The organism is Bacillus sp. AMCV2 (genome assembly GCF_056033925.1).
In genome coordinates this window covers 1580698-1696040 of sequence record NZ_JBVYIB010000002.1, presented here as the reverse complement: position 1 = coordinate 1696040, position 115343 = coordinate 1580698, and the positions used below count along the sequence as shown (strand labels likewise).

The following is a 115343-nucleotide window of genomic DNA, read 5'->3' as shown; positions in this document are numbered from 1 at the left end:
ATCGTATAAGCTATCGTGGGGTTGACCTCCATCATAATTCTGCCTTCCATCGGATGAACATCAAATAGATTTAGAATCGTCATGTTTGGAATCGATCTGATAAATTCCTCATACGGAACCTGATCAACAGAACTGACAGATATGTGAATATAGGTTCTGAGCTGAGCAGAAAAATGAGTGGTAAGAAGTCTTGCAAAATTGTCATGAATTCTCGTTAAACTGCGGATCTGATCCTTAGAAAACCGCAGCGCACGTTTGAAATCATAAACCTTGACTTTCTTCTCTTTTTCTTCTTTTTTCAGCTCTTCAGCGTCCATTTCACCAGTTGATATTGCAGAAAGCAGTGCATCTATTTCATTTTGGGAGAGAACTTCTCCTGACATTTTCCTCACCTCCGTATTCTGTCAAATTATGCTTTATTGCAGATTAAAGGAGGTAATATACACTTTTTCTACTTTTCCTTTTTGGAGGTAGCTATTTATTTTATCTTTTAGTTCCTTCTTAAAGGTTTCTTTTCCCTTGTCTCCCTCAATCTGATCAGCATTCGTATCAGCCAGCAGTGATATAACAGCGTCTTTCACTTGGAAATCACGTTTCTCAAGTTCTTCTTTTGATTTATCAGAATCAGTTTCAAGTTTAATAGCAAGACGGATAATGTTATCAGACTTTAAATTTGTTGTGATCTCTTCTACATCAACAGAAGACGCAACGATTTCATCAATACTTTTTTTCGCTTCACTTTTTTCGGACTTTCCGCCTAAAACAAAATAAGCCGCCGCCCCGAGAGCACCAATTACGATAAGAATAATTAGTAAGATGATCATTAACTTTTTCTTCATTCCGGTTCCTCTATTCCTTGATCCATTGCAAATATTTGTATTTTTCGGTAGAAAGATGCGATCTTTTCCAGAACAGCTTCTTCATCTTCTTTTACTACAAACTTCTTACCATTTGACAGAGTGATTGTAGTATCCGGAAAGCATTCAATCTGTTCAATAAACAGCGCATTCAGTGTAAAGGGCTGCCCATTCAAACGGGTTACTTTAATCATAAAACAGCGGAGAAGCGATTACTCGCCTCCCCTCCCTCCTTAACGTTTAAGGTTAACCAGTTCTTGAAGGATTTCATCAGATGTTGTAATAATTTTCGAGTTTGATTGGAATCCACGCTGGGCAACAATCATTTCAGTAAATTCGTCAGTTAAATCAACGTTAGACATTTCGAGAAAACCTGATTTAAGGGAACCTGTACCGCCATCACCAGGCTGGTTGGCTACACTGGCAGTCCCAGAGTTTAAAGACTCACGGTATAAGTTGCTTCCGATTTTATCCAAACCGTCACTGTTGGCAAAAGTAACAATCCCGATTTGTCCCCCGTCTTGTGTTTTCCCGTCAGCATCAACAATTGAGACCTTTCCATCAGAACCAATGCTGAAGCTTTGTGCATCAAGAGGGATTTTAATTGTTCCACCAGTCATATTTAACACATGATAGCCATCACCGGTAACCAGTGTTCCGGTATTATCTAAATAGAAGTTCCCTGCTCTTGTATAAGCTGTCCCGTCACCTGTATCAATTCGGAAGTAACCGTCGCCGTCAATTGCTAAATCAAGTGTTCTTCCTGTACTTTGTGTCGCGCTTGTTGAATGAATTGTATCAATTGTGCCAGATGATGAACCTAAACCGATCTGCTTAGAGTTCGTACCGCCGATAGTTGCACCAGCCGCAGAACCGCCGGCAATCGTTTGGCTTACCATATCTTTAAAGGTCACACGGCTTTTTTTGAATCCTACTGTATTCACGTTGGCAATGTTGTTACCGATTACGTCAAGCTTTGTTTGAAAGTTTTTCATACCGCTGATTCCAGAATAAAGTGAACGTAACATAATATATTCCCCCAGATGTTTTTATTTAGATGATTGTCCCACAGACATGACATTCGCAGGACTGATCTCGGTCCCATCATCAAGAACGAGATAATAATTTCCTTTAAAATGTTTAACAGAGCTTACTGTGCCTGTTTTATCTGTTGCACTTTTACCATCAGTCCAAGATACTTCTTTTCCCATCCAATCAACATACGTTGTAAACGGATCTTGTTTTTCGACAAATTGAGTCATTGTCGTATTCAGATTCATCATTTGCTCCAAACTTGAAAAAGTTGCCATCTGGCTGATAAATTCTTTATCATCAACCGGATTGAGCGGATCTTGGTTTTGGACTTGAGTCATTAATATTTTTAAAAACTCATCTTTCCCCAAGCTGCTGTTGTTCGTCGACACAGTATTCGTTTTTTCAGGCAGTTTATATTCTGAACTTATAGAAGTCATTCTTCTTCCTCCATTTCAACCATCGACACTTCATCGAGCAGATCGCCAAAATCATTTGATTGCTTTTTCTGCCTTTGCTGTCTCTGCCCCTCTTGCTGCTGTTTCTGTTCATCAGCAAGCTGGCCGTATACCGGCTGATCCCCGCTTTGGACTGGAAGAGTAAAACGGTCAATTTGGACGGCCATATTCGGCAATGATTGCTTCAGCTGAGGAAGGTGCTGTTCAAGCAATTCTTTTGCTGATTGACTAGATGCAATGATTTTACTCTGAAACATTCCATTTTCATTTGTCAGCTTGATTGTGACAAATCCTAAATGTTCAGGGTTCAGCCGAATAGTGAAGCTTCCCGTCGATCTGCCGAAAGGCGTATATTTCATCTGCTTCCACGCATTAATCACTTGATCAGCCACCGTTTTTGTTTCGGCATTTGGTATATCAGATGACATCTGCTGTAGATCAAGTGTTTGAACTCCTCCTATGCCCCGATACCCCGAAAACAGCATTTGGAGTCCTGATTTACTATCTACAGGCTGAATACTTCCAGAAACATCCGATGCATTTTTGCTGGATGAACTCTGCGAGAGCGGTGTGAGAACACGCTTCCCAAAGTCTTGTGATGATTCGGATGATTTCGATAACAAGAAGGCTTTCAGCTGGCTTTCAGCTAAACTCCATTCTTTAGTCCCTTTTTGAGGAAGCATAGACATTTGATCCATTAAGCTTTGAAAACTTTTCAGCTCTGACGCTGTCATGGAGTAAAGTTTTGAACTTGACTCAGCTTTAGTGAATATTTGCTGTTTAAGATCCTGAATTAGTTGTTGAGATACACCCTTCTTTTCTAATGCAGAAAGGAATTGATCTCCATTTTGGTAAATGGCATGAGCTTCATTGCCATTCCCGCGATCAGTCAGCTTATTCCCTTCTACGAGCTGGCTAATGAACATCTGGATATAGATAAGCTCTTTAGCAGGCTCGGATACTTCATTTTCCTGATTTGATTGCTCTGTATCAGACTTCAGTGCTCCATTAATGTCAGTAGCAGAATCATTGGCACTCAGAGCCGTTTTAGCTTCTGAAAAGATTTTCTCCGTTTCTGTGAGCAATTGATCCGTCCCGCCTGACATTTTTGATTCAACTGCTTGCAAAAGATTTTGCAACATTTGCAGAGCATTCGCATCCAATTGCTTCCCTGTCAGTTTGCTTAATGTTTGCAAAAGATCCGCATTTTGTTTGTCTTGGTCTTCAGGATTTGCATTTAGCCATTCACCGATCTTTTTAAGCGCATCTGCTAAAAGCTGATCTTCGGAATTAGGAGTACCCTTTCCTTGTTCTGAAAGTTCCTTCAATCCAGCCTCAGACATAAGCCAGTTTTGAAAAACTCCCTGGCTACTTTTCATGTTTTTAGCGGCAGAACCCGTTGTGGTTTGCAGCAAAGGTCCGGCTAATTCAAGCAGCTTCACCTTTCATTCCCCCTATTCTTGGCTGGCAGCAATTTTTTCTGTATAGGTTGCTGCTTGCTCAGGAGTCATTTTCGCCAATATGTCAGCAAGCTGCTTTTTGCTTAGGCCATTCAATATTTTCAGTGCTTCTTGCTCCTTTAATTGGGCAATAATTTTAGCAGCCTTTCCGCTGTCCATGCTTTTGTACACACTGATCACTTTGTCATTTTTTGAAGAAGCTTTCGAGTCTGCTGATCCTTCAGTATGATCTTCTGATGACTTTTTTTGATCCTCAGCCGTCTTTTCAAGTGAACGGATCTTTTGATTGAGCCTATCGATTTCTGATTTACTTGTTTCTAAATCTTTATTCAATATACTGATTTCACTTTTTTGATCCTTAATGGTCTTTTCCAGAGCTGCCGTATTACTGCTATCCTTACTTGATGCTGCACCTTTTTTATTTTCGGTTTCAGGGACCAATTCTTTAAGAACCGGCGTTTTTGCCGCAGCATCCTGTATCGGCTTTAAGACATCGATACCAGCAGCCCAAAGAACAATCCCCCCTGCGATTAATAGAAACATCAGCGGGAGGATAATGATAAGCAAAACCGAACGGAACTTACCTGATTCTTTCTTTTTGCCGGACATTACATTCGCTCCTAATGGCCTTGAATCATAAACTGCTTAATCGAAATATCGTCCATTTCTTTCATTTCTGCAGCTTTATCTTCAAGAGCAAACATTTTAAACTGTTTTTCACGCATTTTTTCAAACTTTTTCACTTCAATGTTTTTCTCTGTCAAAATTTCTTGTTTTTGATTCATTTGATTTCTTTTCATAATGACAAGCTTTTGATAGTGATAGATCGTATTATCAAGATTTGAGACAAATTGTTGGTAGTGCCTCATTTCTTGTACACTCATGCCGCTTTTTAATTTCTTTTCCTTATTTTGTTCCAGCAATTCTTTTTTGCTCATATTCTCATATAATTTTTCAGCAACGTTTTCAAATTCAGAAACTGATTGCTGATACTCGGATAAGGATTGGTCTTTTTCATTTTCTTTTAGTTCCAGCAGCTTTTGGAATCTAAATTGATAAGCCACGTTTATTCCTCATTTCCTGTCAAACTAGTTAATGCAGCAATGCTTTCTTCCAATAAAGCCGATTCGTCTGTTTCCTGCTTTAAAAATTGAATAAGCTGCGGATAAAATTGTATCGCTTCATCAATTTCTCTTGAGGATCCTCTTTTATAAGCTCCGATATTAATGAGATCTTCCGAATTTTGATATGTTGATAAAAGTTCACGGAATTTATTTGCCGCATCCATGTGCTGTTTTGTTGATATGTTTGACATCACCCTGCTGATGCTTTTTAGTACGTTAACTGCAGGAAACTGGCCTTTATTGGCAAGCGCCCTGTCCAACACAATATGTCCGTCTAAAATTCCGCGTACAGTATCGGCAATCGGCTCATTCATATCATCCCCGTCTACCAACACTGTATAAAATGCCGTAATGGTTCCATGCTCGTTTGCACCTGTTCGTTCTAGTAAACGAGGTAAAATAGCGAACACTGAAGGTGTATAGCCTTTTGTCGTCGGAGGCTCTCCGGCAGCCAGTCCAATCTCTCGCTGCGCCATTGCCACCCTTGTAACAGAATCCATCATAAACATGACATTTTGGCCTTTATCTCGGAAATACTCGGCAATTGCAGTCGCTGTATATGCCGCTTTCAATCTCATTAATGCTGGCTGGTCTGAGGTGGCAACGACTACAATCGATCGTTTCAGCCCCTCTTTCCCAAGATCTTTTTCAATAAACTCCCGAACCTCTCGTCCGCGTTCTCCGACAAGTGCAATGACGTTTAAGTCAGCCTCTGTCTGCTTGGCGATCATCCCCATTAAGGTGCTTTTTCCGACACCGCTTCCTGCAAAAATTCCAATCCGCTGGCCTTTACCGACTGTCAGCAAGCTGTCAATTGATCTGACTCCAACACCCATCTTTTCACGGATAGGCGGCCGTTTCATCGGGTTGGGCGGTGATTGCTCAGTCGATACAGGCGAAAGCCCTTTCGGCAGAAGTTTTCCGTCAAGCGGTTCTCCAAAAGCATCGATGACTTGTCCGATCAGTCCGGCTCCAACTTTAACCCGAAGTGATTCCCCAGTAGCTTCTACAATGCTGCCAGGTGCAATGCTCGCAGCCTCTAAATAAGGCATAAGCAAAATATTTTCTTCCTGGAAGCCGACTACCTCAGCTTTAATGACTTTCCCAGATTGTCCTTTTGCATAAATCAGGCACACGTCGCCAATTGAGCTTGCAGGCCCTTTTGATTCAATCATCAGGCCGATTACCCGCTTGACTTTTCCGTACCGTTTATACGAGTCTGTCATTTCTATACAATCTATCAGACTCTGTGTCTTCATTCAGCTGCACCCGCTTCCAGCGCTGTCAGAAGTTTATCTTTCAATTGCATCAATTGTGTGTCAATACTCGCATCTACCCTGCCAAAAGGAGTTTCAATATAACAGGTTCCTTTTTGAGCTTTTTCATCAGCATATATGCCAAGCCGGCATTCTTTATAAAGAAGCTGCTGGATTTCATTTTTTTGCTGAAAGATTGTCTCATAGTAATATGGATCAACATAAATTGATATATCGTCATATTCCTTCACTTCGTTTATAACCTGTTGTACAAGCAGGAGGAAAGCCTCTTTATCATCAGACTTTTGCTGCCAAACTTTTTTTGCTAGGGCAACGGCAAGCTCAACGATTTCTTCATTAGCGTCTTCAAGCTTGTCCTCAACAGCTTTTCTGGACATTTCAGTAATTCTGTTCGCTTGGCCGATCAGTTCGGCATACTGTTGCATTGCCTCAGCTTTGCCCAATGCTACTCCTTGTTCAAACCCCTCGGCTTTAGCTTCCTCAATAAGCTTCTGTTTTTCAGCCGCCCAATCGTTTTTCTCCTGCTCAATTTGACGGCGAATATTTTCTATATGACTGTTTGCCTGCTCAGAAATCCGGTCAGCTTCCTCTTTCACTCGGGCCATAAGCGCCTCCGGGTTCTCTTCAGCCTGCAAAAGGTGAGAATGATCAATACGCACCTCTTGTATAGAAAGTTTTCTTTTTTCCTTTTGTGGAGAAATAGATGATTCTTGTTTAATGATATTAGACAATAATATCATCCCCTCCGCCTCTTGCTATCACAATTTCACCGGCTTCTTCAAGCTTTCTGACGATGCTTACAATTCTCGATTGAGCTTCTTCTACATCTTTCAAGCGTACAGGGCCCATAAATTCCATTTCTTCTTTGAAGGTTTCAACCATACGCTGTGACATATTGTTGAATACAATTTCTTTGACTTCCTCGCTTGCAACCTTTAATGAAAGGAGCAAATCGTCGTTCTCAACATCGCGAATGACTCTCTGAATGGCACGGTTATCAAGTGTGACAATATCTTCGAAGACAAACATCCGCTTTTTAATCTCTTCAGCAAGATCGGGATCCTGAATTTCCAATGAATCCAAGATCGTCTTCTCTGTCCCTCTGTCTACCCCGTTTAACACTTCCACAACAGCTTCAATTCCGCCTGTTTGTGTATAATCCTGAGTAAATGCAGAAGATAATTTTTGTTCCAGAATCCGTTCTACCTCATTAATTATTTCTGGAGACGTTCTATCCATGACCGCGATTCTTCTCGCAACCTCAGCCTGTACTTCAGGATTCAGCTCGGATAAAATTTGCCCGGCCTGCACAGGATCTAAATAAGACAAGATTAACGCCATCGTCTGCGGATGCTCTTGCTGGATAAAATTCAAAATTTGTTCAGGCTCCGCTTTTCTGGCAAAATCAAATGGTTTAACCTGCAAAGAAGAAGTCAGCCTGTTTAGAATGTTCTCCGCCTTATCCTCTCCAAGCGCCTTTTCCAGAACTTGTCTTGCATAGCTTAAACCGCCTTGAGAAATATAATCTTGCGCAATGGCTATATTATGAAATTCTTCTATGATTTCATCCTTTTTTTGATGATCGACGCTTCGAACACCTGATATTTCCAGAGTAAGCCTTTCAATTTCTTCATCGGTTAAGTGCTTATAGACAGAAGCTGACACATCTAACCCCAAGGAAATCATGAGAATGGCTGCTTTTTGTTTTCCTGTAAGCTTATCTTGATCACGTCTCGCCATTTCTAATTCCTCCTAATCCTCGGCCAGCCAGCTTCTCAGCAGTTTTGCAAAATCTTCCGGCTTGTCTTTCGCCATCTTTTCAAGCTGTTTTCGTCTGACTGATTCCGCTGTTTCATTTTCCTCTTCGTTGATATCAGGCAAATTGATTGGTTCTTGAGGAACCTCATACTCATATTCCTCAAATTCATCCTCTTGCGCCCGTTTCTTTCTGATAAGCATAATGATCAGAACAATGATCGCTGCGATTAAAACACCGCCTACAATATATGCCCACAGCGGGATACCTGAGGAATTTTCCGTATTTGTATCCAAATTGACTTTTCCGTCGAATGGCTGAACGGAGACAACAATCTTATTATTGATATCAGCATCAGATAAATTCTGGTTTTGCGTTTCATCTTTATCCAAAGATGTTCTGACTACAGTTGAAAGGATTTTTTGTATATCATCCTGTCTTTCAGTTGATAGCGACGCTGTGTTTTTGGCATCAGGCGGCTCTACCATTACTTGAATCCCTAAATCTCTGACCTTATAAGGACTTTCGGCGATTTCTTTATGAATTCGGTTAACCTCGTAATTGATTTTGTTGCTGTTTTTTTCGTAGTTCCCGCTATCGGTATTTTCACCGTCAGCCTTATAATTTGTTACATCTTCCTCACCGGTTCCGGCAGTTCCGCCGTTGGCTGCACCGTCGCCCTGATATGTTTCAGATACCTTTTCAGCGCTGACTGCAATGCCTTCCATGTTTTCTTTATCCACAGGTTCGACAATGTCTTCTGTCCGATTTTCTTTTGTGAAATCAATGTCTGCTGTAACGGAGACAACGACTTTATCTTGGCCCATCATCGTACCAAGAAGTGACTGTACATGTTTTTGAATGTCTTTTTCAACTTGAGACTTAATTCCTTGCTGAGAAGAATAACTATCCGCGTAGGACCCTGCATCGCTGTCTGATTTGTCGTAGTATGTAGAATTTTGATCCATGATGACGATGTTATCTTCTTTTAGGTTCGGCACGCTTTTAGATACCAGATGATATAATCCGTTGATCTGGCTTTGATCAAGTGTATAACCCGGTTGAATCTGCAAAACGATTGATGCAGATGCTGCAGATTGCTCTTCACCGACAAACACCGCGTCTTTCGGGAGATTAATCATTACTTTTGAGCTTTTAATACCGTCCATTTCATTGATCAAGTTTGACAGTTCTGTCTGTGTAGCTTTTACTTTCACCATATCAAACTCATTGTCTGTCAAACCAAAGCCGGCATTCTGTCCAAAAAATGAATAATCAATTGATCCCGTTTTAGGAAGTCCTTCTGCAGCCATCTGCACTTTCAAAGAATCAACCTGATCCTCCGGAACACTAATCACTGTACCGCCATTCGAAAGTTCGTTTGGCACTTTTTTTGCATCCAATTCTTCTTTGATTTGTCCTGCTTCTTCGGCAGACAAATCTTTGTACAGCGGCGCCATTTTTAGAATTTGAAGCAAAAACACTAATAATAATTCCAATAATAATAATTGCCGCTAAAGCACTAACCATTAAAATCTTTTGTAATTTAGATCTATTTTTCCAAAACTCACTCGTTTTGTTTTTCATTTGCATTAGAGTACGATTCATGTTAACCCCCGGTCATTCCACTCTTTCTCTAAATCGTCAGACCCCCTACATTTGCATTCTCATAATCTCCTGATAAGCTTCCACAGCTTTATTGCGGAACTCTGTTGCTGCAGTTAGAGAGATGCTAGCTTTTTGAGCAGCGATCATGACCTCATCAAGATTTACATCTTTTCCTGCAGCCAAGGCATTAGTCATGTTGTCAGAAGCTACTTGGGACTCATTTAACGAACTAATAGAGTTTTTTAAAAGCTCCGAAAAGCTTGTTTGATTTGAAGAATCTGTTTTTTGGCTATTGTTTACTTGATTTGTTGCATTTTGAGTGTTTTGAGTATTTTGAACCTGAAAAGGAGAAATTGCATTAATCACATTCATTCACCTACTTTCCGATTTCTAACGCCTTCATCAGCATTCCCTTTGTGGCATTCATCGCCGTGACATTCGCCTCATATGATCTGGTGCTGCTGACAAGATCAACCATTTCCTTTAATGGATCAACATTAGGCTTTTGTACATATCCATCAGCGTTTGCATCAGGGTCTGTCGGATCATAGACAAGATTAAAATCCGAATCATCCTCTGTAATTTTTGAAACCTTCACACCGTTTCCAGCATTCCCGCTTCCGCTCATTTGAGAATTGAGAATGGAAGAGAACGATTCACCTTTTGACTGAAGGGAGACCATTTTTCTTCTGTAAGGCACCCACTCTCCATTCACCTGCTTAGCTCTTGTCGTATCCATATTTGCTAAGTTAGATGATACAACGTCCATTCTGACTCGCTGAGCTGTTAAAGCCGATGCTGAAACATTTAAGCTATGAAAAGCTGTCATTATTTTCCTCCTGTTAATACGGTCTTCAGCGAATTAAATTTACCGTTCATTCTTTCAACCAAAGCTTGATAGTTGATTTGATTTTGCGCCAATTCTGTCATCTCTTTGTCAACATCAACATTGTTTCCGTTTTGCTGATACGATGTATCTCCGCTCGCAACAATTGAATAATTCGAATCAGTATCAGAAAAATCAACATGACGATAGTCTTTTTTTATCGCTTCAAGACGCGAGGATTCTTGATCTAATAAATTTTGGAAAGAGACTTTTTTCGCCTTATAGTTCGGTGTATCTATATTGGCGATATTATTAGTTATGACTTTTTGCTTAATATCCGCTCTACTCAAGGCATTTTCAAGATTTTGTATCGTTCCAGAAAATAAGCTCAAATCCACTTACCTCCATTTCAGTTTTTTTCACCCTCAATATCCTTGTCGAGAATTGTAAAACTATATGCTTATTGTAAGAAATAACAGGCATAAAGTCTATGAAGTTCGTGTAAAAAAATGTCCTCACAATTATCTATTTTGTAACTAGGTATAAAGTCCTAGATTGTTAGAACTACATTTCTCGTCTTGATATAAGCCTGAAAATAGCAGAATTTCTGTTTTTTCTCCTTTCTTTTCGGCATTTTTGAAACTTTTTGAAGAAAAATGCAAAATTTATTAAAATTATTACATAGAAAGACTTTCAACCCAGGAAATAAAGCTTATTGATTTCCTTTATTTGAAATAAAAAAAGAACCCTCAAAAAGGGTTCTTTTTGTGATTAATGAGATTTTAGATTTTCTAATTCAATTAGGAATTTGTTGTTTAGTACCTTGATATAAGTACCTTTCATTCCTAATGATCTAGACTCGATAACACCGGCGCTCTCCAGCTTTCTGAGTGCGTTCACAATAACAGAACGGGTAATGCCGACACGGTCAGCGATTTTACTTGCAACAAGAAGACCTTCGTTTCCGTCAAGCTCCTCAAAAATGTGCTCAATTGCTTCAAGCTCACTGTAAGAAAGCGAGCTGATAGCCATTTGTACGACAGCTTTGCTTCTTGCTTCCTCTTCAATTTCTTCTGCTTTTTCTCTTAGGATTTCCATTCCGACAACTGTTGCGCCGTATTCAGCTAGAATTAAGTCATCGTCATTGAATTGATCTTGTAAACGTGAAAGAATAAGTGTTCCTAATCTTTCCCCGCCTCCGATGATCGGCACAATTGTTGTTAAACCAGCTTGGAACAGGTCTCTGTTCTCAACAGGAAAAGCAGTATATTCACTATTAATATCCAAGTTAGAAGATGTTTCAGGGACATTAAACAGATTTTTCGTATATTCTTCAGGGAATTGACGATCCTCAAGCATTTTTTTCATACGATCATTTTCAATTTGCTGGTTAATAGAATACCCAAGGAGTTTCCCTCTGCGGCTTACAACGAAAATATTGGAATCAATTACATCCCGTAGCGTCTCCGCCATTTCCTTGAAGTTTACCGGTTTCCCTGCCGCAGCTTGCAGCATGGAGTTAATAATTCTTGTTTTTTGTAATAAAGCCATGATAAATAATCCTCCTAAACATTCCTCATATTAAATTTTTCACAATATAAATTGACTTAAATCTTTGTTTTTGGCTATCGTTCCGAGCTTTTCTTCGACATACTGTGGTGTAATCGTTATTTTCTCCATCGTTACATCTGGAGCTTCAAACGATAAATCTTCTAATAGGCGTTCAAGTATTGTATGAAGGCGTCTCGCACCGATATTATCTGTGTCCTGGTTCACATGATAAGCAACTTCAGCAATCTTATGAATAGCTTCGTCAGAAAATTCAAGAGATATACCTTCTGTCTGCAATAATGCCTGATATTGTTTCAGCAGCGCATTATCCGGCTCAACCAAAATTCTCACGAAGTCGTCTACCGTGAGTTTGTTCAGTTCTACACGAATCGGGAAACGCCCCTGCAGCTCAGGAATCAAATCAGACGGTTTGGCCATATGAAACGCTCCTGCTGCAATAAATAATACATGGTCTGTTTTTACAGAACCATATTTTGTGACAACGGTTGAACCCTCAACAATCGGCAGGATATCCCGCTGAACGCCTTCTCTTGAAACATCGGCAGAAGAAGATGCACCGCCGTTCTTTGCGATTTTATCAATCTCATCAATAAAGATAATCCCGCTCTCTTCTGCTCTCTGAACTGCTTCCTGGCTGACTTCATCCATATCGATGAGTTTGCTTGCTTCTTCATTCGTCAGGACTTTTCTGGCTTCTCTGACTGTCATTTTGCGCCGTTTCTTTTTCTTTGGCATTAATCCGCTCAGCGCATCCTGCATGTTCATACCCATCTGCTCCATACCCGAGCCCTGCAGCATGTCAAACATAGAAGGCTGCTGTTCTTCGACTTCTACTGTTACATAGTAGTCTTCGAGCTCTCCTAAAGCCAGCTGATGCGCCATTCGTTTTCTTTTTTCTTCGATGTTTGCTTCTTCCTGGCTCTCCGCCTCATCTTCACCATTCGGCTGGCTGCCTCCAAAAAACATTTCAAACGGATTTTTAACGCCAGATTGTTTTTTCTTCCCAGGAACTAACAGACGAACAATGCGTTTGTTTGCATTTTCTTCTGCCTGTTCCTTTACTTCATTCATTTTCTCTTCTTTGATAAGCCGAACAGAAGTCTCCACAAGATCTCTGACCATTGATTCAACATCTCTGCCTACATAGCCGACTTCGGTAAATTTAGTAGCTTCAATTTTGATAAATGGCGCACCTGAAAGCTTGGCAATTCGTCTGGCAATTTCAGTTTTCCCGACGCCGGTAGGACCCATCATTAAAATGTTTTTCGGAACGACCTCGTCCTTCAGCTTTTCATCCAGAAGACTTCTTCTATAGCGGTTTCTTAATGCCACGGCGACAGCTTTTTTCGCATTTTGCTGACCGACAATATATTGGTCTAACCGATCTACAATCTGTCTAGGAGTTAACGGTTTTTTTTCCATGCGCCTCAAGTCCTTTCTATTCAAGCTCTTCCAGTATGATTTGATCGTTCGTGTAAACACAAATTTCGCCTGCTGTTTCTAACGCGGCTCTGGCAATCTCACTTGCAGACATGCTTTCACCGGCATGCTTTTTCAATGCTCTTCCCGCTGCCAAAGCGTAATTGCCCCCTGATCCAATCGCGAGAATGCCGTCATCTGGTTCGATCACCTCGCCTGTTCCCGATACGAGAAGCAAAGTATCCTGATTCATAACAATCAGCATGGCTTCGAGCTTTCTTAGCACTTTATCGCTGCGCCATTCCTTCGCAAGCTCAACAGCCGCCCGTTTTAAGTTGCCGTTATATTCTTCAAGCTTAGCTTCAAACTTTTCGAATAAAGTGAAAGCGTCTGCAACAGATCCCGCAAAGCCAGCAAGAACTTTGCCGTTAAACAGTTTTCTCACTTTCCGTGCCGTGTGTTTCATGACAACAGCCTGACCAAATGTTACTTGGCCGTCTCCGGACATAGCGCTTCGTCCTTTATGCTGTACGGCAAATATTGTGGTCGCATGAAAAGATGACATAAAGGGCCTCCTTTAATTTTTCTTAAATGCTCTTGGATGGTGAGACATATATGTGTTTCTCAACATTTCCTTCGAAACATGCGTGTATATCTGTGTAGAAGACAGATTGGAATGCCCGAGCAGTTCTTGAACGCTTCTCAAATCCGCTCCTTCATTTAACAGATGCGTGGCGAACGTATGTCGAAGCATATGCGGATGGATATGTAAAGTGCTTGACGCTTTTTGAACAAGCCCGCTTAAAATATGTCTGATGCCACGGGCTGTAAGCGGTCCGCCTCTTTGATTTACGAATAATAGATCATGAGGTTCTTTTGCCTTCATCAGCAAGCACTGTCTTCCGCTATTCATGTATACCTTCAACGCTTCGCGGGCATAAGACCCAAAGGGGATATAGCGCTGCTTCTTGCCTTTACCGTGAACAAGCACAGTGTCCATAAATAAATCAACGTCGTTAATAGTTATGGAACAGCATTCACTGACCCTCATTCCGGTGGCATAGAGCAGCTCTAACAGCGCTTGATCCCTCATTCCGGCCGGCTGGCTTATATCTGAAACTTCAAACAGCTCCTCAAGCTCTTTTTGATATAGAAACTTCGGTATCCGTTTCTCCTGTTTTGGCAGATGAACAAGCTGAAACGGATTTTCTTCAATAAGCTTTTCCCGCATCAGAAACTTATAAAAGCTTCTTAATGCAGATATCTTTTTGCTTATTGTTCTTCTCGATAAACCTTTTTCATAGGCTTCTGTCAAAAAAATCCTAGTATCTTGATATGCAGCTTCTTCAAATCCATTTATACCTTGAACGCGCAGGAAAGTCTCGAATTCTTCAATTGAATCCACATAATTCACAATAGTATATTGTGAATAATTTTTTTCAATTTGTAAATATTCAACGAATAACTTTACGAAATTCTTAACATTCTCCATGCCTAAAACCTCCCTAGGAAGGGCTTTTAAATGGTATCACAAATCGCGCTCAGGTTGCAATCAATACCTATATTGTTTTCGAAATTGTTTGAATTGTTTCAATCGCACGGTTCGCGTATTGTTCATTTCGTTCTTTTTTATTTTTAATTTTAACTGGCAATTCTTTTAAAAGCCCAAAGTTTGCATTCATCGGCTGGAAGTTCTTCTGGTTTGTTGTTGTAATATAATGTGCCATACTGCCAATTGCTGTTTCCTGAGGGAAAATAACAAGCTCTTCTCCCAATACAAGCTTCGCCGCATTAATGCCTGCTACAAGTCCTGAGGCAGCTGATTCCACATATCCTTCTACTCCCGTCATTTGGCCTGCAAAGAACAGATCACTGCGGTTTTTAAATTGATAAGTCGGCTTTAACAGGCTTGGAGAGTTAATAAATGTGTTTCTGTGCATCACGCCATATCTGACGATTTCTACATTTTCAAGTCCTGGAATCAACTTGAGAACTTCCTTTTGGTCTCCCCATTTTAAATGAGTCTGGAATCCTACAATATTATAAAGTGTTCCCGCAGCATCATCCTGTCTGAGCTGAACGACGGCATAAGGGCGTTTTCCTGTAACAGGATGCTCTAGACCAACCGGTTTCATCGGACCGAAAAGCATTGTTTTCTTACCCCGTTTTGCCATGACTTCAATCGGCATGCAGCCTTCAAAGAAAATCTCTTTTTCAAATTCTTTTAACGGCACTGTTTCTGCTGATGTTAATGCTTCATGAAAACGGTCAAACTCTTCTTCTGTCATCGGGCAGTTCAAATATGCTGCTTCACCTTTATCATAACGGGATTTCAGGTACACTTTATCCATATCAAGGCTGTCTTTTTCTACAATTGGCGCCGCTGCGTCATAAAAATATAAATAGTCCTCTCCAGTCAGCTCCTTCAGCTGGGCGGACAGCGATTCAGATGTTAACGGACCCGTTGCGATGATAGTAGGGCCTTCAGGAATTTCAGTCACTTCTTCATTAATAACGGTTACGTTTGGATGATTTTTCACCCGATTTGTCACACTTGCGGCAAATTCATGACGGTCTACTGCAAGAGCGCCTCCGGCAGGCACCGAACATTCGTCAGCCGCCGCGATAATGGCTGAATCAAGCGCACGCATTTCTTCCTTTAATACACCGACAGCGTTAGCAAGTGTATTAGAGCGAAGAGAGTTGCTGCAGACAAGCTCTGCAAATTTATCTGTATGGTGCGCAGGCGTTTGTTTAACTGGCCGCATTTCATACAATTTGACTTGAATCCCCCGTTTGGCAAGCTGCCATGCCGCTTCACTTCCTGCGAGTCCGGCTCCGATTACATTCACTGTTTGTTGGTTCATCTTTCACATCTCCTAGTTTATTATTCAAGGCCTTCTTTTAACACACAAAGAAGGTGAGCAAGACCCTGCTCACCGCTACTTCTGTGGTTCTTCCTTATAATCGCATTCCACGCATTGGACTTGTATGCCTTTTTTGAGTTTTTTCTCGACGAGCATTTTTCCGCATTTCGGGCATTTTCGTTCAATTGGTTTGTCCCATGATACGAATTCACAGTCCGGATAACGGTCACAGCCGTAAAACACCCGTTTCTTTTTCGATTTTCGCTCAACAATGTTTCCTTCTCCGCAGCTCGGGCACTTCACACCGATTTGTTTCACAATCGGTTTCGTGTTCCGGCAGTCAGGGAAGTTGGAGCAAGCTAAGAATTTACCGTACCGTCCCATTTTATATACCATTGGAGAACTGCACAATTCACAATCCTCTCCAGCATACTCTGGTTCAATCTCAACTTCCTTCATTTCCGATTCGGCTTTTTTGACCCGTTTTTCAAAATCGGTGTAGAAATTATCGATAATCTTGACCCATTCGGTATTTCCTTCTTCAACATGATCAAGATCTCTCTCCATTTTAGCTGTAAACTCAACGTTAATGATCTCGGGGAAAAACTCCATGATCAAGTCAAGAACGATCTGACCTAATTCAGTCGGAACGAAACGTTTATTATCCAATGCCACGTAGCCGCGCCGCTGAATAGTATCAAGTGTCGGAGCATATGTGGATGGACGGCCGATACCGCGTTCTTCAAGGGTTTTAACAAGCCGGGCCTCAGTATATCGCGGAGGCGGCTGGGTAAAATGCTGCTCAGGTTCTATATCTTTTGATAATACCGTGTCGCCTTCTTGTAAGTCAGGCAGCATCCGGTCTTTTTCTTCCATTTGATCGTCTTTTCCTTCAACATACACCTTCATAAACCCGGAAAACTTGACTTTACTTCCATTTGCACGAAATGTCAAACCGTTGTTTGTCAGGTCGACACTCATTGTATCGAGAACAGCCGGTGCCATTTGGCTGGCAACAAAACGCTCCCAAATTAATTTATACAGTCTCATTTGGTCTCTGCCGAGGACTGCTTTTAATTCACTTGGTTTTCTAAGAACTGATGTCGGTCGAATTGCTTCGTGGGCATCCTGGGCATTTTCATTCTTTTTCGCAGGCTTCCGTTTTCCGCCTAGGAACTCTTTTCCATATGTCTGATCAATAAATGCAGCTGCTTCATCAACAGCCGTATTTGAAATACGGGTTGAATCCGTTCTCATATACGTGATCAGACCAACCGTTCCTTCTCTTCCTAAATCAATTCCTTCATATAATTGCTGTGCAATCATCATCGTTTTCTTCGCTCTGAAATTGAGCTTGCGAGCCGCTTCCTGCTGCAGGGTAGAAGTGGTAAAAGGCAAAGCAGGATTACGTTTGCGTTCCTTTTTGGTTACTTTTTCAACTGTATATTGATTCCCTTTGAGCTGAGAAAGAATCTCTTTTACATCAGCTTCACTATTTAAAGGAAGTTTTTTGCCGTTTTTCCCGAAAAAGCTCGCTTCAAAGGTTTCTTGACCTTTTAAGAACGTACCGTCAATTGTCCAATATTCCTCAGGCTTAAAGTCGTTAATCTCTTTTTCACGGTCAATAATCAAACGGAGGGCAACGGATTGCACGCGTCCTGCGCTAAGCCCTTTTTTGACTTTTTTCCATAAGATTGGACTGATTTTATATCCGACAAGCCTGTCTAAAATACGTCTCGCTTGCTGTGCATCCACTAAATCCATATTGATCATGCGGGGATGCTTAAACGATTCCTTAATAGCGTCTTTTGTAATTTCGTTAAACACCACACGGCAGTCAGAGTTGAGATCTAAATCAAGACTGTGTGCCAAATGCCATGCAATCGCTTCCCCTTCTCTGTCGGGGTCGGCTGCGAGATACACTTTTTTGGCTTTTTTCGCAGCCGTTTTCAGCTCTTTTAATACCGGGCCTTTACCTCGAATGGTAATATATTTCGGTTCAAAATTCTGTTCTATGTCAACTCCCATTTGACTTTTTGGAAGATCCCGGACATGTCCCATTGATGCTTTTACTTTATATTTTTTACCTAAGTAACGTTCAATCGTTTTCGCCTTAGCGGGCGATTCCACGATGACTAGATAATCAGACATTTTCATCCCCCTCAAGAGGTGTTCTCTCTCTTTTCAAGATATTTCAATTTTATTTTTGCAGCTGTCTTTATTTGGCTTTCAACATTTCATTCTTTATCATGAACGTCATTAATTAAATAGAAAACAATATGCAACTTTAAATCCTCACTATTATTAAATATTACAATACCGTTTGTCAAACGATAATTCAAAAGGGTTCCGTATATTGAACGTTTCTCTCAGGAAGTTCCTCGAAAATATCCTCTGCTGACCATATGGCTTTAGCCCCCTGCTGGATCAGTTTTATAGGCCCTCCGGCGTAAGGGTCAAATAATGAACCGGGTACGGCAAATACCTCTCTCCCTTGTTCCAATGCTTGATAGGCAGTAATCAGCGAACCGCTTTTTTCTTTGCCCTGAACGACAATAACGCCTTCACTTATTCCGCTGATAATACGGTTTCTCATAGGGAAATGCCATTTTTGGGGTTTAGTTTCAGGTGGGTGCTCTGACAGCAGGATATGGTGTTTAGCCATGTGATCTGCTAACTGAAGGTTTTCTCGGGGATAAATGTGTTGAAATCCGCCTGCAATGACGCCAATTGTCCGCCCCTTCGCCTTAATACTTGCAGCATGGGACATTCCGTCTATCCCAGACGCCAGTCCGCTGACAATCACCCAACCTTTACGACAGATCTCTTTTGTAAGATGATTGACAACTTGTTTCCCATAAGCTGTTGGATTTCTTGTCCCTACAATTCCAATTTTTCTCCCTTTCGAAAGAAGAGTCATATCACCTTTTGCAAACAGTACGGCGGGGGGATCATAAATGCTTTTAAGCCAGAAAGGATATTGCTTTGAAGAAATAGGGATGGTGTTAATGCCTTGCTCACGATAAGCAGTAAGTACACGCTGGAGCTTTGGATAAAGTTGTTCTATTTCGTTTTTTAATGCAGCTGCTTTTATTTGATCACGAGTAACCGTTTGTAACACGGGTGATGTCAGCGACATAGACGGATCGGCTTTCCACCATTTTAATAGAAGGGATGGGGATAATAATTGATTGATTCTGCAAATCGTTAAGCAGGCAGCGGCCTGATCCAATAGATTGACCTCCTTTTGTTAGAAAAAGCAGGAACAGCCTTGACGGCTGTCCCTTTTTTATTAATGCGTTTTACAAGTTTCGAACAAGTTCTTCTCTTTCAGCACCTTAATTAAGGTTTCACCCATGACAGAAGGTGTCTCTGCAACTTCGATTCCGCATGCATTAAGGGTTTTGATTTTTTCATCAGCTGTCCCTTTTCCACCGGAAATAATGGCGCCTGCATGCCCCATGCGCTTCCCAGGAGGTGCTGTTTTACCGCCGATAAAACCGACTACCGGTTTTGTCATGTTGGCTTTTACCCACTCTGCCGCTTCCTCTTCGGCAGTACCGCCGATTTCGCCAATCATGATGACTGCGTGTGTGTCAGGATCTTCGTTAAACGCTTTTAAAACGTCAATAAAGTTTGTTCCATTTACAGGGTCGCCGCCGATTCCAACAGCTGTAGATTGCCCTACACCCGCTTCTGAGAGCTGGTGCACCGCTTCGTATGTTAATGTTCCTGAACGTGATACAACGCCTACATGACCCTTTTTATGGATGTATCCGGGCATAATGCCGATTTTACATTCTTCAGGCGTAATGACACCAGGACAGTTCGGCCCTATCAGTCTCGTTTTCTTGCCTTCCATGAAGCGTTTGACCTTCACCATATCCAAAACCGGGATATGTTCTGTGATACAAATCACGAGATCAAGCTCCGCATCTACCGCTTCCATAATCGCATCAGCTGCAAACGGTGCGGGCACATATATAACAGACGCGTTAGCGCCGGTCGTTTGAACTGATTCAGCCACTGTATTAAATACAGGAACACCTTCCACTTCTGTTCCGCCTTTTCCAGGTGTTACACCGCCAACGATATTTGTGCCGTATTCGAGCATCTGCTTCGTATGAAATAAAGCGGTAGAACCTGTAATCCCTTGCACAATAACTCTTGTATCTTTATTAATGAAAACACTCATTATTTGGTCCCCTGCCTTTCATTCTTTCTTAAACTAAGGATACGATTTTCTGCGCGCCGTCAGCCATTGATTCCGCAGATGTAATGTTTAATCCTGATTCACTAAGGATTTTCTTCCCTAGATCCACGTTTGTGCCTTCAAGACGGACGACAAGCGGCAATGTCAAACCAACTTGTCTAGTCGCTTCAACAACCCCTTCTGCGATGACATCACATTTCATAATGCCGCCGAAAATGTTGACAAAAATCCCTTTAACGTTTTGATCAGAAAGAATGATTTTAAATGCTTCCGTGACTTTTTCCGCGGTTGCACCGCCGCCCACATCAAGGAAGTTGGCCGGTTCTCCTCCATAATGCTTGATAATATCCATCGTGGACATTGCAAGTCCCGCGCCGTTTACCATACAGCCGATATTTCCATCAAGGGAAATGTAGCTTAGATCATATTTGGACGCTTCAATTTCTTTCGGATCTTCTTCATCCAAATCTCTGTATTCCATAATGTCCTTTTGTCGGTACAACGCATTGCTGTCAAAATTCAATTTTGCATCAAGCGCCATCACATTTCCGTCGCCGGTCACAACAAGCGGATTGATTTCGGCGATTGAGCAGTCTTTCTCAACAAACGCTTTATATAGTCCAAGCATAAATTTAGCAGCTTTTCCCACGAGCTCTTTTGGAATATTAATAGCGAATGCAATTTCTCTGGCTTGATAGCCTTGAAGGCCAACAGCCGGATCAATGACAGCTTTTTTGATTTTTTCCGGTGTTTTCTCCGCAACCTCTTCAATTTCCGTTCCGCCTTCTTCAGAAGCCATCAAAACGATTCTTGAAGTGGCGCGGTCAAGCACAAGACCCACGTAATATTCTTTTTTAATATCGCAGCCTTCTTCAATAAGTAAGCGTTTTATTACTTGTCCGTCCGGACCCGTCTGATGTGTAACTAGGGTCTTCCCTAATAGTTCTTCGGCATACGCTTTTACTTCATCTAATGATTTTGCTATTTTTACCCCACCAGCTTTGCCTCGACCGCCAGCATGAATTTGAGCCTTTACGACATAAACCGAGCTGGATAAGCTCTTTGCACTCTCAACTGCTTCTTCTGCTGTAAAAGCCACTTTACCTTCAGGAACAGATACCCCATATTTTCTGAGGACTTCTTTTCCCTGGTACTCATGGATATTCATTTCCCATCCTCCTAACTTATGTAACAAAACTAAAATAGACTGCGCTTTCATTCTATAATAATACTGGAAGAATTGTCTACAGTTCGATGCAAAATCTTTTAATCCTTCTAAACATTCAAACTTTTACTTTATTAAAAACATAAATTTCAAAGGAGGGTGGGGAATATTTTAGCTATTTTTTGTTTTTTACGCTTTCGTCCAATTTGTAAATGAATGAAAAAATCTCGGCTACCGTTTCATAAAGAGCTTCAGGAATTTGATCATCTACCGTCAAATGGCGCATTAATTCGACAAGGGTCCGATCTTCTTGAATCGGGACCCCGACTTTTTTCGCTTCTTTGATAATGTTGTCAGCTACATGGCCCTTCCCTGTGGCAATCACTCTCGGCGCCTTGTCTTTTTGTTCGTCATAATGGAGAGCAACAGCTTTTCTGATCGGTGTCTGCTCTTTCATATTTTCACATCCACTTCCTGATCACTGATACTTGTTATATATTGATCGATTGAAGCCTTTTCTTCGGTGTGAACCCTTTTTTTAGCGTTTACCCCTGAAAGGCTGTACCCCATTTCCTTTAGCCCCTGTTTAAGCGCGGGCACCATCGGATCGATCGCAGCCTGCAGCTCGAAATCAGTCTCTATTGTAATCGTCATGACTTTTTGCTGTACCAAGCAATCAACGACGGTTTCTTTTAGTGTATCAAGCTGCAGCAAAAACAAAAGGCGGCAATGGGAAGGATCAAGCTTTCCATCTGCTTCCTTCTTTCCTTTAAACAGAACAGTCATGTCCTGAACCCCTGACTTCGAAAACATCGGAAATGACATTACAATTTGGCTGTATGACGGATGGTCCTGCTGCATGAAAAGCTGGCCATTTAATTTATGAAAAAGCTGATCGGCTTCTTGTTTGACTGGTTCGGCTACCTCATGCGATGCTCTTAAAGCAGAAAGAGCCAGCTTGATGGATTGCATTTCGCCAGATGTGACTGCGCTTCCTTGTTCAAACGCTTTAATGAACGCAACCTCGTCCCTTGCGCCGATTGCCGTTTTCACTTTGGATAAGAAAGAAAGAACATCTGCCTTATCCGCCAAATGGGGTGCTGTCTGCTGAACAGCCTTTAAAAAGACTTCGGCTTCCTGGTCTGTGACTTGTGCCGCCTGTAAAACAGCTGAAGCTGCAAGTGACTTACTATCACCCGATGAAGCAGCCGCTTTAATCCAATTTGCTGCCTCTTTCACAATTTGGAGACTGTTTTTTTCAGCAGATTCCGTCAGCTTCACCAGCAGCTGGCGGGCTTCTTTAATTGGAATGTCTGCTGCTGTTTTAACAGGCTCTTCTTGTATGCTTCTCTGTTCTGCTGTGTGATTTGCAATCGGCAGGCTGGCTTTTCCGGGGGAGCCAGCTGGTGTGCTAAGCTCCCTGCTTCCAGCTGTATTCGCCGGAGAAGGTGCTTTCGTATTGTCGGTTAAAGAAATAAGCTTATCAATCAGCCGTTCTGCATGGACATCGATTTCACTATTTAAAAGCACCGTAACTGCTTCCTTTAGCTTTGATATCATTTGGCTCTGCTGAGGGTTTTGGTCGATTGCCCGAAGCAGCTGGGATACGTGCTGATGCAACGGAACAGGCGATTTCACAGCATGAACACCATTCAAAATCTCGGAGTGAATGGGAAGATCACGCTTTAAAGCGAAGAGAACCGTTTCAACTGCTTTTTTTGTGTCTTGCGAAGGCAGCGTGTCCATCCAGCGGACAGCTGTTTTGATATCATTTTCTGTTACGGGTGTTTTGCTTTTCAGCATCGCTCCTGTCATCATGAGAGCTGCGTTTGACGTCTTCACTGACATGGCATTTAAAAGTTTGCCAGCTGCATCCTGAATGGTTTTAGGATTTTGATCAAAGCTTTGAACGACCTGAAGACGGCCTGTTTGTTCTGCCGTTTTTTTTTCGTAGGAAAACCAATAGTATGCCTGAGGACGAAGCTGGGTTTCAAGTTTTCCCTGAACAGTTTGATTGCCGACTTGGATCAGGGCATGCTGATCTCCTAGTAAACGAAGCACTTTTCCTAAGAGGAGACGCTTCTCCCCGTTTAGCGCTTCGTTTACTTTTGATGTTTCCTGCGGGACGGCTGTACGCCCGAAAAGGTGCTGCAGCGCCTTTTGCACATCATTTCGTATGTTCATTTTAAAAAGGTGCCTCCTTGTCCATGGTGATTTATCTGAAAGATTGAACAGGAGCGAAAGTTTTGCGGTGCAATTCAGTTGGGCCGTATGCAGCAAGAGCTTCCAAATGTTCTTTTGTCCCATAGCCTTTATTTTTTTCAAAGCCGTACATGGGATACGTTTCGGCATAAGCGCTCATCATTCGGTCCCTCGTCACTTTTGCGATACACGCACCTGCCGCAATAGACACGCTTTTGGCATCTCCTTTTATAATTGACGCCTGAGCCGTGTCGAGCGGAAGTGTCATTGCGTCAACAAGCAAATAATCAGGTGTATCCGACAAATCCTGTATCGCTTTCACCATTGCCATTTTTGAAGCTTCATATATATTGATCTCATCAATCACAGTAGCTTCTACAATTCCTATCCCGACCGCCAGTGCTTCCTTCATAATAAGCTCGTAATATTCCTCGCGTTTTTTCTCTGAAAGCTTTTTGGAGTCTGTCAGCCCAAGTATTTCACATTCCTCTGGAAGGATGACTGCGCTGGCGACAACTGGTCCTGCCAATGGCCCCCGGCCGACCTCGTCAACACCTGCAATCAAGCGAAATCCTTTGTTTCTTGCCAGCCTTTCATAGGAAGTCATATTCACCCATTGTTCTTTCAGCGCTTTTTCTTTCGCTTGCTTTTTAAGCCATTGCTCTACAAGCGTTTGAACGCTTTTTCTCGGGTCGTTTTCGCATTGGGCAATAAATGGGTCTTGTGCATCCTTCACTTCCTGCAAACGGTCTTTAATGTCCTTTACGGTTAATGTATTCACTTTCTCTTCTCCCTTACTGTATGTATCGGTTCAGCCAAGAAAAAATAAAGACCCGCATTTCTGCGCGCCTTTACATCGTCGGCTGTTCAAATGACAGCCTGCCGAACTTTTCAGTGCGAATATCGCGAATGATGACTTCAGTCGTCTTATCATAGTTAATGAGCCCACCGCTCATGAGACAGCCCCGCTTTTCACCTATTGCATCAAACAGCTCGGCAATGTCCTCTGGTATCTCATCAAGGCCATAACGCTCTTTAAGCCGTTCTGGGTAATGTTCTTCGAGAAAACGAAGACCAAACACGGCCACGTCCTGCAAATTGATAATCGAGTCTTTAATAGCCCCGGTGACTGCCAGTCTCAAACCGACAAGCTCATCCTCAAATTTAGGCCACAAAATTCCCGGTGTATCTAATAGCTCTAATTCTTTCCCAACTTTGACCCACTGTTGAGAAGTCGTAATACCAGGTCTGTCTCCCGTTTTTGCTATGTTTTTCTTTGCAAGCCGGTTGATGAGCGTTGATTTTCCGACGTTTGGAATGCCGATAATCAAAGCGCGAATCGCTCTCGGCTTCACACCTTTCGCACGCATCCGGTCAAATTTTTCTTGGAGGATCTCTCTTGATGCAGGCACAATTTGATTTAACCCTTGTCCATTTACAGAATTAATAGACAGAGAGCGGATCCCCTGCTTCTCAAAGTGCTCTTTCCACTGCTGTGTAACTGCCGCATCTGCTTTGTCAGCCTTGTTTAACAGCATAATTCGCGGCTTGTTTTTTAGAATATCTTCAATCATTGGGTTTCTTGATGACATTGGAATTCTGGCATCTACCAATTCATATACGATATCGATTAATTTTAATTTTTCGGTTACTTCCCTTCTTGCTTTTGCCATATGGCCCGGGAACCATTGAATTGTCATGTGACACGAACACCGCCTTTATCTTCAGTATGCATGATTCATTGTTGTCCTTTATGTATTTTACGATGCCTGTCCGGCATTTTCAAATTCTGTATAAAAAAAGAGCTTGTTACAGGTAACAAGCTCTTTTCGTTCGTTATCATTATCGTCTGATCTCTTTAATACGAGCCGCTTTTCCGCGAAGTTCACGCAGATAGTAAAGTTTAGCACGGCGTACTTTGCCGTAACGTACAACTTCGATTTTCGCGATTTTTGGTGTGTGTACAGGGAAAGTACGTTCAACGCCAACACCGTAAGAAATCTTACGAACTGTGAACGTTTCGCTGATTCCACCACCACGACGCTTAATCACAACACCTTCAAAGATCTGGATACGCTCACGGTTACCCTCAACAACTTTAACGTGTACACGTAAAGTGTCACCAGGACGGAACGCAGGAAGATCAGTACGAAGCTGTTCTTTTGTGATATCTTCAATTAGTTTTTGCATCGTTTTCAACTCCTTCCAACAGATGCTCTTGGCCACAAAAACCGGCACAGCGGAACATCGTTTTCAAGCTTGCAGCGGATAAGCCCGCTTAAGCCACAAGTAGTATCTTATCACAATTTCATAGCCTATGCAATAAAATCTATTCTTTTTCCCATTCAGAAATCCACTTTCTTTGCTGCTCTGTAAGCGGGTAGTCTTTCAACAGATCCGGACGTCTTAGGTAGGTCCTTCTGATCGATTCTTTATTCCGCCATTCTTCAATTTTTGCATGGTTTCCTGACAAGAGTGTTTCAGGCACTTTTAAACCTTTGTAATCTGCCGGTCTTGTATAATGCGGGTGCTCTAAAAGTCCGGTGCTGAAGGAATCCTCAATATGGGAAGCCTCTTTACCCAGTACACCCGGAAGCAGTCTGACTACACTGTCTGCGATCATCATTGCAGGGAGCTCACCGCCCGTCAGAACAAAGTCGCCAATTGATATTTCATCCGTTACCAAGTGCTCGCGAATGCGTTCATCATAGCCTTCATAGTGGCCGCAAATGAACAGCAAATGCTCTTCCTTAGCTAATTGCTCGGCTTTTTTTTGGGTAAAACGCTCACCTTGCGGGCATACGAGGATAATACGCGGAGCAGCGGCTGCCTTTGATGTCAGGTCCTCGACCGCGTCAAAAACAGGCTGGGGCTTGAGAACCATGCCTGCCCCGCCGCCATAAGGATAATCATCAACAGTATTGTGCTTGTTATCAGAGTACTCCCTGAAATTTACGACTTGAAACTGCACCGCATCTTTTTCCTGGGCTTTTTGAAGAATCGATGAGCCGAGCACGCCTTCAAACATTTCGGGAAACAGCGTCAAAAAGTCGATTTTCATTCGTCTATTAACCCTTCCATGAGTTCAATCTCAATTTTCTTTTCCTTGACATCGATATGTTTGACCACTGATTCAATGTAAGGAATGAGTGCGTCTTTTTTTCCTTTTCGTCCGATGACCCAAACATCATTGGCTCCAGGCGTCAAAATTTCTTTGACCTTTCCGATGAGTTCGCCTTCTTCAGTAAATACTTCACACCCAATAATTTCGTGGAAATAAAATTCACCCTCATTCAGCTCTCCTAATTCTTCTTCAGGAACTTTAATGATTGCGTTTTTCAGCTCTTCTACTTCATTTAGGTTTTGTCTTTCTTTAAACTGCAGGAGATGAAATTGCTTATGCAGTCTATGTGTGTTTACCGTTACCTCCACTGGTTCGTTACGGCCGTCCATAAACAAATACAGCGTGTTTCCCGGCTTGTATCGTTCTTCGGCAAAGTCTGTTTTTGAAATCACCCGCACTTCGCCTTTGATTCCGTGGGTATTTACGATTTTGCCTACATTAAACCATCGCTTTGTCATATGATCACCTCTGGCGAATTTCAATTACTTTTCCGTCTTTTATGACGATGGTGTTCGCTGCTGTTTTCTCATGCCAGTCATCCCCGGCTTCAATCGTCAGCAGCGCATCGACTTCCTTTTCTTTCAACTCACTGCCAAGCGGCAATGTATGTACTTGAGCAATTTGAAAATCGATGATCTTTATATCATCTTTTCGCTTTTCTATTGCCTTTTTAAATTGTTCAATCATATCAGGGTTTTGCTGTTCTTTCTCATGTTTTCTAAGCTGAAAATAGAGCTGGCTGCATTCTCGTTCAAGCATTTGTTTCTTTTCGGCAAAAGAAGCTAAAAGCTTTTCTTTACTGCGCTCGGTTAAGACTTGCATAACGGCTACACGGTGAATAATTTGCATCGCACCAAGCTCCCCGCTTTTAAAACTTTTTCTCGCCCAGGCTTTTCTATTTTGCCTAAGCTTCTATCAGTTTACCCTTTTTTTGCGTGTAAAAAAAGGGGAGGTGCCGGCCCTCTCCCTTTTAGTCAAATATTTCAAATTGAACTTTCTTAGAAGACTGTGCGCCAGCTGCAAATACAGCTGTTCGAATCGCTTTTGCAGTCCGGCCTTGCTTTCCGATAACTTTACCGGTATCTGACTTATGGACAGATAAGCGCAGCGCAATCTTTTGATCGGTTTCTTCTCTTATGACGCGAATGTCATCTGGATGATCAACAAGCGGCGTCACAATGTGGACAATCAAATCTTCCAAGTGTTGATCAGTCATTACTTGCCTTGTTTAGCGTTGTGGAATTTTTCCATGATTCCTTGACTAGAGAACAAGTTGCGAACTGTATCAGATGGTTTCGCTCCAGTTTGAAGCCATTTAAGAGCAAGCTCTTCGTCAATTTTTACTTCCGCTGGTTTTGCAACCGGGTTGTAAGTTCCGACTGTTTCGATGAAACGGCCGTCACGTGGTGAACGAGAATCTGCTACAACAATACGATAGAAAGGAGATTTTTTTGCTCCCATACGTTTTAAACGAATTTTTACTGCCATTTTACTAGCACCTCCGAAAATATTTCAACAAGATAGTATATTAACAATGATAAAAGTGTTTGTAAAGTGTTTTTTCTTAACAACGGTTTTATCATGTATAACCGATTACATAAAAGGTAGCTTAAACCCTTTTTTCTTGCCTTTTGACATGTTTGTCATCTGCTTCATCATTTTTTTCATTTCATCAAACTGCTTAAGCAGACGGTTGACTTCCTGTACGGATGTCCCGCTTCCTTTTGCAATCCGCTTCCGCCGGCTGGCATTGATAATATCCGGCTGTTCTTTTTCAAGAACAGTCATTGATTTGATGATTGCTTCCACATGATTCAGCTGTTTTTCATCAACTTGGATGTTTTTCAGGCCTTTCATTTTACCTGCACCCGGCATCATTTGCAGAAGCTCATCAAGCGGCCCCATGTTTCTGACTTGCCCGAGCTGCTCCAGAAAATCGTCCAATGTGAAGCTCATCGTTCTCATTTTTTGTTCCAGCTCTTTGGCTTTGTCTTCATCAACGCTGGCCTGTGCTTTTTCAATCAATGTCAGCACGTCGCCCATGCCGAGAATCCTTGATGCCATGCGTTCAGGATGGAACGGCTCTAACGCATCAAGCTTTTCGCCCAAACCTGCGAACTTAATTGGCGTGTTTGTGACAGCGCGAATAGAAAGCGCAGCCCCGCCGCGTGTGTCTCCATCCAGCTTAGTTAACACAACACCGGTTAAACCGAGCTGTTCATTAAAGCTTTTGGCAACATTCACAGCGTCCTGACCGGTCATTGAATCGACAACCAGGAAAATTTCTTCCGGATTCGCGATTTCTTTGACGTTGGTCAGTTCATCCATCAGTTCATGGTCGATATGCAAGCGGCCTGCCGTATCCAAAATGACATAGTCATAATGTTCTTCCTTGGCTTTCTCAATAGCCTGTTTAGCTATTTCTACAGGACTGACCTGATCGCCAAGAGAGAAAACAGGCATATCAAGCTGTTTGCCGAGTGTTTCCAGCTGCTTAATTGCGGCTGGGCGGTAAATATCGGCAGCAACCAGCATCGGTTTGCGATTATGCTTTTTGCGCAGCAGATTCGCAAGCTTACCGCTTGTTGTCGTTTTACCGGCACCTTGGAGACCGACCATCATAATAACAGTCGGCGGCCTTTTTGCGACGGCGATTTTGCTCTCTTCGCCGCCCATCAGCTCAGTCAGTTCCTCTTTAACAACTTTAATGACCTGCTGGCCGGGCGTCAGACTTTTCATGACGTCTTGGCCTACAGCGCGTTCACTTACTTTTTTGACAAAATCTTTGACTACTTTAAAGTTAACGTCAGCCTCAAGCAGCGCAAGACGAACCTCACGCATCATATCTTTTACATCTTGTTCGCTGACTTTCCCTTTTCCGCGGATTTTAGAAATCGTCTGCTGCAGTCGGTCGGCTAATCCTTCAAATGCCATAGTTTGCCGCCTCCTAATCTAATTTCTCAAGCGCTTCAATCAGAGCTGTAATTTCTTCCTCTTCTTTTGAACCGGAAGCAAGCTCCTTCAGCTTATTAAACATCTCTTTACGCTCCTGAAACTTTTTCAAAAGGAGCAGCTTTTCTTCATATTGTTCAAGCATCGCTTCTGTTCGTTTGATGTTATCATAAACAGCTTGTCTTGAAACCTCATATTCTTCGGCTATTTCGCCTAGGGAGAAATCGTCCAAATAATAAAGCGACATATAGCTCTTCTGTTTTGACGTCAACAACGACTGATAAAAATCAAACAGATAATTCATTCTCGTTGTCTTTTCGAGTGACATTTGAGCTCTCCCCTTTGTTAAGTCAAATCCCTTTACGATAACTTAGTTTACACGGTTTTATTGACACTGTCAAGTTTTTATCTTGTCAAAGCGGCGATTAACTTTTTCCAAAATACACTAAATATCATCCAATTTATTCCGATATTGTATATGAACCCTATTTTAAGGAGGATTTTTATGAAAAAAATCGGTTTATTGTTTATGTTATGTCTGGCAGCCCTGTTTACAATAGGTTTCCCGGCACAGCAAGCAGACGCTGCTGAGGCACCTTATAAGGCCTCAATCACAAATATCAGCACAGATGGAGGGGTATACGGTAAAATCAATTACGGACAAGGTCAATATTGGCGAGTCAAGTACAATATTACAGTAAGCGGCAAATTACTCGACCAAAACGGACAGCCAGTGCCAAACGCGCCCGTAAGATTTGAAGCGGACACGAAGGTCGGAAACACAACACAAACTGCTTCAGGAACAACTGATGCAAACGGAACATTTGAGGTTCCAATGTATTTGGGGCCAGCTGCTGGGTATTACACGTATTACACATCTGTTTCTGTTCATTACTATGACATCATCCCATTCAGAGTTTTTTCAGGTGAATCAAGACTGGTATCCACTGATAACAGCCTTTATCATTTCGCCTATCAAATAAGAAGATAAAAAAAGAAAAGGCCCCAAGATGTAGGGGCCTTTTTCTTAATCGTCGGCTTTTTCCACTAAATCTGAAAAGAGTCCGTACACATAGGATTCTGGATCAAATTCCTGAAGATCATCAACTTTTTCTCCTAAACCGACTAGTTTAACCGGGATGTGAAGCTCGTTGCGAATCGCAAGGACGATACCGCCCTTTGCCGTACCGTCAAGCTTCGTTAAAGCAATGCCGGTAACATTTGTTGCTTTAGAGAACTCTTTTGCCTGAGCCATTGCATTTTGGCCGGTCGTGGCATCAAGGGCAAGCAGCACCTCATGCGGAGCTTCAGGAACTTCTCTTTCGATAACACGTTTTACTTTTTCAAGCTCTTTCATGAGATTTACTTTGTTTTGGAGACGACCTGCCGTATCACAAATTAATATATCGGCATTTCTTGCTTTCGCAGCATGAACAGCATCGTAGATGACAGCCGCCGGATCGCTTCCTGCCGTCTGCTTAATGACAGGCACTCCTGTACGCTCTCCCCATACTTCCAGCTGTTCAATGGCTCCCGCTCTAAAAGTATCTCCGGCGGCAAGTACGACAGATTTTCCTTCTTGTTTCATTTTATGAGCAAGCTTTCCGATCGTTGTTGTTTTCCCGACGCCGTTTACACCTACCAGAAGGATTACGTTTAAACGCCCATCCTGGATGTTCAGTTCTGAAATTTGCTCATCTCCGCTGTTATAAATCTCGACCAGTTTCTCAGAAATCACTGACTGGACTTCCTTTGGATCTTGAATATTTCTGCGTTTGACTTCTTTTTTCAGCTCATCTATTAATTCCATAACGGTTGTAAAACCGACATCCGCGCTGATAAGAACCTCTTCAAGCTCTTCAAAGAAATCCTCATCCACTTTACGGTAACGGGATACAAGATCATTCACTTTGTTTTGAAAGGAGTTTCTTGTTTTTTCAAGGCCATCCTTAAACTTTTCAGATACGGAATCTGTCTGTTTTGTGATTTTCTCTTTTAATTTTTTAAAAAAGCTCATCTTTTAACCTCTTTCCTCGTTACTGAACGAATTCTTTTGTTTCTTCCAGCTTAACGGAGATTACCTTGGAAACACCGGATTCCTGCATGGTTACGCCATAAAGCACATCCGCTTCCTCCATCGTTCCTTTTCTGTGGGTAATCACAATAAACTGGGTATCACTGCTGTATTTTTTTAAATACTGCGCAAACCGGAACACATTCGCTTCGTCGAGCGCAGCCTCTACTTCATCAAGGACGCAAAACGGCACTGGACGAACCTTTAGGATTGAGAATAAGAGCGCTATAGCAGTAAGCGCACGCTCTCCGCCTGACAGGAGGTTTAAGTTTTGCAGCTTTTTCCCCGGCGGCTGAGCGATAATCTCGACTCCTGAATGAAGCAGATCGTTAGGATCGGTGAGCCTCAGTTCAGCTCGCCCTCCTCCGAATAAGGATCGGAAAACTTGATCAAAGTGTGAGCGGATTTGGACGAATGTGTCGTTAAAGCGCTTCGTCATTTCTTCATCCATTTCTTCAATCACTTGGAACAAGGTATTTTTCGCTTCTGTTAAATCTTCTTTTTGTTCCGACAGAAACTTGTACCGTTCGTTGACCCTCTCAAACTCATCTATGCTTCCGAGGTTCACGGTACCCAGCTCTTCAATTGCGAGTTTAATCAGCTTCACGCGCTTTCTGGCTTCCTCTGGATCAGTTTCAAGCTGATATTTCTCTTTTGCCCCCTCAAAGGACAAGCTGTATTCCTCCCGTAAGTATTGGAGTAAATTATCAAGCTCGACTTCCATCCGTCCGAGTTTGACTTCTTCGTCTTTTAAGAGCGTTGTTTTTTGTTTATACAGGCGTTTCATTTCTTTCAGCTCACGCTCATACGTATCAAGCCCATGCTGAAGCTTGATGCGCTGATCGCGCCTTAATGCAATCAGTTCGATCGTTTTCGTTTTGTCATTCAATTTATGTTTTGCTGCTTCTTCCAGCTTTTCTTCGCCGCTGGTGCTAGATGACATCTCTGACGTTAAGAAGCTTAAGTCTTCTTTTGCTTCTTTTAACGCAAGCTCTGTTTCAGTGAGCTCTTTCTTTAATCTGGCAAGGTTGTCCTCTTCCCCCTTGCATGCCTGCTCTTTTTTGGCCGCAGCGATCTTCAGCTCAGTCAGCTCGTTGGAGAGAGACTCTTTCGTTGAGGATTGCGTTTGTTTTTGTTTTGTCAGTTTGTCTATGTCCTCTTCAAGCTGTTTCATCTTTTCAGAAACGGCAGAGAGCTCTTCTTCAAGCTTGCGTTTGCGCGCTTTTTTCTCTTCATCGCTTTCTGACAGAGCAGATTTTTCTTGGTCATAGAGCTCTAAATGGGTATTGATATTTTTCTCGGCAACTTGAAGTTCGTACAGCTGGCCTTTCACATCCTGCTGCTTTAACCTTAAGCCTTCCCCGGTTTCTCTTAAGTCAGCCAGTTTTTTCTCCATATCCTGAATGGATTGCTTAAGGGTTTTGACCTCTTGTTCAAGCAGTGCTGTTTTCTCTTCCATTTCAGCGAGCCGTTTCGTCACATCTTCTAGCTCCCGGCTTCTTCCAAGGAGGGAGTTATTTTTCTTTTTAACCGCGCCGCCCGTCATTGAACCACCGGGGTTCACAACATCTCCCTCAAGGGTTACGATGCGGTACCGGTGCCCGAGAAGCTTCGCAAGCTCGTTTGCACCCTTTAAGTCCTCTGTGATCAGAACGGTTCCAAGAAGATTCTGGATGACGCTTCGATACGCAGGATCAAATGTGACAAGTTCACTGGCAACCCCGAGAAATGATGAATGCCGGGCGGCTGTTTCCGCGTCACGGCTTTGAAGCTGGCGGTCTCTAATAACAGAAAGAGGCAGAAACGTCGCCCGGCCGAAGGAATTCTGCTTTAAATATTGAATCGCTTTTCGGGCAGATTGTTCATCGTCGGTCACGACATGCTGAGCAGAAGCGCCGAGCGCTATTTCAATGGCCGTTTCATACTTCTGTTCTGTAGAAATCAGCTCAAGAACCGCTCCGCGAATTCCGCCAAGGCGCTCTTTCGCTTTCAGCACTTCTTTAACACCCTGATAAAAGCCGGAGAAATCTCCCTGCATCGTCTCAAGCATGTCCTTTTTTGATCTCGCTTGCTGAACGTATTGGTATGCCTGATACAGAGCGGATTCATTTTTTTCGTATTGGCGCTTTTTCTGCTCATATTTTGTCTGCATATCACGATATGCACCGACTTGACTGTGAATCTCCTGCTCAATTCGGGCAAATTCCGTTTCACATGCGGCTTTACGCGCAGAAATATCACGCCGTTCCTGCAGGTGCTTTTCATTGTTGTCCGCAAGTCTTTGCAATGTGACAGCGGATTGAGACATCTGGTCATCAAGAAGCTGGAGTTCGTTGCGTATCGAAGCCTGGCTGTTTAACAGCTCAAAATAATCACTTTTCAGCTGCTCGATTTTCTCTTCGACATTTTCATTGTGAAGACTGAGAGCCTGCTGTTTTTCTTTTACTTGCGCCCTTAACTGCTTCACCTCAGCCTGAAGCGTTTCGAAGACAGCTTCCTGCTTCGATAGCTCTTCTTTCAGAGCCGTTTCTTTTTGCTGGAACTGAACGATAGCTTCTTCAAGCTGTTCTTGGTTTTGTACAGCGTTTTTCTTTCGTTCTTTCAGGACTTCTTTACGGCCTTCAAGCTTTTCCAGCTCTTCACTAGTTACCAGTAAAACTTGCTGGAGCTCATCTACTGACTCATCAAGCGCTTGTATTTTGTCCCTTGTATCCTCAATCTTTGCTTCTTTCGCAGAAATAGCAGACGATTCAGCAAGCTCTTCTTCTTTTGCCATCTGCACTTTCTCTTTAAGAGTCGACCATTTACCATGCAGCTCTTCGATATCATAGGCAGTCAGCGCAATTTCAACATGCTCCAGCTCTTTCTTTTTCTCAAGGTAGTCTTTCGCTATTGAAGCTTGAATTTTAAGAGGTTCAACCTGTCCTTCAAGCTCATGTAATATATCTTCTACCCGATTTAGATTATCCTGTGTCTCAAACAGTTTATTTTCTGCTTTTTTCTTTCTCGTTTTATATTTAAGCACCCCGGCCGCTTCTTCAAAGATACTGCGGCGATCCTCCGCTTTGCTGCTCAGGATCTCTTCCACTTTCCCTTGGCTGATAATAGAAAATGCTTCTTTACCAAGGCCAGAGTCCATAAATAAATCAATAATATCTTTTAACCGACATGGCTGATTGTTAATCAGAAACTCACTCTCACCTGATCTGTACACACGTCTTGTGACACTCACCTCGTGGAAGTCAATTGGCAAGAAATGATCATCATTATCAAGAGTAAGCGTAACTTCAGCTAGATTTAATCGCTTTCTTGAATCACTCCCGGCAAAAATAATGTCCTCCATTTTTCCGCCGCGAAGAGAGCGTGCCGATTGTTCGCCGAGAACCCAGCGAATGGCATCCGTGATGTTGCTTTTTCCGCTTCCGTTCGGCCCGACAACCGCTGTCACGCCTTTAACGAAGTCTACGGAAATCCGTTCTGCAAATGATTTAAATCCTATAACGTCTAAACGTTTGAGGAACATAGCGATCCTCCTTATGTAATAAGTATTTCAATTCTATCATAAACATTGGTGAAATAAGACGGCATACATACTGAAATCCCCCTGAGTCATAAGGGGGATTTTATTGTTTCGTATGGTGTTTTTGCAATTTAGCTAAAGCTTCCTGAGCAGCGTGCTGTTCGGCTTCTTTCTTTGAACGGCCGTTTCCGACTCCGAGTGGTTCACCTTTTAGAGATACGATGGCTTCAAATTCACGGTTGTGCGCAGGTCCTTTTTCGTTGGAAATTTTATACTCCAGAGAGCCTTTGCCGTCCCGCTGCACGTATTCCTGCAGCTGGCTTTTGAAATCCATCACATGAGAAAAAGCACCATCGTTAATTTTAGGGAACACATAAACTTTTAAGAAACTTTCGACCGGCTCTAATCCTTGGTCAAGATACAAGGCTCCGATAAATGCCTCAAAAACATCCGCCAATAGAGCAGGACGCTTTCTTCCGCCTGTCATTTCCTCGCCTTTACCCAACAGGACAAGATCGCCGAATGACAGCTCGTGAGCCAATGAAACGAGAGACGGTTCGCAAACAATTGCGGCTCTCAATTTCGTCAAATCTCCTTCACTCATAGCCGGGTATTTGGCAAATAAGAATCTGGAGATCGTCAGTTCCAAAACAGCGTCACCTAAAAATTCAAGCCTTTCATTATCTTCATACGGCTTTTTCCGATGCTCATTCACATAAGATGAATGTGTAAATGCTTGATACAAAAGCTTTTCATTTTGAAAGTGAACCGAAATCCGTTCTTGAAACTCTTTAAATTGTTCTACTTTTTTATAGAACTTTTTTTTATCTTTATAATGTGAGTGTTTTGACATAGTAACCTCCATAGGCACATCAGGTTCACCGCGCTTCTCTGACTAAACCGGATACAGCGCGCGTAAAAGCGGCATGCTGTAATAACTGCACGAATAAAGGGCTAAAGCCCCGCGTTTTGGCGGGACTTTTAGCATCAGCTTATTGCTGGTTTTGTATGTAGTTCACAGCGTCGCCGACTGTTGCAATCTTTTCAGCATCTTCGTCAGAAATCTCCATATCAAACTCGTCTTCAAGTTCCATAACAAGCTCAACTACATCTAGGGAATCAGCACCTAAGTCTTCCTTGAAAGAAGCTTCAAGTTTGACGTCTGCTTCATCAACGCCAAGGCGATCTACGATGATTTTCGTTACACGCTCTAATGTGTCTGCCATAGCAATTCACCTCCCCTCAAGTATTATAGTGGATTCGTTTTTAAAAAACTAGAGAAACTATGATGAAATTTTCGAGAAAAAACTTACATCACCATTCCGCCGTCAATATGAAGCGTTTGGCCTGTCATATAACGGGCTCCCTCTGAAGCTAGGAACGTGACAACACTGCTGACATCGCCAGGTTCACCAAAGCGCGCGAGCGGAATTTGTTTCAGCATTTCGTCTTGAACGTCTTTTGCAAGTTTATCTGTCATATCAGTTGAGATAAATCCTGGCGCTATTGCGTTTACCGTAATATTTCGGCTGGCGAGCTCTTTAGCAGAAGACTTGGTTAAACCGATGACGCCGGCTTTTGCAGCCACATAGTTGGCTTGTCCAGGGTTTCCGCTGACGCCGACGATAGACGATACGTTAATAATCCGGCCTGAACGCTGTTTCATCATTTGTCTTGTAACAGCTTTCGTGCAGTTGAAAACACCCTTCAGGTTAATGTTAATAACGTCATCCCATTCGTCTTCTTTCATTCTCATGATGAGATTGTCTCTTGTAATTCCCGCATTATTAACCAGAATGTCAATTGTAGAAAAAACAGACAGCGTTTCTTTTATCATGTTTTGTACATCTTCGGGATTTGATACATCCGCTTTGACAGCAATTGCGTTTCTGCCCATAGATTTGATTTCATCTACCACTTCATTTGCTTTCGCTTCATTGCCGGAGTAATTCACGACAACATTTGCTCCGCTTTTTGCCAGATCAAGGGCGATTGAGCGGCCGATTCCGCGGGATGCGCCAGTGACAATAGCCGTTTTATCATTAAGCATTATCATTCTCCTCCTTAAGCGTTTGAATTGCCAGCTCGATCGTTTCCGGATCTGATACAGCAATTGTTTTTAACCGTCTATTTACTTTTTTCACAAGGCCTGAAAGCACTTTTCCGGGACCGATTTCGATAAAAGTCGTAACACCCTCTGCGATCAGCTTGTTAATGCTTTCCTCAAAACGAACCGGAGAATAAAGCTGCTCAATAAGTTTTTCTTTGATATCTGCTTTTTCAGTCATCACGTCAGCAGAAACATTTGAGATGACCGGAACGTCAGCGTCTTTTATGTCACAGGCGTCCAATACCTCTTTCAGCTTTTCAGCAGCCGGTTTCATCAGTTCAGAATGGAACGGACCGCTTACTTCAAGCGGAATTGCGCGTTTTGCTCCGTTCTCTTTTGCCAGTTCAGATGCAAGCTCAACCCCTTTAGCTGTTCCGGAAATGACGATTTGGCCAGGACAGTTGAGATTCGCAAGCTGTACAAGGTTGCCTTCCTCTGTGACTTTATCGGTTACTTGCTTTAATGCTTCAGCATCCATGCCGAGAATCGCAGCCATTGCTCCTTCGCCAGCCGGCACCGCTTCATTCATAAACTCTCCGCGCTTTCTGACGGTATAAACAGCATCTTTGAAAGACAGAGCGCCAGCCGCAACCAGTGCAGAATATTCACCAAGGCTGTGTCCTGCTGTGAAATCAGGTGTAATGCCAGATTCTTTAAATTTCTCAAGAACAGCGATGCTTGTCGTAAGCAAAGCAGGCTGCGCATTGTATGTAAGTGTTAATTCTTCAGCAGCACCCTCAAAAATAAGCGAGCTGAGTTTTGTTTCCAACGTTTCATCGGCTTCATCAAACAGACGCTTTGCAGCAGGCACCTGCTCATAAAGCTCTTTCCCCATGCCGATAAATTGTGATCCCTGACCCGGGAATAAAAATGCAATCTTACTCATGATGTAAAAACCTCCAGACTACTCATCTGTTTTTTCTTCTTTCACTTCTTCCTGAATGAGCGCAGCCACATTTTGGCTGACCATCTCTCTTGCTTGCCGAATCGCATGGAATACAGCATTTGAATCTGAAGAGCCGTGCGCCTTGATCACAGGGGCTTTTAAGCCAAAAAGACTTGCTCCGCCATAATTCGAATACTCCATTTTCATTTTCATTTCTTTCAATTTTGGCTTCAGCACAGCTGCTGCAAGCTTTGATGTCAAAGTAGACGTCATTACGTCTCTCATCATTTTAAAAATAGACAACGCAGAGCCTTCCAGCGTTTTGAGTGTAACATTCCCGGTAAAGCCGTCTGTTACTACAACATCAGCCACATCATCTAAAAGGTCTCGCGCTTCCACGTTTCCGATAAAATTGATGTTTGCTGTTTCTTTTAAAATTTGAAACGTCTGCTTCGTCAGTTCGTTTCCTTTTTTATCTTCTGTTCCGACATTTAAAAGTCCGACTCTCGGTGAAGTGACACCGCGCACTTGCTGAGAATAAACAGAACCCATGATGGCATATTGAACGAGGTGCTCCGGTTTGGCATCGACATTGGCGCCGACATCAAGGAGAAGAAATCCGTCTCCCGAAACAGTCGGAAGTGTCGGAGCAAGCGCCGGACGGTCAATTCCTTTAATTCTTCCGACAATAAAGAGACCGGCTGTCATTAATGCACCGGTATTTCCTGCTGAAATGCAGGCGTCAGCTCTGTTTTCCGCAACCTCCTGCGCCATAAGAACCATAGATGAGTTCTTTTTTCTTCGCACGGCACGGACAGGTTCATCCGTAGGCTCAATCACTTCATCTGCGTGCAGCACCGTGATGCGATCTGATGTAGTTGTTAAATGTGATTCTATCGTTGTTTTGTCACCGACAAGTGTGATATGGAGATCATCAAATGCCTCTATACCTTTTATAACTCCGTCAATAACAGCTTTGGGAGCGTGGTCTCCTCCCATTGCATCTACAGCTATTCTCATGCATGCTCCACCTTTATGAATGTTTTGAACGATACATGTCAAAGCGTCCAGAAAAAACAATTTCTTCGCCAACGTAGCTGTTCACTTCGACAACCGTTCTTCCTTTTTCTTTTTCGACAGCCGTCACTTTCGCTTTTGCTACGACACGTTCACCCTGCTTTACCTGTCTTGTAAAGCGGATGTCTGCACTTGCAGTCAGCGCCAGCTCGTCATCAATGACTGCAACGGCCAAAGAATTTGCCTGTGCAAATAAATGGTGTCCTCTCGCAATCTGATTCCGGCTGAACACGTGCTCCTGTTTTATTTCTAAAATGGATATCGCCTGATCATCCAGCTCAAGGTCAATAATTTCTCCGATAACTTCATCAAGTGACAGGGACTTCACTTCGTCCTCAAGTGTTTTCTCTGCCACGTTCTTAATTCTTTCTCTCAGTTCAGGTATGGAAAGCTCTAAGCGGTCCAAACGTATCGTCTGGATGCTCACCCCGAATTTACCCGCTAATTCTTCATCTGTAATAAAGGGGGTTGCTTGAATCGTCTGCTGAAGTAATTCCTGGCGTTCTCTCTTATTTCTTCTCATATCTAAACACCATCCGGACAATTAAGACTAGGTACTAATAGTAGTATATAATTTCATAGATTGGAATGCAACGATTGTTTCTGGCTGAACACCAAAAACTTCTGATACTCAGCTTAATTTTTCCCCGTCCATTACTCCGCTCTTCAGCAATTCATCTCTTAACACAGCGTATTCCGGCTCCTTCCAGAACGCGTCAGAAGCCACAAGATTCGCAGCATCCTGCCTTGCCGTTTCAAGTGCTCTGTAATCATGAACCATGTCCGCCACTTTAAATTCCGGCATTCCGCTTTGTTTTTTCCCGAAGAAATCACCGGGACCTCTCAGTTCCAGATCCTTTTCAGACAGCTCGAAACCGTCATTGGTCTCCGACATGATCCTCATCCGTTCTTTCCCTGTTTCTGATTTTGGATCAGCCATCAGAATACAGAAAGATTGATGCTCACCCCGTCCAACACGGCCGCGCAGCTGGTGAAGCTGTGATAGTCCGAAACGGTCGGCGTCATAAATCACCATAATTGTTGCATTCGGAACATTCACGCCAACCTCCACAACAGTGGTTGATACGAGAATTTGACAGTGATTTGCGCTGAATTCTCTCATGACCTGGTCTTTTTCATCGGAATGCAGCTTCCCATGCATAAGGCCGACATTCCATTTTCCCCGAAAAATATCAGAAAGCATATTGTACACGTCAATGGCGTTTTGCACATCAAGCTTGTCTGATTCTTCAATCAGCGGACAGATGATATAAGCCTGCCTGCCTTGCTTTAATTCTTTTTCGACAAATGCCAAAATACGATCCAGCATGTCATGTTTTACCCAATAGGTTTCAATTCGCTTTCGTCCAGCCGGCATCTCATCAATGACAGATACATCCATTTCACCGAACACTGTGATCGCTAATGTTCTTGGGATTGGAGTGGCTGTCATAAAGAGAACATCGGGATCCTGCCCTTTGTTCCGAAGCTTTTTGCGCTGCTCAACTCCAAATCTGTGCTGTTCATCAGTAATAACGAGACTCAGCGCCTTAAACTCCACCTCGTCTTGGATTAAAGCGTGGGTTCCTACAAGAATATCAATCTCACCCGCCGCAAGACGTTCAAGCAGTTCTTTTCGCCGCTTCCCTTTAACAGAGCTTGTCAAAAGAGCAACGCTGACGTCCCATTTTTCAAATAGCGAAACGAGCGAATCAGCATGCTGCTCGGCCAGAATTTCTGTCGGCACCATGAGCGCTCCTTGGTATCCGGATAGGATCGCGGCATACAGTGCAATGGCGGCGACTGCCGTTTTTCCTGATCCAACGTCCCCTTGAAGAAGACGGTTCATTCTGTATGGAGAAGACATGTCTGCTGTTATTTCGCGAAGAACGCGTGACTGGGCGTTTGTGAGGGGAAACGGGAGGCTTTTGATAAATCTCATGAGTTCTTCGTTTGAAAAACGCTGCCGTATCCCTTGTGTCTGCTCTCTTTCCGCCTTTCGGAACGCCTGCATTTTCAACTGAAACAACAAAAATTCTTCATAAACAAACCGCCGTCTGGCAAGCTTTAATGCTTCCCTTGTTTCAGGCTGGTGCATTGCTTTTAACGCCTGATAATAGTCAGGCAGTTTATAGCTTTTTCTTAGCTTTTCCGGAAGAGGATCAGGAAGTGAGTCTGCATATTGGGTCAGCGCCTGCTGAATAAAGCGCCTCATCATTTTGACGGTAACATTTTCTTTCACAGAATACACTGGTTCAATGCTTTTGTCTTCTTGATGCGGCCCGTTTTTCAACTCCTGAACAGAGATGGTTTGGCGGTGCTTGTCCCATTTTCCTGAAACCGTCACCACAGAGCCGAGCGAAAGCTGCTTCTTCAAATAAGGCCGGTTAAAACATACGGCTGTAATTAAATAGTGGCCGACCAGAAGCCTGAATGTCAGCCTGTTTCGTTTTTTTCCGTAATAGGTAAGAGAAGGCTCTGAATGAACCTTCCCTTCGACTGTGACTCTTTCATCATGCTTTACTTCTTCTAAATCCCTCAGCTCGTAGTCATCATAGCGATAAGGGAAATAATTCAGAAGATCAGAAATGTCATAAATACCGAGTTCGTGTAATGTTTTTTCTGTTTCCGGCCCAATACCCTTAATGTTAGCTATACTAGTTTGCTGATGTTGTTTCACGTGAACCTAGCGCTCCTCCGAAAATTTTTTTCTCTAATTCTCTTCCTGTCGGTGTTGCCGCTAAACCGCCCTGGCCTGTTTCTCTAAGTGCAGTCGGCATCGTTTGGCCTATTTTATACATGGCATCGATAACCTCATCACATGGAATACGGCTTGTAATGCCCGCCAATGCCATATCAGCGGCAATCATCGCATTTGACGCGCCCATCGCATTCCGTTTCACGCAAGGCACCTCAACAAGCCCTGCAACAGGGTCGCACACGAGGCCTAGCATATTTTTTAATGTAATGGCCATGGCCTCCGCGCTTTGTTCGGGTGTTCCTCCTGCCATTTCAACAATGGCCGCAGCCGCCATGCCTGAAGCTGATCCAACCTCTGCCTGACATCCTCCGGCGGCGCCGGAAATACTTGCGTTATTAGCTACGACAAATCCGAAAGCCCCGGCTGTTAACAAAAAGCGGATCATTTGTTCTCTTGTTGGATTCAGCTTTTCTTTTACAGCAAATAACGTACCGGGCACCACACCGGCAGAACCTGCAGTCGGTGTCGCACAGATGGTTCCCATTGCTGCATTTACTTCATTTGTTGCAACGGCTTTCGATACAGCATCTAAAATCAGCGGGCCAGACAGGCTTTTTCCTGATCGAATATAGGCCTGCAATTTAACGGCATCTCCGCCTGTTAAGCCCGTTTGGCTCGTAACTCCCTCGAGTCCTTTCTGAACCGCCGCTTCCATAACAGACAGGTTATGATCCATCTGCTGAAAAATGTCCTCTTTTGTTTTTTCTGTTACTTCCATCTCTTGAGCTATCATCACATCAGAGATCAATATTTGTTTTTCTTTAGTAATCTCAATTAATTCTTTTACATTACGAAACATAACTGGCTCCTCCTGACCCTTTCGCTAGTCAGCAATCTTTGTCACTTGAATAATATTCGGCAGCTTCGACAGCTCGTCGAGAATATGGTCGTCAATATTTTGATCGACCTCTATTGTCATCAGCGCAAGCTGGCCGATATCTTTCCGGGCTACTTCCATATGTCCTACGTTGATTGAAAATTTCGCCAGAACATTGGCAACACCGGCAATTGTGCCAAATTTGTCATTATGAACAACTAATATGGCCGGATGATTTCCTGACAGCCGGAGCTCAAAACCATTCAATTCTGTGATTTCAATCTTTCCTCCGCCAATCGAAATACCCGTCAGTTCCAGCTCACCCTTTTCATCAGAAATGGTGATTTTTGCTGTGTTCGGATGGACCGGGACTGCGTCTTCTACCCGAAACTCTATATCAATTCCTTTAGCTTCTGCAATTTGTATAGCGGTTTTAATCCGTTCATCGAATGTATCAAAATCAAGCAATCCGCCGATAATCGCGACATCTGTGCCGTGGCCCTTATACGTTTCCGCAAACGACCCGTAAAAAGATACAATGATGCGCTCAGGCTCTCTGCCAAATAAACTTCTGGCCACTCTCCCGATTCTAGCAGCTCCCGCTGTATGAGAGCTGGACGGACCGATCATAACCGGGCCGATAATATCAAAAACGCTTCTGTATTTCATGCTATTCCTCCTTATGAACCAGAGCTTATTAGCGCTTTGCTTCTAGACTAATTGATCAGATATAAAATGGCAAGCGGGCGCGTTACAGCGCTGCCGCACTTAAAAGCAGACATAAGAATAGAAGGGCAAATTGCCCTTCTATTCTGCAGAAACTATATACGAATACAGAGGCTGTTTCCCATTGTGGATCTCAACCTCAATCTCCTCGTACTTTTCACTGAGAAACGCTTCAAGCTGCTCAGCTTCTTCCTGAGACGCATCCTCACCATATAGAATGGTCACGATTTCATCATCTTCTCCGATCATTTCTGACAGCAGCATTTTCGCGGCTGACAGCTGATTTTCAGAAGTGCCGATAATCGTTCCATTCAGAATGCCCATAAAGTCGCCTTTTTTAATATCTTTACCGTCAATATGAGTATCTCTGACTGAGAATGTCACCTGTCCGCTTTTTACTTGCTGAATGGCACTTAGCATATTGGCCTCGTTCGCTTCAGCTTCTTGATCCGGGTTAAAAGCCAGCAGGGCTGACATCCCTTGCGGAACCGTTTTAGCAGGAATGACAAAAACCTGTTCATCCACTACACTGGCCGCTTGGTTAGCAGCCATGATAATGTTGGAGTTGTTAGGCAGGATAAATACCGTATCTGCATTTACAGACTTCACGGCATCAACAATATCCTCAGTGCTTGGGTTCATGGTCTGGCCGCCTTCGATCACAACAGAAGCGCCAATGCTTTTGAATAGGTCTGAAATTCCTTCTCCCATCGCTACAGTCACAATGCCATACGGCTGTTTTGCCGGCGGTGTTTCGTTGTCTGCAGGTTTGCTTTCTTGACTGATGATAGAGGTATGCTGTTCTCTCATATTTTCTATTTTTATTTTGATCAATTCACCGTAATGCTGGGCGTAGTTTAACACGTTTCCCGGCTCTTCAGCATGAATATGAACCTTCGCCAGCGATTCATCCGCAATCACAAGCAGAGAATCTCCGAACTGGCTGAGGTCTTGCCTGAAAGTGCCTTCGTCGAACTCTCTTTTTGTCTGATCAAGCCTAACCATCACTTCGGTACAGAATCCAAATTCAATATCTTCGGTATTCATCATGCTTTGCGCGCTCTTGTGATGCTCTGCGCTGACCATGTCGTCAAGTGACGGAAGAACTGCTTTCTGAGGTACAGTTTCACCTTTTAATGAAGCAAGGAAACCTTCATACACACAGAGCAGGCCTTTGCCCCCGCTATCGACAACTCCTACTTCCTTTAGGACAGGTAGCAATTCAGGGGTGCGGTTTAAAGACGCCTCTGCTTCTTCTGTCACTGCAGTCATCAGCGCAGTGATATCGGTTTCTTTTTCTGCTAAGATCATTGCTTTTTTTGCAGCGTCTTTTGCAACTGTTAAAATGGTGCCCTCTACAGGTTTCATGACAGCTTTATACGCCATGTCTACACCTGCTTGCAGCGCAGCGGCAAACTCAAGTGCATTAATTTCTTTTTTCGTTTCAATGTTTTTGCTAAATCCGCGGAACAATTGGGATAGGATAACTCCTGAATTTCCGCGTGCTCCCATGAGCAGCCCTTTAGATAACGCGGAACCCACCTTCCCGATATCATCCGTATCCATTTGTTCAACTTCTCTTGCTCCAGAAGTCATCGACAGGTTCATATTTGTTCCCGTATCACCGTCCGGCACCGGAAACACGTTCAGTGCATCAACTGCACTGGCGTTTTGAGACAGATTCTGCGCTCCCGCAAGAATCATCTCGGCAAAGGTTCTGCCGTTTAATGTTCTGATAGACAATCCTACTCCTCCTAACTACGGGTTCGTCACTCGTACGCCTTGGACATAAATATTGACAGAGTCCACTGCCAGTCCGATGGTTTGATTTACTGTGTACTTTACTTTTGTTTGGACATTATGTGCCACTTCAGAAATTTTCGTGCCGTAGCTGACAATGATATACATGTCGATATGTATCTGTTCTCCTTCTTGGCGAACTTGGACACCCCTGCTGAAATTCTCTTTCCGAAGGATTTCAGTCAGTCCGTCTTTAATCTGGTTTTTAGAGGCCATGCCGACAATGCCGTAACAGTCAACCGCCGCGCCTCCTGCAACCATCGCAATGACTTCATTAGATATATCAATCTGTCCGTACTTCGTTCTTAATTCAATGGACACACTAGTTCCTCCTTCGAATGCATAGAGTTACAGCTATTCTACTATATGGTTTCCATTATGAAAAGACCAGGCAATAATCGCTGGCCGTACCTCTACATATACTATAGCGCTGCTTTTTCCGCAAGATGTCAAGTGAATTTTCTTGAAAGATGATGAAACAATAGTTGCAAACGTTTTTTAGCTGTGGTAAATTATTTAAAGTATCCATATCGAAAGCATCTAAGATTATATGAATGTTAAAAAGTAGATGTTTTGTGCAAGTGAGGAGGGAAACAAATGGCACGTAAATGCGTTATCACAGGTAAAAAAACAACAGCTGGGAATAACCGTTCTCACGCAATGAACGCTTCTAAGCGCACTTGGGGCGCGAATCTTCAAAAGGTTCGTATCCTTGTGAACGGAAAACCTAAAAAAGTATATGTATCTGCTCGAGCTTTGAAATCCGGTAAAGTTGAGCGTGTATAACAAAATGAACGCCTGCCCCGATATGTGGCAGGCGTTTTTATGTGGTGAAAGAGGGCTTTGAACCCCTGGGCATTAATCTTTTCTAAATGAGCCCAGCATCGCCCGGACAATTCCTCCTAAAAACTTCGGCAATTTAATGGTGTAAAATTTCATTTTTTGTCCCCTCCTATAACGTCCCGTAACCGCCTTGTTCATTGTTTTCAGCAATTGAATGAAAGCACATGCTTAATCCGTGCTTCTTATCATTATTAATATGCCTTTTGCAAACGAAAAAGTACCTCGTGAATGAATGAGTTCGTTACTAATACATAGTGTTGAACCGAGCGTAATATGACAATTATTTAGAGGATATTTAAAACCGGTCAGGGTCAGCTCATGTATGTCTTCGGAAAACGGTATGAAGGAGATATATCGCTTATTTTCATCCTTCTCAATATCATATTCACCAGGAGGGAACATTTGAATATGATTTTGTTTGTCTATCAGCCTAATTTTTATGTTCGTTTTTACACCTCTATACAGAAGCTGAATGTTTCCTAAAAAATGATCAGCTCTGCCGCCTGTAATGCCGAAAATCTGAATAATATCCGGCTGCTTTTCCAGCGCCCAATCAAGGGCGAGGTCTAAATCTGTTTGATCTTTTTCTGCTTGATACACATGAAGGGCGGGAGCGGCTTTTTCTATTCGCCGGCGTTCTTGCTCTGTTATGCTGTCAAAATCTCCGAAGGCTTCAACAGCAATGATCCCGGCATCTAAGAGAGTGACGGTGCCTTTGTCAACACCGATCCAAAGCGTGTGTTCATCCGTATAGCCGGTTAGATCGGGAATGAGATTTTTCGGGCCTCCCGCAACGATATTAATTTTTTTCATCTCTGATTCCTTTCTCTGCATACAGGAAAAAGAGCTTAGGCTATTGTATGCCCAGCTCTTTTCTAAAGCTGCTTATTTACTTCCTTTGATTTCAGAAATTGCTTTTTTGCGGTCAGACTGGCCATAAACAGCTGAACCGGCAACGAGTAAATTTGCGCCCGCTTCAATGACGAGCGGAGCGGTTTCTTTGTTGACGCCGCCGTCTACTTCAATTAACAGATCTTTTTTTCCTTTTTCATCCGCCATTCGCTTAACCTCTTTTATTTTAGGAAGGACTGAATGAATAAATTTCTGCCCGCCGAAGCCCGGGTTCACCGTCATTAAAAGAACAAGATCGAGATCGTCGAAAACATGCTCGATGACTTGTACAGGGGTATGCGGGTTTAGAACTACTCCGGCCTTCACTCCTTGCTCTTTAATGAGCTGGATGGTACGGTGCAGGTGCGGACATGCCTCAGCATGCACAGACAGGATATCTGCGCCTGCTTTCGCAAAAGCCGGGATATAACGATCCGGCTCTTCTATCATTAAATGGACATCGAGCGGCAGATCCGTTACCGGCCGGACTGCTTCTACAATCAGCGGACCGATTGTGATATTCGGGACAAAATGGCCGTCCATAACATCAATATGAATACAATCGGCTCCGCCTTTTTCTACATCTTTAATCTCATTGCCTAAAGCGGCAAAATCAGCGGAAAGAATAGATGGTGCAACCTTTATCATTATGCTAATACCTCGGCTTTCTGTCTTTTATCTCCGTCATAAATTCAACATAATGGTCATAGCGATACTGCTTTAATTCCCCGTCTTCAACAGCTTGTTTCACCGCACACTTCGGCTCTTTCAGATGTAAACAGCCTCTAAATTTGCATGAAGAGCTTTTTTCTCTGATATCAGGGAAGGTATAGCCCAGCTCTTCTTCCTCAATGTCTGTAAATTCAAGCGAGCTGAATCCCGGTGTATCTGCAACCAAGCCTCCGGACGTGTGAATCAGCTCCACGTGGCGGGTTGTGTGTTTCCCGCGGCCCAAATGCTCGGAAATCTCGTTTGTTCTCAATCCGAGCTCCGGACTGATCGCGTTGAGAAGCGAGGATTTTCCAACACCGGACTGACCGGCAAATACCGTTGTTTTATCCTGAAAATGCGGGATGATGTCCGCTAAACTGTCTTGGTCCTTAGAGGAGGTAAGGTATACGTCATAACCAATATTCCGATAGTCTTCTGCATAGGCTTGTATCGTTTCTTCTGTATCTTGATCTTCAATCAGATCCATTTTAGTAATGCATATAATCGGCTGAATATCATTGGCCTCAACGAGAACCAGGAAGCGGTCGAGCAATGCCGTGCTGAAAGAAGGCTGAACCGCTGAGAAAACCAGGACCGCTTGATCAACGTTGCAAATTGGCGGCCTGATAAGCTCGTTGGTTCTTTCTTTAATTTCCATTAGATATCCTTCTTTGTCATTTTCAGCTTGATACACAACGTAATCACCGACAAGAGGGGTAATTTTGTTTTTTCTGAAAATGCCTCTTCCTCTGCATTGTATTACTTTATCTGAATCCTCTGATTCATCCAGTACATAGTAAAAGCCGCTTAGCGCCTTAATAATTTTGCCCTCAGGCATATTTTCCCTCCTTGTTATTCATCTTTCGGATACTCAATGGTTTTGTAGCTGACAACTTTATTGTTTACCATTACTTGATAGTACCCTTTTTGGCCGGGTTCAATCTTTAGTTCGATCGTTCGTTCAGTCGGCTCTTTTATCTTAAATTCTTCGTAAGTGTCAGAGATGCTGTGATCCGCATCGTCAACCGCGATTTGCACTTGAAGCTCGTCCCCTTCATTTTCTGGTTCGTAGGGGATCTTGACCTTTTCTTTCACTGTTTTCGCAGGTTTTTTCTCTGGTCCGAGAGAGAATGTCACTTCAACTTCGTTTCCCGGCTTTACTGCCGTACCTGCTGCTGGTTTTTGTTTGACAACCTGTCCTTCTGGAACATCATCTGAGTATGCTTCTTTTTCTACAAGCTTCAATCCGTTGTCTTCCAGATATCCAGACGCTGCTTCTTTACTGTAGGTTTTCAAGTCTCTAAGCGTAATGTCTTCGGGTCCGATACTGACTGTAAGTTTGACTTGATCTTCACTCGGGACAAGCTCAGTCCCTGCTGAAGGGTTTTGGTCAATGACAGTGCCCGCATTTTTCTCGTCATTCACTTCATTTACCGTTACATGTTTAAACCCTTGGTCCTTCAACGCTTTTTTTGCCTGGTCGACCGTTTGGCCTGTCACATCACCGATCTCCGTTTTTGCTTTTCCGGTGCTCTTATAAAGGGTGACCGTGGCGCCTTCTTTGACTGTGGTATCCGCTTTAGGGTCCGTTTTTACCATCAGGCCCTCTTCAATTTTTTCATCTGAGATTTCCAACACCTCGGAATCAACCTGTAAACCTTCTTTTTCCAAGAGCCCTGCGGCTTTTTCGTATTCCATTCCGGAGACATCAGGTATTTTGACATCCTTAGGCATGAAAAGCGATGGAAAAACAGTGACCGCAAGAATTCCAGCTGTGATAAAAACGAGGCATATCGTGAGCAAAACCCACGGCCACTTTTTTCTTTTGCCGTTCTTCTTTGTTTTGTTTTCTTGTGCGTTTGTCACTTCAGCTTCTTTTTCGCCAGCAGCTTTAGCGAGTTCTTCATCTTTAATGATAGGTATCGCTTTTGTCATTTCTTCATCTTCTTGAATCGTAAATCTCTTTTCATTGAGTCTGTCGGCATCAAAAGCTGTTTTTATGTCTGCGTCCATGTCTTCAGCCGTTTCGTAGCGATGAAAAGGATCTTTGGCAGTTGCCTTGAGTATGATGTTTTCAACGCTTTGGGGGACCGATGGATTCCACCTTTTTGTCGAAGGAGTTTCCGCTTGAAGATGCTTCAAGGCGATGCTGACTGCTGACTCTCCATCAAACGGAATACGGCCGGTTAAAAGCTCAAATAGAACGATTCCAAGCGCATAAATATCCGATTTTTTTGTGGCTAAGCCGCCTCGGGCCTGTTCAGGTGATAAGTAATGGACCGAGCCCAGAACTGAATTGGTATGGGTGATTGTGGTCGAACTTAGTGCCGTCGCAATTCCAAAATCCGTTACTTTGATATTTCCCATATGATCAATCAAAATGTTATGCGGCTTGATGTCTCTGTGAACAATCTGGTTTTGATGGGCATGAGCGATGGCTGAGACAATTTGCTCCATGATGTTCAGCGCTTCTTTAGGGTGAAGCGGCCCATTTGCTGTTATGTATTCTTTAAGCGTCATGCCTTCAACGTATTCCATGACAATATAATAAATATCATCTTCCTCGCCCAAATCGTAAATGCTGACAATATTCGGGTGATCGAGGCTTGATGCGGATTGGGCTTCTCTGCGGAAACGTCTGATAAATTCATTGTCATTTGCATAGTCAAACCGCAGGATTTTAATTGCGACTTCACGGTCTAGAATGATATCCTCAGCTAAATACACGTTGGCCATTCCCCCGCCGCCTATAACGCGGAGAATTTGGTAACGCCCGCTGATCCGCTTGCCGATTAGCACTGATCTTCACCCTCTTCAACATGTAAAGCAAGCTCAAGCAAAACTGCTGTAATGTTGTCTTCCCCGCCATTCTGGTTGGCTTTGTCCACAAGCAGGTTTACTTTTTCCTGAGGAGCTGAATCGCTTTGCAGGATGTCTTTTAACTCAGTGCCTTCCACTTTATTCGTCAGTCCGTCAGAACATAGAAGCAGTTTGTCTCCGGGTTCTATATCAAAGGAACGGGTGTCAATGCTGACTGACTGGTCTGTTCCAAGCGCCTTCGTCAACACATTTTTTCGCGGATGATGTTCAGCGTCTTCTCTGGAAATCTCTCCAGTGCGAACCAGTTCATTTACAAGCGAATGGTCTTCTGTCACTTGAACGAAATCATCGTCCTGAAGCAAATAGCATCTGCTGTCTCCGATATGGGCAACAGAAACCGTTTTTCCCGTAAAAAGCGCACATACAATCGTCGTACCCATGCCTTGGCATTCTTCGTGGGCTTGAGCGTGATCGTATATTTTGCTGTTTACCGAAAGAATCTGTTCAATGAGCCATTTTTCACATTCCGAGGGCGCAGTTGGAATCGTCTCTGCTTCATTCCATTTCTCCCCCATGGCTTTCACAGCCATCTTGCTCGCAACATCTCCAGCAAGATGGCCGCCCATGCCATCAGCGACAACCGCTAATACAAATTCATCTTTCCCCTTGAATATCCCCGCATCATCTTCATTATGCTGGCGGATTTTTCCTGTATCTGTTTTTAAGGCTGTTAACAACCCTCATCACCTCGTCTCGTCTTGACGCTCCTTCGCGCGAAGCTGACCGCAGGCTGCGTCAATGTCATGTCCTTGCTCTCTTCGGATTGTGACATTTACTCCGCGGGATTTCAGCGTTTTTTCAAAAGCAAAAATCTGATCACGCGGTGTGCGCACATAGTCCCGTTCAGGCACGTAGTTTACCGGAATCAAGTTCACGTGGCATTTGACTCCTTCCAGCAAGTCGGCAAGCTCTTCGGCGTGTTCCACCTGGTCGTTTACGCCTCCGAACAGCCCGTATTCAAAGCTGATACGGCGTCCTGTTTTATTAATATAATATTTAACGGCTTCCATTAGATCAGGCAGTTTATATGCTCTGTTAATCGGCATCAAACGGCTTCTGATTTCTGTGTTCGGCGCGTGCAGAGAAATTGCAAAGTTAATCTGCATTTGCTGATCAGCAAATTCGTAAATTTTCGGGATGATTCCACTCGTAGAGACCGTAATATGGCGAGCACCGATATTCAGGCCCTTGTCATGGTTAATGATTTTCAAGAAAGCGAGCATTTCGTTAAAGTTATCAAAAGGTTCGCCGATTCCCATGATCACGACAGAGCTGACGCGTTCATCCGTTTCATCAAGAGCTTTTTGCACTTTGACTACTTGAGCGACAATTTCCCCCGCTTCAAGGTTTCGTTTTAAGCCTCCAAGCGTTGACGCGCAAAATGTACAGCCAATACGGCAGCCGACTTGTGTCGTTACACATACAGAATTGCCATACTCGTGTCTCATTAAAACGGTTTCGATGGTATAACCGTCATGAAGCTCAAACAAAAACTTCATCGTACCGTCTTGAGAGGTTTGTTTAACAGCCGTTTTCAGCGTTGTTAACACAAAGTGAGTGTTTAATTTCTCACGCAGATCCTTTGAGAGGTTTGTCATTTCTTCAAAAGAAGATACGCGTTTTTCATATAGCCATTCAAAGATCTGAGCCGCACGGAACGGTTTCTCTCCGTTGTCTGTCAGCCATTGTTTAATTTCATCTAATTCAAAAGAATAAATAGACGGACGCTCTGTCCGCAATTCTTTTCTTACTTTTGTTTTATTAAGTTCTGCCATTGCTTATCCCTTCTTTCTCATGCTGCAAATAAAGAAACCATCTGTTCCGAAATAATGAGGAAGGATTTGAAGCCTTCCATCCCGAACAAAGGGTCTCACCTTTTCAGGCAGCCGCTTTTCAAGAGACAAATCGGGTTCAAAATCAGGATGTTCTTGTATAAACGCATGTATTACTTCATCATTTTCTGTCCGGTCCATTGTACACGTACTGTAGACAAGAGTGCCACCTTTTTTTACTAATGGTGCGATTTCCCTCAAGATCGACAGCTGGATTTCAGCTAGACGGGCGCTGTCGTCAGGCTTTTTCGTGTATTTCATGTCCGGCTTTCTTCTGATAACACCGAAACCTGAGCACGGGGCATCGACCAATATTCGGTCAAACTGTTCGTTTTCAAACGTTTCCCCCGCTTTTCTAGCATCCATTGTATCCGCATGAATGATTGTCAGGCCAAGCCGGTCTGCCGCTTCTTTGATCAGCTTCACTTTATGTTTGTGAAGATCAAGCGACGTAACGCTCCCCTTGTTCTTCATTAATTCTGCGATATGAGCCGACTTTCCGCCAGGCGCCGCACACGCGTCAAGCACTGTTTCATCTGACTTAGGATCAAGGGCGCGGGCGACGAGCATGGAGCTCTCATCCTGGATGGAAACTTCGCCGTTTTGGAAGAAATGAGTTCCGGCAATTGTTCCCTTTAAGAGCTTCACAGCATCTTCAGCGAGGTCGCCTTTTTCAACTTCGATTCCCTCAGCAGCCATTTGATCAAGCAGCTCAGCTCTGTCTGCTTTCATTTGATTGACACGCAGCGTCTGCTTCGGCGGAATGAGATGGATGCGGCAAATCTTTTCCGCAGCTTCAAATCCATACGCATCCGCCCACTCTTTCACAAGCCATTCCGGATGGCTTGTTTCTGTCGCCAGCCGGCGTACAGGATCTTCGATCGCGTCAAAGGATGGAACACCTTCGCGCTGAATAGAACGGAGCACGCCGTTGACAAATGAAGCAATGCCTTTGTGTCCGCGGATTTTAGCAATCTCAACCGCTTCATGGATGGCTGCCCTGTCTGGAATCTTCTCTAAATACTCCATTTGATATAAGGATAGGCGAAGAAGCTGAATCACCCACGGCTTTACCTTTTGAGGCTTATTGATAAACGGTTTAAGCATATAATCAAGCGCGATCTTATTTTGTAATGTACCATAGACAAGTTCAGTCAAAAGCCCTCTGTCCTGATCACTCAGTTCATTTGATTTAATGACCGATTTCAGCAGCAGGTTGCTGTATGCCTGGTTTTGTTCTAATTTGATCAGCGCCTCAAGGGCGATGTCACGAACACTAGTTTTTTTCATTGTTTACTCCTAACACATCACCGGCTTCAACATGAGCGCCTCGCACAAAGTCCTCGCCTTTCATTCGTTTTTTGCCGGCCGGCTGAAGTTCGGTTAATAACAGGGCCGTCTCATTACCTGTGGCAACGATAATTCCTTCCTTTTCAACTGCAACGACTGTGCCGGGCTCAGCTGTTGTTGGTGCCGGTATTTTTTTCGACGCCCATACTTTCAAGTTTTGTCCGTTTAGCGTCGTATAAGCAACAGGCCATGGATTTAAGCCGCGGACCTGGTTGTAAAGCTCTTCGCCCGTTCTGGACCAGTCGAGCAACTCTTGCTCTCTTTTGATATTAGGCGCGTACGTCGCTTTCTCTTCATCCTGCTTTTCAGGTGAAATGCTGCCGGCAATGACGTTTGGAACCGTTTCAGACAATAGCTTCGCGCCAGCAACGCTTAATTTATCGTGCAGTGTTCCGACATTGTCGGTTTCTTCAATATCCACTTCCACTTTTGAGATCATGTCTCCGGCATCCAATTTTTCTACCATATACATAATGGTAACCCCGGTTTTTTTCTTTCCCTGCAGAATGGAATAATGGATCGGAGCACCGCCGCGCAGTTCCGGCAAAAGAGAGGCGTGAACGTTAATGCAGCCGTATTTTGGACTGTCGAGAAGCTCCTTAGGCAAAATTTGTCCGAATGCCGCCGTTACAATCAGGTCAGGCTTTAATGCCAGCACTTTCTCAATTTCTTCTGTCAATCTAACTTTTTCCGGCTGAAGAACCGGGATGCCGTGGCGCAATGCCTCTTCCTTGACCGGAGGAGGTGTCAGTACTTTTTTTTCTGCCCTTCGGACGGTCCGGCTGTGTGACGACCCCCACTACTTCATATCCGTCCTCAATCAGGGTTCTTAAAACAGGAACTGAAAAATCCGGCGTTCCCATAAATACGATTCTCGTCATCAAATCATCCTTCCATATCCGCTAGTTCATCTTCTGTATAGTATTTACTTATTTTAGATGTAAACAACACACCGTCTAAATGGTCCATTTCATGCTGCACGGCTCTTGCTAAAAAGCCTCGCGCTTCCAGAATGAACGGTTTTCCCTGACGGTTAAACGCACGCACTTTGACATAATCGGCACGTGTGACATCACCATAGACGCCAGGAAAGCTCAAGCATCCTTCAATTCCGGTTTGCTCGCCGCTTTTTTCTAAAATTTCAGGATTAACAAGATCAATTCTCCCTCTGTCATCCCCGATGTCTACAACGGCCGCTCTTTTTAAAATGCCGATTTGCGGCGCTGCCAGTCCGACACCATCCATTTCAAGCATGGTGTCGTACATATCATCAAGCAGTTTTTTTAGCTTTTTATCAAAAACAGTCACGGTTTCCGCAGGTGTTTCCAAAACCTCCGCAGGATGTGTGACGACCTTTTTTACTGCCAATTTGTTACCCTCCAAGACGTGAGATCTTACATCATCATATAAGGATTCATATCAATTGAAATCATTACATGTTTTTGTTCAATTTCGCGTTTATAATGTTCCAGTATCTTCTTCAATAAAGCGGATAACTGGGTTTCCTGTTTGTATTTTATCACGCATTGATAGCGATATCTATCTTTGATCCTGGCTATCGGCGACGCGCTTGGTCCGAGAATTTTCGTGTCAGCTCCGCAGTTTGCTTTCAAAAAATGAGCGATTTTTTCAGCTGTAACCGCTGTTTTCGCCACTTCCTCATGAGAAACAGTCACAAGAGCCAAATAGTAGTATGGCGGATAGGATTGCTCTCTCCTGTGCGCCATTTCATGCTGATAGAACGTTTCATAATCGTGTGTTTTCGTCAGCTGGATACTGTAATGAGACGGTGTATACGTTTGAATGATGACATGGCCGGGCTTTTCATGCCTGCCTGCCCGGCCGCTGACTTGCGTTAACAGCTGAAATGTTTTTTCAGCCGCTCTGAAATCAGGAATATGAAGTGTTGTATCAGCACTTAACACTCCGACAAGCGTGACATTAGGAAAATCAAGCCCTTTCGCGATCATTTGCGTTCCGAGAAGAATATCCGCTTTTCCTTCTCCGAAAGCTGACAGTAATTTTTCATGGGCGCCTTTCCGTGATGTCGTGTCAACATCCATCCGAATCACTCTCGCACTTGGCAGCACTTTTGTCAGCTCTTCCTCCACTCGCTGTGTTCCCGTTCCAAAAAAGCGGATATGCTCGCTTGCGCATTCAGGACAAGTGTGCGGAACAGGCTCTTCATGTCCGCAATAATGGCATTTCAGCCTTTGGCCGTAACGATGATACGTCATGGAAATGTCGCAGTGCGGGCATTGCGGGACATAGCCGCAATCCCTGCACATCACAAAGGAAGAATAGCCCCTCTTATTTAAAAACAGCACCGCCTGCTCACCCTTGGCAATCGTTTCTTCAAGCTTTTCCATCAATTCAACTGAAAACATCGAGCGATTGCCGTTTCTAAGCTCCTCTCTCATATCGACAAGCGAAACCTCAGGCATCACCCGATGGTTAACACGGTGCTTCAGTGAAAGAAGCTCGTATACGCCCTTTTGAGCTCTTGCATATGACTCTAATGTCGGCGTAGCACTCCCTAATACAACCGGGCAGCTGTGATGCTCAGCCCGCTTGATTGCCACCTCTTTCGCATGATAGCGCGGCATTTCTTCCTGTTTATAGGAAGACTCGTGCTCTTCATCGATGATTATCATTCCGAGATTTTCAAACGGAGCAAAAATGGCGGATCTGGCACCGACGACAAGCCGTACTTCCTTCCGGTGGATTTTACGCCACTCGTCATATTTTTCTCCTGTGGATAAACCGCTGTGCATGACTGCCACCTGGGAGCCGAAGCGGCCCTTGAAGCGGTTGACCATTTGCGGCGTCAGCGATATTTCCGGTACGAGGACGATGGCTTCTTTTCCTTTCGCCAGTACTTTTTCAATTGATTGCAGATAAATTTCCGTTTTTCCGCTTCCTGTCACGCCGTGAAGGAGGAACACTTTATGCTCATCGCTGTCCATTGTCTCGCGTATGGGCTCGAAGGCAGCCCTCTGTTCGTCTGTCAGCGGCAGGGGCTCTGTTTTTTTGAACATTTTGTCCTGATAGGGATCTCTGTAAACCTCTTCATAGCTTTCCTTCAAAAGCCCTTTTTGGATAAGGGTTTTGATGGTTGCAGAGCTCGTGTCCGTTCTTTTGCACAATTCTGCCGCAGGAATTTTCACACCTTTCGGCTCAGAGATGAGAAAGTGAAGAATCGCCTGCTGTTTTGCTGCTTGGCGGGACAATCCCTCAGCCTGCTTAGCAAGCTCTTCTTTACTCGCATTTGCCTGAATATGCCTGACCATTTTTTTATTGGTTTTTTGCGCGACTTTATACGTCACGTCAATGTCCCCTTTTTGAACATGCCTTTGAATCAGTTTCAGCGTCTCATGATCGGGTATATCTGAATACAACAGCGTCTTTGTTTCAGAAAACAGCCGTTCCACTTGCGGCGGAAGATCGGCGCCGTGTGCAATTTTTAATTCTTTTTCATATTTCGCCTTTAAGGCGGCAGGCAGCATTGCTTGAAGCGCCGTTATTTTAAAAGACAGCGTTTTGTCTGACAGCCATGATGACAGATCCATAAGCTCCTCTGTCAGAACAGGTGTAAGATCTAATAAATCCTCTACCTCCTTGACAGATTTTCCCGATAGGTCAGATGCTTCTTTGACTGCTGTCACAAACCCTTGAATCTTACGGGGGCCAAACGGAACAATGACCCGCATCCCCGTTTTGATCATGCCCTTGAGATGGTCTGGGATTTTATAATCAAAAGGCCTGTCTATATTTTTGGTGCTGACATCAACAATGACTTCTGCAAAATTCATGAGCGCTCTCCGGTTTGTTTTGAGAGGGCTGCGATCTCCTGAAGGATTTCAAAAGAAACATCGAGCTTAGACATGATCGGAAGTTCGCGTTTATGCCCGTCTTTGAAAAAGATTGTCACGATATTCGTATCAGCACCAAAACCGGCCCCATTTGCCTTCACATCATTTGCCACAATCAAATCAAGGTTTTTAGCGGCGAGCTTTTTACGTGCATAGTGTTCAATGTCTTGTGTTTCGGCGGCAAATCCAACCAAAATCTGCTCTTTCTTTTTCTCGCCCAATTCTTTCAAAATATCGACTGTTCTTTTCAGTTCTAAGGTCATGCCGCCGTCTTGTTTTTTCATTTTATGGTCAAATACTGTTTTCGGCGTAAAATCGGCTACTGCAGCTGTTTTGATGACTATATCGCTTGCGTCATACACAGAGAGCACAGCTTCGCGCATATCCGCAGCCGATTGAACAGGGATAAACTCAGCAAGGCCTTTAGGCTGATCAAGTGAAACAGGCCCAGAAATTAAGGTTACCCGTGCGCCGAGCTGAACAGCAGCCTCCGCTAATGCGTAGCCCATTTTGCCCGTCGATTTATTGGTAAAAAACCGGACAGGATCAACCGCTTCCCGCGTTGGGCCGGCTGTAATGACCACATGCTTGCCTTCTAAAGGAGCGGATGTTTCTTCAGCAAAATGTTTTTCGGCCAGCTTTACGATGTTTTCCGGCTCTTCCAATCTGCCTTTTCCTACGTAACCGCATGCTAAATAGCCCTCACTTGGCTCAATAAAACGATAACCGTCCTGATAAAGAACAGAAATGTTTCGTTTGACTGCCGGGTGGTCATACATATGAACGTTCATTGCCGGCGCGATCCAAACGGGAGCCGTTGCTGCCAACAATGTTGTCGTCAGCATATCATCAGCGATGCCGTTTGCCAGTTTTCCAATCACATTAGCCGTAGCCGGCGCTACGATAATCAAGTCGGCCCAGTCTGCGGCATCAATATGAGAAATAACGCTTGGATTTTGTTCTTTAAATGTATCTGTATAGACTTCGTGGCGGCTCAATGCCTGAAATGTCAGCGGTGAAACGAATCGGCAAGCGGATTCAGTCATAATCACTTTGACATTTGCTCCTGCCTGAACCAGCTTGCTCGTTAACGCACAGGCTTTATAAACTGCGATGCCTCCGCTCACGCAAAGTAACACATTTCGATTGTTTAGCAATGAATTCTCCCCCTCTGCACTTTACAAAACCGCACGGAAAAAAATAACAACCTACATGATATAGGTTGCTACTTGTGCTACTATTCGCGGTCTTCCTTTTCAAACGAAAGCAGGCCTGCATCAATTTCTTCTAAAGCTTTGCCTACATATTTGTGTGAAATCGTATGTTCAATCATTTGGTCTTTTTTGATTTGCATTTCACGTGCGCGTCTCGCAGAAACAGTCACCAGCGTATACTTTGAATCTAATTTATTCATTAAAGAATCAATTGACGGATCTAACATTGATTATTCAACCTCCAGCATTTTCTTATATCTTGGTGCAACGCGTTCACGCTTCAAATGTTCAGCAAGAACGATTGCTTTGATTTTATCGCAAGCCGTTTCGACATTATCGTTTTCAACGACATAGTCATAAGCATCCATCATTTCGATCTCAGCTTTTGCGGCTTTCATTCGATTTTCAATCAGAGCGTCTGTTTCTGTGCCTCGTGTCACGATTCTGTTTTTCAGTTCAGAAAGGCTTGGAGGCGCAAGGAAAATAAACAGGCCTTCCGGGAAAGCATTTCTCACTTGAAGAGCCCCTTGAACTTCAATTTCTAAAAAGACGTCTTTTCCATCTTGAAGCGTCTGTTCAACATAATCGACTGGCGTGCCGTAATAATTGCCGACATACTCTGCCCATTCAAGCAGCTTGTTGTCTGCAATCATTTGCTCGAATTCGTCTCTTGTTTTGAAAAAATAATCGACTCCGTTCACTTCGCCCTCTCTTGGACTTCTTGTGGTTACTGAAATCGAATATTCAAATTTTGTGTCTTCCTGCGAAAAGATCGCTTGTCGAACCGTTCCTTTACCAACTCCTGAGGGACCTGAGAGAACGATTAATAACCCTCTTTCTTTCATGCGGCAATTACCCCTGCCCTTCATCCATAATTTCTTCTTTAACAGAAAGTCTGTGTGCAACTGTCTCAGGCTGGACGGCAGATAAGATAATGTGATCACTATCCATGACGACAACTGCACGGGTTCTTCGTCCGTATGTAGCGTCAATTAGCATTCCGCGGTCTCTTGCATCCTGAATCATCCGTTTGATTGGCGCAGACTCCGGGCTGACAATCGAAATCATCCGATTGGCGGAGATGATATTGCCAAATCCGATATTAATCAGTTTAATCGTCATCTTCTACGTTCCCCCTGTAAGATAGACGTCTCTAGTTTAGCCTAGTAAGACCGTCTGTAAACAATACGCACAGTCACTATTCTATATTTTGCACTTGTTCTTTTATTTTTTCAATAGAACTTTTCATTTCAACGACAAGCTTTGTGATCTGATGATCATTTGCTTTTGAGCCGATCGTATTTGCTTCCCGATTGAGCTCCTGAACAAGAAAGTCGAGTTTGCGCCCGACAGCTCCGCCACTAGCTAATATATCACGAAACTGAGCGAAGTGGCTCTTCAGCCTTGTAATCTCTTCAGTGATATCAGAGCGGTCTGCAAAAATAGCGCATTCTGTTACAAGCCGGCTCTCGTCTAATACGTCTTCAGTCCATTCTTTGATTCTGGCGTACAGCCGTTCCCGATAACGAGATACGACATCTGCAGCCAGCAATTCAGTTTCTCTCACCAGCTCTTCAAGCTGATCAATATGCATCAGGCAGTCTTTCGCTAAGAGCAGCCCCTCTTTTTCACGCATTTCACAGAGACCTTTTACCGCTTCTTCTGCAGCATCGATGATCAACGCCTCCAGCTTGTCATTTTGCGTCTGTTCTTCATGAACCTGGACGACATGATCAAGCTTAAAGAAATCCATTACATCGGGCTCTGCAGACAATTGATACCGCTTCTTCATATCTCTCGCGGCTGCGACAAACTCATCGAGCAGCGGCCAATCAATTTCAAGCCTTTTCTCAACAAGCATATCGCTGTCAACGGATACGAAAAGCTCAATTCTTCCGCGCTGAATATGCTGCAGAATGGTCTGTTTCAGCTTATCTTCAAAATATAGCAAAGGCCTTGGCAAACGAGCGTTCACTTCTTTAAATCTGTAGTTCACAGATTTAAGTTCAACGCTTACAGAGAGATCGTCTTGTGTTTTGCTTGCACTGCCGAAGCCTGTCATACTTCGTATCATTTTAAAACACCCAATTCTTCCCTGTTCTCATAATAAAAGGGCAATAGACACGCTATTACCCCTAAGATTATATCATATGAATTTATTTTTTTCTTGTTAAAAGTGACCCCGCCAGCAAAAAAGTAGGGATGGCGGACATACCGATGACGAGCATCCAGTCCCCCGGCGTGATGGCTACAGTATGGAAAATCGGCTGAAGCGGCGGATAGTAGATTACTACAAGCATCAGCAAAATAGATGACAATACCGCGCCGATTAAATACAGGTTTTGAAACGGATTTCTAGAGAAAACAGAAGTTTCGCTGCGGCAGTCAAACACGTGAATAAGCTGAGCGAGCACCAATGTGGCAAACGCGATCGTCTGGGCATAAGCCAAGTTTTCCGGATTGCGGTGGTACACAATGATAAACGCTAAAATAGTGGCAACTCCGATTAAAAATCCTCTGGAAACGACCTTCCATCCTAGCTTGCGGGCAAATACCCCTTCTTTCGGATGACGGGGCTTGCGCTTCATGACGTCTCCTTCCGGCTGATCCATGCCGAGCGCCATAGCCGGCAACCCGTCCGTCACCAAGTTGACCCACAAAATCTGAATCGGAACGAGCGGTAAAGGAAGGGCGAGCAGCATCGCAAACAGCATGACAAGGATTTCTCCGACGTTAGACGCCAACAGGTATCTGATAAACTTCCTGATATTTTCGTAGATGTTCCTGCCTTCTTTTATCGCTGATTTAATCGTCGCAAAATTATCATCTACGAGAACAAGAGATGATGCTTCTTTGGCCACATCTGTCCCGGTAATGCCCATAGAGACGCCGATATCAGCTTGTTTAATGGCAGGAGCATCATTGACGCCGTCTCCCGTCATCGCCACAATATGCCCGTTCTCCTGATAGGCTTTTACGATTTTTAGTTTATGTTCAGGGGAAACGCGGGCAAATACATACACATCCTCCACCACATGAGAAAGCTCTTCTTGAGAAAGTTCATTCAGCATCTTGCCGTCCATGATTTTGCCGCTTTTCGGAAGGAGGCGCAAGTCTTTCGCTATCGCTTTAGCGGTTTCTACATGATCACCTGTTATCATAACGGTCTTAATTCCTGCTTCACGGCATTCTTTTATCGCCTGTCTGACTTCCGGCCGCGGGGGATCAATGATACCTGAAAGGCCAAGCATGGTCAGATCTTTTTCCGCCTGCTCCATTGACGGTGTTTCGCCTGCTTTTATCGGCCTGTAGGCGACCGCTATCGTTCTGAGCGCCTGTGATGCCAAATGTCTTAATACCGCCTCTGTTTCTGCTTTTCTTTCATTTGAAAAAAGGGCCGCTGAGCCGTCATAATAAATACGGGAAGATCGCTGCATCAGTACATCCGGTGCACCTTTTGTAATGATATAGCGCTTTCTGTCTTGATCCTCTACGATGACAGTCATCATTTTCCGTGCAGAATCAAACGGAAATTCTTCGATCACCCGGTAGTTTGATTCAACAAACTCCTTTGAAAAACCGCCTTTTCTTGCCGCGGTGAGCAGCGCTCCCTCTGTCGGATCTCCGTCAAGCACATATTCGCCGTCTCTTTTCTCAATATTGGAGTTGTTACAAAGCGCTCCGAACAGAAGCATCTGCTGAAGCGGCTTATATTCATTGACACTGATCTCTTTTTCGTTTAGTATGAAGCTTCCTTTCGGTTCATAGCCGGCTCCTGCCACTCTCCATGTTTTCCCTCCGGACCAGACATGTGTCACCGTCATTTTGTTTTGGGTCATTGTCCCTGTTTTATCTGAACAAATGATAGACGCACACCCAAGCGTTTCAACAGCAGGAAGCTTTCTAACAATGGATTTTTGTTTAATCATCCGCTGTACACCAAGCGAAAGCGCCACTGTCACAATCGCCGGCAGCCCCTCCGGAATAGCGGCTACCGCTAACGAGACACCTGCTAAAAACATACTGTACAGATTATGACCCTGAATAACACCGACAGCAACGACAAGTACGGTCAGAAGCAATGCAACAACAATCAAAATCTTCCCGAGCTGCTCCAGTCTTCTTTGCAGCGGGGTTGACAATGTCCCTGCCGATTCAAGCATGTCGGCAATTTTCCCCATAGCCGTATTCATTCCTGTCCCGACGACAACCCCGACACCGCTGCCGCGGGTCACAATCGTACCCATAAATGCCATATTGGTAATATCGCCGAGCGAAACATCCGGTTTTTTCAATTTATCAGCATGCTTCACAACCGGGATTGATTCCCCGGTCAGCGCTGATTCTTCTATTTCAAGGCTTCTCGCTTCAACAATTCGAACGTCTGCGCCAATTCTGTCCCCGCTCGTAAATTTCACAATATCCCCCGGCACAAGTTCCTTAGAAGGAATCTTTGTCCAGCTCCCTTCCCTGAGTGCCATGACATGCGGTGTTGAAAGCTCTTTTAAAGCCTGAAGAGATTGCTCGGCACGCCTTTCTTGAAAGAAACCGAGTATGCCATTCACAAACACAATCGCAATAATCGCAACCGCATCTACATATTCACCAAGAAATCCTGAGATTAACGTTGCCGCCAGAAGCACAAGCACCATAAAATCTTTGAACTGCGCGAAAAACAAGAGAAGCGCTGAAGTTTTTTTCCCTTCTTGCAGCTCGTTTGGCCCATGCTTGTCAAGGCGTTTTTTTACTTCTTTTTCTGTTAATCCTTGTTTCATGGACGTATTGGTTGCCTCTAGTAAATCTGTTTGTCCCATTTCATGAAACTTCATTCCGCTCGTCCACTCCCCTGCTCTCTTATAGAGATATCACTCTATAAGCATGCTTATTCTGACTCGTCCCATTTCATGCTATAATTATCGAATGCAGGAAGAATGAGAGGGTGTATTGCATATGTCGTTTGATGGCATGTTTACATACGGAATGACACACGAACTTAACGAGAAAATAATGGGCGGACGAATTACAAAAGTCCATCAGCCATATAAGCACGATGTGATTTTCCACATCCGTGCCAAGGGAAAAAACCAAAAACTATTATTATCGGCACATCCGAGCTATTCACGGGTGCATATCACGACACAAGCTTATGAAAATCCAAGCGAACCGCCAATGTTTTGCATGTTGCTGAGAAAGCATATCGAAGGCGGATTCATTGAGAAAATTGAACAAGCGGGCTTAGACCGCATTATGATTTTTCATATCAAAAGCCGAAACGAAATTGGCGATGAAACCGTACGAAAGCTTTATGTAGAAATTATGGGCCGCCACAGCAATATCATTTTGACTGACGCAGCAGAAAATGTGATTATCGACGGACTTAAGCATTTATCGCCGTCAATGAACAGCTACCGTACAGTACTGCCCGGCCAAGATTATAAGCTTCCGCCTGCTCAGGACAAAATATCGCCTCTTGAGGCGTCAGAAGATGATATTTTGCGTCACCTCAGTTTTCAAGAAGGAAGGCTTGATAAACAAATTGTCGACCACTTTTCAGGCGTGTCTCCGCTTTTCGCCAAAGAAGCGGTTCACAGAGCAGGCCTTGCCAACAAAGTCACACTGCCAAAAGCGTTGCTGGCACTGTTTGCCGAAGTGAAAGAGCACCGTTTCATTCCCAACATTACGACTGTAAACGGAAAGGAATATTTTTATCTGCTGGAGCTGACTCATCTAAAGGGCGAAGCGCGCCGTTTTGATTCATTAAGCGAACTGCTCGACCGTTTTTATTTCGGAAAAGCTGAACGAGACCGAGTCAAACAGCAGGCTCAGGATCTTGAGCGTTTTGTTGTGAACGAACGGAAGAAGAATGCCAACAAAATCAAAAAATTAGAGAAAACCCTGGAGTATTCGGAAAACGCGAAGGAATTTCAGCTTTACGGGGAGCTTTTAACCGCTAATTTATATATGTTGAAAAAAGGTGATAAACAGGCTGAGGTCATCAATTATTATGATGAAGAAAGCCCGACAATCACGATTCCTTTAAACCCAAACAAAACGCCTTCTGAAAACGCACAGGCCTATTTCACGAAGTATCAGAAAGCGAAAAACTCGGTCGCAGTTGTCGAGGAGCAAATCAGGCTGGCACAGGAAGAGATCGAATATTTCGATCAGCTGATTCAGCAGCTTTCGTCCGCTTCTCCCCGGGATATCAGCGAAATCAGGGAAGAGCTTGTTGAGGGCAAATATTTGCGCCCTAAGCAGCAAAAAGGCCAGAAAAAGCAAAAACCGCACAATCCGGTGTTAGAAACATATGAATCCACCTCAGGCCTGACAATTTTAGTGGGTAAGAACAATCGTCAAAATGAATATTTAACGACCAGAGCGGCGGCCAGAGACGATATCTGGCTTCACACGAAGGACATTCCCGGCTCCCATGTTGTGATCAGAAGCAGCGAACCGGATGAGCAAACAATCATGGAAGCCGCGACAATTGCAGCTTATTTTTCAAAAGCTAAAGATTCAAGTTCAGTGCCTGTAGATTATACAAAAATCAGGCATGTCAAAAAACCAAACGGCGCGAAACCCGGTTTCGTCACCTATGACAGCCAGCATACCGTCTTTGTCACGCCTGATGCTGATACTGTCATCAAGCTGAAAAAAAGCTGAGCCGCATAAAGAAAAGCCAGAGCATACAAATGCTCTGGCTATTTCTTTCTTCTCACCTGATAAAGCCTGTTCACTTCAGCAACAAAATCGCCGTCAATCAGCTTATCCACGTTTTCGGCAAGCTCTTTTGTGTGCTTTGGACTGGCTCCGCTTGTAGAAACAGACACAGTGACATGCCCTCTTTTTACGATTTTCGGCATATATACATTGCCAAGCTCAGCGTCACTGACACAATTAACAAGCTGAAAAGGCGAAGCGGATTGGGCAATTTCTTTGTTCACTGCCGCATTATCCGTCGCAGCAATAATTAAGAAAGCATTGAGATAATCTTCTTTTTCAATTGTCCGTTTTTCCCATTTGATACGTCGCTCTTCTGCCATTTGCTTGATTTCCGGTTCAACATCCGGACTGACGAGCGTTATATCAGCTCCCTCAGAAATCACCGTTTTCAGCCTTCTGAGAGCGATGCTGCCGCCCCCCGCAATGACAACCTTCTTCTTTTCCAGGCTAATGTGCAGCGGAAGCATATGAACCTCCATCAAAATCAAATTGTCCCTCAGAATTTGCCCCAGTTTCTCTTACACGGTTCAAAAATGCGTTTTTCACATGAGGATGAAAACCGATATAGGAAGAGAGGTAGACGTTCGGATTATGAGCTTTTAATTTCTGAACCTCTCGTTCGATTTCATTCATCAGCATACCCGTAAAAAGCAAATATGGAACGATAAAGGTTGTTATGCCGTCATCTTTTTTAAGTTCTGAAAAAACCTCTTTGTAATTCGGGCCGCATGCTGTCAAAAAGCACGGAATGACTTCCTTGACTGGAATCATTTCCTGAAGAAGATTAGCAATACCGGTTACGTCTCTTTTGACATCTGGATCTGAACTTCCCCTTCCGATGAGTACCACTCTGGCATTTTCATATGGAACACCTATGTCTTTCATTCTGTGATATACAGCCTTGACTACTTCTTCGTCAATCCCGATCGGCTTTCCGTATGAAATGCGGACTGACGGATATCGGGATGCAGCACGGGCAATTTCTTCCGGAATATCATGTTTTGCATGCGCAGCTGTTAAAAGAAGCAGAGGCACCACTGCGATATGAGTGGCGCCTTGCTTCACACATGCTTCAAATCCTGTCTCAATTGCCGGCTCCTGAAGCTCTAAAAAGCTGATTTCTTGTACTGGCACAGAGATGTGGGCCTTGCATCCTTCCAAAAAGGCTGCGGCTTCTTGCTGCGCTTTTTTGACCCGACTGCCGTGGCCGACATATAAAATTGCTTGTTTCATTTTTACAACGCCTCGCTTAAATCTTGTTTTTTCAGTTCAGATTCAAACCATTCCAGCTTATAGTGATAATTTACAACATTTCCAATGACAATTAAACTCGGATTTGTAATGTTTTCTTTTATCACCGTTTCTGAAAGGGTGTCAACTGTACAAAAAACAGATTTTTGCTTGTCCGTTGTTCCCCAATGAATAAAGGCTGCCGGCGTAGAACCGTCCCGGCCGTTTTCAAGGAGTTTTCTTTCAATCTGCTGCACGTTTTTGATACCCATATAGATGACAAGTGTATCAATTCCTGTAGCCAGCGCTTTCCACTTTTCCTCAAAATCTTCTTCTTTTTTATAATGACCCGTTACAAAAGCGACGTTAGAGCCCGCCTCCCGATGAGTAACAGGAATCCCGGCATAAGCGGCTGCCGCGATTCCAGACGTAATGCCGGGGATGATTTCAAACGGAATTCCATTTTCAGAGAGGCATTCCGCTTCTTCCCCTCCTCTGCCGAACACAAAAGGGTCTCCGCCTTTCAGTCTGACAACCATTTTCCCTTTTTGCGCATACTTCACAAGAAATCGATTGATGGTTTCCTGCTTCATCGTATGAAAATCCGGAAGCTTCCCGCAGTAGATCAGGTCTGCTTGCTCTTTGGCATATTGTAAAATCTCTTTATTTACTAATCTGTCATATAAGATGACATCAGCTTTTTCAATAGCTTTCAGCGCTTTAATTGTCAGCAGATCAGGGTCACCGGGACCCGCTCCTACAATATATACTTTCCCCATCGTATTTCCCCCGATCTATTCGAGTTCTTCCAGAGCATTCGCTGTGATGATGTTCTCGCTTGCATTCCGGCACCTGAGAAGAACGCAGCAGATCATATTCAGCTCAATTTTTGTTTAACAAACTCGATCAGCTGATTTTTACACGCTTCACGGTCATGCTGTCCTGAATCAAGAACGAGCTCTGGAGCTTCCGGTTCTTCATAAGGAGAATCAATTCCTGTAAAGAACGGAATCTCGCCGTTTCTTGCTTTTTTGTAAAGCCCTTTCGGATCTCTTTGTTCACAAATATCAAGGTCGCATTTAATGTAGACTTCATTAAATTCGCCCGCTTCCACAAGCTCGCGAACCTGTTGTCTGTCCTCGCGGAAAGGAGAGATAAAAGCAGTAATCACAATGGTTCCCTGCTGAACAAAAAGCTTTGCCACCTCTCCGATTCGGCGGATGTTTTCTTTTCGGTCTTCATCAGAAAAACCAAGATCCTTATTTAAGCCGTGACGGATATTATCCCCGTCAAGCACAATCACTTGATAGCCTTGCTCAAACAATTCTCTCGCAGCGGCGTTGGCAATCGTTGATTTGCCTGAGCCGCTTAACCCTGTCAGCCAGAGAATGGAGCTTTTATGCTTGTTTTTTTGCTGGTACTCTTCTTTTGTGATAGAGGCTTCATGCCATACAATATCGCGATTTGTCACTGCCAGTCCTCCTTAAGATACGCCTACTTCTTCTTTTTTCTTCATCCCTTTGATTAACACTTCTACGACTTCTTTTCGACTGAATTCAGCAGGCGGCAGCACACCGTCTCTCAGCATGCCTCTTACCTTAGTGCCTGATAAAATGACGTGATGCTCTCTGCCATGAGGGCATGTTTTCGCTGTTCCCATATTTCCGCATTTTTTACAGAAGAAGCTGTGCTCGAATTTCAGCGGCGTAATCCCGAGTTCTTCAGGTTTAAATGTGTCAAACAGCTCCTGTGCTTCGTATGTTCCGTAATAGTCACCTACACCTGCATGATCACGGCCGACGATGAAATGTGTGCAGCCGTAGTTCTTTCTGACAAGCGCGTGGAAAATTGCTTCTCTCGGGCCTGCATAACGCATCGCCGCTAAAAAGACACCAAGGAAAACGCGATCTTTCGGGTAATAATGATCAAGAAGCACTTGGTAGCTTTCCATCCGTACATCAGCTGGAATGTCATCAGATTTTGTTTCGCCTACTAACGGATTCAAGAACAAGCCGTCTACTGTTTCAAGAGCCGTTTTTTGAATGTATTCATGCGCTCTGTGAACAGGGTTTCTTGTTTGGAAACCGACAATGGTTTCCCAGCCTTTTTCCGCAAACTGGCGTCTCGTTTCTGACGGTTCAAATGTAAATTCAGGGAACTGTTTTGAAGCTTTTTTAATCAACGTAATCGGTCCGCCGACATATGTATTGCCGCGGCTGAACAGCTTTTTAACACCAGGATGCTCCTGTTCATCTGTTTTGTACACATTGACAGCTTCTTTTTGTTTGTCAGGCACGTACAGGTCTTCGATTTGGATAACGCCGTATGTTTCTCCTTCATACGTTAACTTTACCGTTTCACCAAGTGACAGTTCCGCTGCTTTTTGCGCATCGACCGGAAGCGTGATCGGAAGAGACCAGACAACGCCGGAAGAAAGACGCATGTTTTCGACTACAGATACGTAATCTTTTTCATTAAAGAAACCTTCAATCGGGCTGTATGCACCGATACCGATCAATTCCAAATCCGCGAAAGAAATTAAATCAAGTTCAATTTCTTTTTGAATGCCGCTCACATCATATGATTCATCTACCCTGTTTACTAATGTTCCTCCGTGTGGTGCTAAGCTCATAATATCCATCTCCTCCTAGTTAACTTATAAAATTACTCAGATTAATGATCAGATTCCCCCGCCTTGTTCGTGGACTGAGCGTCTCTCTTTACGAATGGCCTTTGTCAGGCTGACGGCACCGCCCGCCGCTAAAAGCACACTTACCATGATAAAGATCGAATAATAATCTGCTTTTAAAAACAAGGATACAAGCAGATAAGAAATCGATAAAGATAAAAACGGCGATGCGATCCATACCTTCAGCATCGTTTGAACAACTTGTTTATGGAACACGTTCGGACCGTTTTTTGCCATGCCTATTCCGATAATAGACGATGACGTGACTTGCGCCAAGGGCACCGGCATCCCAAATACAGAACTGATGATCACAAGTCCTGCTCCTGTACCGGATAAGAGAATGCCTTCCCCTTTGGAGAATCTCGTAATTTTCTTCCCGTTTGTTTCTAACACACGCCGGCCTAATAACAGTGCGCCAAGAGCAACAAAAGCTCCTCCATACAAGGTTCCTTTTCCGACATCAAGCACACCGGCAGCTACTAACGGGCCAACAGCATTCGCCACGTTATTCATGCCGGCAGAGAATGCTTCGAAAAATCCGGCAACTAACAAAACAATGCCGAGGATTTTTTGTTTTTTAGAAGATTTTACTTCAATCTTAAAATAACGAAACAGCTTAGATACGAAATAGGTGAAGCCAAAAGCGAACAGCGGGACAAGAACCCAAAATGACACAATGATCAGAAGATTGTTCACAAACAATACTTTATAAGCCACTCCCACGCCAACAACCGCGCCGACTGTTACTTCACTTGTCGACAAAGGAATGCCGAGCAGATTAGCAGTAAAGAGCGACAGGGCAGCAGCTCCAATAATGATGCAAACAATCGTCAGTGTAATCGTCTGCTCAGGAATAATGCCGGAGCTGATTGTTTTTACAACCTCGCCTCCGCCAATGACCGCCCCGGCAAAGACACCGACTGCACATAGGATCAAAGCGTAGGTTTTCTTTTTGATGGCTCCGGAGCCGTAAGCAACCCCCATCGAAGCTGCAGCGCCGCTTGCACCAATATTCATCGCGAAAAACAAGCTAAATAAAATAGCGGCTAATTCCATTTTGCAGCTCCTTATTCATGCAGTCCGCATTCTGTTTTCGCCATACCATTCCATCTGCCTGAGCGCAAATCCTCTGCTGTAAAAGCGGGAGCAGTGCAAGGCGCACAGCCAATACTTGGATATCCTTGGTCATGAAGCGGATTGTAGTCCAGTTCATTCCGGGATGTGTATCTCCAAATGTCTTTCCAAGTCCAATGGATAAGCGGGCAAACTTTTACTGACTTGAATTTTTCATCTTTGTTTAAGAAATTCGTATTGGCACGGCTTGGCCCTTGATCACGGCGCAGGCCGGAAAGCCAGGCTGGATGTCCTGAAAGCGCCTCTCTTAAAGGAACGACCTTTCTAAGATAGCAACACTGATTCGGCTCTCTTTCCCACAGCTTGTCACCATGTTCTTCGGCTTGTTCCTCAAGGGTGAGGTCTGGTTTTTTCAGGATGATATTAAGACCCGGATAACGCTCTTTCACTCGTTCAATTGTTTCATAGGTTTCTTTAAAATGAAGTCCTGTATCAAGAAACACAATCTCTGCGTCTTTTTTCACTTTATAAATTAAGTCAATCAGAACGATTCCCTCAATTCCGAAACTGCAGGCATAAACAAGCTGATTGCCGTAATGGCCGTATGCCCATTTTAAAACTGACAGCGCTCCTTTATAAGGATCGTCTTCCGGAAATGTAATCGTTGGTTCTTCCCAATTATCATACGTTAACATTTCTTCTTTCCTCCTTTCGGAGACAAACAAACAGTAGCTTTCTGCCGGTTGTCTTTTCCCATGTAATGTGATTCGCGGCTGCTGATATACAGATAGCCTTTTTACCTCTTAAAATAAAAAACTTTCAATCCGGCGGAAAGAAAGACAGGAACAGCATGCAGCCCTTATCTTTCAAAATGGAATTCATTTTGCTGGAAGTAGCACCTTACAAACTATGCAGGTTGCCGGGCTTCATAGGTCCAGTCCCTCAGCCGCTCTTGATAAGTTTTTAGATTTGTAGTAAATTTTAGCACAATTCTAACATAAGTCAACCCGACTTTTTTTATAGGATTAATAAAAAAACAGGCCTCATAGCCTGTTTTCAAGTACAGCAAGGCTTTGAAGCCTCTTTACATCATTTGAATTTATTTTTTATTTTTTAAACCAATCTTTTGACTCGGGATTTCGTTTCCATGTTTGCAGCTTTTTTAGATCATCTGAATGAATATTTCCGTTTTCAAGCGCGACCTCTGTGAGCGTATCATAATCAGTTAATGAGTAGTATGGCAGTTCTGCCTTTGCGAAGGCTTCCTCCGCTTTTGGAAGTCCGTACGTAAAGATTGAGACGACACCAAGCACTTCACAGCCGGCCGCTTGTAGAGCTGCACAAGCTTCAAGCACGCTGCCTCCTGTGGAAATTAAGTCTTCAATGACGACTGTTTTTTGCCCTTCTTGCACAGCTCCCTCAATCTGATTGCCTTTTCCGTGCGCCTTCGGCTTGCTCCTCACATAACACATCGGAAGATTCAAACGGTCAGCCGCAAGAGCAGCATGAGGAATACCGGCAGTTGCTGTTCCCGCAATCATTTCAGCTTCAGGAAAATGCTCTTTGACAAGCTTGCTGATACCTGAGGCAACTTCGTTTCTGACCTCTGGGAAAGATAGCGTAAGGCGGTTGTCACAGTAGATTGGTGATAAAATGCCGCTTGCCCATGTGAACGGCTCGTTCGGGCGTAAAAATACAGCTTGGATGTCTAATAGATGTTTTGCGATGATTTGTTTCAAGATTTGATTCCCTCCCATTCAAGTCTGACAGCCTTATAGGCTTTTACCGGGTCTTCCGCTTTTGTAATCGAGCGTCCTACTACAATCGCTGATGAACCTTTCTCTCTTGCAATGGCAGGCGTCGCTACGCGGACTTGGTCATTCGCAGCGTCCTCTGCCATTCTGATCCCCGGAGTGACAGTCAGAAATGAAGGCGACACCGCTTGGTAAATGGCTTTTGCTTCATGAACAGAGCAGACCACTCCATCCAGTCCGCTTTCTTCCGCCTGTTTGCTGTAGTGCACAACCGTATCAATCAGAGACTTTTCAATCAGCAGTTCATCTTTCATGATTTGTTCAGATGTGCTTGTCAGCTGGGTTACCGCGATAAGTGACGGACGTTTTTTTCCAGTCGGCGTACCTTCTTCTAAGCCTTCGAGAGCTGCCTGCATCATTTTTTTGCCCCCGGCCGCATGAACATTGACGAGGTCTACTCCAAGACTGGCAAGGCGCTTCATCGCTTTGTTTACAGTAGTCGGGATGTCATGAAGCTTTAGATCTAAAAACAGCTCGCAGTTTCTTTCTTTTAGTTGTTTCACGATCGATGGCCCTTCTTGATAAAAAAGCTCCATTCCAACCTTTACAAATAACGGTTCTTGCTGAAAAGGCGCTAAGAACGCAAGTGTTTCTTCACCTGATGCAAAATCAAGCGCGATGATGGGCAGGTTGTTTTTCATGATTCCAGCTCCTTCCGATGCATTCTTCAATTGATTGATAGCCGTATTGGCGCAAAATAGATGGGAGCTGTTCAATAATCTCTGGACATGCAAAAGGATTCACGAAGTTTGCTGTTCCGACAGCGACTGCGCTTGCTCCCGCGAGAAGAAATTCCAGGGCATCTTCAGCCGTTTGCACGCCTCCCATTCCGATAATCGGGATGTTGACCACCTGGCTGACTTCATACACCATGCGAATGGCAACCGGCTTCACAGCAGGGCCTGAAAGTCCCCCTGTTTTATTCGCTAATATCGGTTTGCCAGTTTTTAAATCGAGTCTCATGCCGATTAGTGTGTTGATCATCGTAAGACCGTCCGCTCCCGCTTCCTCGATCGCTAATGCAATTTCTGTGATATTAGCCACGTTCGGGGAAAGCTTCACATAAACGGGTACATCCGAAACCTCTTTCACCGCTTTTGTCAAATCGGCAGCCATCTCAGGATTCGTGCCAAAAGCGATTCCGCCTGTTTTCACATTCGGGCAGGAAATATTTAATTCAAGAGCATGAACATTAGGCGCTTTGCTGATATGCTCTGCGACTTCAACATAATCCTCGACTTGAGAACCTGCGACATTGGCAATGATCGGCGTATCAAACTGCTCAAGCCACGGCAGCTCATTATGCAACACGCTATCCAGCCCCGGATTTTGGAGACCGATCGCATTGAGCATTCCAGCACCAGTCTCAGCTACCCGCGGCGTCGGATTCCCAAAGCGCGGCTCCTTTGTCGTAGCCTTAATCATGATGGCTCCAAGACAAGACAAATCATAAAAACGTGAAAATTCTTTTCCAAAACCGAAGCAGCCTGATGCAGGAATGATTGGGTTTTTCAAATCAAGTCCCGGCAATTTCACCTCTAGCATTACAGCGCCACCTCCTGAGCTTTAAATACAGGCCCGTCGAGACATACTTTTACATAGGATGTCTCACTTTCGTTTGTATGGCACACACACGCGAAGCATGCGCCGATTCCGCAGCCCATTCGTTCCTCCATGGACAGATATACTTCTTTATGGGCATATTCCTGTTTTAACGCCTTGAGCATCGGTGTCGGCCCGCAGCTGAGGAGGATATCAAACTCTAGATTTTTCCGTTTAATCACATCTGTGACAAATCCGGTTTCCCCGTAGCTTCCGTCAGCTGTTGCCACATACGTGTCTCCGTACTGCCGGCATTCTTCCTCGTAAAAAACATCCTTTGCCGATTGGAATCCTAAAACGTGGATGACATTTACCCCTTTTTCATTCAAGCGTTTCGACAGCTCTTGGAGAGGCGGCACACCTACTCCGCCCCCTACCAGCAAAGCCGTCTTTCCGGGTTGAACTTCATTAACAGGAAAGCCATTTCCCAAAGGCCCGAGGACATCCACAAGTTCTCCCTGCTGCTTCAGTGACAAGAGTCTTGTCCCTTCCCCATCTACCCGATAAATGATGGTGACTTCATTTTTTTCAAAGTTGACGTCTGCGATGCTGATTGGTCTTCTCAAAAGAGGCGTAACCGCTTCGCTCACTTTAAGATGAAGGAACTGTCCAGGGGTTGTAAACCCTTGGACAAGCTCCCCTTTCAGAACCATTTGATACACCCGGTCTGCAATTTGCTGGTTAGAACATACTGTCAAATACGCTTTTTTCATATAGTGACTGCCGCCTCCTGATTTGTGTTGACTGCCGGCATTTGATCAGCACGGAATGTCATGCTTTCCAGCACTCGCAATATCGCCTCTGCCGTATCTAAAGATGTTAGGCAGGCAACACCATTTTCTACTGATTCACGTCTGATTCTAAAACCGTCTCTTGCCGGCTGCTTTCCTTTTGTCAGCGTATTGATGACAAACTGCGCTTCTCCGTTTCTGATGACGTCAAGCAGGTTCGGGCCATCCTGACCGATTTTTCCGACGACCTTCGCTGGAATGGAAGCTTCTTTCAAGTAGCCTGCCGTTCCTTCCGTCGCTAAAATGTTGTAGCCGATCGCGTGGAACCGCTTAGCAATGGCAAGCCCTTCTTCTTTGTCCTTATCAGCTACTGTTAAAAGCACGGAACCGTAGTTCGGGATTTGAATACCTGAAGCAATCAAGGCTTTGTAGAGCGCCTTTTCAAGTGTCGAATCTTTCCCCATGACTTCACCTGTTGATTTCATTTCAGGCCCTAACGTAATGTCCACTCTTCTCAGCTTGGCAAAGGAGAAGACCGGCGCTTTTACAAATACACCTTGCTGTTCAGGCTGAAGTCCCTCTGTATAGCCAAACGCAGCCAGCTTTTGACCAAGAATGATTTTTGTTGCGAGATTCGCCATTGGGATACCCGTAATTTTGCTTAAAAACGGTACGGTTCTGCTTGATCTCGGATTCACTTCTAGCACGTACACCTCGCCTTGCGACAAGACGAATTGAATATTGAGCAAACCGACAATATTTAGCCCTTTAGCCAATGCGATCGTGTATTGTTCAATTTTTTTCTTGATGTCCTCTGTGAGAGACTGAGGCGGATAAACAGCGATTGAGTCTCCGGAGTGAACGCCCGCACGTTCAATGTGCTCCATAATTCCCGGAATGACGACTGTTTCACCGTCGGATACTGCATCGACTTCAATTTCTTTTCCTGTCAAGTATCTGTCAATTAATACAGGGTGCTGTGGATTGATTTTAACTGCGTTTTTCATGTAATGAAGCAGCTCTTCTTCATGATACACAATCTCCATCGCCCGGCCGCCAAGTACATAGGAAGGGCGTACCAATACCGGGTAACCGATATCACTTGCGATGCTTACCGCCTGATCAACTGATGTCGCTGTTTTGCCAAGCGGCTGCGGAACACCAAGTTCTCCAAGCGCTTGTTCAAATTTATCCCGGTCTTCTGCACGGTCTAAATCTTCTAATGAAGTTCCAAGGATTTTCACTCCGCGTGCAGAAAGCTCGTCAGCAAGGTTAATCGCAGTTTGTCCGCCAAATTGTACGACAACGCCCATTGGCTGTTCGAGGTCAATGATGTGCATAACATCTTCAATCGTAAGCGGTTCAAAATACAGCTTGTCTGAGATGCTGAAGTCTGTTGAAACGGTTTCCGGGTTGTTATTGACAATAATGGCTTCATAGCCTGCTTGTTTAATTGCCCATACAGAGTGAACCGTCGCATAGTCGAACTCGACACCCTGACCGATTCGAATCGGACCCGAACCAAGCACCATCACACTTTTCTTATCTGTAACGACAGATTCATTTTCTTCTTCATATGTGCTATAGAAGTATGGCGTTTCTGACTCAAATTCCGCGGCACACGTATCTACCATTTTGAATACCGGCGCAATCCCCGCTTGTTTTCTCAAGCTGTAAAGCTCGGATTCTTTCATTTTCCATTCACGGCTGATGTACTGATCAGAGAAGCCGAGTTCTTTTGCCCGTCTCAGCACATCTGTATCGCCCGCATTCGCCTTCAATTCTTTTTCAAACTGTACGATTCCGAACAGCTTATGCAAGAAGAAAACATCGATAGCGGAAAATTCATGGAGGTCTTCTACCGTGTAGCCTCTTCTGTACGCTTCAGCTAAGTAGAATAAGCGTTCATCACCGGCCTTTTTAATTCGCTTTTCAAGAAGCTCATCTGAAATGTCAGCGGCGTCCTTCAATTCAAGATGATACACATCCGCTTCCAGTGATCGCACTGCCTTCAGCAATGACTCTTCAAGCGTGCGGCCGATTGCCATGACCTCACCTGTCGCTTTCATTTGCGTGCCAAGCTTTCTGTTTGCTGATTCAAACTTATCAAACGGCCAGCGCGGAATTTTGGATACGACATAGTCAAGAGCAGGTTCAAATGCTGCGTATGTTTTTCCTGTCACCGGGTTCATCATTTCATCTAATGAAAGGCCGACTGCAATTTTAGCAGCGAGCTTTGCAATCGGATATCCCGTCGCTTTTGATGCAAGGGCAGATGAACGGCTGACACGCGGGTTTACTTCAATAATGTAGTATTGGAAGCTGTCTGGATCTAAAGCGAGCTGTACGTTACATCCGCCTTCGATTCCAAGCGCGCGAATCAGTTTTAACGATACATTCCGCAAGAGCTGATATTCGCGATCGCTGAGCGTTTGGCTCGGCGCGACAACAATACTGTCTCCAGTATGGATTCCAACCGGATCAATGTTTTCCATGTTACAAACGACAATGGCGTGATCCTGGCTGTCTCTCATGACTTCATACTCGATTTCTTTATAGCCGGCGATGCTTTTTTCAAGCAGACATTGGTGTACCGGGCTTAATTTCAAGCCGTTCTCAACGATTTCTTTTAACTCTGTCTCATTCGAGCAGATGCCTCCGCCTGTTCCGCCTAATGTATATGCCGGGCGGACAATGACAGGGAATCCAATTTGACTGACGAATTTTTCCGCTTCTTCAAGGGAGTGGATAATCTCACTTTCAGGCACCGGTTCATTCAGTTCATTCATTAATGTTCTGAACAAGTCACGGTCTTCAGCTTGCTGAATTGCAGACAGTTTTGTGCCAAGCACTTCGACGCCGCATTCTGCCAGAACACCTCTTTCAGAAAGCTCAACCGCAAGATTCAAACCGGTTTGGCCTCCGAGTGTAGGAAGAATGGCATCTGGGCGCTCTTTTCTGATGATTCTTGTCAGGAATTCAGGTGTGAGCGGTTCGATATAAACCCGGTCAGCCATTTCTGTATCTGTCATGATCGTGGCAGGGTTTGAGTTGACAAGGATGACTTCATAACCTTCTTCTTTCAAAGCAAGACAGGCTTGTGTTCCCGCATAGTCAAATTCTGCTGCTTGGCCGATGATGATCGGTCCAGATCCGATTACTAAAATTTTGTTAATGTCTACGCGTTTTGGCATACCGCTTCCCCTTCTTTCTCTGTTGTTTCGATCATTTCGATGAATCTGTCAAATAGGTGGTTGGCATCCTCAGGACCAGGTGAGGCTTCGGGATGATATTGAACCGTAAATGCCGGCAATGTTTTATGCTTCAGCCCTTCAATCGTATCGTCGTTAATTGCGATATGCGTCACTTCCAGTTCTGTTTTACTGATAGACGAAACTGTATATCCATGGTTTTGAGATGTTAAGGCAACTTTTCCTGTAGCCAGCTCTTTTACCGGGTGGTTTGAGCCCCTGTGGCCGAATTTCATTTTTTCGGTATTCGCCCCGCACGCCAGCGCGAATAATTGGTGGCCAAGACATATTCCGAATAATGGCACTTTTCCAAGAACACCTTTAATCATTTCAATCGCTTCAGGCACATCCTTTGGGTCTCCAGGTCCGTTAGAAAGCATGATACCGTCCGGTTTCAGCTGAAGCACCTCTTCCGCTGTAATGTTGTAAGGCACAACGATGACGTCACATTTCCGTTTGTTCAGCTCTCTTAGAATCCCGTGTTTCATGCCGAAGTCAACCAAGACGATGCGTTTGCCTCTTCCCGGGCTCGGATATGCTGTTTTTGCTGATACTTGGGATACTTGATTTCTTGGTAATTCCGTTTCGTTCAGTCTTTTCAGCACTGCTTCGATATCTTCATCAGATGAAGCGAATGTTCCTTTTAGCGCGCCTGCCGAGCGGATCATTCTTGTCAGCTTCCTTGTATCAATCCCCTGGAGTCCGGGAATATTTTTCATTTTTAAATACTCGTCTAAGGTGTATGCTGAACGCCAGTTGGAAGGCAGCTCACATAATTCTTTGATGATCAGCCCTTTGACAAAAGGGGTAATGGATTCAAAATCATCACGGTTAATGCCGTAATTTCCGATAAGCGGGTATGTTAATGTTACGATCTGTCCGCAGTAAGAAGGATCAGATAAAATTTCCTGATAGCCTGTCATCCCAGTATTAAAAACGACTTCTCCCATGTTGTGTTCTAAGCTTCCGAAGGCTTCTCCCTCGAATACCGCTCCGTTTTCCAGTACTAATCGTCTCTTCATTTGACAAGTCTCCCCTCTTCATAAGCAAGCTTCCCTGCCGCAATTGTAGCGACCGGCCAGCCGGTGCAGCTGATGCCGTTGAATGGTGTATTTTTTCCTTTTGATAAAAATGTCTCTTTGTCTATAACTGCTTCTTTTTCTAAATCGATTAACGTAATGTCCGCAGCTTGCCCCGTTTGTAATGTTCCATATGGGAGACCGAACGCTTCGCATGGCTTGATTGTCATGTAGTCAATCAGCTGCTTCAGCGACCAGCTGCCATTTTTGACAAAGTGTGTGTAAAGAAGCGGGAATGCTGTTTCTAAGCCGACAATTCCGAATGGCGCCAGTTTCATTTCTGTGTTTTTCTCTTCTTCCGTATGCGGTGCATGGTCTGTTGCGATAAAATCAATTGTTCCGTCTAAAAGACCTTCAATTAAAGCAGCTCTGTCTTCTGCGCTGCGGAGCGGAGGATTCATTTTATAGTTTGTGTCCAGCCCCGGGATGTCCTCATCACAAAGCAGCAAATGATGCGGCGACACTTCTGCTGTCACTCTGATTCCCGCTTTTTTCGCATCGCGTACAACTCTGACAGATTCTTTCGTGCTGATATGGCATACATGATAATGGCAGTTTGCCGCCTCAGCCAGCAGCACATCGCGGGCAATATGAACCGATTCACACACAGAAGGAATGCCGTTTAGCCCGTTCGCTTTGGAGAATGTCCCCTCATGTACGCTTCCTCCGTAAATTAAGGAGTTGTCCTCGCAATGTGCAACAATTGCTTTGTCAATTGCGGCTGCCCGTTTCATCGCTTCATACATCATTCCTGCTGTCTGTATACCAACGCCGTCATCTGTAAAAGCAAATGCCCCGGCTTCTTTTAATGCTTCAAAGTTTGTCATTTCATCGCCGATTTGTCTGATCGTAATGGATGCATATGGAAGAACTCTGACGCATGATGTTTCTTTAATTCTGTTTTGCACCCATTCCATCTGCTCCTTTGTATCAGGAACCGGCCGCGTATTCGGCATTGCTGCTACTGTAGTATAGCCACCGCGTGCCGCCGCTTTGGCCCCGGTTTCAATAGTTTCTTTTTTCTCTCCGCCAGGCTCTCTGAAATGCACGTGGAGATCAACAAACCCAGGTGAAACGAGCAAACCTTTTGCATCAATTACCGTTTCATTATCCGTTGCATCAAGCTTGCCGATTGCGGTGATGGTTTCTCCAGTCACTCGGATATCCGCTTGTGTTTTTTCACCATTTTCGTTTAGTATCCAGCCGTTTTTAATGAGATATGACATACGCTGCTTCTCCTCTTTTCACATTGGTTTGTAAGGCACGCTGTATCACTGCCATTCTGATAAATACGCCATTTTGCATTTGCTTGAAGATTCTTGATTTTTTGCTTTCTACTAAGCTGTCATCAATCTCCACTCCTCTGTTTACCGGAGCAGGATGCATGATGATCGCATGCCGCTTCATACGCTCAGCCCGTTCTACAGTCAAGCCGTATTTGTTTAAATAGCCTTCCTGGCTGACAGCTGACTGATGTCGTTCATTTTGAATGCGCAGCAGCATGACAACATCGGAAGACTCAACTGCTTCATCCATTGAGACATACGTGCCGAATGTATTTTCTTCATCCTGCCATTCCGAAGGGCCGGAAAATAGGACCCGGGCACCCAATCTTGTCAACACTTCCGCATTTGACCTTGCCACTCTGCTATGCTTGATGTCGCCGTGAATGGAGACGGTAAGCCCTTTGAACGTATTGAACTCTTCATAAATCGTCATTAAATCAAGCAGTGATTGTGTTGGATGCTGGCCGCACCCGTCTCCCGCATTCAGAATCGGAATGTTCACCTGGCTGACAAGCTCTTCATAATACTCATCCTCACTGTGCCTGATGACGCAGACGTCCACACCGATTGATTCGAGCGTCCGGATCGTGTCATATAAGGTTTCGCCTTTTTGCACGCTTGTGCTTGTTCCATCAAGGTTGAGCACATTCATGCCCAGCTTTTTTTCTGCGACCTCAAAGCTGAACCGCGTTCTCGTGCTCGGTTCGAAAAACAGGTTTGCTGCAAACTTTCCTGTAAGCTGATTGTCTGTTTTTCCGCTTTTAAGGTCTTGTGCTGTTTGAAGCAAATCTTTGATTTCCTCAGTGCTGAGTTCACTCATCGTCGTTAAATGCTTCATGTTCTTTCCCCTCTCTTTTCAACTTAAGGCTGAAAAAAACCCCGGTCTAAGGTAGACTCGGGGTATGGTTAAATAGAGGGCAGCATTGAAGCTTCCTTCTCTTCATAACCCTTCCAAGCCTCTCTGGACTTTCATTAAAAGGTTTTAGATATGATGTTGTTCAGATGTGTCTGCCTGCTCTTCCTTCGCCTGCGGAAGAATCAGGTTTAAGATGACACCGACAATTGCGGCAAGCGCCATTCCTGACACTTGGAATCCGCCTTGAGACACTTGGATAAAAGCGCCTCCTACACCGATGACAAGGATAACTGATGTAATAATGAGGTTTCTGTTGTTTTCATAATCAATTTTGTTGTCAATCAGCATTCGCAGGCCGCTTGAAGCAATGATTCCGAACAGCAGGAAGGAGACGCCTCCCATGACCGCTGACGGCACTGAACTGATCAGCGCTGAAATTTTGCCGATAAAGCCGAAGCAACAAGCAATCATTGCCGCTCCTCCGATGACAAAGACGCTGAATACTCTTGTGATGGCCAGCACGCCAATGTTTTCTCCGTAAGTCGTTGTCGGCGGACCGCCGATCAGGGAAGCGAGGATTGTCGCCACACTGTCACCCATAATAGAGCGATGAAGACCTGGCTTTTTAATGAAATCTTGTCCGACAACCTTGCTCAGCACCATTTGGTGGCCGATATGCTCTGACATTGTGACAAATGCGACAGGAACCATTGCGGCTGCGATGCCGAGTGTAACTGACGGTGAATAATCTTTGAACGGAATAATAAATTCAGGCACTGCGAACCATTTCGCGTCAAGCACCGGCTGGAAGTTAACAATCCCTTGAGTAAGGGCGAACAGGTATCCGCCGATGATTCCGATCAGAACCGGAATCAGGCTTAAAAATCCTCGTAAGAAAATCGCACAAATGATCGTGATTGCCAGCGTAACTCCTGCGACACTAAAGTGCTTTAAGCTGTAGACCAACTCACTCGCGTTCGGATCAGCATACATCGCCATGTTTACCGCAGTGCTTGCCAGTCCCAGCCCGATGACGATAATAACAGGCCCTACGACTACTGGCGGGAGAATCTTCATCAGCCATCCTGTTCCAAGCTGCCTAATCAATAAGGCAATCAGCCCGTACACCAGCCCTGCAAGAAACGCTCCAACCATTGCCGCTCCCGGCCCGCCGGTCGCTTTTACCAGAATGATCGGAGAAATAAAGGCGAAGGACGAACCGAGATACGCCGGAATTTGCCCTTTCGTAATAAGAAGGTACGCCAGTGTTCCGATGCCGCTTGTCACCAACGCCACAGCAGGACTCATTCCGACGAGCTTCGGAACCAAAATGGTTGAGCCAAACATGGCAAACAAATGCTGAAGGCTGAATGAAACCCAAGAGAAAGGTGTCGGGACATCCCTGACCCCTAAATTTACTTTTTTCTTACTCATGATGATTTCCCCCTGATTGTTGACTTTCATTTTAGGATGACTCAATGACTGTATAAAAAAACCTCTTTGCTTTTTTACGCAAAGAGGCATACAAAGACCTGCCGAATCCTTTTTGGGCCTTTGTTGTGCACCTCTTTGCAACCTCACTGGATTGCCCTTAAAAAGGTGATCTATTATTCGTTTTCATAAATGGCGACGAGATCGTTTTGGTCTACCTCATCAAGCTGAACCATAACCTTTTCAGACTTTGATGTCGGGATGTTTTTCCCGATATAATCCGCTCGGATCGGCAGCTCCCGGTGTCCTCTGTCCACAAGCACTGCAAGCTGAATGGATGAAGGTCTGCCTACATCAACAAGCGCATCCATTCCTGCTCTGACTGTTCTTCCGGTATACAGAACATCATCAACGAGAATGACTTTTTGATCTGTAATATCTACCGGAATATCTGCACCTTTTACAAGCGGTTCATCGTTGCTCGTTTTTTTAGAAAGATCGTCTCTGTAAAGAGTAATATCAATTTCACCGACTGTAACAGGATTTCCCTCAATCTGTTCAATGCGTTCCGCAAGGCGTTTTGCCAGGTAAATCCCTCTGGTCTTAATGCCGACAAGAATACAGTTATTCATTCCTTTATTGCGTTCGATCATTTCGTGAGCAATCCTGGTCAGCGCCCGTCTGATTGCCTGTTCGTCGAGAATGACAGCTTTTTGATTCAATGTGTGACACCTCACAGTTCATATAGAAGAAAAAACCCCTCCTGCCAGAGCATAGAGGGGTTTTAGGACAAGGTGCGCGCATATACACGCATCCCGTCTATCCGTTATCCTTCTCAGCCTCTCTGGACTGTTTTAAAGAATCTATTCAGCTTCGTTTATTATTTCAGAAAAGAAACCATCTGTCAACCGTTTTTTCTGAGGTTTTCGATTAATTCTGCCATATCCTCAGGAAGCGGCGCTTCAAATTCGACATATTCTCCTGTTCGCGGATGGTCAAAACCTAAAACTCCCGCGTGAAGCGCTTGGCCATTAAAGTCGATTGTTTTTCTTGGGCCGTATTTCGGATCGCCTGCTAATGGGAATCCGATATATTTCATATGAACACGAATTTGATGGGTTCTCCCTGTTTCAAGCTGGCATTCCACTAACGTAAAATCCTGAAAACGCTCTAGCACATGAAAATGAGTGACAGCGCTTTTGCCATCACGTGTCACAGTCATGCTTTGACGGTCTATCTTATCTCGTCCGATCGGCGCGTCAATTGTGCCATCATCGTGAGAAATAAGCCCGTGGACAACTGCCGTATATTTCCGCGTGACCGTTTTGTTGACCAATTGGTTTACAAGTGACTCGTGCGCCATATCATTTTTCGCCACCATTAATAAACCGGACGTGTCCTTATCAATTCTGTGAACAATACCCGGACGCATCACGCCATTTATTCCGGAAAGGTCTGTGCAATGAGCCATAAGGCCGTTTACAAGTGTGCCCGTAAGATGCCCGGGTGCTGGGTGAACAACCATTCCACGAGGTTTGTTGACGACCAGCACATCCTGGTCCTCATAATAAATATCCAGATCCATAGGTTCTGCCAAGACGTCGAGCGCTTCCGGTTCGGGTACAGTGACGGTCACCTGATCACCCGGCTGAATTTTATAATTCGCTTTCACCGCGCTTCCATTCACGACAACCTGTCCGTCTTTTACCCATTGCTGAACCTGGGTTCTTGACCAATCATTCTCAGTCGATGCCAAAAATTTATCAATCCGCTCACTTTTTTGTTCTTCTGAAGCGGTTATATCAATTTGATTCATGCTATTGCTCCTTTTTCTTTTTCCCGCTGTCCAACAGCATTTGTATAAATAAAAGCATTACGCCGACACATAGTGAAGAGTCCGCGATGTTAAATATCGGGTAATTGTAATTGACAATAATAACATGGATAAAATCCACAACTTCCTGTCTGACAGCCCGATCGATAAAGTTGCCGATGGCACCGCCAAGCATAAGTCCGAGGGCAACGCCAAGAAGCCTTTGTCCTTTTGTATAACGCTGTATGTAATAAACAATACCAATAATAACAGCGGTTGTTATGAGGTAGAAAAACCACATTTGACCCGCTAATATCCCCCATGCAGCACCCGTATTGCGATGGGAGGTGATATAGAATACCTGATCAATGATCGGAATGCTTTGGCCAAGTTCCATGTTCTTAACAACTAGCCATTTTGTCAATTGATCGGCTGCAATAATAAGTAGTGCAATCATATAATACAGCACAAACGTTCCTCCAGTTTACGGTTACTTTAATCCATTATGCATTTTATCAATAAAAAGCACTGGAGTAAAGAAATATCAGGCATATTAACCGGCCAGACACTGTTATTCATACAGTGCCTGACCATATTCGATATCCGTTGATTTCCATATCGGAAGCGTTTTTTTCTCAAATTGGACAGAATAAAGAAAATCGTTTGCTGTTCGGGCCGTCGGCAGCACCGCCAGCTTTGAAAGAGGAATGGGGGCCCCTGTTTCTTCACAGTATCCGAATGTGCCGTTTTCGATTTTTGACAATGCAAGGAGAACGTCTTGAAGCTCTTCTTTAATATGATAGATCAGAGTTGCTTTTTGTTTATGATTGATTGCTGCTTGCGGGCTTGTAGAAACCTGAAAGCAAGAATACTCAAATAATCTCGACTGTAATTCTTCTTTCATCAGAAGAAGTTCCGTATAAATTGCGGTCAGTTGATCATTCATTCTTCACAACTCCTGCTCTTAACGTAGTACCTTTATTGTTGCCTATGAATGATGATCTAAAGCCCATAAGATTTTTCCTGCCGTTCTAAAGGATGTCACTCTTGGCACAAAAAAAGCCCGGCTTTTACGCCAGGCTCTTTTGCATTATTTTTGATAGTATTTTTCAACGATTTCAGCGTTGCGTAATGAAAGTGTAGGATATTTCGGATTTGCCCCTACATCTTTTGAAATCACACGAGATCTCTCACACATTTCGCCTTCCGCTTTCTCGACAGCGATTTTACCTGTCGCAAAGCTTTGCGCATCGTTCGGCGCTTCATTTTCTTCGCTGATTGTCAGTTCAGACACAATAAACAGCTGAGAAAGGTTTTCTTTTATGGAAGCCAAGAGCTCCTTGTTTTCTTTGTTTGGATACAATTTCAGTTTTGCTTCCAAAGATTTACCGATAATTTTTTCATTTCGCGCAGTTTCTAATGCTTTTAACACGTCATCACGAAGAGCCATAAAGCGGTCAAATTTTTCTTCAGTCGCTTCACTGTTTGGAACCGCGATTGTTTCTGGCATATCGGTCAGCTGAACGCTCTGCTCTTCAACAAATGTTAAATGAGACCACAATTCGTCTGCCGTATGTGGAAGGATAGGCGCTGAAAGCTTCACTAATGCAAGAAGCGTTTCGTAGAATACTGTCTGCATGCTGCGTCTATCCGGATGATCCGCATGCTCGATGTAGACAATATCTTTTGCAAAATCAAGGTAGAATGAGCTCAATTCGATTGTGCAGAAATTATGAATGCTATGATACACAACCGCAAATTCGTACTCATCATACGCTTTTTTCACTTTATCAATCAGCTTGTTCAGCTTAATCAGCATATACTGATCGACTTCACGAAGATCTTCGACAGCCACCGCATTTGTTTTTGGATCAAAATCGAAAAGGTTGCCGTGTAGGAAACGGAACGTGTTGCGGATTTTACGATATACTTCCGCAACCTGCTTTAGAATGGCGTCAGACACGCGAACGTCCGCCTGATAATCCACTGAAGATACCCATAATCTTAAGATGTCGGCACCAAGCTGTTTCATGACTTTAGCCGGAACAACAACGTTACCGATTGATTTACTCATCTTGCGTCCTTCTCCATCCAGTGCGAACCCATGGCTGAGCACACCTTTATACGGCGCTTTCCCTGTTACGGCTACTGCTGTAGAAAGAGAAGAGTTAAACCAGCCGCGATATTGGTCAGATCCCTCTAGGTATAAATCAGCCGGGCGAACGAGGTCTTCACGTTCTTCAAGCACTGCTTGATGTGAAGAGCCTGAATCAAACCAAACATCCATGATATCCTGTTCTTTTGTAAATGTGCCGTTCGGGCTGCCAGGATGCGTAAAGCCTTCCGGAAGAAGATCCTTTGCTTCTTTTTCAAACCAAATGTTTGATCCGTGCTGTCTGAACAATTCAGAAACATGTTCAATGGTTTCATCTGTAATAATCGGTTCTCCGTTTTCAGCGTAAAATACCGGAATCGGCACACCCCACGCACGCTGTCTGGAAATACACCAGTCTCCGCGGTCCCGAACCATGTTGTGCAAACGCTGCTCGCCCCATTCAGGAACCCATTTGGTTTCTTTAATGGCATCCAGCAGGTCTGATCTGAAATCTTTAATAGACGCAAACCATTGCGCTGTCGCTCTGAAAATGGTTGGTTTTTTTGTTCTCCAATCATGCGGATAAGAGTGAGTAATGAATTCAAGCTTCACAAGTGCGCCTTTTTCTTCAAGCTGCTGTGTGATCGCTTTGTTTGCATCATCATAGAACATGCCTTCAAAGCCAGGAGCTTCGCTTGTCATTACACCTTTTTCATCGACCGGGCAAAGCACATCTAAACCGTATTTTTGGCCGATGATAAAGTCATCTTCCCCATGTCCTGGCGCTGTATGAACACAGCCTGTTCCGGCATCAGTTGTTACGTGTTCACCAAGCATAACGAGAGAGTCTCTGCCATATAGCGGGTGTTCAGCGATAATGTTCTCAAGGTCTTTCCCTTTGACCGTTCTTGTCACTTCATACTGATCAAATCCGCATGCCGATGCAACATTTTCGACTAATGCACTTGCTACGACAAAGCGGTCTTCACCTACTGCAATCACGCTGTACTCAAGATCAGGGTGCACTGAGATTCCGAGGTTCGCCGGAATTGTCCAAGGCGTTGTTGTCCAAATGATGATGCGCTCGCCGTTTTCAAGAACGCCTTTTCCGTCTTTTACACCAAAAGCGACGTAAATAGATGCTGAACGTTTATCTTGATATTCGATCTCGGCTTCAGCCAGAGCAGACTCACTTGAAGGTGACCAGTTAACCGGTTTAAGCCCTTTGTAAATGTAGCCTCGTTTTGCCATTTCACCAAATACGCGGATTTGCTGCGCTTCGTATTCCGGTTTTAATGTCACATATGGGTTTTCCCAGTCACCGCGGACACCAAGACGTTTGAATTGCTCACGCTGTCCCTCGATTTGCTTCCAAGCGTACTCTTCGCATAGTTTGCGGAATTCCGCTACTGACATTTCTTTGCGGTTGACCTTTTTGTTTTTTGTCAGAGCTGTTTCAATTGGCAATCCGTGTGTATCCCAGCCCGGCACATACGGTGCGTTGTAGCCGCTCATTGATTTATAGCGGACAATGAAGTCTTTCAAAATCTTGTTAAGTGCATGGCCCATATGGATGTCGCCGTTTGCATACGGAGGTCCGTCATGTAAAACAAATTTCGGGCGGTCTTTCGTCCGTTCCTGAACAAGACGGTAGATATCTTCTTCCTCCCATTTTTTTTGAATGTCAGGCTCACGGTTTGGCAAATTTCCACGCATCGGGAAATCTGTTTTCGGCATTAAGAGCGTGTCTTTAAAATCCATTTTCATTCCTCCACTGCATTTTTTCAGAAAATAAAAAAAGCCCTCTCATCCCATAAGGGACGAGAAAGCTTATCTCGCGGTACCACCCTTTTAGAAAAAGCAAGCATACACTTTTTCCTCTTGAGCATCGTAACGTGATGAACGTCCTAACCTACTGTGAGTTCAGCAAGGAAACTAAAGGGCTGATCTACATGATTCCGGCCATCCCGGACTCTCACCATCTCCGGGTCGCTATGAAGGCCTGAAGGAAACATGACTGTCCCTTTCAACCGTTTTTTCATCTGAATTTATGAACGTATTATATTCGACAAGCTAAGAAAATGTCAAGATAATCAGAGAATTTATTCCTTTTCCTCAAATACAGCGTCGACTTCATACTCAAGGAGATGATCCCAATCGTCATTTTTCAGAAGATCAAGCTGAGCTTCAATCAGCATTTGGAAACGTGTTCTGAACACTTTAGACTGTTTTTTCAGCTCTTCAATTTCCATTGCAATTTTTCTTGATTTTGATAACGATTCGTTGATAATGCGATCAGCGTTTTTCTCCGCTTCCCGAACAATCAGCTTTGCCTCTTTTTGAGAATTGCGTTTTACGTCTTCAGCCGCTTCTTGAGCAACTAAAATGGATTTATTCAATGTTTCCTCAATATTGGCAAAGTGTCCGATTCTTTCATCTAGCTCATTGACTTTCGCTTCAAGCTCAGTTTTCTTGCGGAGAACAATTTCGTAATCTTTTCTGACTTGGGCTAGGAATTCATTTACTTCATCTTCATCATATCCGCGAAAACTTTTTGTAAACGTCTTGTTGTGAATATCATTTGGCGTTAATGGCATGATGCCACCTCCATTTTTACATTTCAGTACGGTTATCTAGTTCACATTATAAAACAAATTTCGCACAGATGGAGAAAAAAACTGAAAAACCGACTATTTTTGTCGTTCAAACGTAACTCTCCATTTGTCTTTTTTGGTTTTCCCTTCGATTTTTGTTAAGCTGCACCGGCCAAAACCTCTGATTGACAGCATGTCCCCTTCCGCGACTATGTATGAAGGATCTTCAACCACCTTCCAGTTCACTTTCACGAGGCCGTTTTTCACAAGCGTCTGTGATTTCTGGCGGGATTGCCTGCTCATAGAGGCGCAGACGGCGTCAAGCCTTAAAGAAGAAACCGTGTCATCTCTTATTTCGACATCCACTGCTGGAATGTTAAGGTCTGACAAGTCGATTTTCTCTAGGCTGACCGCCGCTTTGCCTGCTTGGGTCAGCTGTGCAGCCACAAAATCAGCGGTATCGGCTGAGACAATCAATTGCACTGCTGTCTCAGAAAACACGATGTCACCGAATTTTTGCCGCTTTAATCCTATGCCCATTAATGCACCAAGCAGAGAACGATGATCTACTGAGACAAACTTGTCAGCATAACGGACGTTAAACGCCTGCAATTCAAAATCCGATTCTTCCGGAGTAATGTACTCTGGATACAGAATCGCCCGTTTTCGCTCCGCTCTGTCATAGCCGCCGGAAAAAGCAAGCCCGACATCAGCCTGTCCCGTAACAGCAGAGAGGATGACCTGCTCTCGGGGATCTAAAAAGTCGGTCAGCTTCATCCGGTACTGCTCCTGGACAATTCTTTTCCATTCGAGCGCTTGATCAATAAAGGCCCGCTCGTCTTTTCTGAAGTGCTGATATATATCGCTCATCGTCTTTCCCTTCTATGTAAAGAGGCTTGGCTGCTGCCAAGCCCCTATCAAACTGTCACATTAAAACGCAATCATGCGATAAAGTCCCCACAAGCCGGTTGTCGCAAACCGAAGCACAAGTATTGCTACGATTGGTGAAATATCCAGCATTGCAATCGGAGGGATGATTTTTCTGAATGGTTCGAGATATGGTTCACAAATCGAAGCCAAAAAACGCCCGACTGCTGTTTCCCTCGTACTCGGCACCCATGACATAAAAATATATATGATCAGGGCAAATGAGTATATTGTAATTAATAAGCTTAAAACCGAAAAAACTTGATAAAGGATCATCTCGCTTTACCACCTCTGATGTTCGTCTTCAGATATGAGCTCAGAAATTGTGCCTGATACATCTACGTTGTCAGGCGTGCAGAGGAAAATATCTGAGCCGATTCTTTGAATATCGCCGCCGATGGCATAAACGGTTCCGCTTAAAAAGTCAACAATCCGCTTCGCCTGGTCATGCTGTATCCGCTGAAGATTGACGACAACTGCCCGCCGGTTCTTCAAATGGTCGGCTATTTCCTGCGCCTCCGCATAAACGCGCGGCTCACTCAACACCACTTTAGAGGATTTCTGAACACTTTGCAAGCTCACTACATTCTGTTTGCCCGAAGGTTTATTCCCCGTATAAGCCGGCTTTTCTTTTTGCTCATGCTCCTCATGAGATTCCCGCTCTGTCTCAATATATTCATATTCGTATTCTTCATCTTCCATTGAGAAAAAGTTTTTCAGTTTATTTTTCATACTCATTGCTGTACACCCCCTGTTTCATTTCCGACTAACGATGAGCCGATTCTAATATAAGTAGCTCCTTCTTCAATTGCAATTTCAAAATCATTTGACATGCCCATCGACAGTTCAGTACACGGAGCGTTCGGCTGGTTCAGCTTCTGAACCTGGTCACGGAGTTCTCTCAGCGACCTGAAACAGCTTCTGATCTGATCTTGATCATCAGTCAGCGGAGCCATTGTCATCAGCCCGGCAACAAGGATATGTTCGAAACCGGAAAGCTCCTGTATGAATGGAATGACTTCTTCTTTTTTCATGCCGTGTTTAGAAGGCTCAAGAGAGGTATTGACCTGCACAAAGCATCGTACAGTACCTTCAGCCCGTTTTTCAATTTCTTTCGCTAACGAGAGCCGGTCTAGGGAATGGATATAGGAAACCGCATTGACGACAGATTTTGCTTTTCTTGATTGCAAACTACCGATAAAATGCCATTCCGGATTCCCTTTCATCAATTCCTGTTTGCGGAGCAGTTCCGCATCCCGATTCTCTCCGAGGCAGGTGATGCCAGCATCTACTGCCTCCTGTGCTCTTTCAGGCGATACATATTTAGTGACTGCAATAACCGTAACTTCATCGGAGCTGCGGCCCGATCTGTTACATGCTTCGTTTATTCGTTCGTTTATATGTCGTAAATTATCAACAACACGCAAGATCTTTTATGCCTCCTTCATTCCGATAAAGGACATCATCCGTCCAGTTTTCCCCTGATCGCGGCGGTGAGAATAGAAAAGAGACGGCTCGCTTTCCGTGCATAAACCGCTGACAGAAATTTTTTCACTTGCCAAACCGCTGTCCATCAGTATAAGACGGTTCAGCTCTTTCAGATCAAGCTGATATTGTGCCTTTGCCGTCTGATTAACGGCAAGGTCTGCTGAAACCGGCAATGCGCGGACAGCATCCATGACGCGGTCGTCTACCGTATAGCATGCACCGCTGATAGACGGGCCAATAACAGCGTAAATATCTAAGGGATTTGAACCTTCCTTCTCAGTCCATTGCTTCACCATTTCTCTGCCAATCTGTTTGACGGTGCCTTTCCACCCGGCATGGGCGACTCCGACAAGCGACTTAACCGGATCATAAAAGAAAAGAGGCACACAATCAGCAAAGCATAATGCTAAAAATACATTTTTTTCATTTGTATAGAGCCCGTCCGTTGCTTTTAGAGCCGTGTGATACTCACGGGCGCCTTTTCCCCTATCCCTCTGCGTCACTTTCTGAACGCGATTATCATGTGTCTGATCAGCGAATACCCAAGACTGCAAATCAGTATTAAACATATCGGCAATATATTCACGATTTTTAACTACATCTGCATCTTTGTCATGAACGTGCAATCCTGTATTTAACGATTCAAAAGGCTTTTGGCTGACACCGCCGTTTTTTGTCGTAAATCCGGCAATGACCTCTTTGTTGTTTTGATTCGTTTGAGCCCAGTCTTGTATCATGAGTGTCGAGGGTGTGGTAAGACTGAATGGGTGATATGTATTCATGATGATCCAACCTTTCGACAAACATTTAAAAAAGCGGAATTTCCCACTTATTTTACCACATCTTACTGCATTCGTTGAGCGCCGATTTGCATATTTCTAAATGAAATGTGCCGGAAGAATCGAGACTTCCGGCATTTGCCAATCTGCGGCAGACAAGCAGGTTTATGCATGTGGTTCACTTAATCGGACTAAGATTACATCTTCCCCGATTTTTACTATATTTCGCCATGGAATGACCAATTCCTCTTCTTTTCCAAAAAATCCGAGAACTTTCCCATTTCCTCCGAGTATGATCGCCTGAATTTTTCCAGTAGTCACATTGATATCAATATCCCCAATACTCCCCAGCTTTTTTCCGTTTGAGACATTGACGACATCCTTTACCTGAAATTCTGAAATGCTGATCATTCCATCACGTCCTTTTTCCGTCCTTTTGTTCAAGTATATGAACGGGCAGGCTGAACCTTGTCAGCAAGAAGAAATTTTCATGTCATTGTTCTTTTTTCCGGCTGCACCAGCTGATGATAAAATCGAGTATAATTTTTGTATACTCTACTAGCTGCTCAATCGATACCTTCTCGTTCACGGAGTGTGCATTGTGCAGATCTCCAGGACCGTATATTACGCATGGAATACCGGCATCATACAGCCACCCGCCATCTGTAACTGATTGAGAAACGTCAATAATTGGACACTCCCGTTTCACTTTCTCATGAGAGGCAGTTAACGCTAAGACGCCTGGGTGGCCAGGGTCAACTTCCAATGCCGGAAAAATTTCTCCTCTGTCTTCTATCATGGATGAGCCTCCCCACTTGAATACAGGGCGGTTTTCCCTAAGCCAAATATCACTGTCACTCAGCCGATTGACGTAATCTTCTATTTCCGCTGCCACTTGGTCATGGGTTTCATTCGGATAAAAATGGACTGTGATCCACAGCCGGCATTCGTCCGCTATAAAAGCCGCATGTCTGCCGCCTTCTATAACTGCCGGGTTAATCGTATTTGTGCCTGGTTTAAAACCGGGATAACTTTTCATAATGGACCAGTGGCGCTCAAGTTCACCGAGCCCCGCAATGATTTTTGCCATTTTTTCAATTGCGCTTGCTCCGAATGTTCCTCCGCCTGCGTGAATCATATTCCGTCTCGTTCCATCATGAAATGTTTGACTGCTTTTGATTTCGATCCAGCCTGTAATGACACCACCTTGGCCTTGAATATGCATATCGCTCGTATCCGCGACAATTGCAAAATCAGCGTGGTAGCCCCTCTTGCAGCATTCAAGTGTGCCGGCTTCTCCAACTTCCTCTCCAATAACCGATTGCAGAATCAGATCACCGGGAAGCTCAATGCCGGCTTCACGAATTAATTTGACAGCAAACAGCACACAAGCCATTCCGCCCTTCATATCGGAAGCGCCTCGCCCGATTAAGAGACCGTTTTTTTCAATTGGATGAAACGGATTGTGCTCCCATTCTTCATCCTCTTTTACCTCTGCCACATCTACATGACCATTGATAATCAGGCTATAATAATCTGCTGAATCTGTTCCCTTTAGCTTCCCTACAACATTGGGATCTCCAGGGTACACATCCCATTTGTCGATCGAGAATCCCAATTCATTTAAAAAACCCGCAATCCATGACTGAATGCCCTCTGTATTTCTTGCAGGCGGAGCGGGTGTTTGATAAGAAATCAGTGTTTTAGCAAGCTGAATAAGCTCCTCCTTTTGTTCTTCCACTTTTTTTTGCAAAGAGTCTATTTGTTGATCCAATGTAAATCCGCTCCTATTCTTTAAAATCAAAAAAGCCGTTTCAAATGTGATGAAACGGCTTAATAAAAACAAACGGAGTCCGATGTACTCCGCTTTTCACCGCTTCCCTCCGCTGGCATGATCCAGATCAGGTCAAAAGGGTTGAGACAAAGTCTCTCTCAGCTTCGCAAAGCACCCCTAGGATGAATCTATATATGTTTGTCAGGCATTCGTTATCGGCTCAGCTCTTGTTAAAAACGGCCGATCCTGATTCCATAATACATGGATTGGCGTATCAAAAAAAGCGGAAAGTACTTGATCAGTAAGCATTTCCTTTATTTCTCCGGATCCAAAGACCTCTCCCTGTTTTAATAAAAGGGCTTTATCAAAGACAGGCAAAATTTCTTCAGCATGATGAGTCACATAAAGGATAGATGGTGCATTTTCTTTGTTTGCAATGTATGTAATCGTATCTAACAACTTTTCCCGGGCAATAAAATCCAGCCCTGTGACTGGTTCATCCAGTATCAGCAACTCCGGATCGGCCATTAGTGCTCTAGCAATCAACGCTCTTTGTTTTTCCCCTTGAGAAAGGGTTTCATAGCGGCGATCGGCATATTCAATTGCTCCCAAGTCCTCTAACAAACCAATCGCTTTTTCCCTGGTTTCCTTACTTGGCGTTTCATATAACCCAATCGAAGCGTAAGCTCCGCTCAAAGCAATTTCAAAGGCTGAATCTGCCGGATACAATTTTTGCTGAAGAGCTGCTGAGACGAGGCCAATTTTACGTCTGAGCTTTTCCCCAAGCTCTGTTTTGCCAAATTCATGGCCAAGCACCTGCATCTCGCCTGATGTTGGAAAATAATATGAGCAAAGCATATTTAACAGCGCTGTCTTCCCGGCGCCATTTAGGCCGTAAAGCACCCAATTTTCCTTTTCTTCCACCTTCCAATGAATATCTCTCAGTATCCATTTCCCATTCCGTTTTAGTGAGACATTGTCAAGCTGCAAAATCATCGTGGTCCTCCTCTTTATTACCTTTTATAATTGTTTTAATTTTCATAAAACTTTGTACGAACTAGGATACCTTACTTTTTCCAAAACGTAAACCATCCGTAATCAATAGAAAAGCCTTTAAAACAACATCGTTTTAAAGGCTTTTCATTATTGATGAATATTTTTATTCATTTGTTTGATAGCCGCTTTTTCAAGTCTGGACACCTGCGCTTGAGAAATTCCGATTTCCTCGGCGACTTCCATTTGGGTTTTCCCTTGGAAGAACCGCTTTCTCAAAATCATTTTTTCCCTATCGTTCAGCCTTCTCATGCCCTCTTTTAAAGCCAGCTCTTCAATCCATTGTGAATCTGTATTGCGCTCATCACTGATTTGGTCCATCACATAGATCGGGTCTCCGCCGTCGTTATAGATCGGTTCAAATAGAGAAACCGGATCCTGGATGGCATCAAGCGCAAATACAATTTCCTCATGCGGTACTTCAAGAACTTTTGCGATGTCTTCTGCAGTCGGCTCCTTGCTTGTCTCACTGATTAACCGCTCTCTTACCTGAAGCGCCTTGTAAGCGATGTCCCGGAGTGATCTTGATACACGGATCGGGTTATTATCGCGTAAATACCTGCGGATCTCTCCGATAATCATAGGTACAGCGTATGTTGAAAACTTAACATTGTGGCTTAGGTCAAAATTATCAATGGATTTCATTAGTCCGATGCAGCCGACTTGAAATAAGTCATCAACATACTCCCCTCTGTTATTAAATCGTTGAATGACACTTAAGACAAGACGCAAGTTCCCGTTTACAAGCTTTTCTCTTGCTGAATCATCGCCTTCATCCTGCAGCTGCCTAAACAGCTTTCTCATCTCTTCATTCTTGAGTACTGGTAATTTGGAGGTATCCACCCCGCAGATTTCGACTTTATTTCTCGACACTTTTTTCCCTCCCTACAGGAGCTGCTGTACAACGTTAAGTATCTCCTTGGGTGGGAAAAATATGCACTGCACTCAGACCGAAAAACTGTCGAAATCAGGAAATCCCTGTAAAATCAAGGGGTTCTAACCATAAAATTTTTTACACCATTTTGTTGAACTCTTTTCTCAACCTTTTTATAATTCTTTTCTCAAGCCGCGAAATATAAGACTGAGAAATCCCCATCATATCCGCTACATCCTTTTGGGTTTTTTCTTCTTCACCGACAAGCCCAAACCGCAGCTCCATGATTTGCTTTTCTCTCTCATTAAGCTGTTCAAGCGCTTTTTTCAAAAGCTTTTTATCGACGTTAGCTTCTATGTCTTTAGTGATGATGTCATCGTCAGTGCCGAGCACATCAGAAAGCAAAAGCTCATTGCCGTCCCAATCAATATTAAGCGGTTCATCAAAGGAAACCTCTGAACGGATTTTGTTATTTCTTCTTAAATACATCAGGATTTCATTTTCTATACACCGGGAGGCATAGGTAGCAAGCTTGATTTTCTTTTCTGGATTGAATGTATTCACAGCTTTGATTAGACCGATGGTACCGATGCTGATTAAATCCTCTATATTAATTCCCGTATTTTCAAATTTACGGGCGATATATACGACCAGACGCAAATTGCGTTCAATTAGAATGGCGCGCGCCGCCTGATCGCCGTTTGGGAGCTTCATTAACAAAACCTGCTCCTCATCTTTAGATAATGGAGGCGGCAAGGCTTCACTCCCGCCTATGTAATAGACTTCATCACTTTTCAGCCCAAGTTTCATCAGCAGCTTATACCAGAGGTGCGTCAACCGTAATTTCAGTTTTTTCATCTTCCTCTCCCTTCTAAATGTCACGCCGTTTGAGTATGATAAGTAACGGACATTTGCGAACATTATGAAACGTGTTTGACAGCCTTGCCCGAAAGCATTTTCGGATGAATAATCGCGTCAAACTCTCCATCTGCCGACAGCTTTGTTGTGCTGATGCCGATTAAACATTTATCTGCAGAAATCATTTCTTCTTTTGTCATAATCGTTACGTGATCCGGTTTAACGCATAATAAAAATTGGTTTTGCTGACCAACTCCCCTGTATGGAATCAACCTCATTTTATCTAAAAAGCGAAAGGAATCATCGAGCTGTTCGATGGCTTCCAATGGGTCTGTGTTTCGAATGATCATCGTTTCGGCTGTTCCGAAAATCGGCTCCAGTTTATCAATGTAAATGATCATTACCGGCGTTTTTGTAAGAGGATCGTACAGCTGATTACCGGAATCAATCAGGCCTCTGACATGAAGTGTTTGGCTGCCCAAATCTGCCTGCACGCTGACTCGTTCCTCATATTGAATGTTTTTTGTTTCAATATCTTCAATTCTTCTTTTAGAAAAAAACCATAATGCTGGAAAGCCAGCAACAATAAACAACCAGCTGATCGGGTCTCCAAACCCTGTTTGATTGGTAATCATGACACCGTTTTGAACAATAGAATTTGACTGCAGCAAAGAATGGGCTCCGATAATTCCTCCCCCCATTAAAAAAGTGGCAAAATAAAAGGAAAACAAATTTTGAAAGAAAAACCGAAATCTTTTAAAGCCAAATGTCACCACCACAATCACAACTGAAAAAGCTAGCTTCCCAGCCGGATGTTCAACAATCGGCGAAAAAGGAGTAAACATCAAAAGGACAATACTGGAACCGATGAACGCTCCGCCTACCAGTCTTCTTTTTTTCACATGCCGTTTTAAAATAAATGCCGTGAGCAAAAGCAAAAGTGCATCAAAACAAAAGTTTAACAGCCAAATGACATCTAAATAGATTTTCACATCTGACTCCTTTCTTTCTTGCCTCACGCTGTTCCCCTTCTTGCTTCATAAGTATAAAGCAAGCTCTGTGGGAAAGTCTGTCAATTAATGTTGAGAGGAAAATACAATTTTTCAGGGAAATCTGCTTAATTTGTCGAGGAATTGTAATGAGAGGATATATAAAAAAGCTGCCAATGACGGCAGCTTTTTTCCACTTAATTTTCTGTGTTGATATTAAGTTTTCCATTCGCAGTTTTTCTTGTTTCATTTCCATAATCATCTCGTACGATCACTTCTACTTTTGCTCCTTTTGCTTTAATAGAAGAAGTGGCTGTCCAATAGCCTTCATATCTTCCCGGAGAAATTTCTCTTAACGGGAGTTCGGTGGCGTTTTGCACACTCGCTCTTGCATTTGTCAGCGGCATACGAATGATAAACGTTGCATCTAAATCCTCAGCGCTTGAGAAAGCGATTTTCACAGATTCACCGGCTTTTAAGTTTTTATCCTCTCCCGGAATTAGGCCGGAAATGATAGGCTTGTCAAAGTTGACATCAATGACAGCCTTTTTCGTCGTTTTGTTGCCTGCTAAGTCTGTAGCAATCACCTTGATTTCATTGCTTCCATTCTCCAAAAGAATACGGGCTGAGTATGAACCATCAGTTATTGTTGCTTTTTTGCCATTCACCTTGACGTCTTTCAGATTGTCATCGGATACAGCCCCTTTGACAGTCAGCGTTTCTTTATTTGTTTTCCCGCCATCCTTTGGAGCGTCCAGCGTTAATTCAGGCTTTTCTTGATCAAGCGTGACCGTGATTGGGCTGGAGGCATCCGTTGTTCCGTTGTCAGTTGATGCAGTTGCCGTCAGCTCATTTTCACCCTTGTTGAGTGTGATGCCTGCATGGAACGTGCCATCCGCAGCAGCTTTCGTTTCTCCTGCTTCTTTCTCTCCATTATAAATGTGTACCGTTGTACCAGGAGAAGCTTTTCCTTTTACAGTGACGCTATCCTTATTTGTGTATGATTTGTCTGTCGGTGAAGTAATCTCAGGTACAGCAGCTTCATAATTAACTAATGCGCGAATCATATAGTTGCCGTCTGCTTCGTCACCCGGCTCCCATTGTCCACCTATATACTGCCAGTTGCGGCCGGAATTTTTGCCGGTTTCATCCATTGCCAGTCCAGGTGAATACGGATCAGGTTTCGACTGGATATACACGAGATAAAAGTCTCTATCGACCATAATCCCTTTTGAACTGAGATCTACCTTAGTCCACTCGCCATTGCGAAGTGCTTCCGCGTTAAATGGCCCTGCAATTTTCTTGCCCGGTGCTCCGTCTTTTCCTGTAGCATCGTATACCTCAACCTTAAACTCTGTGCCGCCGGGATCAGGGAACTCTGTATCCCAGAATCTGAACAGCCCTCCTGTAAGCATGCCTTTGTCCTTGCCGTCAGCGAGCGTCATTTTGACCGCCCATCCGTTACCGGCAGCAAAATAGGAATTGGCATTCTCCGCCGTTCCGTCATCATATGCAATTTCACCCGGATAACCGACGAAAGGCTTCAGTACAGTTTCTTTTGTCACATCACCTTTTAACTCAACGGAAAATTCATCACTGTAATAACCCGGTGCAGCGACTTTAATCGTATAAGCGCCTTCATAGGCCTCCAGCGTATATTCACCTTTGTCGTTTGTCATAGCCGGTTCCACCGCAGCATCCTCTACAACATAAACGGAAGCGCCTTTTACCGGCTCTCCTGTCGTTTTATTGATGACCGTGCCTTTTAATGTGCCCTTCTTCATCTCTTCTAACGTAAAATTAGCTTGTGTCGTCTGATCCGTCTTTAAAGATACTTTTTGTGTTTTCGACTGATAACCATATGCTTCTGCCATAAGCGTATAGTCTCCCGCTTTGTGCTTCAGCGTGTACTGCCCTGTGGATTGATCTGAATATGTTGATTTTCCTGTTTCCACTACACTGACTTGTGCCCTGAGCGGCAAAACTTGAGGCTGCATATCTTTACTCTCCATTTTTACAGCTGTATTTAGAGATGGCTTAGCTTTTTTCGGATTCACTGGCTTTTTCTTTTGCTTTCCAGACGGCTTTTCGACGCCTAGCTTATTCTTTTTGACTGTTTTTCCGGCTGATTTGTCAGAAAGCACTACATCATCAATGTACCAGCCCTCTTTGTTAATACTTTCATCTGATTGAAGGTTAAACATCACTTGAATGTTTTGACCTTTATAAGCCGATAAATCAATTTCTTCGTCCGTCCAGCTTGATGTCTTTCCATTATAGACACCAGCCTGCTCCCAATTCTTTTCACCCTCAGGCAAAACAAAAACGTAGCCGTAATCAAAATCATCCTCTAAATTGTGCCAGCTTTTAAATTGAAGGAACAGACTTCCTGAATCAGGTACTTTAACAGGAGGCATAACAAGGTTCATGTTTGCTGAGTTGGCATAATTTCCTGTCAAATTCGTTCCATATACTTTTTCTCCGGATGCTGCTGTATTTGGGCCAGTTGACGGAACTCCCCATTCCCAGTTATTATTTGTTCCGCTCGCAACCCAGCCGCCGGGTGCAGTTTCAAAGTCCTGCTTATATCCCACCGTGATGCTTGGTTTCACTGTTACATCGTATACGTCAGACGAAACGACATGACCGCCAAAATCGTGAATCATCCACTTATAGCTTAGTTTAGTTCCTTTTATGTCTGGGATCTCTGCCTGATACGTTCCTTTTAGATGATCACCGCTGATTCGTTTAGCCGTTATTTCTGTCCATTCACCTTGATCAAGCTTGTAGGACAGCTTTACAGATGTCACACTCACATTGTCTTCAGCTGTCAAAGTCAATGGCAGGCTGCCACCTTCATAAGCTTCAGTTACTTTCTCATGCTGATAGACAGGAGGCTCTTGGTCATCCCCCTCTACAGAAACTTGTCCTTCCGCTTTCCCTAAACCATCTGTAACAGCGGATACAGCATCAAAAGCATTCACCAGACCATGGCCATATCCGTTATTCGGTGAATCAGGAAATGTTGAATCCGTGAGCGGTTCAGCCGTGCTGGTTAATATATCCTCCATCTCATCAACAGAAAGTGAGGCATTCGCCTGTTTCAGCAGTGCAGCAACAGCGGATACATGCGGCCCTGCCATTGATGTGCCGTCCCATCCATCCTCATATGTCTGACCGGGAACGGATGAACGAATATTAACGCCCGGTGCAGATATTTCCGGCTTTATTTCATCGTATGGAGATGGCCCTTGAAGAGAAAAGTCAGCGAGCTTTTTATTGATATCAGTCGCTCCAGTTGCAAACGATTCCGGATAGTTTGCCGGATTTGCGATAGAACCAGGCCCGCCGGGAATAAAGAGATCCGTATTCCCCGCTGAAAACTCAGGGAAAATATCGGCCGCACGCCAGGCATTGACCATGTCTCTGTACCATTCATCAAGTCCAGAGCCCCCTCCCCATGAGTTATTGACAACATCAGGAGCCATTTCCGGGTGGGGATTTCCTTCCGCGTCCTTTGGTGCTAAAACCCATTCACCAGCTTCCAAAATGTCAGCATCAGTGCCGCCATCTTCAGAGAACGCTTTAACAGCAATCCATTTTGCGCCAGGCGCTACACCGATTTGATTTGTTCCATCAGGTTCAGAGCCCACCATCGTGCCTGTCACATGGGTTCCATGAGCCAAATCATCATAAGGACTTGCCTCGCCTGCTACGGCATCATACCAGTTCATTTCATTTTCAGGCTCATTAGGATTTTCCGGATTATATCCGCGATATTTCTCTTTTAATGCCGGATGATTCCATTCCACACCTGTATCAATGGACGCAACAACCGTGCCAGTTCCATCATATCCAAGTGCCCAAGCTTTTGGGGCATCGATTTGGTCTACATTCCATTCCACACCGTCAGTTGCTTTAACAGCTTTCTGTGCTTTTTTCATATTAAATGGGGAGGATGACTTAAAAAGCTGCCGTTTCTCATTAGGAAGCACCTTTTCCACTTCGGGAAACTGCGCCACTTTTTCCATAACCTCTTTTGAGGCATGAACAGCAATCCCGTTCACCACATAATAAGAATGAATTTGGTCTGCATTTCCTTTATCTTTCTGGGTGTTCAAGTATTTTAGGACATCTTGCTGGGATTCATCGGCTGTGACTTTTAAAGATGACACAACAGCAGAACGCTTTTGATATTCCGTCTTAGCGGCAGACAGCTTCTTCGATTTCGCTTTTTTAACAGCCGCTTTTGCCGCTTTTTCTGTGTTAGCCTGATCTTTAAATTTAATCAGAAAAGTCGTTTTTTCTTTCTTTTTAAAGCTTTTCTTTAATGAATTCGAAATCTTGTTTTGAATGGATTCCGCAGATTGAAGCTCCTTTTTAACAGAAGGTGAGGTGACTTTACTGCTTGCCCCGGCTGCTCCCGGAAACAGCAGTGAACTGATGACAACTGTACTTAAAACAGAGCTGATGAGTCTGTTTTTCGTTTTTTTCTTCATTTTCATCCCCCTTTTTCAACATGCTTTTTAAAAAAAGTGTCGTCCCTCCTTTTAATAATGAATGGTTTGTCAGAACATCGCTGTATATTAACTGTAGACAATCTGAATTACAGATATTGTCGTTTCATGTCATTCAATTTCCATATATATGAAAATGATAAAAATGTCACAAAAATAAATAGGTCTAATTATCTGTTTTGTTACTAAGCGAAGGAAGCAATAGGGAAAAAGACTTTATAAGAAGGAAAGTGTGAAGAGAAAAACAAAAAAGGACAAAATCGAAAACGATTTTGTCCTTTACATTAGCCGCGTTTATTACGGTTTCTTAAGAATGTCGGGATGTCAAGCGTATCATCAGCCGGCTGTGAAGTATGACGGCTTACTGTGTTCTGCTGCTGAGGCTCCTCACGTTTTGGCTCACGCTTCGGAACACTTTGATTGTGTGTTTTGATGCTTTGATTTAAGCTTGGACGCTGAGGCTTCGTCACGTCCTTCTCTTGTTCGATAAAGCCGGTTGCAATCACTGTCACCACAATCTCATCTTTTAGATTTTCATTAATAACAGAACCGAAAATCATGTTTACGTCTTGATCAGATGCCGAAGCGACAATGTCTGCTGCTTCCTGAACCTCATATAGGCTGAGGTTTGTTCCTCCAGTGATGTTCATGAGGACGCCTTGCGCACCGTCAATGGCCGCTTCAAGAAGCGGGCTGGAAATTGCTTTCTTTGCTGCCTCTGCCGCGCGATTTTCCCCAGTAGCAATACCGATACCCATCAAAGCAGATCCTTTGTTTGACATGATTGTTTTCACATCAGCAAAGTCAAGGTTGATAAGACCAGGTGTAGCAATCAAGTCAGAAATACCTTGAACCCCTTGGCGAAGTACGTTATCCGCTTCACGGAATGCTTCAAGCATCGGTGTGTTTTTATCAACAATTTCAAGGATACGGTCGTTCGGGATCACGATCAGTGTATCCACCGCTTCTTTCATTGCCGAGATTCCGCCTGCAGCCTGAAGCTGTCTTTTGCGTCCTTCGAAGGTAAACGGTCTTGTCACAACGCCGACTGTTAATGCGCCTAAGTCTTTCGCGATTTGTGCGATAACCGGTGCGGCACCTGTTCCTGTTCCGCCGCCCATACCAGCTGTCACGAATACCATGTCAGCGCCTTTAAGTGCTTCTTCAATCTGCTCTTTGCTTTCTTCAGCGGCTTTTTTCCCGACTTCCGGATTCGCACCTGCTCCCAATCCTCTAGTCAGCTTTGCGCCGATTTGCATTTTCACTTCTGCTTTTGACAGGTTAAGAGCTTGAGCGTCCGTGTTTACCGCGATATACTCTACTCCTTGCACTTCATTTTCAATCATTCGGTTAACGGCGTTGTTACCGCCGCCTCCTACTCCGATTACTTTAATTGATGCTAAGCCGTCTATGTTTGTTTCGAACTCCAACATGCTAAATCCTCCTAATCTGCCGAATGACTATCTATCTATTCCCAAAACATGCTTAATAGTTTTTTCATTTTGCTCTGTTTATTATGTTCGGCTTGTGTTTTTTGTTTTCCTTTTGGCCGCTGCTGCACCTCATTTTGGTGATGATGCTGCTCTTGTTCCTCAGATGATGAGACTGCGATTTCCTGTATCGCTTCTTCAGGCATCTTAAAGCCTATTTTTCTGCCTTGGATTCTTGCATTCCGGCAGGCGAATTGGATCAGGCCCACTCCCGTCATATATTGAGGATCTCTTACACCGATATAATTCGGGCTTGCCACTCTGACATTGTTTTGCAGCACATCCTGTGCCAAAGACATGACACCCGGCATAGCTGCTTGTCCTCCTGTCAGCACGAAGCCTCCCGGCAGATCGGTAATTCCCATACTGCGAAGCTCTTCTGAAACAATTTCAAGAATTTCTTCTACTCTCGCTTCAATGATATTCGCTGCTTCTTGCTGTGTAAATGTTTGTTTTTGATTGGTGCCTATAACGGTTACCTCAAATATTTCATCTTCCGAGGCTTCGTCATAGTAGGCATGTCCAAATTGCTTTTTCACGCGTTCTGCTTCTTCTGTTGACGTTCTCAATCCGATGGAGATATCTTTGGTGATATTTTCGCCTCCGAGAGGAATGACACGGGTAGAAGTGAGATGTCCGTTCTGGAATACGGCAATGGTTGTTGACCCTCCCCCTATATCAATGAGAGCCACACCAAGGTTTTTCTCGTCCTTTGATAATGCAGCAGAACCGGCTGCCAGCGGCTGAAGGCAAATATCAGTTATTTCAATACCAGCTCTTTCAACGCAGCGGAGTAAGTTATGTAAGATTGTTTTTGAACCGGTGATCAAGGTGCCCTCTACTTCTAAACGCACACCCAGCATTTTTTTCGGGTCGGTGATTTCATCTCTTCCATCTACGATAAACTGTTTAGGAATGACGTCGACAATCAGCTGTTCGTGCGGTACTGAAACAACCTGTGCCGCCTCCATGACACGGCGTACATCTTCAACCTGAATTTCTTTATTTTCACTGGAAACTGCTACAACACCGTTTGTATCTTGAATATTGATATAATTTCCATTAACGCCGACAATAGCTTTTCTAAGCGGAAAACCTACCATTCTTTCAGCTTGGTCAAACGCTTTTCTTATAGAATGAACGGTCTCATCTATATCAACGATTGAGCCTTTTTTCAACCCTTCAGACGGTACATTTCCCACACCGATAATATTAAGGGAATCATCTGTCATTTCTCCGACGATCACTTTTGTATTGGACGTACCGATGTCAAGACTGACGTAAAGTTCATTGTTGTTCATTCTATGGCACCTCCTCACATTTCGATCATTTCTATTCTATTATTTGCGGAACAACAATACAATGAATGTGGCTTTACAAGTGTGTAACAAAAAATAACAACAGAATATTTTTATGTGCTTTTCACATTTTATGTTTATTGAAAATATTCGTTATATCCTATGTATATCCTCTTTTATATCACATTTTTTTTATTTTTTTTAGAAAGAGTCCACTTTGTTAGTAGATTTCTTCTGATAACGGCTATATTCTGAAATAATCTGACTCCAAATGCGAATATACCTGCTAAATACAAGTCTACACCAAGATGGACTCCCAGAAAAGCTAAACTTATTGCCAATATAATATTAAAAAAGAAACCGGAAACAAATACCATTTCATCATATGTACCTTGTAAATGCGCCCTGATTCCGCCGATTAATGTATCAAGTGCGGCAAGCACCGCAAGCGATAAATAGTTTGAGTATTCACTCGGTATCGTTAAGTTTGTCATTAGTCCAATCGCTATTCCGAGCACCAGTCCCAACACGGGCAGCCACATGACAATTCTCCTCCTTTTCAGTCTTTAAGCAGTTTCAGCTGTTGTACGTCCAGTGGTCTGTCATATGCTTTTAATGTTAGTTTGCTTTCAGATTTACCGGCTTTTAATGCTAAATTTTCAGATGCAAAAAGATCCTCGAGGCCTGACCCCTTCACTCTGCTGTGTAACATGTCCGGATCTTTGGCAAGCACTTTTACTGTTAAAGGATAATCGTCAAGGGCGTATCCGTCTATTTTTGTAGTGCCGTTTATATCTCTGATGACTGTATGATTCACAACTCTTCGCTCGTTAATCGAGATATGCTCTGCACCGTAGGAGTTGAGTTCATTAATCAGCTTTTTCAGCAAATCCGGAGGCGGATTTTCGATCGGCTCTCCTGTTAAGCTTTCAGAAAAAAGCGGGGAAATCGTAATGACAATTCCGCTACCTGTTATATCGGTCATGCCGGCTGTTTTTTTTAAGGATTGCAAGGTATTATTTAGCGCGGTTTCTTTTGTCATTTCTTTCGTTTGCGAATAGCTATTCAGCAGTTTGTCATATTTGTTTATTTCAGCCAGCAGCTTTTCCTGCTTCTTCTGCTCTGATGTCAGCTCTTCCCTAATATCCCACATATCTCTTGTATCCCGGACTTTGGGGTGCTTTAACGAATTAAACTGAACAGATATCATCAGGCCGAAGATGACCATAAGCACACTGATGCTTATGAAGGAACGCTTTATTTTCAATCTATTTCACCCGCTTTTTCAGTCATTCCTTCGTTTTCAGAATCGGTTTCATTTGTACGTTTTTCTCTTTTTCTGCCGACACAGAAATATGATCCATTGACAGCTGATCAATTAGGCCTCCTGCGATATTTAACGATGGTAGCAGGACATCTGGATCTCCAATAGCGGATACCGTAAACGGAGCGGGATGCTGCACCCCGTCTACTGTTACCACAGGACCATTGCATTTGATATACGAATCATGCGTCAAACGCTGTCCATTAACGGCGACAGCTGCCGCTCCTGAGATATACAGTTCGTTTACTACTTGGAAGATATGGCTTTCGTGAACGATGTAACTATTCACATTCTCCCCTTCCGGTATGTATGACGCATCTTCCAATGTCACCTCAACGCCTTCTCCCTGCACACCGACTTCCCCAATATACATCCTGTATTTTTCTGTATCTTCGAGGACATTATAGTATTCCGACTTCTCTTTCTTCAGCTTATTTTCCGCCTGGCGGACTTTGTTTTGCTTTTGATATAATTCTTTTTCAAGCTTCTTATTTTCTTTCTCTTGTTTCAGAAGTTCATCTCTCAGCGCATATTCTTTTTTCCACTCTTCCGTCTCAGCCGCGCTTTTGTTGTTTTCTTTTGTCATTTGAAAAGAAAATGAAATCAAAAAGCCTGCGATAAGCATAATCAAGGAAAGAAGGACTGCTGATTTGCCCCTCAATTTTCATCTTCCTTTTTAGCAGCTTTATCGTTTTTCCCAAACTCTTCAAAATAGGTGGCAACTTCTAAATGAATGATTCCTTTTTTATTGCTGCTTAGCTGAGAAATGATAGAAGGATACGTCTTCATTCGGTCTGCAAACGTTTTAATAGATGCAGTGACAACATAACCGTCGTTCATGTACAACTTAATACGGTTTTCATCCATTTTTACAGGCGTATAATAAATCTCTGAAATCGACTGTTTTAACGAATTTGACAACGCATCGAGCTGCTTAGCCATTTGAGACCGCTTCTTCGCGTTTGTCCAATTCACTAAAATCGGTCCGGCATCATCCGGCGTTACTTCGTTTGGCAGAACTGAGCCGTTTTCAAGCACTTCATAGTACACATCGTCTTTTTCTAAATAAGCAATCGCTTTATATTCTTCGATTGCAATGTTGATTTTATTAGGAAGCGATTTGCTGATCTCCGCTTTTTTCACTAATTTATTTTGCTGAATCTTCTTTTCTGTTTTTTGCTTGTCCAAACTCCAAAACTCAGTATCTCCGCTGTTAATATCGGAAAGGTCGATAATTTCCTTTTTTGATACATTTTCATTCCCTGTAACAGAGATTGTTGATACTTTACTGATTGGTGTTTGCAGGTACACAATGATCAGCACCATAATAAAAAAGAGCATAATAAATGAAATGAGACGGCGGTTTGCCTTTTGTTTCCTCTGCTCTTTAATTTTAGGGATCCGCTCTTCAATGTTAACGATTTTTTCTCGGTCTTGACCCGGGTTCATTGCCTGTTCACCTCATTCAAATGAAACAGCTGTTAAAAGTCTGTCTATTCCAAAACAAACGGCATACTATGATGCCGTTTGTCGTTTGCTTACAGTATATCATATGAACAGCTTCAGTCAGAACTTGAATCAGCGATTTCCGCCGATGATTTCAACCTCTGTGTGCATATCAATCTCGTATTTTTCACGGATTGTCTTTTTCACATGGTCAATGAGATCAAGCACATCTTTTGCTGATGCTCCCCCCGCATTGACGATGAAGTTTCCGTGCATCTCCGATATCTTTGCACCGCCGATTTGATATCCTTTCAAGCCTGCTTTTTCTACAAGGTTCCCGGCATGATTCGGAAGCGGATTTCTGAATATGCTTCCCGCACAAGGGCTTGAATACGGCTGTGTATTTTTTCTATAGTCTTTATTGCTTTGCATTTGCTGAACGATTGATTCCTTATCCTTCTGCTCCAGCTGCAAAACAGCTTCAAGGCAAACGCCCGGGCGTTTCTTTTGCAGTACAGATGTCCTGTAGCTGAAATCCATCTGCTCATTTGTCAGCCACTCAATCGTTCCGTCTTCAAATAAAATATGGGCTTTGACGAGGATCTCGCTCATATCAGAACCGTGAGCGCCGGCATTCATATAAACCGCTCCGCCGACTGATCCTGGAATGCCGGCAGCAAATTCCAAACCGGACAGGCCTTTTTTGCTCAATGATGTAGCAAGGCGGACCACTGAATAACCGCCTCCGACTGTTACTTGCTCCCCTTCAAGCTCCAAGTGGTCAAGACCCGCACCCAGCTTGATTACTACGCCTCTAATTCCTTCATCTAAAACAAGAAGATTTGATCCGCGACCGATGACTGTCCACTTCACATCATATTTTTTAATCACGTCCATGATGTCTTTAACAGCATCTACACTGCTTGGAATGACCAATACATCCGCAGGTCCGCCGATTTTCATCGTTGTATGATTCGCGAGCGGTTCATTTGCAAGAACCTTGCCGACTTCGCGTTCTTTTAATTCCTGTATCACTTTCTCCATCGTAAACCTCCGCATTCCATTTGCTTTTCTATTATTTTTTTAATTCCTCGAGTACGCTGTATAAACGGGCAGCCGCGTCAGGAACACCGAGTGACTTTGTTCGTTCGCTCATTTCCTTTAACGTTTGCTCATTCAGTACAATCCGGTCTAGCGCTTCAATCAGCTTCTCCCCGCTGAGCTCTGTTTCTTTCAGTACAATCGCCGCATCATGCTGGCCGAGAGATCTCGCATTGACCTCCTGGTGATTCGCTGTCACATATGGACTCGGGATCAGAACACTTGGGATTCCGAGAGCAGTAATTTCGGCAATCGTTGTCGCACCGGCTCTGGCCACAATGACATCAATGGCCTTTAAATACTCAGGCATTTGATGAAGAAACGGTTTTGTGACCATATTATCAGCGGCACCCTTGCTTTTCAGCTCATTCATTACTTTTTCATAGTGAACTTCACCGGTGATATACAGCACTTGATAGTCTCTTGTTTTCAGCGCATCCTGCATGTCAATGACAGCGCGGTTAATCGGTGCAGCGCCTCGGCTTCCCCCGAAAATTAAGACTGTTTTTTTGTCTTCAGAAAGCCCAAATTCAGCCATTGATCGTCCCGTCTTTATTGAGACGACTTCAGAGGCTCTCGGGTTTCCCGTAAATACAACTTTCTCGCTAGGAAAATGTGATTTCGCTTCTTCAAAACAAATCGCTACTTTATTAACATATTTTGAAAGAAACTTATTCGTGATGCCCGGCAGGCTGTTTTGTTCATGGACAATAGTCGGAATTCCCATTTTCGCAGCGGCATAGACAACCGGCCCGCATACATAACCGCCCGTTCCAATTACGGCATCGGGCTTAAATTCCGCTAAATACGATTTACTCTTTTTGACGCCCTTCAGAAAACGCATCACAGTCTTGACATTTTCAAATGACAATTTTCTTTTAAATCCTGTAATTTCAATTGAACGAAACGGTATATTCTCCCGCTCAACAATTTTTTTCTCCAGCCCGTTTTCTGTTCCGATATATAAAAATTCCACATTAGGATGACGTCTTTGCACTTCTTTAATAAAAGCAAGCGCAGGATAAATATGTCCCCCTGTACCGCCTCCGCTTATTGCAATTCGCATTTCTTTTCCCCCAGTCTAAGTTTCTCTATAACATAACGATAACCCTGTTTTGTTGGACAGGGTTATCGCATCAATTGTTTCCAAGCTTCATGTTAGACAGGAAGCATGGACATACATTCGTTAATACCTCGAGTAGCGGCTTACATTCAGCAGCACACCAACTGCCATCAGCATTAGAGTCAATGAAGAGCCTCCGTAGCTCAAAAACGGGAGCGTGATGCCTGTTACAGGAATCAGGCCCGTGACTACGCCGATATTTATCATGACTTGAATGGCAATCATTGAAATAATGCCGACTGCGACAAAGCTTCCGTACAGATCAGGCGCACCAAGCGCAATTCTGATTCCTCTCCACAGCAGGACGCTGAAGAGGAGCAAAATAAGTGTTCCCCCGATAAAGCCCAGCTCCTCTGACAAGATGGCGAAAATAAAGTCTGTTTGCGGCTCAGGCAGATAAAAGAACTTCTGTCTGCTTTGTCCGAGCCCCATTCCGAACAACCCGCCGGGCCCCACTGCATAAAGCGATTGAATGATCTGAAATCCGCTTCCGAGCGGATCTTCCCATGGATTTAAGTATGAGGTAATCCGTTTAATTCGATATGGAGCCGATAGTACGAGCCCGACAAATCCGCTGAGGCCGATCAGCCCGAGAAAGACGAAATGGGCGATCCGCGCGCCGGCTACAAAAATCATGACAATACAAGTTCCGACCATTACTGTCCCCGTTCCGAGGTCAGGCTGGCACATGATAATCAAAAATGCTGAAAACACGATGCCAAGTGCGGGGACGAACCCCCGTCTGAACGATGTGATGTTTTTTTGTTTTTCAGAGAGAAATTTAGCAAGGAATGCAATCATCGCAAGCTTCATAAACTCTGAAGGCTGTATGCTGAATGCTCCGACTCCGATCCAGCTTCTTGAACCGTTCCGCACCATTCCGACGCCCGGTATCAAAACAAGCACCAGAAGGAAAAAGCAGATAACCATCAGCAATTTGGACCATGTCCTCCAAGTCCAATAATCGACATTCATGATAAAAAACATAGCAATGACGCCGATTCCCGCAAACAAAAGCTGCCGTTTCGCGAAAAAGAATGAGTCGTCAAATTTATAATCCGCCCATACCGCACTCGCACTGTACACCATAATTAATCCGATTGTTAATAATAATAACGTAATGATGACCAATAACAAATCAGGCGATGTTTTTTTAGTAGTCAAAGCAATCGACACCCCAAGCTTAAAGTCATTAGGGCTGCCGATTTACTTCAAGACAAGCCCTTACTTAAGCATATGCACGGCATCTATAAACATGTCACCGCGTTCTTCAAATGTTTTGAATTGATCCCAGCTCGCACACGCGGGTGACAGCAGGATGACATCTCCTTCATTTGAGATCGCAAACGCCGCAGATACTGCTTGTTCAACATTATCGACACGTTTGACATGTTGTATTCCCAGTTCATTGCCGAGTTTCTCGAGTTTTGGCGCCGTCTGGCCAAATGTAAGCACTGCTTTGACATGCTTCATATAAGGTTTCAAGTCATCAAAACCATTTCCGCGATCCAGTCCGCCCGCAAGCAGAATGACCGGCTTATCAAAAGCTGAAAGCGCCTTGCTTGTCGCCAGAATGTTTGTTGCTTTACTGTCGTTATAAAATTTGCGGCCATTCACAGTTGTGACATATTGGAGGCGGTGCTTCACACCAGTAAAGCTTGTCAGCACCTTTTTAACCGCCTCATTGGATGCTCCTGCCGTTTTCACAACTGCAATAGCTGCTAAAATGTTCTCCAGGTTATGAGCACCGGGCAGCACAACCTCTTCCAGAGGAAGAATGGCTTCGCCGTTAAACATAATCATACTGTCTTTTACATATGCGCCCTGTTCAAGCGTTTTGCTGACTGAAAATGGGACGATTTCGGCTTTTCCGGCTTCAGCAAGACGCACGACGGTTTCATCATCCTGGTTGACAATGGCTTTATCTGAAGCAGTCTGATGAAGGTACACTTTCTGTTTCGCTTTTTCATAGTTTTCGCGCGTATGGTGATAATCCAGATGGGCGTCAAATACATTTAAAATCAGGCTGATTTCCGGTCTGAAAGCGTGTGTTCCCATCAGCTGAAACGAAGACAGTTCAGTAACGATCCATTCATCTCCATCAGCATGATAGGCAACCTCACTTGCGACTGTGCCGATGTTTCCGGCAATCAGTGCTTTTTGCGAGTCAGCTTTGAGCATTTCGTAAATTAGCGTTGTTGTGGTCGTTTTACCGTTCGATCCGGTAATCCCGATAAACTTGGCGCTGGTCAGGTAGTAAGCGAGCTCAATTTCCGTCCAAACCGGAATGCCTCGTTTCTCCGCTTCCTGAACCATAATATTTTCATAAGGAATTCCCGGGTTTTTGATCAGAATCGTGATTTGATGCTGATCGAACAGAGAAACTGGATGCTCTCCGCAAACAACTTCGATTCCTTTTTCAGAAAGCTTTTGTGCCGGTTCATTTTCTTCAAAAGGCTTTTGATCATTGACTGCAACATAAATGCCTTTTTCATGAAGAATGGAGGCCGCCGCATATCCGCTTTTCGCAAGCCCAAGGATTAAAAAATGCTGTTTCTGTAAAAATTGATCATTTTCCACTTATAACCACACCTCGATGTAAATTCCTAAAACGGCAAGCAAAAGTCCCGCAGCCCAAAACGTCACGACTACTCTCCATTCAGACCAGCCGACAAGCTCATAATGGTGATGAAGCGGACTCATTTTAAAGATTCGTTTACCTGTCGTTTTAAAGCTGATGACCTGCAAAATAACGGATAATGTCTCGATAACGAATACACCGCCGATGATAACCAGCAGGATCTCTAATTTCGTTAAAATGGCAATGGTAACGATGGCTCCTCCCAATGCAAGCGATCCCGTATCTCCCATAAAAACTTTGGCCGGATGAGCATTAAATACAAGGAAGCCCAGAACTGCACCGACAACGGCAACTGAGAAAATCGCTACGTCATATTGAGACTGATTCCATGCCAGAATGGCAAAGGCGCCAAAGGCAATCGCCGCAGTACCGGATAATAACCCGTCAAGGCCGTCAGTCAGGTTAACTGCGTTTGATCCGCCGACAAGCATAAAGAGCACAAGGATAAAGTAAGCCCAGCCAAGATCAAATGATAAGTCAGTTCCAGGAATGCGAATATCCGTCGCAAAATTGTAGTAATGATACACAGCGTAAAATACAACTGCAATAATAATTTGTCCGATCAGCTTTTGCTTTGATGTCAACCCAAGATTGCGCTTCATGACAACCTTGATGTAATCATCTAAAAAGCCAAGCAAACCGTAGCCTAGCGTAACAAACAGAAGCAGCACCATTTCGGGGCTTATTTCTGAGAACTTCTGTGTCATCACAATTGTTGTCACTATGATAGAAAGTATGATCATGACCCCGCCCATTGTCGGTGTCCCTGATTTTTTCTGATGTGATTTCGGTCCTTCTTCTCTAATACTCTGGCCGAATTTTAATCTTCTTAAAAACGGAATAAGAATCGGAGAGAGCAGAACACTAATTAAAAACCCCATTAAAATTGTAAACAGAATGACTTGCTCAAGCATTGTCCTTTTCTCCTCCTGTTTCTTTCAAACGACATACGTAGTTATCATATTCATGATTTTTTTCCATATGAAAAATCTTTTCAAGCTCCATTATTCAGTAACATCTCTTTCCTATGAATTCGTCTTATTCTTATTGAGTTCAACAATGGCTCTCGCCGCTACTTCAGCATCATCAAAATCGAAAGTTTCATTTCCGATCTGCTGATAGGTTTCATGTCCTTTTCCGGCAATGAGGACAACGTCGCCTTTTTTGGCATTGGCAATTGCGAAAAAGATCGCCTGCTCGCGGTTTGCAATACTGTGATAGTATGCGTTCTCTACTCCGGCTTCCATATCTCTTAAAATCGCGCGAGGATCTTCGCTTCTCGGGTTATCTGACGTGAAAATCGGCTCGTCAGCCAGCTTCACAGCAATTTTAGCCATTTTCGGGCGCTTCGTCTTATCTCTGTCTCCTCCGCAACCGACAACGACAAATAGCTTTCCTTCCGTCATATCTCTGCATGTCTCCAGCACATTTTCAAGGCTGTCCGGTGTGTGCGCGTAGTCTACAATGACAGGAAACTCCTGCTGCTGATTGACCAATTCAAAACGTCCTCTTACACCATGCAATTCTTCAACAGCCTCAGTGATGATTTCAAACGGTATGCCTGCTGCAATACATGTCGCAACAGCGGCCAGCACGTTATACACATTAAATTGTCCGACGAGAGACATCGTGATGTGCTTCGTGCCTTTGTTTGTCACGAGATCAAAGCTTGTGCCCTGTGCAGTGATACTGATGTTCTTCGCCATCACATCAGCATCGTTTTTAATTCCGTATGTAGAGATATGCGCAGCTGTTACCTTTTCAAAATAAGCGCTCGCCTCATCGTCAGCATTCAGGACGGCACGCTTTGGATGTTCATGGTTGAAAGCCCCGCCAAGCTGGGAAAAGAGCAAGCTTTTTGCATGCCGGTACTCATCCATCGTTTTATGATAGTCCAGATGGTCCTGTGTTAAATTCGTAAACACGGCAATATCATAATCACAGCCATGGACGCGTCCTAAAGACAAAGCGTGGGAAGAAACCTCCATGATTGCAGTGTCAACGTGCTTGTCATTCATTTTCTTAAACGTTTTCTGCAGCGTGACGCTTTCCGGAGTCGTGTTTTTAACAGGAAGTGTTTCGTCTCCGATTTTCATGTACATTGTACCGATCAAGCC

At 43.9% G+C, this 115343-nt stretch carries 113 protein-coding genes, 2 pseudogenes, 2 riboswitches and 1 other annotated feature (2 of these 118 only partly in view); of the genes and pseudogenes, 3 read left to right on the top strand and 112 right to left on the bottom strand.

Annotated features, from left to right (window positions below):
- The 36 genes and pseudogenes from fliM to AC0OMA_RS08785 form a co-directional block, all read right to left on the bottom strand.
- Positions 1-383: the 5' end (the start) of a flagellar motor switch protein FliM gene (gene fliM / locus AC0OMA_RS08960; protein ID WP_003220879.1), read on the bottom strand. Its footprint begins 616 nt before the window's first position; only the first 383 of its 999 coding nucleotides appear in the window; it begins with the start codon at positions 381-383; its stop codon lies beyond the left edge, outside the window.
- 33 nt (positions 384-416) lie between these two features.
- Positions 417-839 (bottom strand): flagellar basal body-associated protein FliL, encoded by a 423-nt coding sequence (gene fliL, locus AC0OMA_RS08955; RefSeq protein WP_015383666.1) that lies wholly within the window; start codon positions 837-839, stop codon positions 417-419.
- Positions 836-1051 (bottom strand): swarming motility protein SwrD, encoded by a 216-nt coding sequence (swrD, locus tag AC0OMA_RS08950; RefSeq protein WP_015383665.1) that lies wholly within the window; start codon positions 1049-1051, stop codon positions 836-838. The genes fliL and swrD overlap by 4 nt, the downstream gene beginning before the upstream one ends.
- A 39-nt stretch (positions 1052-1090) precedes the next feature.
- Positions 1091-1885 carry a flagellar basal body rod protein FlgG gene (gene flgG, locus AC0OMA_RS08945; protein WP_181219163.1) on the bottom strand — a complete coding sequence of 265 codons (795 nt, stop codon included), beginning with the start codon at positions 1883-1885 and terminating at the stop codon, positions 1091-1093.
- Between the two features lie 21 nt (positions 1886-1906).
- A complete protein-coding gene (gene flgD, locus AC0OMA_RS08940) occupies positions 1907-2329 on the bottom strand; it encodes a flagellar hook assembly protein FlgD (protein WP_015383663.1) in 423 nt (140 codons plus the stop codon).
- Positions 2326-3789: a flagellar hook-length control protein FliK gene (locus tag AC0OMA_RS08935; protein WP_015383662.1), complete on the bottom strand. Its 1464-nt coding sequence runs from the start codon at positions 3787-3789 to the stop codon at positions 2326-2328. The genes flgD and AC0OMA_RS08935 overlap by 4 nt, the downstream gene beginning before the upstream one ends.
- A gap of 12 nt (positions 3790-3801) precedes the next feature.
- A complete protein-coding gene (locus AC0OMA_RS08930; RefSeq protein ID WP_015483226.1) occupies positions 3802-4416 on the bottom strand; it encodes a MotE family protein in 615 nt (204 codons plus the stop codon).
- Positions 4417-4427: 11 nt separating this feature from the next.
- Entirely contained in the window at positions 4428-4871 is a 444-nt protein-coding gene (gene fliJ / locus AC0OMA_RS08925) for a flagellar export protein FliJ (RefSeq protein ID WP_003231977.1), read from the bottom strand.
- A gap of 2 nt (positions 4872-4873) precedes the next feature.
- Complete coding sequence (fliI, locus tag AC0OMA_RS08920; protein WP_015483225.1) at positions 4874-6190, bottom strand: flagellar protein export ATPase FliI; 1317 nt, start codon at positions 6188-6190, stop codon at positions 4874-4876.
- Positions 6187-6939 (bottom strand): flagellar assembly protein FliH, encoded by a 753-nt coding sequence (gene fliH, locus AC0OMA_RS08915; RefSeq protein WP_474222047.1) that lies wholly within the window; start codon positions 6937-6939, stop codon positions 6187-6189. The genes fliI and fliH overlap by 4 nt, the downstream gene beginning before the upstream one ends.
- Positions 6932-7948: a flagellar motor switch protein FliG gene (gene fliG, locus AC0OMA_RS08910; RefSeq protein ID WP_003231981.1), complete on the bottom strand. Its 1017-nt coding sequence runs from the start codon at positions 7946-7948 to the stop codon at positions 6932-6934. The genes fliH and fliG overlap by 8 nt, the downstream gene beginning before the upstream one ends.
- Positions 7949-7960: 12 nt before the next feature.
- Positions 7961-9572 (bottom strand): annotated as a pseudogene (gene fliF, locus AC0OMA_RS08905) (flagellar basal-body MS-ring/collar protein FliF).
- A gap of 45 nt (positions 9573-9617) precedes the next feature.
- Complete coding sequence (gene fliE, locus AC0OMA_RS08900; RefSeq protein ID WP_003238544.1) at positions 9618-9938, bottom strand: flagellar hook-basal body complex protein FliE; 321 nt, start codon at positions 9936-9938, stop codon at positions 9618-9620.
- A 10-nt stretch (positions 9939-9948) separates the two neighbouring features.
- Positions 9949-10401, bottom strand: a complete 453-nt coding sequence (flgC, locus tag AC0OMA_RS08895) for a flagellar basal body rod protein FlgC (protein ID WP_014479779.1) — start codon at positions 10399-10401, stop codon at positions 9949-9951.
- Positions 10401-10790 carry a flagellar basal body rod protein FlgB gene (gene flgB, locus AC0OMA_RS08890; RefSeq protein WP_181219159.1) on the bottom strand — a complete coding sequence of 130 codons (390 nt, stop codon included), beginning with the start codon at positions 10788-10790 and terminating at the stop codon, positions 10401-10403. Before flgB ends, flgC begins: the two co-directional genes overlap by 1 nt.
- 379 nt (positions 10791-11169) lie before the next feature.
- Positions 11170-11949 (bottom strand): GTP-sensing pleiotropic transcriptional regulator CodY, encoded by a 780-nt coding sequence (gene codY, locus AC0OMA_RS08885; protein ID WP_003220850.1) that lies wholly within the window; start codon positions 11947-11949, stop codon positions 11170-11172.
- A gap of 39 nt (positions 11950-11988) precedes the next feature.
- A complete protein-coding gene (gene hslU, locus AC0OMA_RS08880) occupies positions 11989-13392 on the bottom strand; it encodes an HslU--HslV peptidase ATPase subunit (protein ID WP_014476801.1) in 1404 nt (467 codons plus the stop codon).
- 16 nt (positions 13393-13408) lie between these two features.
- The gene (clpQ, locus tag AC0OMA_RS08875; protein WP_003238555.1) at positions 13409-13954 is read right to left on the bottom strand and encodes an ATP-dependent protease subunit ClpQ; all 546 of its coding nucleotides are present in this window, start codon (positions 13952-13954) and stop codon (positions 13409-13411) included.
- Positions 13955-13966: 12 nt separating this feature from the next.
- A complete protein-coding gene (xerC, locus tag AC0OMA_RS08870) occupies positions 13967-14881 on the bottom strand; it encodes a tyrosine recombinase XerC (protein ID WP_003231988.1) in 915 nt (304 codons plus the stop codon).
- A 67-nt stretch (positions 14882-14948) separates the two neighbouring features.
- Positions 14949-16256 (bottom strand): FADH(2)-oxidizing methylenetetrahydrofolate--tRNA-(uracil(54)-C(5))-methyltransferase TrmFO, encoded by a 1308-nt coding sequence (gene trmFO, locus AC0OMA_RS08865; RefSeq protein WP_003244725.1) that lies wholly within the window; start codon positions 16254-16256, stop codon positions 14949-14951.
- A 75-nt stretch (positions 16257-16331) separates the two neighbouring features.
- Complete coding sequence (gene topA / locus AC0OMA_RS08860; RefSeq protein WP_003245599.1) at positions 16332-18407, bottom strand: type I DNA topoisomerase; 2076 nt, start codon at positions 18405-18407, stop codon at positions 16332-16334.
- A 187-nt stretch (positions 18408-18594) separates the two neighbouring features.
- Positions 18595-19488: a DNA-processing protein DprA gene (gene dprA, locus AC0OMA_RS08855; protein WP_047182610.1), complete on the bottom strand. Its 894-nt coding sequence runs from the start codon at positions 19486-19488 to the stop codon at positions 18595-18597.
- A 60-nt stretch (positions 19489-19548) separates the two neighbouring features.
- Positions 19549-20451 carry a succinate--CoA ligase subunit alpha gene (gene sucD, locus AC0OMA_RS08850; protein WP_047182609.1) on the bottom strand — a complete coding sequence of 301 codons (903 nt, stop codon included), beginning with the start codon at positions 20449-20451 and terminating at the stop codon, positions 19549-19551.
- Between the two features lie 28 nt (positions 20452-20479).
- Positions 20480-21637 carry an ADP-forming succinate--CoA ligase subunit beta gene (gene sucC, locus AC0OMA_RS08845; RefSeq protein ID WP_014663957.1) on the bottom strand — a complete coding sequence of 386 codons (1158 nt, stop codon included), beginning with the start codon at positions 21635-21637 and terminating at the stop codon, positions 20480-20482.
- A 172-nt stretch (positions 21638-21809) separates the two neighbouring features.
- On the bottom strand, positions 21810-22091 hold the full coding sequence (locus AC0OMA_RS08840; protein ID WP_047182608.1) for a FlhB-like flagellar biosynthesis protein: 282 nt from the start codon (positions 22089-22091) through the stop codon (positions 21810-21812).
- On the bottom strand, positions 22088-23818 hold the full coding sequence (locus AC0OMA_RS08835; protein WP_181219157.1) for a hypothetical protein: 1731 nt from the start codon (positions 23816-23818) through the stop codon (positions 22088-22090). Before AC0OMA_RS08835 ends, AC0OMA_RS08840 begins: the two co-directional genes overlap by 4 nt.
- A gap of 31 nt (positions 23819-23849) precedes the next feature.
- Positions 23850-24617, bottom strand: a complete 768-nt coding sequence (gene rnhB / locus AC0OMA_RS08830) for a ribonuclease HII (RefSeq protein WP_003245658.1) — start codon at positions 24615-24617, stop codon at positions 23850-23852.
- Positions 24618-24687: 70 nt separating this feature from the next.
- Positions 24688-25536, bottom strand: a complete 849-nt coding sequence (ylqF, locus tag AC0OMA_RS08825; RefSeq protein ID WP_474222046.1) for a ribosome biogenesis GTPase YlqF — start codon at positions 25534-25536, stop codon at positions 24688-24690.
- Positions 25537-25678: 142 nt separating this feature from the next.
- The gene (gene rplS / locus AC0OMA_RS08820; protein WP_003220825.1) at positions 25679-26026 is read right to left on the bottom strand and encodes a 50S ribosomal protein L19; all 348 of its coding nucleotides are present in this window, start codon (positions 26024-26026) and stop codon (positions 25679-25681) included.
- Between the two features lie 139 nt (positions 26027-26165).
- Positions 26166-26897 (bottom strand): tRNA (guanosine(37)-N1)-methyltransferase TrmD, encoded by a 732-nt coding sequence (gene trmD / locus AC0OMA_RS08815; protein ID WP_003232011.1) that lies wholly within the window; start codon positions 26895-26897, stop codon positions 26166-26168.
- Positions 26894-27418 carry a ribosome maturation factor RimM gene (rimM, locus tag AC0OMA_RS08810; RefSeq protein ID WP_024572420.1) on the bottom strand — a complete coding sequence of 175 codons (525 nt, stop codon included), beginning with the start codon at positions 27416-27418 and terminating at the stop codon, positions 26894-26896. Before rimM ends, trmD begins: the two co-directional genes overlap by 4 nt.
- A gap of 4 nt (positions 27419-27422) precedes the next feature.
- Positions 27423-27809, bottom strand: a complete 387-nt coding sequence (locus AC0OMA_RS08805; RefSeq protein WP_014476793.1) for a YlqD family protein — start codon at positions 27807-27809, stop codon at positions 27423-27425.
- Between the two features lie 121 nt (positions 27810-27930).
- On the bottom strand, positions 27931-28176 hold the full coding sequence (locus AC0OMA_RS08800; protein WP_014476792.1) for a KH domain-containing protein: 246 nt from the start codon (positions 28174-28176) through the stop codon (positions 27931-27933).
- A complete protein-coding gene (gene rpsP, locus AC0OMA_RS08795) occupies positions 28176-28448 on the bottom strand; it encodes a 30S ribosomal protein S16 (RefSeq protein WP_003220815.1) in 273 nt (90 codons plus the stop codon). The genes AC0OMA_RS08800 and rpsP overlap by 1 nt, the downstream gene beginning before the upstream one ends.
- Positions 28449-28553: 105 nt before the next feature.
- Positions 28554-29894 carry a signal recognition particle protein gene (gene ffh / locus AC0OMA_RS08790; RefSeq protein ID WP_014113771.1) on the bottom strand — a complete coding sequence of 447 codons (1341 nt, stop codon included), beginning with the start codon at positions 29892-29894 and terminating at the stop codon, positions 28554-28556.
- Between the two features lie 13 nt (positions 29895-29907).
- Positions 29908-30240 carry a putative DNA-binding protein gene (locus AC0OMA_RS08785; protein ID WP_003238590.1) on the bottom strand — a complete coding sequence of 111 codons (333 nt, stop codon included), beginning with the start codon at positions 30238-30240 and terminating at the stop codon, positions 29908-29910.
- A gap of 177 nt (positions 30241-30417) precedes the next feature.
- Between AC0OMA_RS08785 and AC0OMA_RS08780 the strand changes: the two genes are divergently transcribed.
- Complete coding sequence (locus tag AC0OMA_RS08780) at positions 30418-30903, top strand: Ig-like domain-containing protein (protein ID WP_063335347.1); 486 nt, start codon at positions 30418-30420, stop codon at positions 30901-30903.
- A gap of 36 nt (positions 30904-30939) precedes the next feature.
- Here AC0OMA_RS08780 and ftsY read toward each other — a convergent pair whose 3' ends face one another.
- From ftsY to AC0OMA_RS08715, 13 genes are all read right to left on the bottom strand, one after another.
- Positions 30940-31929: a signal recognition particle-docking protein FtsY gene (ftsY, locus tag AC0OMA_RS08775; RefSeq protein ID WP_015383647.1), complete on the bottom strand. Its 990-nt coding sequence runs from the start codon at positions 31927-31929 to the stop codon at positions 30940-30942.
- 19 nt (positions 31930-31948) lie between these two features.
- A complete protein-coding gene (gene smc, locus AC0OMA_RS08770; protein ID WP_474222045.1) occupies positions 31949-35509 on the bottom strand; it encodes a chromosome segregation protein SMC in 3561 nt (1186 codons plus the stop codon).
- A gap of 100 nt (positions 35510-35609) precedes the next feature.
- Positions 35610-36359, bottom strand: a complete 750-nt coding sequence (gene rncS, locus AC0OMA_RS08765; protein WP_003232030.1) for a ribonuclease III — start codon at positions 36357-36359, stop codon at positions 35610-35612.
- Positions 36360-36498: 139 nt separating this feature from the next.
- Positions 36499-36732, bottom strand: a complete 234-nt coding sequence (gene acpP, locus AC0OMA_RS08760) for an acyl carrier protein (protein WP_003154310.1) — start codon at positions 36730-36732, stop codon at positions 36499-36501.
- An 83-nt stretch (positions 36733-36815) separates the two neighbouring features.
- On the bottom strand, positions 36816-37556 hold the full coding sequence (gene fabG / locus AC0OMA_RS08755) for a 3-oxoacyl-[acyl-carrier-protein] reductase (protein WP_474222044.1): 741 nt from the start codon (positions 37554-37556) through the stop codon (positions 36816-36818).
- Positions 37549-38502 carry an ACP S-malonyltransferase gene (gene fabD / locus AC0OMA_RS08750; protein ID WP_015383644.1) on the bottom strand — a complete coding sequence of 318 codons (954 nt, stop codon included), beginning with the start codon at positions 38500-38502 and terminating at the stop codon, positions 37549-37551. The genes fabG and fabD overlap by 8 nt, the downstream gene beginning before the upstream one ends.
- An 18-nt stretch (positions 38503-38520) precedes the next feature.
- Positions 38521-39522: a phosphate acyltransferase PlsX gene (plsX, locus tag AC0OMA_RS08745; RefSeq protein ID WP_003232041.1), complete on the bottom strand. Its 1002-nt coding sequence runs from the start codon at positions 39520-39522 to the stop codon at positions 38521-38523.
- Between the two features lie 13 nt (positions 39523-39535).
- On the bottom strand, positions 39536-40102 hold the full coding sequence (fapR, locus tag AC0OMA_RS08740; RefSeq protein ID WP_003232044.1) for a transcription factor FapR: 567 nt from the start codon (positions 40100-40102) through the stop codon (positions 39536-39538).
- Positions 40103-40210: 108 nt separating this feature from the next.
- Positions 40211-42259 (bottom strand): ATP-dependent DNA helicase RecG, encoded by a 2049-nt coding sequence (recG, locus tag AC0OMA_RS08735; RefSeq protein WP_014479767.1) that lies wholly within the window; start codon positions 42257-42259, stop codon positions 40211-40213.
- The gene (gene sdaAA, locus AC0OMA_RS08730; RefSeq protein ID WP_474222043.1) at positions 42237-43139 is read right to left on the bottom strand and encodes an L-serine ammonia-lyase, iron-sulfur-dependent, subunit alpha; all 903 of its coding nucleotides are present in this window, start codon (positions 43137-43139) and stop codon (positions 42237-42239) included. The genes recG and sdaAA overlap by 23 nt, the downstream gene beginning before the upstream one ends.
- A 24-nt stretch (positions 43140-43163) precedes the next feature.
- Entirely contained in the window at positions 43164-43826 is a 663-nt protein-coding gene (gene sdaAB, locus AC0OMA_RS08725) for an L-serine ammonia-lyase, iron-sulfur-dependent subunit beta (RefSeq protein WP_003232050.1), read from the bottom strand.
- A gap of 138 nt (positions 43827-43964) precedes the next feature.
- Positions 43965-45626: a DAK2 domain-containing protein gene (locus AC0OMA_RS08720; RefSeq protein ID WP_268555227.1), complete on the bottom strand. Its 1662-nt coding sequence runs from the start codon at positions 45624-45626 to the stop codon at positions 43965-43967.
- A 15-nt stretch (positions 45627-45641) separates the two neighbouring features.
- Complete coding sequence (locus tag AC0OMA_RS08715) at positions 45642-46004, bottom strand: Asp23/Gls24 family envelope stress response protein (RefSeq protein WP_003232054.1); 363 nt, start codon at positions 46002-46004, stop codon at positions 45642-45644.
- Positions 46005-46280: 276 nt separating this feature from the next.
- Here AC0OMA_RS08715 and rpmB point away from each other — a divergent pair, with 276 nt between their 5' ends.
- Positions 46281-46469, top strand: a complete 189-nt coding sequence (rpmB, locus tag AC0OMA_RS08710) for a 50S ribosomal protein L28 (RefSeq protein WP_003221548.1) — start codon at positions 46281-46283, stop codon at positions 46467-46469.
- Between the two features lie 72 nt (positions 46470-46541).
- Here the strand turns inward: rpmB and spoVM are convergent, their stop codons facing one another.
- The 17 genes and pseudogenes from spoVM to AC0OMA_RS08625 form a co-directional block, all read right to left on the bottom strand.
- On the bottom strand, positions 46542-46622 hold the full coding sequence (gene spoVM / locus AC0OMA_RS08705; RefSeq protein WP_003221545.1) for a stage V sporulation protein SpoVM: 81 nt from the start codon (positions 46620-46622) through the stop codon (positions 46542-46544).
- Positions 46623-46694: 72 nt separating this feature from the next.
- The gene (locus tag AC0OMA_RS08700; protein WP_474222042.1) at positions 46695-47339 is read right to left on the bottom strand and encodes a thiamine diphosphokinase; all 645 of its coding nucleotides are present in this window, start codon (positions 47337-47339) and stop codon (positions 46695-46697) included.
- A 72-nt stretch (positions 47340-47411) separates the two neighbouring features.
- Positions 47412-48065, bottom strand: a complete 654-nt coding sequence (rpe, locus tag AC0OMA_RS08695; RefSeq protein ID WP_015383636.1) for a ribulose-phosphate 3-epimerase — start codon at positions 48063-48065, stop codon at positions 47412-47414.
- Positions 48066-48069: 4 nt separating this feature from the next.
- Positions 48070-48966: a ribosome small subunit-dependent GTPase A gene (gene rsgA, locus AC0OMA_RS08690; RefSeq protein ID WP_123373565.1), complete on the bottom strand. Its 897-nt coding sequence runs from the start codon at positions 48964-48966 to the stop codon at positions 48070-48072.
- 14 nt (positions 48967-48980) lie between these two features.
- Positions 48981-50927, bottom strand: coding sequence for a serine/threonine protein kinase PrkC (gene prkC / locus AC0OMA_RS08685; protein ID WP_047182599.1), 1947 nt, complete (start codon positions 50925-50927; stop codon positions 48981-48983).
- Positions 50921-51685 carry a protein-serine/threonine phosphatase PrpC gene (prpC, locus tag AC0OMA_RS08680; RefSeq protein WP_063335339.1) on the bottom strand — a complete coding sequence of 255 codons (765 nt, stop codon included), beginning with the start codon at positions 51683-51685 and terminating at the stop codon, positions 50921-50923. The genes prkC and prpC overlap by 7 nt, the downstream gene beginning before the upstream one ends.
- Positions 51686-51691: 6 nt before the next feature.
- On the bottom strand, positions 51692-52783 hold the full coding sequence (rlmN, locus tag AC0OMA_RS08675; RefSeq protein WP_014476780.1) for a dual-specificity RNA methyltransferase RlmN: 1092 nt from the start codon (positions 52781-52783) through the stop codon (positions 51692-51694).
- A 3-nt stretch (positions 52784-52786) separates the two neighbouring features.
- On the bottom strand, positions 52787-54130 hold the full coding sequence (gene rsmB / locus AC0OMA_RS08670; protein WP_047182597.1) for a 16S rRNA (cytosine(967)-C(5))-methyltransferase RsmB: 1344 nt from the start codon (positions 54128-54130) through the stop codon (positions 52787-52789).
- Positions 54117-55071 (bottom strand): annotated as a pseudogene (fmt, locus tag AC0OMA_RS08665) (methionyl-tRNA formyltransferase). The gene rsmB and the pseudogene fmt overlap by 14 nt, the downstream one beginning before the upstream one ends.
- Positions 55072-55075: 4 nt before the next feature.
- Positions 55076-55558, bottom strand: coding sequence for a peptide deformylase (gene def, locus AC0OMA_RS08660; RefSeq protein ID WP_015383630.1), 483 nt, complete (start codon positions 55556-55558; stop codon positions 55076-55078).
- Between the two features lie 26 nt (positions 55559-55584).
- Positions 55585-58002, bottom strand: coding sequence for a primosomal protein N' (gene priA, locus AC0OMA_RS08655; protein WP_474222041.1), 2418 nt, complete (start codon positions 58000-58002; stop codon positions 55585-55587).
- A complete protein-coding gene (coaBC, locus tag AC0OMA_RS08650; RefSeq protein ID WP_017694849.1) occupies positions 57999-59219 on the bottom strand; it encodes a bifunctional phosphopantothenoylcysteine decarboxylase/phosphopantothenate--cysteine ligase CoaBC in 1221 nt (406 codons plus the stop codon). Before coaBC ends, priA begins: the two co-directional genes overlap by 4 nt.
- An 80-nt stretch (positions 59220-59299) precedes the next feature.
- Positions 59300-59503 (bottom strand): DNA-directed RNA polymerase subunit omega, encoded by a 204-nt coding sequence (gene rpoZ, locus AC0OMA_RS08645; protein WP_003221520.1) that lies wholly within the window; start codon positions 59501-59503, stop codon positions 59300-59302.
- A gap of 3 nt (positions 59504-59506) precedes the next feature.
- Positions 59507-60121, bottom strand: a complete 615-nt coding sequence (gene gmk, locus AC0OMA_RS08640) for a guanylate kinase (RefSeq protein ID WP_003232083.1) — start codon at positions 60119-60121, stop codon at positions 59507-59509.
- A 7-nt stretch (positions 60122-60128) separates the two neighbouring features.
- The gene (remA, locus tag AC0OMA_RS08635; protein WP_003154355.1) at positions 60129-60398 is read right to left on the bottom strand and encodes an extracellular matrix/biofilm regulator RemA; all 270 of its coding nucleotides are present in this window, start codon (positions 60396-60398) and stop codon (positions 60129-60131) included.
- Between the two features lie 76 nt (positions 60399-60474).
- Positions 60475-61350 (bottom strand): YicC/YloC family endoribonuclease, encoded by an 876-nt coding sequence (locus tag AC0OMA_RS08630; RefSeq protein ID WP_009967215.1) that lies wholly within the window; start codon positions 61348-61350, stop codon positions 60475-60477.
- Positions 61351-61432: 82 nt separating this feature from the next.
- Positions 61433-64105, bottom strand: coding sequence for a calcium-translocating P-type ATPase, SERCA-type (locus AC0OMA_RS08625; protein ID WP_322839613.1), 2673 nt, complete (start codon positions 64103-64105; stop codon positions 61433-61435).
- Positions 64106-64226: 121 nt separating this feature from the next.
- Between AC0OMA_RS08625 and rqcH the strand changes: the two genes are divergently transcribed.
- Positions 64227-65939 (top strand): tRNA modification protein RqcH, encoded by a 1713-nt coding sequence (gene rqcH / locus AC0OMA_RS08620; protein ID WP_015383626.1) that lies wholly within the window; start codon positions 64227-64229, stop codon positions 65937-65939.
- A gap of 38 nt (positions 65940-65977) precedes the next feature.
- On the opposite strand, the gene sirC is transcribed toward rqcH, so the two are convergent.
- The 46 genes from sirC to AC0OMA_RS08390 all read right to left on the bottom strand — a co-directional run.
- A complete protein-coding gene (gene sirC / locus AC0OMA_RS08615) occupies positions 65978-66466 on the bottom strand; it encodes a precorrin-2 dehydrogenase (protein WP_021479316.1) in 489 nt (162 codons plus the stop codon).
- Positions 66447-67232 (bottom strand): sirohydrochlorin chelatase, encoded by a 786-nt coding sequence (gene sirB / locus AC0OMA_RS08610; protein ID WP_474222039.1) that lies wholly within the window; start codon positions 67230-67232, stop codon positions 66447-66449. Before sirB ends, sirC begins: the two co-directional genes overlap by 20 nt.
- A gap of 2 nt (positions 67233-67234) precedes the next feature.
- Entirely contained in the window at positions 67235-68008 is a 774-nt protein-coding gene (gene cobA / locus AC0OMA_RS08605; RefSeq protein ID WP_029946173.1) for a uroporphyrinogen-III C-methyltransferase, read from the bottom strand.
- A 98-nt stretch (positions 68009-68106) separates the two neighbouring features.
- Positions 68107-68700: an adenylyl-sulfate kinase gene (cysC, locus tag AC0OMA_RS08600; protein ID WP_015252120.1), complete on the bottom strand. Its 594-nt coding sequence runs from the start codon at positions 68698-68700 to the stop codon at positions 68107-68109.
- 12 nt (positions 68701-68712) lie between these two features.
- Entirely contained in the window at positions 68713-69861 is a 1149-nt protein-coding gene (gene sat / locus AC0OMA_RS08595) for a sulfate adenylyltransferase (protein WP_003245745.1), read from the bottom strand.
- Positions 69862-69909: 48 nt separating this feature from the next.
- Positions 69910-70974, bottom strand: a complete 1065-nt coding sequence (gene cysP, locus AC0OMA_RS08590) for a sulfate permease (protein WP_181219133.1) — start codon at positions 70972-70974, stop codon at positions 69910-69912.
- Positions 70975-70985: 11 nt separating this feature from the next.
- Complete coding sequence (locus AC0OMA_RS08585) at positions 70986-71687, bottom strand: phosphoadenylyl-sulfate reductase (protein ID WP_003221498.1); 702 nt, start codon at positions 71685-71687, stop codon at positions 70986-70988.
- Between the two features lie 161 nt (positions 71688-71848).
- A riboswitch (SAM riboswitch) is annotated at positions 71849-71954 on the bottom strand.
- 144 nt (positions 71955-72098) lie between these two features.
- Positions 72099-72731 (bottom strand): orotate phosphoribosyltransferase, encoded by a 633-nt coding sequence (pyrE, locus tag AC0OMA_RS08580; protein ID WP_322839610.1) that lies wholly within the window; start codon positions 72729-72731, stop codon positions 72099-72101.
- Positions 72728-73447 carry an orotidine-5'-phosphate decarboxylase gene (gene pyrF, locus AC0OMA_RS08575; RefSeq protein ID WP_322839609.1) on the bottom strand — a complete coding sequence of 240 codons (720 nt, stop codon included), beginning with the start codon at positions 73445-73447 and terminating at the stop codon, positions 72728-72730. The genes pyrE and pyrF overlap by 4 nt, the downstream gene beginning before the upstream one ends.
- Complete coding sequence (locus tag AC0OMA_RS08570) at positions 73416-74351, bottom strand: dihydroorotate dehydrogenase (RefSeq protein ID WP_063335330.1); 936 nt, start codon at positions 74349-74351, stop codon at positions 73416-73418. The genes pyrF and AC0OMA_RS08570 overlap by 32 nt, the downstream gene beginning before the upstream one ends.
- Complete coding sequence (gene pyrK / locus AC0OMA_RS08565) at positions 74351-75121, bottom strand: dihydroorotate oxidase B electron transfer subunit (RefSeq protein WP_017694839.1); 771 nt, start codon at positions 75119-75121, stop codon at positions 74351-74353. The genes AC0OMA_RS08570 and pyrK overlap by 1 nt, the downstream gene beginning before the upstream one ends.
- Complete coding sequence (gene carB, locus AC0OMA_RS08560; protein ID WP_015252124.1) at positions 75118-78333, bottom strand: carbamoyl-phosphate synthase (glutamine-hydrolyzing) large subunit; 3216 nt, start codon at positions 78331-78333, stop codon at positions 75118-75120. The genes pyrK and carB overlap by 4 nt, the downstream gene beginning before the upstream one ends.
- A complete protein-coding gene (locus tag AC0OMA_RS08555) occupies positions 78318-79412 on the bottom strand; it encodes a carbamoyl phosphate synthase small subunit (RefSeq protein ID WP_181219123.1) in 1095 nt (364 codons plus the stop codon). Before AC0OMA_RS08555 ends, carB begins: the two co-directional genes overlap by 16 nt.
- Positions 79409-80695 (bottom strand): dihydroorotase, encoded by a 1287-nt coding sequence (locus tag AC0OMA_RS08550; protein ID WP_014476759.1) that lies wholly within the window; start codon positions 80693-80695, stop codon positions 79409-79411. Before AC0OMA_RS08550 ends, AC0OMA_RS08555 begins: the two co-directional genes overlap by 4 nt.
- A complete protein-coding gene (locus AC0OMA_RS08545) occupies positions 80679-81593 on the bottom strand; it encodes an aspartate carbamoyltransferase catalytic subunit (RefSeq protein ID WP_181219116.1) in 915 nt (304 codons plus the stop codon). The genes AC0OMA_RS08550 and AC0OMA_RS08545 overlap by 17 nt, the downstream gene beginning before the upstream one ends.
- Positions 81594-81737: 144 nt before the next feature.
- Positions 81738-83045, bottom strand: coding sequence for a uracil permease PyrP (pyrP, locus tag AC0OMA_RS08540; RefSeq protein WP_181219114.1), 1308 nt, complete (start codon positions 83043-83045; stop codon positions 81738-81740).
- Positions 83046-83218: 173 nt separating this feature from the next.
- Entirely contained in the window at positions 83219-83764 is a 546-nt protein-coding gene (pyrR, locus tag AC0OMA_RS08535; RefSeq protein ID WP_003232127.1) for a bifunctional pyrimidine operon transcriptional regulator/uracil phosphoribosyltransferase, read from the bottom strand.
- Positions 83765-83946: 182 nt separating this feature from the next.
- Positions 83947-84858 carry an RluA family pseudouridine synthase gene (locus AC0OMA_RS08530; RefSeq protein ID WP_474222037.1) on the bottom strand — a complete coding sequence of 304 codons (912 nt, stop codon included), beginning with the start codon at positions 84856-84858 and terminating at the stop codon, positions 83947-83949.
- 1 nt (position 84859) lies between these two features.
- Positions 84860-85324, bottom strand: coding sequence for a signal peptidase II (lspA, locus tag AC0OMA_RS08525; RefSeq protein WP_003245047.1), 465 nt, complete (start codon positions 85322-85324; stop codon positions 84860-84862).
- Positions 85325-85426: 102 nt separating this feature from the next.
- A complete protein-coding gene (gene ylyA / locus AC0OMA_RS08520; protein ID WP_014476755.1) occupies positions 85427-85801 on the bottom strand; it encodes a sporulation-related RNA polymerase-binding protein YlyA in 375 nt (124 codons plus the stop codon).
- Positions 85802-85945: 144 nt separating this feature from the next.
- Complete coding sequence (gene ileS, locus AC0OMA_RS08515; protein ID WP_474222036.1) at positions 85946-88711, bottom strand: isoleucine--tRNA ligase; 2766 nt, start codon at positions 88709-88711, stop codon at positions 85946-85948.
- Positions 88712-88763: 52 nt separating this feature from the next.
- Positions 88764-88990 (bottom strand) — a binding site (T-box leader).
- Positions 88991-89052: 62 nt separating this feature from the next.
- Positions 89053-89547: a septum site-determining protein DivIVA gene (gene divIVA, locus AC0OMA_RS08510; protein WP_003221468.1), complete on the bottom strand. Its 495-nt coding sequence runs from the start codon at positions 89545-89547 to the stop codon at positions 89053-89055.
- A 93-nt stretch (positions 89548-89640) separates the two neighbouring features.
- Positions 89641-90414 carry a YlmH family RNA-binding protein gene (locus tag AC0OMA_RS08505; RefSeq protein ID WP_015383612.1) on the bottom strand — a complete coding sequence of 258 codons (774 nt, stop codon included), beginning with the start codon at positions 90412-90414 and terminating at the stop codon, positions 89641-89643.
- A gap of 60 nt (positions 90415-90474) precedes the next feature.
- Positions 90475-90747, bottom strand: a complete 273-nt coding sequence (locus tag AC0OMA_RS08500; RefSeq protein WP_003221463.1) for a YggT family protein — start codon at positions 90745-90747, stop codon at positions 90475-90477.
- A gap of 6 nt (positions 90748-90753) precedes the next feature.
- The gene (gene sepF / locus AC0OMA_RS08495; RefSeq protein ID WP_014479735.1) at positions 90754-91209 is read right to left on the bottom strand and encodes a cell division protein SepF; all 456 of its coding nucleotides are present in this window, start codon (positions 91207-91209) and stop codon (positions 90754-90756) included.
- Positions 91206-91898 (bottom strand): YggS family pyridoxal phosphate-dependent enzyme, encoded by a 693-nt coding sequence (locus AC0OMA_RS08490; RefSeq protein ID WP_014479734.1) that lies wholly within the window; start codon positions 91896-91898, stop codon positions 91206-91208. The genes sepF and AC0OMA_RS08490 overlap by 4 nt, the downstream gene beginning before the upstream one ends.
- A 6-nt stretch (positions 91899-91904) precedes the next feature.
- Positions 91905-92741, bottom strand: coding sequence for a peptidoglycan editing factor PgeF (gene pgeF / locus AC0OMA_RS08485; protein ID WP_474222035.1), 837 nt, complete (start codon positions 92739-92741; stop codon positions 91905-91907).
- A gap of 162 nt (positions 92742-92903) precedes the next feature.
- Positions 92904-93149 carry a YlmC/YmxH family sporulation protein gene (locus AC0OMA_RS08480; RefSeq protein WP_003232153.1) on the bottom strand — a complete coding sequence of 82 codons (246 nt, stop codon included), beginning with the start codon at positions 93147-93149 and terminating at the stop codon, positions 92904-92906.
- Between the two features lie 82 nt (positions 93150-93231).
- Positions 93232-94512 (bottom strand): N-formyl-4-amino-5-aminomethyl-2-methylpyrimidine deformylase, encoded by a 1281-nt coding sequence (ylmB, locus tag AC0OMA_RS08475; RefSeq protein WP_047183559.1) that lies wholly within the window; start codon positions 94510-94512, stop codon positions 93232-93234.
- A gap of 87 nt (positions 94513-94599) precedes the next feature.
- A riboswitch (TPP riboswitch) is annotated at positions 94600-94701 on the bottom strand.
- Between the two features lie 12 nt (positions 94702-94713).
- Positions 94714-95508, bottom strand: a complete 795-nt coding sequence (locus tag AC0OMA_RS08470) for an ABC transporter ATP-binding protein (RefSeq protein ID WP_014479731.1) — start codon at positions 95506-95508, stop codon at positions 94714-94716.
- 147 nt (positions 95509-95655) lie between these two features.
- Positions 95656-96438, bottom strand: coding sequence for an RNA polymerase sporulation sigma factor SigG (gene sigG, locus AC0OMA_RS08465; RefSeq protein WP_009967190.1), 783 nt, complete (start codon positions 96436-96438; stop codon positions 95656-95658).
- 139 nt (positions 96439-96577) lie between these two features.
- Positions 96578-97297, bottom strand: coding sequence for an RNA polymerase sporulation sigma factor SigE (gene sigE / locus AC0OMA_RS08460; protein ID WP_003221446.1), 720 nt, complete (start codon positions 97295-97297; stop codon positions 96578-96580).
- 62 nt (positions 97298-97359) lie between these two features.
- A complete protein-coding gene (spoIIGA, locus tag AC0OMA_RS08455; RefSeq protein ID WP_014479729.1) occupies positions 97360-98289 on the bottom strand; it encodes a sigma-E processing peptidase SpoIIGA in 930 nt (309 codons plus the stop codon).
- A 194-nt stretch (positions 98290-98483) separates the two neighbouring features.
- Positions 98484-102785 (bottom strand): bacillopeptidase F, encoded by a 4302-nt coding sequence (locus tag AC0OMA_RS08450; RefSeq protein ID WP_474222034.1) that lies wholly within the window; start codon positions 102783-102785, stop codon positions 98484-98486.
- Between the two features lie 302 nt (positions 102786-103087).
- Entirely contained in the window at positions 103088-104236 is a 1149-nt protein-coding gene (gene ftsZ / locus AC0OMA_RS08445) for a cell division protein FtsZ (protein WP_003232167.1), read from the bottom strand.
- Between the two features lie 35 nt (positions 104237-104271).
- Positions 104272-105594, bottom strand: a complete 1323-nt coding sequence (gene ftsA, locus AC0OMA_RS08440; RefSeq protein WP_003232169.1) for a cell division protein FtsA — start codon at positions 105592-105594, stop codon at positions 104272-104274.
- A gap of 173 nt (positions 105595-105767) precedes the next feature.
- Positions 105768-106133: a small basic family protein gene (locus tag AC0OMA_RS08435; protein WP_003238683.1), complete on the bottom strand. Its 366-nt coding sequence runs from the start codon at positions 106131-106133 to the stop codon at positions 105768-105770.
- A 17-nt stretch (positions 106134-106150) separates the two neighbouring features.
- On the bottom strand, positions 106151-106858 hold the full coding sequence (locus AC0OMA_RS08430; RefSeq protein ID WP_009967184.1) for a DUF881 domain-containing protein: 708 nt from the start codon (positions 106856-106858) through the stop codon (positions 106151-106153).
- A gap of 22 nt (positions 106859-106880) precedes the next feature.
- Positions 106881-107576, bottom strand: a complete 696-nt coding sequence (locus AC0OMA_RS08425; protein WP_015483203.1) for a DUF881 domain-containing protein — start codon at positions 107574-107576, stop codon at positions 106881-106883.
- A complete protein-coding gene (divIB, locus tag AC0OMA_RS08420; RefSeq protein ID WP_003232178.1) occupies positions 107573-108364 on the bottom strand; it encodes a cell division protein DivIB in 792 nt (263 codons plus the stop codon). The genes AC0OMA_RS08425 and divIB overlap by 4 nt, the downstream gene beginning before the upstream one ends.
- A gap of 129 nt (positions 108365-108493) precedes the next feature.
- Positions 108494-109405, bottom strand: coding sequence for a UDP-N-acetylmuramate dehydrogenase (murB, locus tag AC0OMA_RS08415; RefSeq protein WP_003232182.1), 912 nt, complete (start codon positions 109403-109405; stop codon positions 108494-108496).
- Positions 109406-109436: 31 nt separating this feature from the next.
- Complete coding sequence (gene murG, locus AC0OMA_RS08410; RefSeq protein WP_015383602.1) at positions 109437-110528, bottom strand: undecaprenyldiphospho-muramoylpentapeptide beta-N-acetylglucosaminyltransferase; 1092 nt, start codon at positions 110526-110528, stop codon at positions 109437-109439.
- A gap of 120 nt (positions 110529-110648) precedes the next feature.
- On the bottom strand, positions 110649-111749 hold the full coding sequence (gene spoVE / locus AC0OMA_RS08405) for a stage V sporulation protein E (RefSeq protein WP_003244810.1): 1101 nt from the start codon (positions 111747-111749) through the stop codon (positions 110649-110651).
- A gap of 60 nt (positions 111750-111809) precedes the next feature.
- A complete protein-coding gene (murD, locus tag AC0OMA_RS08400; protein WP_015383601.1) occupies positions 111810-113165 on the bottom strand; it encodes a UDP-N-acetylmuramoyl-L-alanine--D-glutamate ligase in 1356 nt (451 codons plus the stop codon).
- Positions 113166-114140 (bottom strand): phospho-N-acetylmuramoyl-pentapeptide-transferase, encoded by a 975-nt coding sequence (mraY, locus tag AC0OMA_RS08395; protein ID WP_003232192.1) that lies wholly within the window; start codon positions 114138-114140, stop codon positions 113166-113168.
- A gap of 111 nt (positions 114141-114251) precedes the next feature.
- Positions 114252-115343 carry the 3' portion of a UDP-N-acetylmuramoyl-L-alanyl-D-glutamate--2,6-diaminopimelate ligase gene (locus AC0OMA_RS08390; protein WP_015483202.1) on the bottom strand. Its footprint extends 393 nt past the window's final position, so only the last 1092 of its 1485 coding nucleotides appear in the window; its start codon lies off the right edge, out of view; its stop codon occupies positions 114252-114254.

Excerpts from the sequence above, each read along its gene's own strand:
- pyrP (WP_181219114.1), bottom strand. The coding sequence starts at position 83,045 with ATGAGTAAGAAAAAAGTAAATTTAGGGGTCAGGGATGTCCCGACACCT.
- ftsY (WP_015383647.1), bottom strand. The coding sequence starts at position 31,929 with ATGAGCTTTTTTAAAAAATTAAAAGAGAAAATCACAAAACAGACAGAT.
- sirB (WP_474222039.1), bottom strand. The coding sequence starts at position 67,232 with ATGAAACAAGCAATTTTATATGTCGGCCACGGCAGTCGGGTCAAAAAA.
- ylyA (WP_014476755.1), bottom strand. The coding sequence starts at position 85,801 with ATGAATGATCAACTGACCGCAATTTATACGGAACTTCTTCTGATGAAA.
- gmk (WP_003232083.1), bottom strand. The coding sequence starts at position 60,121 with ATGAAAGAAAGAGGGTTATTAATCGTTCTCTCAGGTCCCTCAGGAGTT.
- spoVM (WP_003221545.1), bottom strand. The coding sequence starts at position 46,622 with ATGAAATTTTACACCATTAAATTGCCGAAGTTTTTAGGAGGAATTGTC.
- AC0OMA_RS08435 (WP_003238683.1), bottom strand. The coding sequence starts at position 106,133 with ATGTGGCTGCCCGTGTTGGGACTGGTGCTCGGAATAGCGATTGGACTA.
- pyrF (WP_322839609.1), bottom strand. The coding sequence starts at position 73,447 with ATGAAAAACAACCTGCCCATCATCGCGCTTGATTTTGCATCAGGTGAA.
- rplS (WP_003220825.1), bottom strand. The coding sequence starts at position 26,026 with ATGCAAAAACTAATTGAAGATATCACAAAAGAACAGCTTCGTACTGAT.
- topA (WP_003245599.1), bottom strand. The coding sequence starts at position 18,407 with ATGTCTGATTATCTAGTCATCGTGGAATCGCCCGCTAAGGCGAAAACG.
- AC0OMA_RS08930 (WP_015483226.1), bottom strand. The coding sequence starts at position 4,416 with ATGTCCGGCAAAAAGAAAGAATCAGGTAAGTTCCGTTCGGTTTTGCTT.
- rlmN (WP_014476780.1), bottom strand. The coding sequence starts at position 52,783 with ATGGCAGAACTTAATAAAACAAAAGTAAGAAAAGAATTGCGGACAGAG.
- mraY (WP_003232192.1), bottom strand. The coding sequence starts at position 114,140 with ATGCTTGAGCAAGTCATTCTGTTTACAATTTTAATGGGGTTTTTAATT.
- smc (WP_474222045.1), bottom strand. The coding sequence starts at position 35,509 with ATGTTCCTCAAACGTTTAGACGTTATAGGATTTAAATCATTTGCAGAA.
- AC0OMA_RS08700 (WP_474222042.1), bottom strand. The coding sequence starts at position 47,339 with ATGAAAAAAATTAATATCGTTGCGGGAGGCCCGAAAAATCTCATTCCC.
- AC0OMA_RS08530 (WP_474222037.1), bottom strand. The coding sequence starts at position 84,858 with ATGAATCAAATTGATATAACCGCTTCAGAAGAACAAAAAAGTGAGCGG.
- rsmB (WP_047182597.1), bottom strand. The coding sequence starts at position 54,130 with ATGAAAAAAACTAGTGTTCGTGACATCGCCCTTGAGGCGCTGATCAAA.
- murG (WP_015383602.1), bottom strand. The coding sequence starts at position 110,528 with ATGCGAATTGCAATAAGCGGAGGCGGTACAGGGGGACATATTTATCCT.
- fapR (WP_003232044.1), bottom strand. The coding sequence starts at position 40,102 with ATGAGAAGAAATAAGAGAGAACGCCAGGAATTACTTCAGCAGACGATT.
- pgeF (WP_474222035.1), bottom strand. The coding sequence starts at position 92,741 with ATGAATACATATCACCCATTCAGTCTTACCACACCCTCGACACTCATG.
- flgC (WP_014479779.1), bottom strand. The coding sequence starts at position 10,401 with ATGACAGCTTTTCATAGCTTAAATGTTTCAGCATCGGCTTTAACAGCT.
- ylqF (WP_474222046.1), bottom strand. The coding sequence starts at position 25,536 with ATGACAATTCAATGGTTCCCGGGCCATATGGCAAAAGCAAGAAGGGAA.
- AC0OMA_RS08545 (WP_181219116.1), bottom strand. The coding sequence starts at position 81,593 with ATGAAGCATTTAACGACGATGAGTGAACTCAGCACTGAGGAAATCAAA.
- AC0OMA_RS08585 (WP_003221498.1), bottom strand. The coding sequence starts at position 71,687 with ATGTTAACGTATGATAATTGGGAAGAACCAACGATTACATTTCCGGAA.
- swrD (WP_015383665.1), bottom strand. The coding sequence starts at position 1,051 with ATGATTAAAGTAACCCGTTTGAATGGGCAGCCCTTTACACTGAATGCG.
- sigE (WP_003221446.1), bottom strand. The coding sequence starts at position 97,297 with ATGAAAAAACTGAAATTACGGTTGACGCACCTCTGGTATAAGCTGCTG.
- divIVA (WP_003221468.1), bottom strand. The coding sequence starts at position 89,547 with ATGCCATTAACGCCAAATGATATTCACAACAAGACGTTTACAAAAAGT.
- rqcH (WP_015383626.1), top strand. The coding sequence starts at position 64,227 with ATGTCGTTTGATGGCATGTTTACATACGGAATGACACACGAACTTAAC.
- remA (WP_003154355.1), bottom strand. The coding sequence starts at position 60,398 with ATGACGATTAAACTGATTAATATCGGATTTGGCAATATCATCTCCGCC.
- priA (WP_474222041.1), bottom strand. The coding sequence starts at position 58,002 with ATGAATTTTGCAGAAGTCATTGTTGATGTCAGCACCAAAAATATAGAC.
- AC0OMA_RS08480 (WP_003232153.1), bottom strand. The coding sequence starts at position 93,149 with ATGATCAGCATTTCAGAATTTCAGGTAAAGGATGTCGTCAATGTCTCA.
- flgD (WP_015383663.1), bottom strand. The coding sequence starts at position 2,329 with ATGACTTCTATAAGTTCAGAATATAAACTGCCTGAAAAAACGAATACT.
- hslU (WP_014476801.1), bottom strand. The coding sequence starts at position 13,392 with ATGGAAAAAAAACCGTTAACTCCTAGACAGATTGTAGATCGGTTAGAC.
- fliI (WP_015483225.1), bottom strand. The coding sequence starts at position 6,190 with ATGAAGACACAGAGTCTGATAGATTGTATAGAAATGACAGACTCGTAT.
- xerC (WP_003231988.1), bottom strand. The coding sequence starts at position 14,881 with ATGGAGAATGTTAAGAATTTCGTAAAGTTATTCGTTGAATATTTACAA.
- ileS (WP_474222036.1), bottom strand. The coding sequence starts at position 88,711 with ATGGATTTTAAAGACACGCTCTTAATGCCGAAAACAGATTTCCCGATG.
- AC0OMA_RS08470 (WP_014479731.1), bottom strand. The coding sequence starts at position 95,508 with ATGATTTTGCAGCTTGACAATGTCTCACTAAAACGGAATGGGAAATGG.
- sucC (WP_014663957.1), bottom strand. The coding sequence starts at position 21,637 with ATGAATATCCATGAGTACCAGGGAAAAGAAGTCCTCAGAAAATATGGG.
- AC0OMA_RS08800 (WP_014476792.1), bottom strand. The coding sequence starts at position 28,176 with ATGACTGATCAACACTTGGAAGATTTGATTGTCCACATTGTGACGCCG.
- sdaAA (WP_474222043.1), bottom strand. The coding sequence starts at position 43,139 with ATGTTTCGTAATGTAAAAGAATTAATTGAGATTACTAAAGAAAAACAA.
- rpoZ (WP_003221520.1), bottom strand. The coding sequence starts at position 59,503 with ATGTTAGATCCGTCAATTGATTCTTTAATGAATAAATTAGATTCAAAG.
- sepF (WP_014479735.1), bottom strand. The coding sequence starts at position 91,209 with ATGAGTATGAAAAATAAACTGAAAAACTTTTTCTCAATGGAAGATGAA.
- flgG (WP_181219163.1), bottom strand. The coding sequence starts at position 1,885 with ATGTTACGTTCACTTTATTCTGGAATCAGCGGTATGAAAAACTTTCAA.
- AC0OMA_RS08505 (WP_015383612.1), bottom strand. The coding sequence starts at position 90,414 with ATGAGCGATATATATCAGCACTTCAGAAAAGACGAGCGGGCCTTTATT.
- acpP (WP_003154310.1), bottom strand. The coding sequence starts at position 36,732 with ATGGCAGACACATTAGAGCGTGTAACGAAAATCATCGTAGATCGCCTT.
- rpe (WP_015383636.1), bottom strand. The coding sequence starts at position 48,065 with ATGATAAAGGTTGCACCATCTATTCTTTCCGCTGATTTTGCCGCTTTA.
- AC0OMA_RS08570 (WP_063335330.1), bottom strand. The coding sequence starts at position 74,351 with ATGCTAGAGGTGAAATTGCCGGGACTTGATTTGAAAAACCCAATCATT.
- cysP (WP_181219133.1), bottom strand. The coding sequence starts at position 70,974 with ATGGAATTAGCCGCTATTTTATTTAGCTTGTTTTTCGCGATGAATATT.
- AC0OMA_RS08780 (WP_063335347.1), top strand. The coding sequence starts at position 30,418 with ATGAAAAAAATCGGTTTATTGTTTATGTTATGTCTGGCAGCCCTGTTT.
- carB (WP_015252124.1), bottom strand. The coding sequence starts at position 78,333 with ATGCCAAAACGCGTAGACATTAACAAAATTTTAGTAATCGGATCTGGA.
- fabD (WP_015383644.1), bottom strand. The coding sequence starts at position 38,502 with ATGAGTAAGATTGCATTTTTATTCCCGGGTCAGGGATCACAATTTATC.
- rncS (WP_003232030.1), bottom strand. The coding sequence starts at position 36,359 with ATGTCAAAACACTCACATTATAAAGATAAAAAAAAGTTCTATAAAAAA.
- pyrK (WP_017694839.1), bottom strand. The coding sequence starts at position 75,121 with ATGAAAAAAGCGTATTTGACAGTATGTTCTAACCAGCAAATTGCAGAC.
- fabG (WP_474222044.1), bottom strand. The coding sequence starts at position 37,556 with ATGCTTAATGATAAAACGGCTATTGTCACTGGCGCATCCCGCGGAATC.
- murB (WP_003232182.1), bottom strand. The coding sequence starts at position 109,405 with ATGGAGAAAGTGATACAGGAATTAAAAGAACGCGAAGTCGGCAAGGTT.
- AC0OMA_RS08835 (WP_181219157.1), bottom strand. The coding sequence starts at position 23,818 with ATGAACATACGAAATGATGTGCAAAAGGCGCTGCAGCACCTTTTCGGG.
- sat (WP_003245745.1), bottom strand. The coding sequence starts at position 69,861 with ATGAGCTTAGCACCACACGGAGGAACATTAGTAAACAGGGTAGATGAA.
- sirC (WP_021479316.1), bottom strand. The coding sequence starts at position 66,466 with ATGCTTCCGCTGCACATTAGCCTGGAAAAGAAGAAGGTTGTCATTGCG.
- rimM (WP_024572420.1), bottom strand. The coding sequence starts at position 27,418 with ATGACAAAGCGATGGTTTAATGTAGGCAAAATCGTAAATACCCACGGA.
- sucD (WP_047182609.1), bottom strand. The coding sequence starts at position 20,451 with ATGAGTGTTTTCATTAATAAAGATACAAGAGTTATTGTGCAAGGGATT.
- ftsZ (WP_003232167.1), bottom strand. The coding sequence starts at position 104,236 with ATGTTGGAGTTCGAAACAAACATAGACGGCTTAGCATCAATTAAAGTA.
- rsgA (WP_123373565.1), bottom strand. The coding sequence starts at position 48,966 with ATGCCTGAGGGCAAAATTATTAAGGCGCTAAGCGGCTTTTACTATGTA.
- clpQ (WP_003238555.1), bottom strand. The coding sequence starts at position 13,954 with ATGTCATCTTTTCATGCGACCACAATATTTGCCGTACAGCATAAAGGA.
- AC0OMA_RS08785 (WP_003238590.1), bottom strand. The coding sequence starts at position 30,240 with ATGTCACTCGAAAAGACAACGAGAATGAATTATCTGTTTGATTTTTAT.
- AC0OMA_RS08840 (WP_047182608.1), bottom strand. The coding sequence starts at position 22,091 with ATGAAAGAGCAGACACCGATCAGAAAAGCTGTTGCTCTCCATTATGAC.
- divIB (WP_003232178.1), bottom strand. The coding sequence starts at position 108,364 with ATGAACCCGGGTCAAGACCGAGAAAAAATCGTTAACATTGAAGAGCGG.
- ffh (WP_014113771.1), bottom strand. The coding sequence starts at position 29,894 with ATGGCATTTGAAGGATTAGCCGACCGACTGCAGCAGACGATTTCTAAA.
- plsX (WP_003232041.1), bottom strand. The coding sequence starts at position 39,522 with ATGAGAATAGCTGTAGATGCAATGGGAGGAGACCACGCTCCCAAAGCT.
- fliG (WP_003231981.1), bottom strand. The coding sequence starts at position 7,948 with ATGGCGAGACGTGATCAAGATAAGCTTACAGGAAAACAAAAAGCAGCC.
- AC0OMA_RS08555 (WP_181219123.1), bottom strand. The coding sequence starts at position 79,412 with ATGAAGAGACGATTAGTACTGGAAAACGGAGCGGTATTCGAGGGAGAA.
- AC0OMA_RS08625 (WP_322839613.1), bottom strand. The coding sequence starts at position 64,105 with ATGAAGTTTCATGAAATGGGACAAACAGATTTACTAGAGGCAACCAAT.
- rpmB (WP_003221548.1), top strand. The coding sequence starts at position 46,281 with ATGGCACGTAAATGCGTTATCACAGGTAAAAAAACAACAGCTGGGAAT.
- trmFO (WP_003244725.1), bottom strand. The coding sequence starts at position 16,256 with ATGAACCAACAAACAGTGAATGTAATCGGAGCCGGACTCGCAGGAAGT.
- sdaAB (WP_003232050.1), bottom strand. The coding sequence starts at position 43,826 with ATGAAATACAGAAGCGTTTTTGATATTATCGGCCCGGTTATGATCGGT.
- AC0OMA_RS08500 (WP_003221463.1), bottom strand. The coding sequence starts at position 90,747 with ATGATCCTTTATCAAGTTTTTTCGGTTTTAAGCTTATTAATTACAATA.
- ftsA (WP_003232169.1), bottom strand. The coding sequence starts at position 105,594 with ATGAACAACAATGAACTTTACGTCAGTCTTGACATCGGTACGTCCAAT.
- rpsP (WP_003220815.1), bottom strand. The coding sequence starts at position 28,448 with ATGGCAGTAAAAATTCGTTTAAAACGTATGGGAGCAAAAAAATCTCCT.
- fliL (WP_015383666.1), bottom strand. The coding sequence starts at position 839 with ATGAAGAAAAAGTTAATGATCATCTTACTAATTATTCTTATCGTAATT.
- AC0OMA_RS08550 (WP_014476759.1), bottom strand. The coding sequence starts at position 80,695 with ATGTCATATCTCATTAAAAACGGCTGGATACTAAACGAAAATGGTGAA.
- cobA (WP_029946173.1), bottom strand. The coding sequence starts at position 68,008 with ATGGGGAAAGTATATATTGTAGGAGCGGGTCCCGGTGACCCTGATCTG.
- AC0OMA_RS08450 (WP_474222034.1), bottom strand. The coding sequence starts at position 102,785 with ATGAAGAAAAAAACGAAAAACAGACTCATCAGCTCTGTTTTAAGTACA.
- AC0OMA_RS08630 (WP_009967215.1), bottom strand. The coding sequence starts at position 61,350 with ATGATACGAAGTATGACAGGCTTCGGCAGTGCAAGCAAAACACAAGAC.
- codY (WP_003220850.1), bottom strand. The coding sequence starts at position 11,949 with ATGGCTTTATTACAAAAAACAAGAATTATTAACTCCATGCTGCAAGCT.
- trmD (WP_003232011.1), bottom strand. The coding sequence starts at position 26,897 with ATGAAAATCGACTTTTTGACGCTGTTTCCCGAAATGTTTGAAGGCGTG.
- AC0OMA_RS08805 (WP_014476793.1), bottom strand. The coding sequence starts at position 27,809 with ATGCAAATTATTCACCGTGTAGCCGTTATGCAAGTCTTAACCGAGCGC.